This window comes from Pontibacter sp. HSC-14F20 (genome assembly GCF_019599265.1).
In the GTDB taxonomy this organism is placed as follows: domain Bacteria; phylum Bacteroidota; class Bacteroidia; order Cytophagales; family Hymenobacteraceae; genus Pontibacter.
In genome coordinates this window covers 1-115,343 of the sequence record NZ_JAHZTC010000004.1, presented here as the reverse complement: position 1 = coordinate 115,343, position 115,343 = coordinate 1, and the positions used below count along the sequence as shown (strand labels likewise).

The following is a 115,343-nucleotide window of genomic DNA, read 5'->3' as shown; positions in this document are numbered from 1 at the left end:
CCTGGCGTTCAAAAATAAAACGAGCCGATGCGCTGCTCTTGCTAGAGTCAGCACATCGGCTCGTCTTTATACCTACAACCCCTTAAGCCTCCTGATTGGTGGAGCTAAAATGCTTACTGATCAGGTTTTTTACTTTTTCTGCTGTAAGCGGTTTGGTAAGGTACTCTGCCGAATATTTCTGGGCGGCATCCGTGTCTTGTGGGTGCGTAGAAGTTGTCAGCACGGCCAGTATGATGTTTTTCCTGAACTCGGGGTCCAGCCGCTCATACAGGTCCAGCATTTCAAATCCATCCATCACCGGCATGCTGATGTCCAGGAAGATCAGTTCCGGCTGAAAATAATTTGCATCCGTCTGCTCGTAGTTGTTGTTACTTACATTATACAGATAGTCAAACGCCTGCTTACCATTCACAAATGTGCGTATGTTGTCTGTTACCTCCATCCGCTCGAGCAGACGCTGGTTCAGGAAATTTGTAGTATCGTCGTCGTCAATAAGAAGTACGCCTGATATTTTTCTCATAGCTAACCTATTCCAGCTTGTATTATTACGCAAGCCGTTTCTTTAAAGCTAACGTTTCTAAATTTAGTGATCCTGTAATTTATTTCAAATCCTTTGTAGTTATCACAGTACAAGTTACGTAAGTTGGATGCCTCCACCAAATTCTAAGGATTCAATTTAGCTATACCGGGGTATTTAATCGATGTAGCCCTGCGCGCGCATCCAGTCGTCGTTGTAGATTTTGCCCAGGTAACGGGTACCGTGGTCTGGCAGCAACACTACAATAACATCATCTTCCGTTAGATTGTTCTCGCGGGCATATTCCAGCGCACCATACACGGCCGTACCGCAAGACCAACCTACAAACAAACCTTCCTCTTTGGCCAGTCTGCGCGTCATCACGGCGCCATCTTTGTCGGTTACTTTTACAAACTGGTCGATCACATCGAAGTCCACGTTCTTAGGCAGAATGTCTTCGCCTATACCTTCTGTGGCGTAAGAATAGATTTCGTTCTCGTCAAAAATACCGGTTTCCTTGTACTTCTTGAACACAGAACCATACGTGTCTATACCTACAGTTACTACATCCGGGTTCTTTTCTTTCAGGTAACGGGAGATACCGGTTACTGTACCGCCTGTACCTACACCAGTGATAAAGTGCGTCACTTTGCCTTCTGTCTGCTCCCAGATTTCTGGACCGGTAGACTCGTAATGCGCCGCCCAGTTCGACATGTTGTCGTATTGGTTCGGGTAAAATGAGTTCGGAATCTCTTCATTCAGGCGCTTGGCCACCGAGTAGTACGAATCCGGATGGTCAGGGGCTACGTTGGTCGGGCACACACGTACCTCGGCACCAACGGCACGCAAAATATCCATTTTCTCCTTGCTCTGCTTGTCGGCTAGCGTAAAAATGCACTTATAACCTTTCGCGATAGCTGCCAGCGCCAGTCCCATACCTGTGTTGCCTGACGTGCCTTCAATGATCGTGCCGCCCGGCTTCAGGATTCCGGCTTTCTCGGCATCTTCAATCATTCTGATTGCCATGCGGTCCTTCACGGAGTTGCCTGGGTTCATGTACTCTACTTTGGCCAGTACCGTCGCTTTAATGCCTTCGGTTACCTTGTTCAGCTTTACTAAGGGTGTGTTACCGATTGCCTCGGTTATATGATTCAGGTATTTCATTTGAGTGCTTTTTTGAGATACGGGTGCAAAGGTACGTAATAAAAATTATACTTAACAGGTATAGCTCCCTGCCCTGCCTACAACAACAGGTATACCTGTTCACGTTCCGCCAAGCTGATTTAGAGGCTATATTAGCTATAACTATTTTTTGGAAGCGCCGCAAAAAAGCCTATTTTTGCACTACCTTATTTTAGACCATCATTCATCAACTTAATAAGATACACATGAGTGTTTTAGTAAATAAAGATTCGAAAGTGATCGTACAGGGCTTCACGGGCTCCGAAGGTTCTTTTCACGCCTCTCAGATGATCGAGTACGGCACCAACGTAGTGGGTGGTGTTACACCAGGTAAAGGCGGCAACAACCACCTCGACCTGCCGGTTTTCAACACAGTAGAAGACGCTGTGAAGAGAACGGGAGCCGATGTTTCCATCATTTTCGTGCCACCCGCTTTCGCTGCCGACGCGATTATGGAAGCTGCTGATGCGGGCATCAAAGTAATCGTAGCGATTACAGAGGGCATTCCTGTGAAAGACATGGTGATGGCCAAAAACTACCTGAAAGGCAAAGATGTGACCCTTATCGGTCCAAACTGCCCGGGTGTGATTACGCCAGGTGAGGCAAAAGTTGGCATCATGCCAGGTTTCGTGTTCAAGCCAGGTCGTATTGGTATCGTGTCCAAGTCAGGCACGTTGACGTACGAGGCTGCTGACCAGATTGTGAAAGCTGGCCTGGGTATCTCTACAGCTATCGGTATCGGTGGTGACCCGATCATCGGAACGCCAACCAAAGATGCAGTACAACTGCTGATGGAAGACCCTGAAACAGACGCAATTGTGATGATCGGTGAGATTGGTGGTAACTACGAAGCGATGGCTGCGCAGTACATCAGCGAGACTGGCAACAAGAAGCCAGTTGTAGGTTTCATTGCTGGCCAGACTGCTCCAGCTGGTCGTCGCATGGGTCACGCAGGTGCGATTGTAGGTGGTGCTGACGATACAGCTGCTGCTAAAATGAAGATCATGCGCGAGAATGGCATTCACGTGGTAGATTCTCCTGCTGAGATTGGTGCTACGATGGTAGAGGTGCTGCAGAAAGCTGGCATGATCAACGCTTAATTTGATTTGCTATACCTGATTAGAGGTATAATCATAGAAAAGGGCTGCTTCTGATGAAGCAGCCCTTTTTGTTTTATGCGGTGATAGTAGCGGATATACCTTGCTGGCGTAGCATCACCTATGCAGGTATAGCAAATGCTATTGTTTTATAGCTTGCCTTGGCCGGGCGGGCCTTACTTTTTGTCTTCACAAAAAAAGTAAGCAAAAAAGTCAAGACGCTTTTAAACTCGCTGACCGCTCAAACACAAAATCGTCAAGAGTGCACCGGGCTTAAGTAATCTGTTTCATAGTTCAAGGGTCAAGTTATTCTTGCTATACCTTGGTGACGGCAACGCCAGAAATTCCCCTCACGGGAAGAGCAGGGGTGTGTTAAATCTTGCAAAACAGTCCTATAAATCCTGATTCAGACAAACACTTAAGCAGAATTCAAACAGTCCTTGACCTCTCTTGCTCTTTCAACCTCCTCAACTCCCCAACTTCTTCACTCCCACTACCTGCTGCTTTTTTCGGTTACGGATGTGTGCAGGTATAGCGGCTACAATTTCATCTTGCAAGGCCTCGATCAGGCGTTTTTTCAGGAAGCTGCGGTGCACGACCAGGCTTACTTCCCGCTGCGGCTGCGGCTCCCGGAAGGTATGAACGAGCAACTGCTTCTCAGCAGGTATATCGAGTACGGAGAGTTCGGGTAGCAGCGTGAGCCCGCGCTGGGTTTCTACGATGCGTTTAAGGGTTTCGAGGGAGCCGCTCTTGTAGTCGAAGTGGCCGGAAGGGGTTGTACCACCACCCCGGTTACAGATGTTGAGCACCTGGCTCCGGAAACAGTGCCCTTCGTTGAGCACCCACAGTTCGTTCAGGTCGAGCTGCTCCGGGCTTATAGCCTTGCTGTTAGCCAATGGGTGAGCCGGGTTGATATAGGCCACAAAAGCTTCGTAAAACAGCGGCAACTCCTTTATAGACTTGCCGTCAAGGGGCGTCACCAGCAAGCCAACATCCAGCAGTTCGTAGTTCAGCTTCTGCACGATTTCCTCGGTCAGCAGCTCCTGCACCACCAGCCGCACATCCGGGTACTTCTCCATAAAGCTCGTCACGAACAGCGGAATCAGGTATGGTGCCAAGGTAGGTATAACGCCTACCCGCAACTCACCGCTCAATTCCTGCTTCTGGTTCTGCACAATCTCCCGTATCTTCTTCGACTCCGCCACCACAATACGGGCCTGGGCAATCACTTCCTTCCCAATCTCGGTGGGCCGCACGGGCACTCTGCTCCGGTCAAATAACTGTACCCCTAGCTCCTCCTCCAGCTTTTGCAGCTGCATGCTCAGAGTAGGCTGTGTCACGAAACAGTGGTCTGCCGCTGTCGCAAAATGACGGTGCGTGTCTACCGCCAATAAATATTCTAATTGTACCAGTGTCATGCTATCAAACGTATAGTATGGAGGCGTTCTATCTCAACATTCCAGTCACCCCAGGCAGGCAGACTTTTTAGCTTCCACCCGCTAAGGTATAGATTATCTCTATACCCGCATCAATATAATCGATTTGGTTTATAATCGCAATTTGGATATATTTGTATATACAAACAACCAAAATATAGAACTATGAATAAGCTGACGAACATTGGACTAGAGAAACAAGATTCAGTAGATATTGCCGACAAATTGAACGAGTTGCTGGCCAACTATCACATTTACTACCAGAACCTGCGCGGTTTCCATTGGAACATCAAGGGCATACACTTCTTCCAGCTGCATGCCAAGTACGAGGAATTGTACAACAGCGCGCTGGCCCGCATCGATGCGCTGGCAGAGCGTATCCTGACCATCGGACAGAAGCCACTGCATACCTTCTCGGATTACCTGCGTGTGTCGAGCATACAGGAGGCATCAAGCCTAACCGGCGACCGCGAAACGGTTGAAGCGACGCACCAGAATCTATCTGTGATTGTAAGCCTGGAACGTGATATTCTGGCGCTGGCTGCCGAGCGTGACGACGAAGGTACGGTAGCGCTGGTAAGCGAAGACATCAACGAAAATGAAAAAACGCTTTGGATGCTGAAGGCTTTCCTGAGCTAAGAATTAAGTGACGATTGGTTTAGTTTAATGCAAAAGCCGCCTGCTACAACAGTAACAGGCGGCTTTTTATTTTATACCTGATGCTATCCTTACTTGGCGTAGCTGATGGCTCTCATTTCGCGGATAACCGTGATTTTGATCTGGCCTGGGTACTGCATTTCTTTCTCAATCTTCTGAGAGATGTCAAATGAAAGCTGTGCGGCTTTTTCGTCGCTCACATTGTCGGCGTCTACCATGATGCGGAGCTCGCGGCCAGCCTGAATGGCGTAGCACTGGTTCACACCGTCGAATGATACAGCGGCAGCTTCCAGATCCTTCAGACGCTTGATGTAGGACTCCATGATCTCGCGGCGGGCACCTGGTCTCGAGCCAGAAATAGCGTCGCAAGCCTGAATCAGCGGAGAAATCATCGCTGTCATCTCAATCTCATCGTGGTGAGCGCCAATGGCGTTGCAGATATCCGGATGCTCCTTGTATTTTTTGGCCAGCTCCATACCGATGATCGCGTGTGGCAATTCCGGCTCATCTGGGGTTACTTTACCAATGTCATGCAACAGACCGGCGCGCTTGGCGTGTTTCACGTTCAGACCAAGTTCTGCGGCCATGGTGGCGCACAGGTTGGCTACTTCGCGTGAGTGCTGCAACAGGTTTTGTCCGTAAGACGAGCGGAAGCGCATACGGCCCACCATCTTGATCAGTTCCGGGTGCAGACCATGTATACCTAAGTCGATGGCAGTACGCTCACCGATTTCCACGATCTCTTCTTCAATGTTTTTGCGGGTTTTCGAAACCACCTCCTCAATGCGAGCCGGGTGGATACGACCGTCGGCAACCAAACGGTGCAGCGACAGACGGGCAATTTCGCGGCGAACCGGATCGAAACCAGAGATGATGATCGCCTCCGGAGTATCATCTACGATGATTTCCACACCAGTTGCAGCTTCCAGAGCGCGAATGTTACGGCCTTCACGACCGATGATCTTGCCTTTGATGTCGTCGCTTTCGATGTTGAAAACAGACACGCAGTTTTCGATGGCATGCTCCGCAGCAGTACGCTGTATGGTTTCCACCACAATTTTCTTGGCTTCTTTGGTAGCGGTGAGTTTGGCCTGGGCCACAATATCCTTCACGTAAGAAGATGCATGCGACGTGGCTTCGCTTTTCAGGGCCTCTACCATTTGCTCGCGGGCTTCAGCGGCGGTCAGACCAGCTATTTTCTCCAGTTGGGCTACTACTTCGTTGTGCTGCTGCTCTACTTCTTCTTTGCGTTTCTTGAGAACTTCCAGTTGGTGGTCGAGGGCTTCCTTCTCCTTGTCGAGTTCAGTTTCGCGGCGCTTGGTCTGCTCCATTTGCTTGGCCACGTGCTGCTCGCGCTGCTTTACTTTGTTCTCGTTCTGGATGATGATATTCTTCTTCTTGTTCGATTCTTCTTCGAACTCAGACTTCAGCTTCAGGAATTTTTCCTTAGCCTCCAGCATGCGGTCTTTTTTGATGCCCTCGGCGTTGATTTCAGCTTCGCGGATGATGGATTTTGCCTTTTGGCGGGCAGCTTCCTCCTGCTGTTTGTATACCTTTTGCAGGAGTACGCGCCCAATGTACACGCCGACTCCGAGCGCGACAATGGCGGTGATTAAAATGATTAAAATATCGGACATACTATACGCTTTTATGGTTTATAAAAACAATAGCAGTTCCTGCAGCAGGACAGTGAAGTGGCTTTACAAACCACACTGTAGTTAAAGAGACTACTTAGGGAGCAGTCTCGGTTTGGTTTACTTATTTGTTGATAAGAGCTCGTCGAGCACGCTCAGTTGCGCACCTACTTTGTCGAGATGGGCATTTTTGTCATCCTCGAGCTTCAGCTTGTCCACCATGGTTTCAAAAGCCACCATAGCCAGCAAGTCCTGCTTGTCCTGTATGCCAAACTGGTCTTTGAAAAAGCGCAGGCGCTCGTTCAAAAGTTTACCCACCACCCGAAGCCTTTCTTCTTCTTCTTCCTTCACCCGCATCGGATACTCGCGTTCTGCGATGCGAATCTTAATAGCTAATTCACCCATCCGTTGCGTTTTTTAGGTATAGGGCTACTCCGTTTCTTTGCTTCCTGACAATGGCCTGCCGTATGTCCGGCTCCAGCTCACTGCCTCCCGCTAGTCACGTAAGTAGGCGATACACTTATCAATTTCCCTTATATATTCGTTTAACTTCAGCTTTAACTCTGTCGAATTTGCAGTGTTTCCTGCTATCGCATCTACAATCTTAACAATATTCTCTTGATTTTGAAAATTTTTTATTTGCTGTTCCCGCTCTTGCAGCTGCGACTCCAGCATTTTAATTTCTTCCTGCGCGGCGGCAAGCTTCTGTTGCGCGTCGGTGTGGCGGTTTAGGAGCTGGCGCACCTTGTTCTCAATCGACTGAAGCTGTTGCAGTTGTTTTTCCTTTGGCATAACTATTTGCGGATAATGGCTCCCAGCTGTTTCTCAAATTGCTGCATCAGGCGGTTCATCACGCCGTCGATCACTTTGTCGGTCAAAGTTTGCTGGCGGTCCAGCAACGTGAAGCTCAAAGCATAGGCTTTCTTGCCTGCTTCTATCTTGTCGCCTTCGTACACATCGAATACATTCACACCTTGTAAAAGCTTACGCTCGGTGCGCAGGGCCACCTGCTTCAGTTGCTCAAAGGTCAGGTTCTTGTCTACCACAAGCGACAGGTCGCGGCGCACTTCCGGGAATTTCGGAAGCTCCTCGGCCACCAGTTTGTCTTTGTATTTCTTGATAAGGTATTCCCAGTTCAGTTCGGCGTACCATACCTGTTCTTTCACGTCCATGGCTTTGGTCACGACGGCGTCCAGCAAACCAACCTGCGCGATCACAGTGCCGTTCTTCACATAGGTGATGCCCTGGCGCATGTAGCAGCTTTGATCAATGGCCTGCACTTCGTAGTCGGCAGCATTGAGTTTCTGCAGCACGTTCTGCACCATACCTGCCAGATCATGGAAAGCCACTTTCTGAGCGGGCTGCTTCCAGCTTTCGGCGGTGGTGTTGCCTACCATGTAGAGCGCCAGCTTGCGGGTCTCCTTGTAACCGTCCTCCAGTTGCTCGTATACCTTGCCGAGTTCGTATACCTTGAGGTCGCGCTGACGGCGGTTAATGTTGTAGCGCAGCACTTCCAGACCCGAAAACACCATGCTTTTGCGCAGCACGTCGAGGTCCTCGCTGTTGTAGTTGAGCACTTTCACCAGACCGGCCATCTCTTCTTCTCCGCCGGCAGCATAGTAGTTGGAATTGGTGATAGAGTTGGTGATGATCTCGTGGAAACCATTAGCTGAGATATAATCCAGTATGGTGCCTGTGATGTGCTCTGGGTCAGGCTTCGGGAAGCTGGCCATGTAGGTGGTGGCCATATGCTCGCTCACCTCGATGTTGTTAAAGCCGTAGATGCGCAGAATTTCTTCCACCAGATCCGCCTCGCGGGTTACATCTACTTTAAACGGCGGCACCAACACATGCAGTTTCTCTTCCGTTTCACCGGTGATTTCTATACCTAAGTCGGTTAAGATGGTCTTCATTCGCTCGGCACCGATGTGCTGACCAATCAAGGTATGAGCCCGCTCGATATCCAGAGATAACTCTAAGTCCTGAACCGGCTGTGGGTATACGTCTACAATCTCGGAGCTAATCTCACCGCCAGCCACTTCCTGTATAAGTAAAGCAGCACGCTTCAGAGCGGTAATCACCATGTTCGGGTCGGTGCCGCGCTCAAAACGGAAAGAGGCGTCAGTTTTGAGGCCGTGCGCCATACCTGTGCGACGGATGTAGTCCGGCGAGAAGTAAGCACTTTCGATGAAAACACTCGTCGTTTCCTCGCCCACACCCGACTCTTTGCCACCGAATACTCCACCAATCGCCATAGGCTCAGCGGCGTTGCAGATCATCAGGTCATTCGCCTTGAGCTTGCGCTCTATACCGTCCAGCGTTACAAATTTACTGTCGGCTTCGGCCGTCTTCACCACTATCTTATCGCCTTTGATTTTGTCAGCGTCAAAGGCGTGCAGTGGCTGACCGAGCTCGTGCAGCACGTAGTTGGTCACATCCACGATGTTGTTGATCGGAGCCAGGTCGATGGCACGCAGGCGCTTCTGCAGCCACTCCGGCGATGGACCAACCTTTACACCGCTCACCGTCACACCCGCATAGCGCGGACAAGCTTCTATGTTCTCAATCTCCACCTCAATCGGGCGGGTCGTATTGCTCACGTTGAAGCTTTCTACGGAAGGCAAGGTGTACGGCACACGCAAAAGGGCTTTCAGATCGCGGGCAACACCCAAGTGCGAAGCAGCATCAGCGCGGTTTGGCGTCAGACCAATTTCGAACACCTTATCAGAACCCAAACCGAAATACTCAGCGGCAGGCGTACCGTTTGGCAGGTCAGTATCAAGTACCATGATGCCGGCATGGGAGGTACCGACGCCAATCTCATCTTCAGCGCAAATCATACCCTCTGAAGCAGCGCCGCGTATCTTCGACTTTTTGATTTTGAAAGGCTCCCCACCGCTTGGGTAAAGCGTGCTATTTACGGTCGCCACTACCACTTTCTGTCCGGCCGATACGTTGGGTGCACCGCACACAATCTGGCTTGGCTCGCCTGTACCGATATCCACAGTGGTCACGCTCAAGCGATCAGCATCCGGGTGGCGCTCACAGGTGAGCACTTCGCCGATCACGATGCCCTCCAGACCGCCTTTTACCTGGTCGAAATTGTGAATTGCTTCCACTTCCAGACCAGAGCCCGTCAGCAAGGCGCCTGTTTCTTCAGCGGTTTTATCTATAGAAATGAGTTGTTTCAGCCAGTCGAATGAAATCAGCATGGTTATTTTTGTTGTTCTGTAAGGTATAGCCCCGTTCGGTTGAAGCTATTCCCCAAAATTAAGGATTATTTTGTTCCAAAAGGTTTTGTCTTTTGACTTCTTGACAAAGGATTGCCCCAAATCTACTCCACCACCGGATGCACTTTTTCGTAGTTCTTCTCACCAGCCTCTACTGCCACGGTCAGGCGGTTTTCTTTGGGTGGCACCGGGCACACGTACTCAGGGTTGTAAGCACAAAAAGGACTGTAGGCACGGTTGAAATCGAGGGTGGCTGTTTTAGCGCCTTCCTTGAGCGGCACATCCAGGTAGCGGCCGCCGCCATAGGTATCGAAACCGTTGGTTTTATCTGTGAAAGGCACAAACAGCTTTTCTTCTTCCTCTTTCACCTTTTTGTAGAGCGTCAGACGCTGCGGCTCTCCGTTTAGCTCAAAGTTGGCGATGGCATAGCGCATATAGGCCTCGGTGCTGCCGTTGGTCATGGGCATGTGCACGGTGTCTTTCGGGGAAATATCTTCCAGCTTCACGTTCACGCGGTAATCCAGGTTGGGCTCGTAGTAGACCAGGTTGGTGAACATCCTGCGGTCGGCTTCCTCAAATGGGCTGTTCGTGCGGCCGCGAAACGACAGATCTTTTTCCTCCCGCTCTTTTTTCAGTGGAATCAGGTAATTGTCGTCGCTCAGGAAAGACTCGCGCACAAAGTAGAAAAGTACCAGCGCAATGCCGGCCATTATGATGATTTTGAAGGGTCGTTGCATGAGGTTGGGTAATTTTGCTGCAATTTCGGAAAAAATTCGTCAATGTGCCCGCATAGCCGGCTTTTCAGTGACTCTTGGCAGATAGTGTCTCCCGAGCATTTCGAAAGCTGCAATTTGCTCCCGCCGCCATACCTCATCGCGATTGAGCTCGCGTGCCATGACTTCGGCTACCAAAGGCGCCATTTCCAGCGCAGCACGGGCATCAAGGAACAACACCCGCAATCGCCGGGCCAGCACATCCTCCACGCTACGGGCCATTTCGTACCGCACCGCCCAAACCACTTCCGCTAAGGTATAGCAAAAGTCAGGGTGCAGCTTATGGGCCAGTTCGTGTTCGGACTGCATCAGCGCCTGCAAAGCCGTTGCATCACTGCCGTAAATGGCAAGTGCGCTTGGATTATCCGACACAGGTATAGCTGACGAAGGTATAGCACCGTGTATAGCCAATTTCTCCGTACGACAAGGTATAGCCGGCAGACCCGCTACCCGGATGGCAGCGTTCACTGCGTTTTCTGCCATCTGGCGGTAGGTGGTCCATTTGCCGCCCGTAATGGTAATCAGCCATGAGGGTGCTACCAGCAATTTGTGACTCCGTGAAATCTCCTTGGTACTACCGGTTAAGTTGCTTGGAGCAGCTAAGGGACGAAGGCCGGCAAACACGCTCAGCACATCCTGTCGGGTCGGGGACTTCTGCAGATAAGCTCCAGCAGTTTGCAGAATAAAATCAATCTCGATTCCCAGCGCAACAGGCTCCAGACTCAGCTGCTGCAGCGGTGTATCGGTCGTGCCGACCAGCACGTGGCCTTGCCAGGGTATAGCAAAGAGCACACGGCCATCGGGGGTCTTAGGAATCATCAAGGCAGTGTCGCCCGGCAGAAAAGATTTATGAAGTACCACATGTACGCCCTGGCTCGGCATTACCAATGGTTTCTTGGTGGGTTTGTCGAGTTGCAGGATGTCGTCTACATATACGCCTGTTGCATTCACCACCGCTTTGGCCCGCAAGGTATAGGATTGGCTGGTTTCGATATCTAGCGCTTCCACACCGTTCACTTTTCCCTGGGCATCTTTGGTGAGACCAGTCACGCGAACATAATTCAGCACCGTTGCACCTTGCTCAGCGCAGGTCTGGGCGATGTTCAAGGCCAGCCGGGCATCGTCGAACTGCCCGTCATAGTACACGATACCGCCTTTCAGGTTTTCGGATTTGATATTCGTCATGCGCTCGAGCACGGTTTTGCGGCTCCACCAGGCGGTGCGACCCAGGCTATACCTGCCAGCCAGCAAATCGTAGAGTGTGAGGCCGGTGCCATAAAAAAAGCGCTGCCACCAAGTGTAGCAAAGTAACACAAAAGGCTGCACCGACACCACATGCGGGGCGTTGCGCAGGAGAATTCCCCGCTCCCGCAGCGCTTCGAATACCAGCCGAATATTGCCCTGCACCAGGTAGCGCACCCCGCCGTGCACCAACTTGGTACTGCGACTCGAAGTGCCTTTCGCAAAATCGGACTGCTCGAACAAAAGCGTCCTATACCCGCGCGAAGCAGCATCCAGAGCTGTTCCTAAACCTGTGGCGCCTCCGCCAATCACCAGCACATCCCAGGCCGGTACATCGGAAAGCTGGCGCAACATGGCCTCGCGGGTAAAGGGAATAGCTGCCATAGGCGGTTTCAGGTATAGATTGAGCGGTTAACGATTCTCTTAGGAATGGTAGCTTAAGGTAGCGGTTATTCTCTTCAATAACTCGGAAAATAGCTGAAAAATCGCTATCATTATGACATTTACAAATCCTGCCATGAAATCCCCTTACTTCCGTTTCCGCCTACCTGTTTTTGCTTTATTATTCGTGTTGCTTGTTGGCTTTTCGTCCTGTGTGCAGGAAGGCAAAACCGCCGATACCCTGTCGCCTGTCGAAGCCGCTATACCTGTTGCATCTGCCCATTCCGACACCGCTATACCTGACAGTCTGCAATTGCAGGCAGCTATACCTGCCGGTCCGGATCAGCCTGTGGCCCTGGCAGCCAACTCCATCGCCGATGCTGAAACCATCATCGCCCGCAAACAAGTACCCATTCTGTGTTACCACCAGGTGCGCGACTGGCGAGAAAAGGATTCTAAACAGGCCAAGGATTATATTATACCGGAGGAGCGCTTCAAGGACCACCTCAAAATGCTGGCCGACAGCGGTTACCAAACCGTGCTACCCGACCAACTGATGGCCTACCTGACCACTGGTGCCCTGCTTCCCGAAAAGCCTGTGATGCTCACTTTCGATGACACCAGCCTGGGTCAGTTTAGCGTGGCAGCACCTGAGTTGGAAAAGTACGGTTTCAAAGGCGTTTTCTTCATCATGACCGTATCGCTCGGCAGGCCTAACTACATGACCAAAGCGCAGGTAAAGGAACTTTCAGACAAAGGGCACGTGATTGGCTCGCATACCTGGGACCACCAGAACGTGAAAAAATACCAAGGCAAGGACTGGGTAACACAAGTAGAAAAACCATCGCGGCAACTGGCCGAGATCACAGGAAAACCAACTGAATACTTCGCTTACCCATTCGGACTCTGGAACCCCGAGGCTATACCTGAACTGAAACAGCGTGGCCTGGTAGCGGCTTTTCAACTGGCCGATAAACGTGACCCGCACGACCCGCTGCACAGCATCCGCCGAATTATTGCAAGTGGCTACTGGAGTTCCATTTCCTTGCACCGGGCCATGGTGAACAGTTTTTAAACAACCCTATCCCCAACTCTATAGTTTGATAATATGCTATACCCCTAATTAAAATGCGAACAGACCAGAAACACCTTCACGAGATGATTTCGCAGCTGGATGTGCTGCACCAGGACGCTCTTAGTCTGGAAAAGAAGTTTACGCCCGCTATCAAAAGCGTGCATCCGTCTTTCCGTACAAGTGCCCGCAACCTGCTGCACTACCTCTCGCTGCGTCAGCACGACATACGGCAGTTGCAGGAGAACCTGGCCCGTTTAGGACTCTCGTCGCTGGGTCGCTCTGAAGGACATGTATTGGCTAGTCTGCAGGCGGTGCACAACATGCTCTGCCATTTGCTCGATTGTGCGCCTACTCAAAAACCTATACCTGTGACGCATGCCGAGAGCGTTGAGCTGCTCGAAAAGCATACTAGCGAACTATTGGGAGCCCGGCCTCCTAAACGCAGCACCCGCATTATGGTCACCTTCTCCACCGAACTGGCGCAGGACTACGAACTGGTCAAGCGCATGCTGCTGGCAGGTATGGACTGCGCCCGCATCAACTGTGCCCACGACGACGAGCAGGTATGGGAAACGATGGTGCAGTCTATCCGGAAGGCTGAAAAAGAAACAGGCCATAGCTGCAAAATTTTGATGGACCTGATGGGCCCCAAACTGCGCACCGGTCCGCTCACACCCGGCCCCGCCCTGCTGCCCATCCGCCCGATACAAAACGAACTGGGACAGCTTGTATCCCCCGCCAAGGTATGGCTCGCCCCTGCTGATGTGGAAAGCGAGGTGCCCACAGATGCCAGCCTGCCGCTCGACGAGGCCTGGGTAGCACAACTGCAACAGGGCGATAAGCTCAGATTTAAGGATACGCGTGGCCGTAAACGTTCTTTCACCGTGATGCAGCGCAAAGAAAAGGGAGTGATCGCGCATCTGTTCAAATCATCTTACATCGGCACCGGCACTGAACTTACTATCAATAAAAAGAGCGCCTTAGAGCGCAGCGCTAAAGTGGGAGAATTGCCTGCCAGCGTGGCGCCCATTTACCTGCGCAAAGACGATTTGCTGGTGCTCACTAAAGACGAAATGCCTGGCGAACCTGCCCTCTACGACGCCGAAGGCCACATTGTGAAACCTGCACGTATTGCCTGTACCCTGCCCGAGGTGTTCACTCGCGTGAAAACAGGCCAACCGATTTTGTTTGACGATGGCAAAATAGCGGGGGTGATCATGAACGTGAGCGACGATGCCCTGCTCGTGAAAATTACTGAAGCCAAAGAGTCAGGGAGTCGTCTGTTGCATGATAAGGGCATTAACCTGCCCGAAAGCGATTTGCAGTTGAACGGACTTTCAGAGCAGGACTGCAAGCACTTGGCTTTTGTGGTGAAACATGCCGACACCGTGAGCCTCTCTTTCGTGAACCACCCCGAGATGATTGAGGCGCTGCACAAGGAACTCAAACGCCTGAAAGCCCCTCCCCGCCTGGGCATCATCCTTAAAATTGAGACCAAGGAAGGATTCCGTAACCTGCCGCACCTGCTCCTGACCGTCATGAAAAACCATCCGGTGGGCGTGATGATTGCCCGAGGCGACCTGGCTGTGGAGTGCGGCTGGCAACGGCTGGCCGAGGTACAGGAGGAGATTCTGTGGATAACGGAGGCAGCACATATACCCGTAGTCTGGGCCACGCAGGTACTGGAGTCGCTTGCCAAGAAAGGGCGTCCGTCAAGGGCCGAGATTACGGATGCGGCCATGTCGCAGCGTGCCGACTGTGTGATGCTCAATAAAGGGCCCTACGTGCTGAGAGCTGTGGAATTACTCGACGATATACTCCAGCGCATGCAGGAGCACCAGCACAAGAAAACATCCATGCTTCGTCCGTTGCACGTATCGGAACTGGAAATGCCCAACAGCGGCATCAATAAATAGACTCCGACAGGTATAACTGCCTTCTGGTTATACCTATACCTGAACACCGTTTACTATGAAACTGGCCCTGGCGCTACTTTTTTACACCTGTCTGTCTCTTTGCTTAGCACCCTATACCTTGGCACATACCTACTACATCAGCCCCAGGGGCAATGACGCCAACCCAGGCACGTCTCTTGCTTCCGCCTGGCGCAGCATTGCCAAAGCGAACAAGCACAGGTATAGCCCAGGTGATTCTCTGCTGTTCGAAGGCGCCCATACCTTTTCGGGCGGACTTTATTTTCACCAGGAAAATCTCCAGGGCGAAGGTGCTCCGCTGGTCATCAGTTCTTATGGCGAAGGCCGCGCCACCATTGATGCGGGTGGCAGGTACGGCTTTTATGCGCACAATGTGGCAGGTATAGAAATCCGGGACCTGAACTTCCGGGGCAGTGGCTATACCCGCAATACCAACCACGGCATCCTTTTCTACAACGACCTGCCCGGCAATGTGAAGCTACCACACATCATCATTGATCAAGTGGAAGTGAGCGGCTTCCGCAAATCAGGGATAACGCTGGGTGCCTGGAACGGTAACAGCGGCTTTCGCGATGCCCGCATTACGCATGCCATAGTCCACGACATCGACTCGGTCGGCATCAACACCTACGGACAGTTCGACCATACCAAAACCGGCTACGCGCACCAAAATATCTACATCGGGCAGTGCCATGTGTACAAAATATACGGGCTAATCCTCCCCGAAAAGCACAGCGGAAGCGGCATCGTGCTGTCAGACGTGGACGGAGGCACAATCGAGCACAGTGTGGTGCATACTTCAGGTATGCAGAACAAGAATTGCGGAGGACCGATCGGCATCTGGGCCTGGGATGCCAACGACATCACCATCCAATATAACGAGACCTTCAACATGAGCGCGGGCAGCGGTTGCGACGGCGGTGGCTTTGACCTAGACGGCGGCGTGACCAACTCTGTGATGCAGTACAACTACTCGCACGACAATGACGGGGCAGGTTTTCTGATCGCGCAGTTTGAGTGGGCCCGGCCGATGCGCAACAACGTGGTCAGGTATAACATCTCGGAAAACGACGGACGCAAAAATGATTACAAGGGCATCACGCTTTGGGTGGAGAACTATGACAGAGGCGGCAACCTGGACTTACTCGTGTATAACAACACCATTTTTGCTGACAGCTCTGTAGCACCTTCAGGCGGAGGCGTGTTCTTCAAGAGCGGCGGTCACCATAACGTCAGGTTTTTCAACAACATCTTCTACAGCCGCAACGGAGCACCTATGGTGGTGGCTACCGACACCACCATAGGTGTCTCCTTTCACAACAACGCCTACTTCAGCGAGCATGACCGCTATACCTTTGTGTGGGGCGATGATCGCTATACCTCCCTCCACGATTTTAAGGAGGCTACCCGACAGGAGACAATGAACGGCGCTCCAACAGGTATAGTGGCTGACCCGCACTTGCTGGCGCCTGGCACGGCGGGCCCGCTGGGCTATCCGCTTGATCTGAAAACTCTGCGCGACAGGTATAGCCTTCAGAAAAAATCACCTTTGATCAGGCAAGGTATAGCCGTGTCTCTTCCTTCGCCTTTTGCGCCCGCATCACTAGATATACTCGGTAATCCCATTCATCCAACTGACACACCTGACATAGGCGCTGTTGCCTATACCCGACCTAAATTTTTTCAATGGCTAAAGGAGCTGTTTTGAGCTGGGGAGTTTGGGATTTAGAATGCTGAGGTGTTTGCGGGTTAGGGAGAAACCCGGTAGATAGGACAGAACATTTAGGATATTCTATGTAACTTACCTGAAGCAAACTCTGAACATCGCTTATACTTGGACCTGAACAAAGCATATGAAATCATTCAATCTGGTCGGATTTATTGCTGTGCTATTAGCTGTGACAGGTGCTGTCATCAGTATCGGGCATTTCTTTGAGAACAAATACATCGGCTGGGCTTTCATCGGAGCGGGATTGGCTTTGGCGATTTTCAATACGTGGTGGAATATCCGGAAGCCTAAGCGGTAGGATCGAAAATCAGCTCTGTGTATGGTGTATAAGCGTCATGGTAACGTTTATACAGTAGTTACTTGCAATCAGAATTATGAAGAACTTGTATTTGCTTCTCTTCTTACTTTTTACTAGTTGTGCTTCAAAGCAGCAAAAAGAAGTTGGGCAGGAAGCAAAAAAAGAAGTAGCAATTAGCACAAGCGCACCTAATGATGAATGTGAAAAGTGTGCAGCCTCAACCTTTGCAGGACAAGAGCCAGACACAGCTTTCATCATTTCAAATGGTAGCAAGCTTCTACTATGCAGCTATTCTGAATCACAAAATGGGAAAAAGATATACTCTGAGTTTGTGTTGTCAGAATGCGGCAATGACAGTATCATAGACTTTTGGAGTGCAGTTGAAGCGTATGAAATATTATTGGGGCAGGATATTCTTCAACTACAAAAAGTATAAATTCTGGCAGTAGGTATTAATCGAGAGCTGGTAAGAGAGAAGTGGCTAACGGAGTATTTTTACTATGCTAGTGGTAAACTCCAGCAAAGAAAAGAATTGAATCTAAAGATAAAGTATAGCCAAAGTCAAATTGACCAATCGCTACGAGAATACAAATCAACACATTGGAAGAGTCAAAATGAAGCTTCTGCAGAGTATACAGAAGAGAAAATGGAGTTGGGTAATCGCTTGTTAATAGCAGCTGTATCAGGAAGTGAACAAGCAGAACTATACTTCAAAGAGTTTGATAGCAAGTTCAAGCCAGACGGAGCATACGCTGAATGGTACCAGCAAATGGCACACATGCTGGAGTTTTCGAAAGAACAAAAAAACAAAAGCAGGTAACAAGGTGTAGCGGTAAAGCTTGCGATAGCTTTACCGCTACACGAGCCCGCTATAAACTGAAACTAACAATCTAACCCAAAGCAGAAACCTACACTCATAAAATACCCCATGAAACAACTTATATTCTTACTCCTAATCGCAGGGTGCAGTCTACAGGCCTTTGCGCAACAAGAGCTGATTCACCCAAAAGAGCAACAAAAGCAAGGTATGGTGCCGCAACCTCAGCCTTATATTGAGGTCGATGGGAGGCAGGTAGTGCAGGCTAGTCTGGCACTGATAGCTGCGAAACACATTGAAAGTGCTGAGGTACTAAAACACGAAAAAGCTACAGATAAATTTGGTGAAAAAGCCAGAGACGGAGCCGTTCTCATCAAGGCCAAGTCCACGGCAGAATGGTCCACGTTACAAGATATCTACACCCAGTACGGTATACCTGCGGCACAGCAAAATCTGAGAGTAGTCATCAACAACCAGCTTGTAAAAGACACTAGCCTGATACTGGCTAACCTGGAGCAGATCAAGAAAGTAGAAATTGTGAAGCAGGACATCACGGCTCCTGTGCGCTGGAGCCTAAACGATGAGGAAGAGTTCCTCCACATCACCTCCAAACCGCAAACCAAACGCTAAACCTTATGGACGGCACCAAACGTAGCAACATCAAAATCGGCTCCCACGTCAACATCGTGCTCAAAGAAGACCAGCGCACCGGCGACCTCACAGAAGGGTATGTGGAAGCTATTCTTACCAAATCCCTCAATCACCCGCACGGCATCAAAGTGAGGCTCGAGACAGGCGAAGTTGGGCGTGTGAAGGAAATTTTAGAGGAAGATTAGCTTTTTCTAAAATTTCGAATAGCAGTAAAAAATCTAAGACAAAGAGTTTAAAATTCAAATTTCTCGCTGCACTAGAAATGACAGGTATAACATTCTCTCAAACTCACAAAAACCCTTCATCCGCAAAGCTGTGATAGTCGTTATCTGTAAAAATGAAGTGATCCAGAATTGGCAGATCCAGGAAAGATCCGGCTTCTTTCATTTTCTTGGTAAGGGCAATATCGGCGGCGCTGGGTTTAGTGTTACCACTCGGGTGATTGTGCACCAAGATAATGGAGCTCGCCAACTGTTCAATCGCTTTCGTGAAGATCATTTTCGGGTCGGCCACCGTGCCGGCCACTCCATCACTGCTAATGCTCTCCTTTTTCATCACCACGCTAGCGCGGTTGAGCAATATTATCCAGAACTCTTCGTGCGGCAGGTCCGGTAGCTGGAGTTTTATGTAATTGTAAATGTCGGTGGAGCAGGTGATGCGGGTTTTGGCAGCAGCAGCGGTCTCTTTGCGACGGCGGCCCAGTTCAAGCGCACTTACAATCGAAATGGCTTTTGCTTCTCCTATACCTTTAATTTCAGTTAGATCCTTCACGGTTAGTTTAGCCAGTTCGTTCAAGTTGTTTCCCACAGCTGCCAGTATCAGTTTGGCAACGTCCACAGCGGTCAGTTTTGGCGTGCCAGAGCCGATCAGGATGGCAATCAGCTCGGCGTCGCTTAGGGCAGCCTTGCCTTTGAGCAGCAGCTTTTCTCGGGACGGTCTTCTTCGGCCCAGGTTTTGATGTTGAGGTTGGCGGTGTCGTATGCCAAAAGTGCAGACGTAGCTTCGTGTTTCACTGCGGTACAGATTTTGTTAGATAAAAGATTGTTAAGTGAATCTGTTTAGACTAAAAATAGTTCATGAAACGCCGGCTACCAGACCGGCTTTTTTATAGTCACATACAATTTTTAAAACCTGAAGCTGCTTCGGCTGTTCTGATGCAGCACCAACCATATACCATGCAACGATACTTTTCGATCGGAATAGTAGTTTTCATCCTGTTCCTGGTGGACTTTTACGTCTTCCAGGCTATCAAAACCGTCAGCCAAAACCTTTCAACCAGCACCCAGCGTATCATTTATTTTGTGCACTGGGCTGTTTTTGTCATCACGGCTGGCACTTTTGCGCTGGCCTCTTTCACGCGAGGCACACCACCTGATGCTTTCAAAACATACCTGGCCAGTACTCTTTTCATCATTTTTGCCTCCAAGCTGGTCGTGGTGCTCTTCCTGTTCGTGGATGACACGCTGCGCCTGGGCAAGGTGGTATTCAACAATGTGAATAGCGGAGAAACGACTTTTGACCCGTCTCGCAGTAAATTCCTCAGTCAGATGGGCCTTATGGTCGCGGCAGTGCCTTTTTCCGCTTTTATTTACGGTATGGTGAAAGGCGCCTACGACTACCGCGTGAAACGTGTCACACTACGTATACTGAATCTGCCAGCTGCTTTTGATGGCTTTAGGATGCTCCAGATCTCCGACTTGCATACAGGCAGCTTTACTTCTACAGAACCGCTCAAAGAAGCTGTGCGCCTGATCAACAAGCAGGAAGCCGACCTGGTGTTTGTTACTGGCGATATCGTAAACAATGTCGCCACAGAACTGACACCGCATGTGGATGCCCTGAAAGAAATAAGAGCGAAGCAGGGCGTTTTTTCAGTGCTCGGCAACCACGACTACGGCGACTACGTGAGCTGGGAAAGTCCCGAGAAAAAGGCCGGCAACCTTCAGACGCTGATAAATACACAGCGCAGCATGGGCTGGGATGTGTTGCTGAACGAAAACCGCCTTATCGAAAAAGATGGCGAGTACATCTCCGTACTGGGCGTGGAGAACTGGGGCAACCGGGTGGGTTTTCCGAAATATGGCGACCTGAACAAAGCTTACAGTGGCTCAGAAAACAGTCCGTTTAAGGTGCTGCTCTCTCATGACCCTTCACACTGGGACGGCGAGATCAATCAAAAGTACCCGGATATTGACCTTACTCTATCGGGCCATACCCATGGAATGCAGTTTGGAGTAAACATACCTGGCCTGAAATGGAGTCCTGTGCAGTATGTGTACAAGCAGTGGGCAGGCCTCTACAAGCGCGGTCAGCAGCACATTTACGTAAACACCGGTCTTGGCTTTATCGGTTATCCAGGTCGTGTAGGTTTCCTGCCTGAGATAACAGTGTTTGAGTTGAAAAAAGCTTAAGAGATTCTATCCTACCCGCTTTAAATACAGAGAGCTATCTACTAGGATGGCTCTCTGTATTTAAAGCTATACCTTCATATATATTTTATTATATTCAATAACTTGACCAGCTCGACTACATTAAGCTTTCAACAAAATGTAAGAAGTAGTTCCAACGTCCTAAAAAGCTACTTAAAAGCTTCCTAAAGCACATCAAACCCCTTAAACATTAACCTGACAGCATAAACCACATAAACCTATCATTTTCATCGTCGTAAAACATCAGAACAAGCCATATTTGTTTTATACTATTTTAATCAAAGAGGCAGTGTTTTAATATTTTTAATTTAGCGTATTTAAGAGATGAAAAAGGTATTTTATTCCATAGCTATAATGAGTGCCATGTTGTTTGCATCTTGTTCCGAAGACAGGGGCAAAACCTACGAAACAGCAGATGCTAACCAGGACGAAAACGTAAACCAAAGCAATATCAGAGGCAATGAAACAGCCATGGGCACCACAACCGATATGAGCGGCTCCGATGCCATGTGGCGCAGCAACTCAGAGCGTATAGCCAGCCAGATGGCAACAGATATGAGCCTCGACACCACTACCCAAAACCGGGTGCGGCAGGTATTGTATGAACGGGAGCGTCGCCTGAGCGAGCTGGAGTTCAATTACAACGAAACCAACCGTATGGGTGGACAGGTAGCAGAAGACATTGATAATATGGCCACTACTGAGAAAGACCGCTATGACAAGGATGGCGGCACGATGACCGACACGCGTGGCAACATGAACACAAACACACAGGACAATACCACAGCTGCATCAAATCTGGACACGCAACGTGAGCAGATTATGGAAGAGACCGATCGTGAACTGCAATCTATATTATCGAAGGAACAGTACCGCCAGTATCAGGAGAAACGTGCCAACTATTGGGGTATGAGTAACGACGGCACCAACCAGCTCGATAACTCTGGTACGATGCAGAATCAGAATCAAATGAATAATAACAACCAGATGAACAACTCCGGGACCAATAATAATCAGCCCGGAACAAACACGAATTCTGGGAATAACCTGAACAGAAACTAATAAATTAGCTCATCGTATACCTATTATTGAAAGCCTGTAGCGCCCGTAGCTATGGGCTTTCGCTATTTAAGCCTGTTTTACGCTAAATTTTAGTAACTTAGCACCATGCCGCACTGCTACTGTTTATTTTAGCCGCGGCATACTTTTTAGCCTTTTCCGGCGTATTGACATTAATCTTTTGCCTCTGCCAAAGTGGCCTTTGCTGTAACATGCCCTTACACCTGCTGCGACTACTGCTTCTTTCTGTCCTGTTACTGGTAAGCACATTGCCGGCCCTGGCGCAGCGCAACATTCGCGTGAGTGGCACCGTGTTCGAGCCCGACAAAACCACTCCTATACCTGGCGCGGGCGTTATCCGATACGGAACGAACTATGGTGTAATCTCCGACGAAAACGGCAGTTTCCTGATCGATATTGACCAAAGCGACACGCTACTGATACGGGCCGTTGGTTTCAAGCCCATGCTATACCTGCCCCGCAACCTGCCTGTTTCAGAACTCCGCGTTAATATTATTCTGCAGCCTGACAGCGTGATGCTAGGGGAGGTAGAGATCACCAGCCGACCTTCTGAAGAACTGATACAGCGGGCGCTGCGCAACATGAAAAAGGAAGAACCGGAGTATGTAAAGCGCAAAGGTTACCGCCCCGAACTGGAGCCTGGCCCTCCGCCACCACCGATGGCCCCTACTGCGCTTAGCCCCATTTCACTGTTATATGATATGTTTTCGAAGGAAGGAAAACAGAACCAGAAACTGCAGCAACTGCTCATGATCCAGGAACTCAAGCGACGTATAGAGGAGAAAGAGAATTACAACCGTCTCTTTAAAGACAATACCGGCTACGAAATAAAGCGTTAAAAGACGCTCTCCTGAAATCTGATCTTCGGCAAAACAATCCACTTGTGCGTAGGTTAGGGTATAGCCATACCTCTATACCTTATGAAGATCGGATATCCCTGCATAAACCAGACACTCGACTGTTCCTCCTCCCGCACTTTTCGACTCGCCTCTTATTCGGAAGAGCGACTTATACAAACTGTAGAGCAAAACCTGAGCTGTTTGCGTCGCATTCTGGAGTTTAACGTAGAACACGGTTTGCAATTTTTCCGGCTCACGTCCGATCTGGTACCTTTCGCATCGCACCCCATCAATACTTATAACTGGCAGGAACATTTTAAACTGACCCTGCGCCGGCTCGGAGATTACATCAAGCGGCATAACCTGCGTATTTCCATGCACCCTGATCAGTTTGTAGTCCTCAACTCCCCTACCCCCCAAACGGTGCAGAACAGCATCGCCGAACTGGTATACCAGTGCAGCGTTCTCGACCTGATGGGCCTTGACTCTACAGCTAAGTTGCAAATACATGGTGGCGGTGCCTATGGCGACAAGGAGTCGGCTCTCAATCGGTTTGCAGAGGTATTCCATACCATGCTACCCGAGGCGGTGAAGGCCCGCCTCTGTGTCGAAAACGACGACCGTACCTACAGCTTAACCGACTGCCTCGTGCTACACGAACTGACAGGTATGCCTATCATTTTCGACAACCTGCATCATGAGTGTGTGAACAACGGAGAACCCATGCCCGAGGCAGTGATGCTGGCGGCACAAACCTGGCAGCCCGAACGTGACGGTATCCTGATGGTAGACTACAGCGCCCAATCGCCGGGAGAGCGGAAAGGCAAGCATGTGCAAAGTATCACAGAACAGGCTTTTCACGATTTCCTGGTGGAAACCGAGGGTATTGATATGGATATTATGCTGGAGATAAAAGACAAGGAAGCCAGTGCTCACAAGGCAGTAGCTGTAGCGAAGGAACTTGGTAGGATTTAGGCTCCTTTAGAACCAACCCTGCACCAGTTGATAGCCAAAGGCCAGTAATTCCCACATCGCCCAAATAAGCAAAATGGCTATTACGAAAACCCCGATGATGACGCCGACAATGATTTTCTTGCCGCTTCCCTGGTACTTGCCTTCTTCGTAATGTGCCCTTAGCATGCGCACATTGCGATCGTTGGCTTTAAAGGCGAAGTCAAAGATATTGCCGAGAATGGGAATACTGCCGAACAGGGCATCCAGTGCCACATTAAGCAACATCAGGGTGACCATTTTGCCGCTGGCCCCGTGGCGGGCCATGGTCAGAATCAGCATGGCGGACACACTGAACGATGCCAGGTCGCCCACCACCGGAAAAAGCCCGAGAATAGGATCCAGGCCAAACCGCCAGTTGGTGCCCGGCAGACGGAACTGATTGTCCATCAGGTGAGTTATCCGGTCTACCCACTTCAGGTTTTCGGTGCGGGGTGTGCGGGTATAGTGTGTATTTGCCATTTCCATAGCTGCCTATACGCAACCTTTAGACAAAAGTAGTAACCCTACCCTTCCTCAGCTGCATGTCTTGGAACTACCAGTCAGCAGATTTTCGTTTCGCTACTTTGTTGTTTTTCGGGGTATACGATGATTTTGACTTCCACTTTTTGTGCACCCTGTCTTGCTTGCCATTGACATAGCGCATGCTACTATAATCATCTACAACAATAGCTTTGCTGCCGCGGCTCACAGGGGAGCATGAAGAAAGGGTTGCAAGGGTGCTTACCAGAACAATGAGTAGAGTAAATCTTAACAAGGCCATATGATTCTGATTATTAGGTTAGTATCGAGTATCTAGTATAAACTATATACCTATATAATTCAAAATTGTTCAGATTTAACATTGATTTATACTACTTAAAAAGGTACCAACTCCGAGATTAGCATTACTTGCTTGTGGTTCATCTTCGGTCGGCTGATCGATCGCACAGGTTCGTCCATATTTTTTAAGCTTTCTTTACTTCCAGAGCCGAATACAGCAGGATTTGTTCGTGTAAGGGCCTTTAGTTTTTCATCGTCTGGGAAAGGTATACGAAAGGCTATTCCGCAATCAATACAGGCTGTCTATACCTGTAGAATTTTCGAAATGCAACCTATGTTATTGTTATCAACAGGCCCAAATCAAAAATATGAAACATAAAAAAAGCAGGTCCGAAACCGGACCTGCCTATACCTGTTGAAGGAAAATAAAGAGTCTGACGATCGCTTATTTACCGCCTCTTCCTTTCCCGTGATTGCCCTTGCCTTTTCCATGGCCACCTTTTCCTTTTCCGGCGTTGTGGTGATTACCATGTCCCGGCTTTCCTTTTGGCGCTCCCTGCCTAACGGTGGTATTGTTGTTATTTACGATAATAACCGTGTTGCCTCCCTTTCCATTTTTGTGCTTGGTATGGCCAGGGTTGGTAGTGCGCGGGTGGTGCGGATTGTTTGTGTTCTTGGTCCAGCCTTTTTTATACCCTTTGTGGTGGCCGCCGCCGGCTTTGCTGTCTTTAATGATAATGACTTGGCCGGTATTGCTGTTTTTCTTGCGGGAGGTGGTACAAGACGCCATGGTGGCTACAGACAGTACAATAAGAAGTAGGAGTCTTAGGCGATGCATATTTAGTTTATGTTATGATTATGAGAATTAGAATCTTTTTAGCAGGCACAAATGTATGTATTCAACTGAACACCCAATCATGCTTTCGATCGTATTTAGTGCAATTATTTTAAAATCTTAAAATCCATGGTTTCCGTCCTATAAAAAATATTTTGCGGCTTTGGAAGCTGCACCCCAACTAAGCTGACACTGCCTGCGTAATTATCCAGGTGCCAACCTTCTGGCATTATAAACTGGAGAAGCCATGCTGAACAGACTATATGGGGTGCTGCTGCTGACCCTACTTATCCTTGCCTTAGTTTCATCCTGCGAAAACAACACGGTGCAGGCTGTAGACACTCCGGAAGCAACAGCGCCTGTGGCTGCAGAAACAACAACCTTGCCAAATACTATATAGTAAAGCGCTATACCTGGGCTATACCTGTAAAGTGGCTACTGAGCGGTAGCCATACACCATTCACATACCCTCTAAAACAGCAACAGGAGCCCCGCAAGAGGCTCCTGTTGCTGTTTTAGCTATTGGAATTTTTACTTGGTTCTGATCTTATGCCCGGCCATCGCATAGTACAGGATGAAGAGGTAGCACGGCACCATGATCCAGTAAGCCTGCTGTGGATTAATAGAATCGGCCAGGGCACCGTAAATAAGTGGCAGAATGGCGCCACCGGCTATACCCATGATAATCAGCGAAGAACCGATCTTGGTAAAACGACCCAGGTCTGCAATAGCCAGCGGGAAAATGGCCGGCCACATAAGCGCATTGGCAAGACCCAGCAAGGCAATAAACAGCACCGATACCATACCACTCGTCATAATAGCAGCAATCGTAAAGGCGATGCCTAATATGGCGGATATCTTCAGGGCTTTATCCTGACGGATATATTTCGGGATGGTGGCAACGCCCACAAAATAAGCCAGCACCATGGCTCCCAGTGTAAAGGAAGTAAAGAACTTGGCCGTTGTGAACGGTATACCCTGCGCGGCACCATAGCTGACAATCGTATCACCAGCCATTACTTCAACGCCCACATATACAAACATGGTAAAAGCGCCTAGCAACAGGTGCGGAAACTGCAGAATGCTTGTCTTATTCACGTTGGCCGCAGCCACAGTCTCGTCTTCCTGGTCAGTGTCCACTTCCGGCAAGGATGAAAAATAAATAACAACGGCCAGTGCTACCAATGCACCCATGATAATCAGGTATGGCATGATCACTTTAGATGCCATAGTGTCCAGTTCGATGGCTTTTTCAGCCGCGCTCATTAGTTCCAGTTTGGCCACAACCTCATCGGCATTTGATAGCACGATGGCACCCAGAATAATTGACCCCAACACACCGCCGATTTTGTTGCTGACACCCATGATGCTGATGCGTTTGGCAGCACTCTCCAGCGGACCCAGGATGGTAATGTACGGATTAGAAGCCGTCTGCAGCACAGCCAGACCCGTTCCCTGCACGAAAAGACCGATCAGAAAAAGATCGAGCGTACGGGTAAGCGCGGCAGGCACAAACAACAATGCCCCGACTGCCATCACCAGCAAACCAACCGACATACCTTTCTTAAAACCAGTCGCTTTGAGCACCCAGGCCGAAGGTATAGCCATCACGAAATAGGAAATGTAGAACGCAAAAGCCACCAGATACGACTGGAAGTTGTTGAGTTCCAGAGCAATTTTAAAATACGGAATCAGGATGGCGTTGAGCCAGGTAACGAAGCCGAAGATAAAGAACAGCGCTCCGATAATGATGATCGAGCGCATGTACCCACCAGAAGCATTCTCCTGCCCGGTTTCGCTGTTTGTAGAAGGGGCTACTTTAGTCATGTTAAGTTTAGGTATAGATAAGGTGCAAAACTTTCCGGTGATTAGGCCGGGGATTAGGGTACAATATAAAATTTATCTCGCGGATATCAGGTGTTACAACCTTAAAATTTGAGTGATGGCTTACTCCACCACAATCTCGTCCAGCATCAGCCATGTTTTCTGTCCGACCGACGGGTACTTATCAGGGCTCACTCCTACACTGCGAACCTTCACTTTCACGAAGCGGGCGCGGGTAAGCGGAATTGTGGCAGCAACTTCGTGGGTCGTAATGCCTTCTGCCCCTAGTGGGTTGGGGTCGTCGATCGTGTCCACAGTCACATACCGGATGCCATCCACGGACAGCGCATACTCTACCTGAACGGGCAGGAAAATACGGTAGCCAATGTTCTGCATAAAGCTGGTACTCATCCTTTTGATCGGCTGCTCCTTCCCAAGATCAACGATCGCCTCCACGTCTGTGTCCAGGAAGCCCACCCAGTGGCCATCATACTGATCGGTTGATCCCTTCAGACCGTCTACTAGTTTTGACTGGCTAGCAAAGTTCTGGTGAGCGGGAGTGGTAAGTGTTATATTCTTGTTCAGGGCTTTGTGCGCCTCGAAAGTGCGGGTGCTTACCTTGCCAACCAGCTTGCCGTCTACAAAAGAACCGGCTTTGATAGTGGCTGTTTTGTTGAGCGAGAACGGTCCTTTGTATACCTGCGATCTCGTATTTGGCTCAGATCCGTCTAAAGTATAGTGGATGGTAACATCTGCCGCATCGGTCTCAAAAGTCACGTTGGCTCTATTGCTGGCCGTGTCTACCTGCAGTTGCTGTATCACATTGAAAGCGCTGCGGGCATAGTTAACACCCAACGCATCATAGCGCTTGTACTGCTCCGTCATGCGGTTCTGGAAGCTTTTCCAGTCTTTCAGCTTGGCAGGTGTCCACAATACTTCACTTAGGGCAGATATGCGCGGGAACACCATATACTCTAGGTGCCCTTCAGTAGAAACGTATTCGGTCCACATGTTAGCTTGCGCACCCAGGATGTACTTTTTCTCTTCGGCTGACAGTTCGCTTGGCGTCGGATCGTAGGCGTATACCTTGGAGAGCGGGTTATACCCGTGTATGGTGGTCGGTTCGAGATCTCGCTCGCCCTGGTAATAGTCAAAGTACAGGGGCGTGCCCGGCGACATCACCACATAGTGCTTTTCTTTGGCTGCGGCTATACCTCCCTTGGTACCGCGCCAGGACATCACATAGGCATTCGGTGCCAGCCCCCCTTCCAGAATCTCGTCCCAGCCGATGATAATGCGGCCGTTCTTGTTCGCGAATTTCTCCATGCGCTGCACAAAATAGCTCTGCAGCTCGTGTTCATCTTTCAGGCCTTCGTCGGCAATGCGTTTCTGACATTTCGGACATACCTTCCAGCGGGTTTTCGGGGCTTCGTCGCCACCTACATGAATAACTTTACTCGGAAAAAGCTCCATCACCTCGGTCAGTACATTTTCCAGAAAGGTAAACGTCTGCTCGTTGCCGGCACAGAAAATATCAGGAAAAATGCCCCACTTCGATTCTACTTTATGTGGTCCTCCGGTACAAGAAAGTTCCGGATAAGCAGCCAGCGCAGCCAGTGCATGGCCCGGCATTTCAATCTCCGGCACCACGTTAATGAAGCGGTCCTGTGCATACTTCACGACTTCTTTGATTTGCTCCTGGGTATAGTAGCCACCATGACGACGCTTGCGGTAAGTCTGTGGCAGGTCCCAGTAGTGGCCGATCAGGGTGCTGTCGCGCCAGGCGCCTACTTCGGTCAGTTTCGGGTACTTTTTGATCTCGATACGCCAGCCCTGGTCATCTGTCAGGTGCCAGTGGAAGCTGTTTAGCTTGTGCATCGCCAGGTAATCGATGTACTGCTTCACGAACTCCACCGGGAAGAAGTGGCGGGTCACATCCAGGTGCATGCCACGCCAGATATAGCGGGGTTTGTCCACGATCTGAAGCGCAGGTATAAGCGCCGATTCTGATGTTTTTTGGGCAGGCAGCAACTGGCGCATGGTTTGTATACCCAGGAATATACCGTGTGTTTCTTTCGCAGCCAGTGTAATGTGACCTTGCTTTACATCCAGGGTATAGCCTTCTGCACCCAGCGTATCGTTGTCTGTCTTCAGTGTCAGATAGATCAGGTTAGTCTCTTTTTTCTTCGGCTTCTTCTGAATCACCTCCGGCTTGTGACCGGTTGCCCCTTCTATGTGCTGGGCCAAAAACTCGCCTACACGTAGCAGATCATCATTTTTAGGGTCCACATATACCTTAGTGGAGGGCTGAACCAGGAAGCCACCCTTTTGGGTGGTCAGTTTCACGGGCTGCGGTATCAGCGACAACGATTCAGGCTTTACCTGCGCCTGCGAAAGCGTAGCTATACCTGCCGTGCAGAAAATCGAGAGCAAAAGGGTAAGAATATTTTTTCTGAAAGTCATATCAGAAATGCGTGTTTTGATGGTGTTGGTAATGCTTGAAAACGGTGCTGCTTGGTTGACAAAAAAGGCTTATACCTAAGAAGTTCAGCCTATGCTGTTTTTTAACAAGATCCTTACAGGATGACAAAACAAATTGTAACAAGCCCTGCATTTGGTTAAATCAGGGTCAATTTTACAAACCCGACAAATAAAAAAACAGCTGAAACAAAGCTAAGCAATTTGCTTCGTTTCAGCTGTCATTGTTTAATCTAGAATTTCCATTTCACGAAAGCTTCCATGGCCTCGTAATTGGCCAGGCCCAGGTCATCGTAGTTCTTGGCGGTTTCGCGGTTGCGCTCTTCGGCACGCACCCAGAACTCGCGCGCATCGTCGCCCGGGAATACCGGATAGTCCTTCTGTGACTGGTGCTTAAAGATGGCATTGCGCTTGCGTTCCACTTCCTGCGGCGACAACGGCACAGCCATTTCGATCTCGTGCGTAGCAAATTCGTGCCAGGCACCACGGTACATCCACAGCCAGCAGTCTTTGGCCCACTCCTCGGTTTCGCGCAGATGGGTAAGGGCAGCCAACACAATGTTGAAGCAAACGATGTGCGTGCCGTGCGGGTCGGCAAAGTCGCCGGCGGCAAACACCTGATGCGGCTTCACTTGCTGCAGTAGTTCGATGGTCAGTTCCACGTCAATATCAGTCACCGGCTTCTTCACCGTCTTGCCTGTTTCGTAGAATGGCAGCGCCATAAAGTGAATGTGATTATCGTCGAGACCAGCATAGCGGGCACCGGCAATGGCTTCACTCTTGCGGATAAAGCCTTTCACATCGCGGATTTCCTGTGTATCGAGCTGGTTTGGCTGCTTGTTCTCCAGGAAGCCACGCATGTCGTCGTAGATATTTTCCAGGTGATTCGTCTCCTGCCCGATGCTCTTATTAAAGTCAATGGCAAACTCCATGTAGCGCAGCACGTCATCGTCCCACACAGCTGTGTTGCCGGAAGTCTGGTAGGCCACATGCACATCGTGCCCCTGATCCACTAGTCGGATGAACGTACCCCCCATCGAGATCACATCATCGTCCGGGTGTGGCGAGAAGATCACCACGCGCTTGTGGGCCGGTTCGGCACGCTCCGGACGGCGCTTGTCGTCGGCGTTGGGCTTACCACCCGGCCAGCCGGTAATGGTGCTTTGCAGTTTGTTGAAGATGTCAATGTTGATTTCGTAGGCTGTACCCTTTTCGGTGATCAATTGGGCCATACCGTTGTTGTTGTAGTCTTCCTCGGTCAGCTTCAGGATCGGCTTCTTCATCGTCTGCGACAGCCAGATAACCGCTTTCTTGATCTGCGCATCATCCCATGGGCAATCTTTTACCAACCATGGCGTGTTGAAGCGGGTCAAGTCCGAAGCGGCATCCATGTCCAGCACAAACTCCACATTGTCTGACAGTTGCAGGTACGTAGCCGGAACATCACTCGACATTTCGCCTTCCACTGCTTTCTTAATGATCGGCGCTTTCTTACCACTCCAGGCCATCAGAATAATTTCGCGGGCTTTGAATATGGTACCAATGCCCATTGTGATGGCTTTGCGCGGCACATTTTCCTTACCACCAAAGTCACGGGAAGCATCACGGCGAGTCAGGTCATCGAGCGTAACCAGGCGTGTACCGGAGTTTGGCGCAGAACCCGGCTCGTTGAAACCGATGTGACCTGTACGACCAATGCCCAGCAGCTGCAGATCCAGGCCGCCTACGGCTTCAATCTTGCGCTCGTATTCCAGGCAGTAGTCGTGTATTCTTTCCTGCGGCAGGGTGCCATCAGGTATATGCACATTGTTTTTGTTGATATCGATGAGGTCGAACAGGTTCTCGTTCATGAACGTGACATAGCTCTGCACCGCAGTCGGCTGCATCGGGTAGTACTCGTCCAGGTTGAAGGTGATCACATTGCGGAAGCTAAGTCCTTCTTCGCGATGCAGGCGCACCAGTTCGGCATATACCTTTATGGGTGTGGCACCCGTAGCCAGACCGAGCACAGCTTTTTCATTGCGTCCTTGTTTATACCTGATCAGCTCCGCTATACGCTGTGCCACTTTCACTGAGGCGACATGTTCATCGGAGTAAACGGTAACCGGAAGCTTTTCAAAACGGGTTTCTTCCAGAAGATTTAATCGTGCCATTTTCTTTGTGCTATAATGTGATGTTGTGTTTCGTTGTTCTGTTATTTCGTTGATTCGATGCGGTGCTCAAAAATGCGCTCCATTACCGTAGCCACCGGCCCCAGTATACCTGCCTGCGCTCCCAGCCTGGAAAGCACGATTTCAGTCTGCTCACGCAGCTGCGTCATACAGTACGTGTTGATCGATTGCTGTATCGGGGTGGTGAGGTATTGCCTGGCTTCTGCCATTTTACCGCCAATAATGATCAGCTCCGGATTATACAGCTGGATAAGCATGGCTATACCTTTGCCCAGATTCCGGCCTGTTTCGGCGAGCATATTGATGGCGTACTGGTCACCTTCGTGTGCAGCCTGAATGATAGTCTGCGGCTCTATTTTCTCAGTTTCCGGCCCTGCCAGCGCTTTTAGTAAAGTATCCTGACCGGCCTGCAGTCCTTCGCGGGCCATGCGGGCCAATGCACTTCCCGAAGCTACGGTTTCCAGACAGCCGCGCTTGCCGCAATGGCACAGCACGCCATTTTCTATAAAAGGAATGTGCCCGAACTCACCCGCAAATCCCGAGGTGCCGGCACGTAACTTTCCATCCATAATAACTCCCAGACCGATACCCCAGTCCAGCGTGAGTACCAGCACATCGCGTTTGCCCTGCGCCGCTCCAAAACGGTATTCGGCCAGGGTGATGCTCTTCACGTCGTTCTGAATGTAAACCGGCTTACTGAACCTGAGGGCCAGCAAGTCCTGCAGCGGTGTTTCGTCCTGGCCCGTCAGCAGATAGGTATAGCTATTGCCTTCGCGGGACGAAACAAGGCCTGGCATACTCAGGCCAATGCCCATCAGTTTGTCAGCATCTATACCTGCCGAAAGCACTAAACTGCTGGCGTGTAGGTATAGCTCCTCGATTGCGCTAAGGTCTTTGGAAAGACTTATTGGAAAGGTATGGGTGCCAGTGATGTTGTTGTTCGTGCCATCAAAAATCGCCATGCGGGTGCTGAACTTTTCCATTTCGATGCTCAGCACGAAAAGGGAGTTGTTGCGCAGTCCGTACAGCTCCGGCTTGCGGCCTCCGACTGATTCGCCACGACCCTGCTTCTCCACCAGTCCCTCGGTCATCAGTTCGTTGAGCAAGGCCATGGAAGTAGGAGAACTGATATTGAAGCGGTTGCAAATATCAGCATTAGAGCGAGCACCTTTTACATACAAGTGCCTCACAATCTTAATCTTCTGAAGGTGCTTCTTTCGCTCCACGTGGTTGAGCTTTTCCAGATACCCTTCTTCCAATGCCAGAAATGCGCTCATGCGATCAGTTTTCTTCTAATAATATAAAGTACGGCAATAAGCGGTATAAAATCAAATTACTTCTGCTAATTTTTTATAAAAGTAATTTTCAATTCATTATTTTTTACCTAATCCAGGAATTATTGTTTTAGAAAATAATAAATCTATAATCCTATGGCCTCCTGCCATATGTTCTAAAAGACACAGAACTAGCGACCTAGGAATTTACAATTGCTTGATACAAAAGTGCGTGAGAAGGAAATGGTATAATGCGGTCAGTATAAGGATTCCGGATTTCTCATTCAGATTGAAATAATAAAAAAGGCAGTAGCTTTCGCCACTGCCTTTCATTTCAATCAATGCTGTACCTTCTCTATAGCTTACTCGTAGAGTGGCTTTTCGCGCAGATCTACAAGAGTAGCTTCCGGCGATACGCGTTTGGCACGCAGGAAGCGGGCCAGTTCAGAAGCATCGTGGTTTTCGGCAGATGGGTTCATGCTGTTGATGCGTACGCGGCCAGCAGAATGTATAAACTCCTGGTTACCGCCAATCCACATACCCACGTGCACCACACGCTCCGGCTTGCCGTCTTTAGCTGGCACACCAAAAAACAACAGATCACCCGGACGCATATCACCCCACCCTTTGTCCGTGTTAACCAGCTCGCCAATATGCACCTGCTGCGAAGCATCGCGTGGCAATACCAGCCCGTTCATAAAGAAAATGGTTTTGGTAAAACCGCTGCAGTCCATTCCTTTCACAGAAGTTCCGCCCCACAGGTATGGCATCCCCAGCATTTCTTTGCTGGAGGCTACCAGATTCTCTTCGGTTGGTTTGCGGGTCGCTACCCACTCCTTGAAATCTATGGCTTCGGCAGCGGCAACAAAACCAGTGCGACCGTCCGGGAAAGCTACTTCATAAAAGTCCTTTGTCTTGTTCTTGAGTACCACCACATCACCGTATACCATATCCGATACACTTGAGGCATTTTTGTCTGCCGCAGCATGCGCAAAGCCATAGGTATTGGTATAGATCAGCTTTTTGCCCTGCTGCCAGTTGTTGAAAGCTGTCTGGTCCATCAGGGCCACACCGCCGTAGTCAACCCAGGCCAGGTAGTGGTCTGGCGTTTGCACCAGGTACCAGCCGTTTTGCTTCTTCCACACTTTGAGCGGAGTACCCATGGTAGCCTGTGTTGCTAGTTCGGCAGAGTGCTTTGGCTGCGAGCGCAGGTTAGCAACTGAAATGGTTACGATGGCCTGGTTCTTTCCTTCCAGCTCTGCTTCCGGCAGCACCTGTATGCTGTCTACGAACGTCACATCGGCTGCCTGCAAACGCTTCAGCAAAGCTGCTTTGGCCTCAGGCATGTTTGTTTCGCCCCGAAGTATAGTGCCCTTGGGCTCCACATCAAACAGCGCAACCCGCTTGTCGGGTGCAAACTGTTGCCGCACGGCATCGATATGCGTTTTAGCCGGGGAAACTGCAGCCTCTATTTTAGACGCAGTAGTGGTGTCAGAGGAAGTGCTTTGTGTGCCGGTACAGGATGCAAGCACCAGTATAAGCAACAGCACAAATGGGTTCTTTTTGATCATGATATTGGTTTTTAATCGACTGTCAGCCCGTGAGCCTGATGACAACATTATTCACTAAACATTTATCTTTCTATAATAATTCGTTACTGGGGCGCCACCAGCTGCATGAGTATGGCGGAGATATAAGCGCCATAGGTACCCACCGCATAACCCAGTATCGACAGCAGCACCCCTACCGGTGCCAGTGCCGGGTGAAAAGCAGCCGCCACAATTGGCGCTGAGGCTGCCCCGCCTACGTTGGCCTGACTGCCCACTGCCAGGAAAAAGAACGGGGCTTTAATCAGTTTACCCACAACAAAGAGCAGCAGCATGTGCATCGAGATCCAGATGATACCCACCAGGAACAGGCCCGGCTGACTCACGATGGCGGTCACGTCCATCTGCATGCCAATGGTAGCTACCAGGATGTAGAGGAAAATACTGGCGATACGGGAAGCACCCGCACCCTCCAGGTTTCGGGCCTTGGTGGTAGACAGGAGCATGCCGAAGGTGGTCGCCAGCACTACCAGCCAGAAGAAGCCGGAGGTAAGGCTGAAACGAGCCAGTTCCGGCGCATTCGCCTCGATCCAGGGCGCGATGATATCAGCAAAGAAGTGAGCTATACCGGTGATACCAAAACCAACACCTGCGATGAGCATAATGTCTGGCAGCGTCGGTATTTTCATGATGCTCTGGCGGTACTTCTCGATTTTGTTTTTCAGGTCATTCACAGCCGAGCTGTCGGCTTTAAAGAAAGCGTCTATCTTTTCGGACCTGCCTGCACCGTACAACAGCACGGCCATCCAGATGTTAGCCACGATCACGTCCACCGCAATCACGGCAGAGAACAGGTTCGGGTTGGGCTGGAAAATTTCGTACATGGCCAGTTGGTTGGCGCCACCACCAATCCAGCTGCCTGCAATGGTGGAGAGACCGCGCCACACGGCATCAGGTCCCGCTCCGCCTACAATATCAGGCGCAAATGTAGAGACGATAAGTATAGCCAGCGGACCACCAATAACAATGCCCACAGTACCCGTGATGAACATCAGCCCGGCTTTGTGGCGCAGCTTCCAGATCTCTTTCAGGTCGAGGCTAATGGTGAACAGGACCAAACTCGCCGGCAACAGGTAACGCGACGCCATTCCGTACAGCCCCGACGTTTCACCGGAGATGATGTTGAGTGAGTTCAGTAAGCTTGGAATGAGGTAACACAGCAGGAGCGATGGCACAACCGAGTAGAATTTCTTGAACACGGTACGCTCACTCGATGATGTTTTGAAGATAATGGCAAGGATGACGATGAGAATGCCTAGCACCACGGCATCGTTGGTGATGAGAGGTGCTGTAGCGGTGGTGGTTTCTTCCATGTAGTGCAGGCTTCCCTGTTAAAGGGGTGTTGGGTTAGAAATTATAAGCTATGTATTGGTGTAATAGACTTTCTCCGGTGCTGTAATAGCGGTCATAGTAGGATTCTTTTTAAGGCTGCTCAAACTGATTGATCAACCTCGTTAATCGCTGAATATCCTCCTGCTGATGCGCACTGCTCAGAATTACCCTGGTGATCGGGTCATCGGCAGGTGTTGGATAGCGGAAGCTGGAGATGATCACGCCATGTTCCTGCAGGTATGCCGCCAGCCGATGCGCACGCACTCCGAAAACCGGATACCTTTCAAAGTAACTGAATTGCTCGGGCCGCTCCAAATGCTCCAGGAAATAACTGATGTTTGTGAACAGCTTCTCTCTGGCTTCTTTAAACACTGGCTCGCATTTCAAAAAGGCATACAGGTACGCAGGTATAGCCGGGGAAGCACCACCAAAATAGTGACTATGCCGCAACCTGTCGACCAAACTTTTATTACCCAGCACGACACCGGCAGGTATACCTAATGCTTTCCCCATGGAGCTCGCCACCACCAGCCGCATGTTTTGCTGAAGTCGAGAATTCAGCTGTTCAAATATACCGGCGCCGTCCTCACCTGTCACCCCAAAACCATGCGAATCGTCGACGATCAGCGTAATCTGCTTGTCTTTCGGCAAAGCGCTCAACCAACTGAAACCGTGGTTACGGGCTTTGAGCGGGTCGAGTGAATTACAGACTAGGATGATATGACTTTCCTTCGCAGACTTTACCTGCTGCAGCATCGGAGCAACCCAGGCATCGTAGTCGCCGGTAACTTCGTCGGCGGTGCTGCGCCAGAGCGCCGGGTGCGTGTTGGGAGCATAGATAAAATGTCCGCTTCCCTGCAAAGTCTGCACCAGCGCCTGCCCCGCCAGGTAACCTGACGACATTGTAAAAGCGGCTTCAGCTCCGGTATACCTTGCCAAGTATTCTTCCGCCTCCCCAAACACCCGCAGCTGCAGGTTGGAATTGCGCGAACTGGAGTAGTTGGTGCCGTAACGGGCCATACCTTCCAGCACGCAATGCCTGAAAGCTTCGTTGACAGGTATACCCAGGTAGGAGGTCCCGCTAAAGAACAGAAACTCCTCCCCCTCTACCACCAAGGTGCGGCCCGGCAGTTGGTCGGTGTATACCTTATTGGCCATTATGCGTTGAGGGTAACGCCCGTACCGTTTACGTTTTCGCTGTAGCTCACTTTGCCATAGTCGATGGTGACGCCGGAGGCGATATCTTTGCTCAGCAACAGGGCGCCGTCCATGTCCACGTAGTCGAGCATAGGCAGCAACTGCGCGATGGCTGATATACCTACGCTGGATTCGGTCATGCAGCCTACCATCACTTTCATACCCAGACTCTTGGCTTCGGCGATCATACGACGGGCAGGTGTCAGACCACCGCATTTGGTGAGCTTGATGTTCACACCATGGAACAGGCCGTGGCACTTGGCTACATCGGCTTCGGTAATGCAGCTTTCGTCGGCAATCAGGGGCAGTACGGAGCGCTTGTATACCTCCTTCATTCCTTCCAGATCGTCGGCCTTCATGGGCTGTTCAATGAACTGCACACCCAGTTCTTTCAGTTGCTTCGAGTTTTCGATGGTTTCCTCCACACCCCAGGCGCAGTTTGCGTCTACACGGAAAACAGCATCGGTGTGCTTGCGCAGCTCTTTGATGATCGCCACGTCTTCTTTCGTGCCCAGCTTGATTTTGTAAAGCGGCCACGGCATTTCCTGCAGCTTCTTTACCATGTTTTCGATTGAGGCGATGCCGATGGTATAATTGGTGAGCGGCATGTTCTTCGCCTCCAGGCCCCAGATTTTGTAGAGCGGCTGGCCTTTCATTTTGCCGAACAGGTCGTTAGCGGCCAGGTCGAGTGCGCAAAGAGCAAAGGGGTGGTTGGTTAGATGCGGCTGCATCTGCGCCCAAAATTCCTCCGGCGAAGTCAGCTCGGTTGACTCGATTTTCTCGCGGATGCTTTCCAGCGCCTGGGTCATGCTCTCGATGGTGAAGCCATAGTACGGATTGCTGGTTGCCTCGCCATAACCTTTGTGTTCGCCGTGCTGCAGCTCCACGATCATGGTTGGCTGTACATCGCGGGAGTCGTAGGAGATGGTAAAGGTATGCCGCAGGGGCAGGTCAAAAGAGCGTATCGTTAGTTTCAACATGGTGTTGGTTTGTTTGTGTGGTCAGGTATAGATACTTAATTGTTAATTGCCTTTTTTTTTAAGATTGCTCTTCCGGGTTGATTAATCCAAAATAGCCCCTACTTAATACTTCTCGTGCACCTCCGTCATAATGCGTTCCATAGCGCTTCTAATCTCTGCCGAGGATGTGTTAAAGTTGTTGTTCATAAAGCTATACATCAGCAGCTTGCCGCTCTTGGTGATAATGTACCCGCTTTGGTTGTGTACGTGCGCCAGCGTGCCCGATTTGCCAAACACGAAAGGCACATCCGCTTTGTAGATATTCCGGAAAGTGCCTGGTCTTCCACCTACGGCCAGCATGGGGAGCAGTTTCTCCCTCGGGCGCTCGGCGTGCATTTTCTGCAGAAGCGCAATGATGCTGCGCGGCGTAAACATATTCATGGAGGAAAGGCCAGAGCCGTCGATCCAAACCGGCGCGTCCGGCAGGTCAGATAAGTAATTCTGAACGGCATACTTGATAGCCCGCTCTACTGACAACGTGTCAGAAAAGGTGCCGGAGCTCAGCATCATCAATTGCTCAGCCATCAGGTTGTCGCTCACCTGCAGCATGCGCTTGAACACGGAATCAGCAGGCAGACCGTAAAGAATCTGACCACCCGCAGGTATAGGCCGTTTCACCAGTTTCACTGGACGCTTCAGGGTGTCACCCAGCAGCTGCACGGTGAGCTCCGGCGAGGTGATAAAAGGCACTTCCTGCGAGAAGGCGATCGATGCTCGTTTCGGGTTGTAGGCAATGTCGTTCGCGCGCCATGCTCTGCGAAAGGTGTCGCGGTGCGCATTTTTGGTGGTATCAGCTTTCACGTGCTTCTTAAATAAAACCGGTGTGGTAGTATAGTCCGTGGTGCTGTCTTTCTTGAACTTTATAATGTTGCCATGGATCGGGAAAGTGCTACGCTCAGGCTGGTAGTAATAGTTGTAATCATCCCAGCCCCAATTGGTGGCGAAGGGCGTGCTGGTCATGGGTGCCTCAATGTAGTAAAGTTTCTCTTTGCGGTTTTTCAGGAAATCGTAGGCAATATTGTTCTGCAGATCCATATGCGTGAAGGTCGGGTCGCCGGTGCCCCAGAAGATCAGCGAATCGCCTTTGGCCACGTACTTGAGCGCAGGTATAGAATCGCCCAGCATTTTGGAAGCTGCATAAAACGTGAACAGCTTTGTGTTGGAAGCCGGCACGAAATACTTGTCGGAATTATGCTCCACCACTGTCTGGCCCAGTTCCGGGTCATAGAGGACAAAGCCCACAAAGCTTTTCTGCAAAGCAGCCACCTCCATCACCTGCCGCTGAATCTCCGCCGGTCCGTAAGGTGGTGTCACAGGTACTTCCGCTACGGGTTTGGCAGCGCTACAGCCGAGCAGGAAGAGCAAGCTGAGGCAAGGTATAAGCCGGAAGGTATAGCGGGTGAGTAGGGGTTTGGTCATAGTCAAGGAGCTTCCGTTTAATATCCCAATTTACAAATACTTCTGATACAGGTTATAAAGAATTAACTTCTCGTCCTCAGTTAAGGGGGCCTCCACATCTGTCTGAATAAAATGAATCTTGAAAGCCCGTACCGCTGCTTCCGGATTACGCACGTCATACCCGATGATGCGCAGGGCATCGAGTGGGTTAAAATGCTCGGGCAGCACATGCTTCGGCACCGTCTCCATCACCAGCAAAGGGGGCTGGTCGCCTTCGCCACCTACAGGCACTTCGCGCAGTACTTGTTCTTTATCCAGCACACCTTCATCAAACCACAGCCCAAAGCCGTTATCAGCCAGCGTCTTCCACGGGAACAGCGGACTTGGATCTACTTTACGGACCGGTGCGATATCGGCGTGGCCTATGAAGTTTTCAGCAGGTATACCGTGCTCTTTTTTGAGCTTACCCAATACGGCAATCAGGCTATTGATCATCTCCTCCGGAAAAGGCTCGGAGCCGTTGTTGTCGAGCTCTATACCTATGGAAGAAGAGTTAAGATCGGTGTTGCTGCCCCATCTGCTGTTGCCGCCGTGCCAGGCGCGCATGTGATCGTGTAACATCTGGTATACTTTGCCATCACGACCAATTACGTAATGAGAACTCACTTTAGTAGAGGGCATAGTAAAGGTCTTCAGGGTATGCTCGGTGGAGTTTTGCGCCGTATGGTGAATGATCACGAAGTTGGGTTTGCGCAAGTTGAAGTTGGTGGTGCCCACCCAGTAATCTCCTTGCCGATAAGTATGCTCGCCGTTCGGGGCCACAGGTATAGCCCGCAGCGATTTAGCGTAGGCTTTGGCCTGTTTTTTATACGACTTGTTGGTTGCGGCATAAGGGTTTGTGGCACAGCTTGCAAGGGCGGCACAACACAGCAACAGGCTAATCACCTGTAAGGAAAGACGCTTCATGTATTTTTTACTTATAAAGTAAATATATAAATTCAAATCTAATTCTGACGACGCCTCTAATATTGCTTTTATTTGCAGGAATTGAAAAAAATACCGCAAATAAAATCACATTAAGTTGATTTCTGTTAAATTGCAGTGTATCTGATATCAAATTAACTCATATCATTTTGAAACCACTCCATTATCTCTCGCTGGCCGTCGCGCTGTTGCTGACTTTTGGCGCCAACAACCTGCAAGGCCAGTCCAAAAAAGCAAAAACAAGTAAGGCTACTACCAAAAAAGCCACAGCCGCTACATTCACCCCGGGCCGCGACGCCGAGTTCCTGCAGTACATCAACAGCCCCTGGGTCGATTCTATCATGAATACCCTCACACCGGAAGAGCGCATTGCCCAGCTGACCATGATTCCGGTGTACTCCAACAAGAACCAGGCGCACATCGACTCCATCAGTAACATCGTCAAGACCTATAAAGTAGGTGGCATGATCTTCTTCCAGGGTGGTCCGGTGCGCCAGGCCAAAATGACCAACCGCTACCAGCAGGAAAGCAAGGTGCCCCTCATGATCTCCATCGACGGTGAGTGGGGTCTGGCCATGCGCCTCGACAGCACGATCCGCTTCCCTTACCAGATGGCTTTGGGCGGCATCGACAACGAGAGACTCATCTACGAAATGGGTGCCGAGATTGCCCGCCAGTGCCAGCGCCTGGGCGTGCATGTGAATTTCGCACCTACCGTAGACATCAACAACAACGCCAATAACCCGGTAATCGGCTTCCGCTCATTCGGCGAAGAGAAGCACAATGTGGCCAGCAAATCACTGGCTTACATGAAAGGTATGCAGGACAACCGCGTGCTGGCCAGCGCCAAGCACTTCCCGGGCCACGGCGACACCAACGTAGACTCGCATTACGGTCTGCCACTGATCAACTTCTCACGCATCCGCCTCGACTCCACGGAGCTGCACCCTTTCCGTGCCCTGATGGACAAAGGACTGGGCAGCGTGATGGTAGCGCACATGAACATCCCGGTGCTCGACAACACACCAAACCTTGCCTCTACCCTTTCCAAGCCGATCGTAACAGACTTACTTAAGAATGAACTCAACTACAAAGGACTTGTGTTTACCGATGCCCTTAACATGCAGGGTGTGGCCAAGTTTTATCCTCCGGGCGTTGTAGACGTGAAAGCACTTTTGGCCGGTAACGACGTAATGCTGAACACGATGGACGTGAAAACAACTATTGAAGAAGTGAAGAAAGCCATTGCCAACAAGGAAATCACACAAGCTGAGATTGACTTCCGCGTACGCAAAGTGCTTGCCGCCAAACAATGGGCAGGCCTGGATAAGTGGGAGCCGATCGAAACGAAAAACCTGATTGCCGACCTTAACAACCCTCACGCACAATACCTGAACCGTCAGCTGACCGAAGCGTCGCTCACGCTGTTGCGCAACAAAAACCACATACTGCCTATCCAGACACTCGACACGCTTAAGGTAGCGGCACTGGCCATCGGCACGAAAAAGGAGACCGCTTTCCAGCGCGACCTCGCCCGCTATACCCAAGTGGATACTTTCTTCTTAGAGCCGACAAACTCTATTGAAGACCTGATGCGCATGAAGGAGAAACTGAAGGACTACAACCTGATCATCGCCGGTGTGCATTCGCTGCAACTCAAGGCGGGCAGTAGCAATTTCGGTATCACTGCCGAGATGAACCTGTTCCTGAAAGAGCTTATCCGCAACAAGAAGACCATCGTGAGTGTGTTTGGCAACGTGTATAGCCTCGCCGAAATGGAGAGTCTCGACAAAGCCGATGCTGTAATTGCTGCTTACCAGGAAAATACCATCACGCAGGACCTGGCCTCTCAACTGATTTTCGGAGGTATAGGTGCCACAGGCAAACTGCCTGTAACGGTGAGCAACGCTTTCAAGATTGGTGACGGTTTGCTGACGAAAGGCGGCTGGCGCATGGCTTATTCTATGCCGGAAGCAGTGGGTTTGAAATCGCAGGATCTGGCAGGTATAGACTCGCTCGTGCACCAAGCCATTCGTGAAGAAGCTGCTCCGGGTGCACAAGTGCTTGTAGCTAAAGATGGCAAGGTAATTTACCATAAAGCCTTCGGTTTCCATACCTATGACAAGGAGCAAGCCGTACGCGTAGATGACCTCTACGACCTGGCTTCAGTAACAAAAATCAGTACTTCCATGGCCGCGCTGATGCGCTTGAAAGGCGAAGGTCGTTTTGACGAGAACCAGACGCTGGGTACTTATCTGCCAATGGCTGCCGGAACCAACAAGGCCGACCTCAACTACCGCGACATTCTCACACACCAGGCCCGCCTGAAATCCTGGATTCCGTTCTGGAAAGAAACAGTGAAGAAAAACGGCAACTTCAAGTGGCGCACCTTCAAAGCTGATTCATCTGCTCGTTTCCCGATTAAAGTGGCTGATAACCTATACATCCACCGCAAGTATGCCGACAAGATCTACAAGGAAATTATGGAGTCGCCGCTGAACGAAAAGCCGGGCTATGTATACAGTGACCTGTCTTTCATCCTTGCACCAAAAGTAGTGGAAAACATTACCGGTGTGGGCTTTGAATCATACCTGCAAAACTCAATCTACCAGCCTATCGGCGCTACTACACTGACGTTCAACCCCTACAAAAACTACCCATCGACGCGCATTGTACCAACTGAGTTGGAGCCGCACTTCCGCAAGCAACTGCTGCATGGCACCGTGCACGACGAAGGCGCGGCTATGCTGGGCGGTGTGAGCGGCCATGCTGGTCTGTTCGGCAACTCCAATGATGTGGCCAAACTGATGCACCTATACCTGAATGACGGTATGTATGCCAACAAGCGCTACATTGCTGAGAACGTAGTGAAGAACTATAGCAAATGCCAGTTCTGCGACCAGGGCAACTACCGCGCCCTCGGCTTCGATCGTCCTGCTAAACCGGGTGCACCAAACAGTAATGCTGCACCAAGCGCTCCGGTAGAGAGCTTCGGTCACTCCGGCTTCACGGGTACTTATACCTGGGTTGATCCGGTGAATAATCTGGTGTATGTGTTTCTGAGCAACCGCGTTAACCCTACGCGCGAGAACAGCAAGCTGAGCAAACTCAATACCCGCACCGGTGCGCTGCAAGTGGTGTACGACGCCATGGGCAAGAGCAAAGAGAAACAGCCTGCAGAGGCTTCCGTGAAATAACTGAACAAGGTATAGCCGTTCCGGGAAAATGGGACGGCTATCTTTTTATACCTCCTGAACACTTGCTATCTATACCTTAACCGCCTTATACCATGACTAAACTTTCTACAGCCCCTCCCCTCACAGGCGCAGGTTTACTCAGACCGCAAACGTATGAGCGCTACCTTTCACTCGACGTGCTCCGGGGCCTCACCATTGCGCTAATGATCGTTGTAAACAACCCCGGTAGTTGGGGCAGCATTTACGCGCCGTTCAAACATGCTGCCTGGCACGGCTTTACGCTGACCGATCTGGTTTTCCCGTCTTTCCTGTTTGTGGTAGGCAATGCCATGAGCTTTAGTATGCGCAAGTTCGAAAGGCAACCCGATAGTGTATTTCTGCGCAAGGTGATTAAACGCACAGTGCTTATCTTCCTGATTGGCCTGTTCCTCAACCTCTTCCCTTTTATCACCCGCAATCCGGATGGAGTTATCGTGCTGAAGGATTTCACGGCGGTTCGTATCATGGGCGTGCTGCAGCGTATAGCGCTTTGCTACTTTATTGCTTCGCTGGCCGTGCATTACCTCAAGTTCAGGGGAGCCGCTATTTTCAGTGTGGTCGTGCTGTTGGGTTACTGGGCTGTGATGTTCTTCTTCGGCGACTCCGCTGATCCGTATAGCATCGCCGGCAATGCCGCCCGCAAATTCGACGACCTGTTTATACCTGCAACCAACCTCTACAAAGGCTTCGGTATACCTTTCGACCCGGAAGGATTACTGAGCACACTGCCCGCCACGGTGAACGTGCTGGCCGGTTACTTTGCCGGACTCTTCATCCAGAAAAGCGGCAACAACCTGAGCACCGTCTTTAAACTTTTGCTGGCAGGCGCCGCAATGGTGGCTATGGCTTTGGTTTGGGATATCTATTTTCCGATCAACAAGCCGATCTGGACAAGTTCTTACGTGCTGCACTCCGTTGGCCTGAGCGTAATGCTGATTGCCGGGCTGATGCTGGTGATCGAAGTGTTGGGCTTTGTGAAATGGTCTTACTTCTTCGAGGCATTCGGCAAGAATCCGCTCTTCATCTTCGCCTTCGCCACACTGGTCATCAAGCTGCTTAACTTCATCCGGATTGGCGACATGAGCTTACAAAAGTGGCTCTACACCAAACTCTTCCTGAGCTGGTCAGCAGGGGAAGCCGCTTCCCTTATGTTTGCACTCAGTTACATGCTCGTGATGTGGGTAATTGGTTTCTGGATGGACAAGAAAAAGATTTATGTGAAGGTATAGCCCAAAGCTTATACATATACGAAAGCCTGTTCCTTAGCTGGGGCAGTTTTTTTTGTCTGAATCAGAATTTTCAGGACTTTAAGGGATTCTCTATATAAAGATTCTGACAGTATATTTTCAGAAAAAAATCTATATTTGGCTTTTAGCTATCAAAAACAAACATAATGCTTAAGGAGGAACGGCAGGCTTTTATCATAAAGCAGATCAATCTGCACAACAAGGTGCTTTCATCGGATTTGAGTTTAAAGCTCAACGTGTCGGAAGATACGGTTAGAAGAGATTTGAACGAACTGGCAGAAAGCGGTCAGATTCTGAAGGTACACGGTGGTGCTTTATCGAAGTCTTTCCATTATCCTTTCAGTCAGTCAGAGGTATACGCGAAGGAGTCGAAGAAGGAGATTGCCCGCAAAGTGATTGACCTCCTGAAAGATGGCATGAGCATACTGGTTGGCGGCGGTACCACGATGATCGAAGTAGCCCGTATGATTCCAGACACGCTGCGTTGCAATTTCTTTACGGTGAGTCCGCTGATGGCGCTGGAACTGGCCGAACGCCCGAACATCAACGTAATTTTGCTGGGCGGTCAGCTATCCAAGAACTCCCACATCATGATCGGCGCACAGGTGGTCAACCAGCTCTCCGAAATCAAAGTGGACCTTTGTATACTGGGCACCAACTCTCTCTCCATAGAAGACGGCCTCACCGACTCTGACTGGGAAGTAGTGCAGGTGAAGAAAGCCATGATTCGCTCGGCCAAGAAGACCGCTATTATGTCCATCGCCGAAAAACTCGGCTCCGACCAGAATATGAAGGTATGCGACCTGAATTCAATTCATTACCTGGTAACAGATCTGAAGCCGGAGGATGCGAGCTTGAGAGAGTACGCCGCGATGATTGAGGTGGTGTAAGTAGAACTGGCCAATAAGGATATTACCACAGCTCTTTATGAGTGCTACAATCTTAGGTATACTCACTTTAGCTAAAAGCTTAATAGTTATAGTGGGTATAAGCCTTACGTTCTGGAATTTAATAATAGGCTTCCTAAGGCGGAATGATAAAGGCAAAACTAAAGGCTACAAAGCTTTCCTTCTCACCTTTATACTACTCGTAGTAGTGTCAATTTTAGAGCTTATCATTATTAAATGATCGAGAGGGGTGTTATCTGCTATTAACAATTCTTCAGGTAGAAGTACTGTGATAAAATACCACTCTCAGGTATAGCAAGACTAACTTGTACGAGGGCTACGAAGGTATAGCACCAGACCGGTGCACCAAATGACTACCCACTGTTTGAGCGTTCAGCGAGTGGGGGTAGGGCCCCTCGATTTTTTCTTTATCGAGGGCCCCTACCCCCATCAAGCAAAAAAGTAAGGCCCGCCCGGCCAGGGCAAGCTATGAAACAATAACGTTAGCTATACCTGCATTTTCAGTTGCTAGAAAGCAATGTAAGCTATACCTATACCTAGTCCAGAAGCCCCTCTATCGTAGTCACGAGCGTAGACGCACGCGCCATACCTTCTACAAACACTCATCCAGCAGATAAACAATCGACTCATAGTTGCGTCCAACCGCCTCCGTCATCGCCATTTCGCAGGTCTTAGCTGAAGAATAATAGCCATCGTATTCACGCTGTTTCACTTCCGCAGCTTCTGGTGCTGTGGCAGAAGCGGTGAGCTCCGGAACTAAGAAACCTCTGTCACCGGCCATACCGCAGCAACCCGCGTGCATGGGCACCGTCACTTCTTCGGCCAGTTGTCTGGCTATACCTACAAAGCGCCCTTCCAGTCCCATTTTCTGCAAAGAGCAAACCGGATGCAGCACCACATTCGCTTTTTTGCGGAGCACCGTAGCCTTTGGCAAAATAAAGTCGGCAATGTAGTCGATGCTGTCGATGATCTGGATGGCGTCAAATTTGTGTTTGTTCTCAGCTGTGAGTACCGGTCGGCAGTTCTTTAGCGTCTGGGTGCAGGAGGTAATATCGAGCACCAGCGGCAGGCGGCCTTTTTCGGTCCATTGCCATACCTTCTCAATGGTTTCGTTGGCGGTGTAGGCATAAGCCTGGCTATACCCTTTGGACGAGAAAATCTGCCCGCAGCACGCCCCTTGCACATTCTCCGGAATCGTGAACTTCAAGCCCACTTTATCGGATACACTCTTGAAAGTGTCGATGATGTTTTTCTTGCCAGACTCTGCTGCGCCCATAGTGCGCGAAATGCAGGTCGGGAAATAAACCACAGCAGCCTCTGCCACAGGAGCAGTCGCATTAGCCATCGATTTGGCTATACCTGGTGCCGGGGCCAGTTGCTTCGTCCAGAGCGGGAAGGCCGGGATCATGTCTTTTACTTCTTCCGTGAACCGGCTCAGGGTGTTGGCTCCAAAAAGCTTGTTCACCCCAGCCCCTGCCTGCAGACCAAACTTCACGGTTGACGAAACAGGTCTGAAATTCTTGGCTACCAGCAGCGCCACCTTGTTTGCCAGTTCGCTGTGGTTCTCACGGCGCAGGCGCTTCACCAGGTCACCGGTGTTGATGTCAACCGGGCAGGCAGTGGCGCAAAGGCCGTCTACCGCGCAGGTGTCCAGGCCATCATACTGGTACTGGTTTAGCAGTTCTTTATGCTCTTTCTTTTTTCCTTTGCGTTGCAGATTGAGTAACTCGCGGCGCACTACAATGCGCTGGCGTGGCGTGAGTGTAAGGTTGCGGCTCGGGCATTTGTGCTCACAGAAACCACACTCCATGCAGCGGTCCACCTCTTCTTCCACCTTCGGCAGCTCCTTCAGGTTCTGAATGTGCGCGTTTTTATCGTGGTTGATGATCACGCCGGGGTTGAGCAGGTTCTCCGGATCAACGATCTGCTTAAGCGTCTTCATGATGCGGTATACCTCCGGCCCCCATTCGGTTTCCACGAACGGCGCCATGTTGCGACCCGTTCCGTGCTCAGCCTTCAGGGCGCCTTCGTATTTTTTCACCACCAGCTTCACCACTTCTTTCAGGAAGCGGTCGTAACGGGTAACTTCCTGCGGTGTGTCGAAAGCCTGTGTCACCACAAAGTGGATGTTGCCGTCCTTGGCATGACCAAAGATGATGGCGTTATAATAACCGTACTGGTGGAAAAGGTTCTGGAGGTCAAGTATGGCATCGCCAAGCTGGGCAACAGGTACGGCAATGTCTTCGAGCAAAACCGTGCTGCCGCTGGCACGTACGGCACCCACGGCCGGGAACATACCTTTGCGTACTTTCCACAGCAAACCTTGCTCAATTGGATCAGTTGTAAACACCGGTTGCTCCAGTAAAGCCAACTCTGGTGCCAGCGCCATGAATTTGAGGATCTTCTCCTGTACTTCGTCGTGCGTATTCGCCTGAAACTCTACCAGCAGAGCTGCTGCAGTTTCGGGTAATGTTTTGATAACAGCCGGAACTCCCGCCATGTGCTCAATAGAGCGCAGCGAAGCACGGTCCATCAGTTCCACAGCCTCAGCACCAGCCTCTGTCAGCGGCACGATGGCCTGGCAGGCGGCATAAATGTCAGGAAAATAAAGTAGCGCCGTTGATTTGGCCGGATAATCAGGAACGGTTTGCAGCACGGCCTCAGCGATGAAACCCAACGTACCCTCCGCCCCGATGAGCAAGTGCGCCATGATATCCAGCGGGTGCTCATAATCAATGAAGGCGTTGACGGAATAGCCAACCGTGTTTTTGGTTTTGTATTTGTGCCGGATCAGGTAATGCAGTTCCGGATTGCTTCGAATCTGTTGTTTGATTTGCTGCAGCGTCAGGTATAGCTCGGGGCATTCCTCGCTGAAGCGCAGATAATCAATTTGCTTTTCGGTGGTATAGCACTTGCCATTTGGCAGCACAAAGCTGATGTATCGGGTGGTATGGTAGGAGTTCTTGCTCACGCCGCAGCACATGCCACTGGCGTTGTTGGAAAGGATGCCGCCCATCATAGCCGAGTTGATACTGGCCGGATCGGGTCCAATCTTGCGTTTGTACGGACGCAGGTGCGCATTTACAATGGCGCCAATCACGCCGGGCTGCACGCGTACCTGGCCCCCCTTCTGCTCTACCAGCACCTTGTTCCAGTACTGGCTCAGGTCTATTAAAACACCATCGGTAATGGATTGCCCTGACAAACTGGTGCCAGCTGTACGGAATGTCAGCGGCACTTTGTGCTGGTGCGAAAAAGCGAAAAGTTGTTTGATCTCTTCCTCTGACACCGGCTGCACCACGGCCTTTGGCCTGAGGTAGTAAAAGCCCGCGTCAGAAGCGTAGGACACCACATCGATCAGGCGTGCCCTTATGCGCGCTTTTGGTAAAACACTCTCCAAAAGCAAGGCTATATTCATAGGGGGTAGATTCTTAATAAGTTGTTTGTTTTACTTTGGTGCCTCTTTCGGCCTCTTCCAGGGCATCCATCATCATACCACCGCCTGGCTTGCTTGTTACCAGCAACAGGATAAAGGTGATAGCGGCATTCACCACAATCAGCTCAAAACCCATGGCATAACCAGTCCAGTCAAGAGAGTTGGTATCCAGCACATAAGTCAGGATGGGCGAAAGGATACAGATGTAAGGTACCAGTTTGTCGGCCACGGCACGCTTGTTAGCCATACCGAAAGCAAATAAACCCAACAGCGGACCATAGGTATAGCCAGCCGCTTTGAAGATGGCGTTCACTACCGAATCGTCGTTGATGAGCTTGAACACGAGGATCACCAGCAACATCACCACCGAGAACCCGATGTGCACCAGGTGACGGGTGCGAATCAGCTTCACATCGTCGTGGTTGGCCTTTTTGGTAAAGTTCAGGAAGTCCACGCAGAAAGACGTTGTGAGTGCCGTCAGGGCAGAGTCAGTGGTGGCAAAGGTAGCCGCCGTCAGGCCCAGCATAAAAATAACGGCCGGAATCATGGCCATGTGGTTCAGGGCAATTTCCGGAAACAAATGGTCAGGAGTAGCCAGCGCGCTTACATCGATGCCATTTGCTTCGGCGTACATGTACAGCAGGGCACCCATACTCAGGAAGAAAATATTGATCGACACGAAAACACCAGTAAACGTGAGCATGTTCTTCTGCGCCTCCCCAATGTTCTTGCAGCTCAGGTTCTTCTGCATCAGGTCCTGGTCCAGACCCGTCATCGCGATCGTCACGAAAATACCACCGATAAAGTGCTTCAGGAAGTGGCTCTTGGTTCCGAGGAAATCCTCCCAGAAGAATATTTTGGAGTAAGAGCTATCCTTCACCGCTTCAAACGTCTGCACTATGTTCAGGTCGAGGCTATTGGCAATGAAGATGATGGAAAAGATAACAGAACCAATGATAAACACGGTCTGTAGGGTGTCGGTGATTACGATAGTTTTGAGGCCCCCTTTATGGGTATAGAGCCAGATCAGGACAAGGCAAATTGCTACTGTTGCCACAAAAGGCACATCCCAGGCGTCGAAGATGAAGCGCTGCAGCACGATGGCCACCAGGTATAGCCGGAAAGCCGAACCAATAGTACGCGACACCAGAAAGATCATGGCCCCTGTTTTATAGCTCCAGTAGCCGAAACGTTTCTCCAGGTAGGTATAGATGGAGATCAGGTTCATGCGGTAATAGAGCGGCAGCAGCACAAAAGCGATCAGCACAAAACCGACCGTATTGCCGAGCACAAACTGAAAATAGCCGAAACTACTATTGACCACCGCACCCGGCACCGAGATGAAAGTAACGCCAGACAAGGCAGTACCGATCATACCGAAGGCCACAAAGTACCACTTCGAGTTACGGTTGGCAATAAAGAAACTGGAGTTATCCGAAGCGCCTTTCGAAGTAAAATAGGATATACCTATCAGCACCGCGAAATAGCCGATCAGGAAAGAGAGAAGGATAATTGGCGACATAATAATGTTAATTGTTCATTCGCAAAAGCAGGTCATCGGCACTCCTGCCTATACCTTACGCTTCCGCACATGATTGTAAGTTACTAAGTTTTGCCGGAAAGACAGTAATGTTCGGCCCTACTTCGAAACCTGCACGCTTGCCACTGCTTTCCGCACACTGCCGTGCTTCTCCAGCAAAACAGATGCAGTTGCTTCATCTGCACCCGTCTCCGCCATGACCATGCGCACGCCGCGGTGGTATAGTTTGTGGTTCGTCAGCTGCATGTCGACCATTTTGTTGCCACGCACGCGGCCCAGCTGGATCATCACTGTAGTGCTGAGCATGTTGAGTACCAGCTTTTGAGCGGTGCCGGCTTTCATGCGGGTGCTGCCCGTCACGAACTCAGGACCTGCTACCACTTCTACCGGGTATTGTGCTTCTGCAGCCACCGGACTGCCCGTGTTACACACGATACAGCCAGTCGCCAGGCCATACTCATTGGCCATGCGCAGACCACCGATCACGTAAGGCGTTGTGCCTGAAGCGGCTATACCTACAATCACGTCATGCTCGTCGAGGGCGTATTCTTTGAGGTCTTCCCAGGCCTGCTCCATGTCATCTTCGGCAAACTCCACCGCTTTGCGGATGGCTGTGTCACCACCGGCAATCAGACCTACCACCATGTCAAATGGCACACCGAAGGTCGGCGGGCACTCAGATGCATCCACCACGCCCAGTCGGCCGCTTGTACCGGCACCGATGTAGAACAGTCTGCCACCTTTTTTCATGCGGTCGGCTACTACTTCGGCCAGTTTCTCTATTTGCGGAATCGCCTTTTCTACAGCAAGGGGTACGCTTTTATCTTCCCGGTTAATGTTCTCCAGCACTTCCCTCACCGACATCTTTTCCAGGTTGTTATAGTTCGAGTCTTTCTCGGTTGTAATCTCCATGTTTTGTTTTAAATAAATCCTTCTTAATCAATCGCTATACCTGTTGCTATACCTTATTTGGCAGGCTTATACTCCAGGCAAACGATTTTCCCATCCATTGTGCTCACTACTACCCTGTTTTTGCCGAGGGGCATCACCGGGTTCATGAGACTGTTTGAACTTTTGTATTTCCAAAGTACCTCCCCCTTCCGGCGATCAAGTGCGCTGACCAGGCCTGAGTGAGATGGCACCAATACGACATTGTTGTGTTCGATAATAGCCGAAGGGGCCAGTTCGTAAGGCAGCTGCAGCGTCGATTTCCAGTCTACCTGCAGGTTGTTGGCAGACGTGGAAACGCCGTATACCTGCCCTTCCATCGTTTTTACATAAACAAGACTGCCATCATTCGAAATGCCCATCGACTCGCGCACGCGGCCTTTTTTCATTTGCTCACGCCATATCACTTCGCCCGTGTTGGCATCCAGTGACGTCATGAAACGATCGGGGGCGACGATAAAAATACGGCCATTGGCGGCCACCGGGTAGCACGAAGCCGGGGAGAACATGCGGTTGCTGGAGCCATTGCTCCATTTCCAAGCAAGCTGCCCTGTTTTCGCATCGAGGGCATAAAACTCATTGCCCCAGCTGCCGAAGTATACCCTGCCCTGGTAAAGCAATGGCTGCGTCACCACAAAGTTGTTCACTTGGTCAAAATCCCACAGCAATTTACCGGTTTTCAGGTCAAGTGCCCGAAAATGGCCATCCGATGCACCGATGTAAGCTATACCTTTCTCAATCAGCGGCGAGCCGAGCACAGGCCGGTCAGCCGCGAATTTCCATACCAGTTTTCCTGTTTTGGCCGAAAGACAGTAGATGTTGTTATCCGACGAGCCCACTACCACATAGCCATTGGCCACAGCCGGTGTCGAGTAGATCTTGCCATTGGTGCGGTAAGTCCACTTGCGCTCGCCGGTTTTCTGGTCGAGGGCGTAGATCCGGCCGGTTGTGTTGGTGGCGATCACCAGGTTTTTGTACGCAGCCGTACCTGCCCCCACATCGCTGTCATCCTGATATTCCCAAACCAGTTTCACGTTCGGGTATAGCTTGTTTATAGCAAAAGACGGTCGGTGGTGCCTGGTCGGGTCCTTAGCAAAATCATGCTTCACCAGCGGCACTTCTATCCATTTCGGCAGGGTTTCTATACCTGGTTTCCTGATCTCAAACCCGGCTTTTCCGTTGGAAAATGTCACGATATTATACCCGCCTACTTCTTCTTTGGCCCGTAGATTAGAGCGGCCCATCACAGCAGGTATACCATCGTAGCGATACTCCCTGTTGTTGTGGCCGTGGCCATGCAGAATGAGTTGGGTGTTGCGGGTGCGCAGCCTGTCGGTCACGTCGTACCAGTTGTTGAGCGAAGAATCCTGCGGATAGTGATTCAGGAAAACCACCGGCATGTCGGGGTTAGGCATGTGGGTGAACACAGAGTCGAGCCACACAATGTGCTCGCGCGGGATCTGCCCGGGCCCCATGCGCATGTTTGGTCCCGAACCGGTGCCGGCAAAAAGATAACCCTTGTGTGTAAATGCAAATGTTTCGGCCCCGAAAACTACCCGAAAGCTGTTGCTACCACTTTCCGACCAGTTGGTGTCGTGGTTGCCGGGTACAATGTACCAGGGCTTTTTGAGTGTGTCGAAGATCTGTTTGGCCAGTTTCAGCTCTTCATCAGAACCAAACTCGGTGATATCACCGGTGATGACCACAAACTCAAGACTGGGGTTGGCGTTGATGTCGGCGATGGTGCGCTCGAGGTCTTCCTGTGCGGTGGGGTTGCCGATATGCGTATCGGATACAAAGGCGAACTGAAATGATTGTGCCTGGCAAAGTGTAGAAACCAGGACTAGAGCGATGAACGCTACATACCTTTGTATTTTCATTGATTCAAGGCATTGGTAAAACAAAAGGACCCAGCAAGATTAACCCAAAAATGTACCCATCCTGCCCATGCAGCTTATGATTGGAGAACTAGCGCAGAAAACCGCACAAAAGCGCATGGGCAAAACGAATACTGTCCCTTTATTTATGTTAAAAATAATGACCATATTTCATTAGTCCAAATTATTTAGCATGTTTTTTTCATAAATCGGCAAAAACACGCAAATAAGTGCTTTTTATCTTTTGCTATACCTGCAAAAACCCGCAACAGAACTATTGCGCATCATGCCTAGTTGCCTTTAATCAGTTGTCTGAAGCGCGGCAGTTCCGAATACAGGCCGGCGCCGGGGCAGGTGGTTTGGGCAAAATCCTTGTGCGCACCCAGGCTGTCGGCAGGTATAGCATAGCGCCTGGCCAGGGCTGGCACCAGTTTCTCAAGCGTCTTCATCTGCGCCTCGGTAATGGCCTCCTTTTCAAAGTTTCCCTCTACCACTACCAGCAGATGGCCAGCCGGGTCGTAACTGGTATTGGAGTCGCCGGCGTAGTTCAGGTCCCGCGCCTCGCCTACCGCTCCATGTACATCTACATATAAGTGATAAGGCACATCAGCCCAGGCCGGTTTCATGCGACCATCTGCCAAAGGGCTATCCTCCTGTGAGAATTTCTGCAGATTGCGCAGCTTATCCGCCAGGCTGCGGTCGAACAGTTGCGGCACGCCGGTATGATGGATCGTCAGCCTTGTCAGCTGATGCGGCCGCATCGGCAGCACGTGTGCCTTGGCGCCCCACTCCTCCCGCGACAGAAACGTTATACCTTCCGGTATAAGCGGCGCATCAGAAGTAACTGCCGGCTTTTGGCAACTCATCAACCCGGCAAGGGCACACACCAGTATCAGTATTTTTTTCATCCGGTTCTGTTTTTTTAAAACGCAGGTATAGCGCACTACGCTGTCATTACTTGCTTTGCTCCAGCAACTCGTCCAGCCGCACAAATTGATAGTTTTTCTGTTTCAGTATGGTCAGCATTTCGTCCAGCCGGTGGTAGAACTTATCCTCCCTTTCTGGGTCTGTGCCGATGTGCAAAAGCAACATAAAGCCGTTCATTCCGTTCCTGTCTTTCGCCTCATACCTCAGGATAGACTGCAGTACTGTTTCCGAGTCCACATACCTGTTTCCCATCTCGGGGTAGGTATAGTCGGCGGCGGAGCGGGTGCCCGGAGTAAAGTTCACCAGTTGCAAATCTTCCGCTTCTGTCCAGTTAGTAATGCTGCGGTTGTACCATTCGTAAGGCGGCAGAAAGTAAGGCGCGTCCGACTTCTTCACGCCAAAGGTTTCCATACGCTCGTAATTTTTCTGCAGGTCTTCGCTGAACTGTCGCTGTGTCACTAGCAGACTGTCCCGTTTTGTCCAGTCACAGTAAAGCAGGTGCTCGTCAGAATGCGCTCCCAGGTAATGCCCGTCGTTTTTCAGATCCCCAATCAAAGTTTTGAAAGCCGGATTCCGGTAAAAGCGACCCGTGAGAAAGAAGGAGGCTTTGGCCTGGTGTTTCTTCAGCGCTCTGCTGATGACCTCGCCTCCGTCTGCAAACTCATCTCCGGTAAAGATCAGCGCAATTTGTCGGGCAGTCGTGTCGCCCCGGATAATCGCTCCGTGGCTGTCGACTATTACTTTTTTGCCTGTCTCCCCTCCTGTGAGCTATACTCTTTGGCTGCCAGCAGGTATATCAGCGAAGCGGTCCCGTCCATCGTCGGCTCATTGGTACTGTAGTCACCGTAATCGTCGTGGTATACCACCAGGTCAGACTGGAATTCGGCGTACTCGTCTGGCTCGTACAGATGTATGCCGATGAGGTTATTGTAGATGTTGCCATAAACAGGACCATCGACCAAGCCGCCGTCAATCGGGAATTTGTGCAGGTAGGTGAAGGCCGAGTGCGGATCTACGGGTGTGTCGCCGTTGGCGGGCAGGCCGTAAACCATGCTTGTTCCCCACGGGTTCAGCCCGAAGAGCCAGTCGAAGTTGGCCTGCTCGAGTTCAGCATAGGTTTGGTCGCCACTCATTTGGCGGTACAGAAAACTCTGGATCGTAAAAGAAGTGGTCAGGTTGTTGGAGCACCAGATAAAAGGCACGCCCCTGTAAAATGCGTTGTTCTTTGCCTTGGCGTATACCCGCTCTATACCTTCCTTGTAGAAACCAATCAGCTCCGCCTTTGTCTTTTCATCCGATTTCTTGGCCAGCTCAAAGTGCCCGAAGTTGTGGAATGGATACCACTGGTAGTGACGGGCCGTATCGGCGCCCAACCAGGGGGTTACCTTCTCCTGAAGACCAAAATCATAAGCCTGCTTAAAGAATTCCTGCTTTCCGGTTAACTGATAAAGCGCTGCAGCACCCAGCTGCATGTCGTCTACCCAGCTGTCTTCTTCATAAAAGTAAGGGGCACGGTTCGGAGCGGTCTGGCTGACACCCGGCTTGTTGAGTCCGAGTTGGTAAGCTGATCTGGCTTTTTGCCCGAACAACGTGGCCAATTGCTTGTCCTTTGTATCATAGAGTTGCGAAGCCAGGGCGAAGGCGCTTGCAAATTTACCGGCTGTAGAAGCCACACCTGTCGCGCGGTTCTGGAACTTGCCCAATCCCTGTGGTTCGCCGGTAGCAAAGTATACCGGACGTGCACGCCCCATCCCGTAATCTACACTATCGTGGTTTGGCAGGCGCATTTTCTCGTGGTCGCGGTCATCGGCCAGTTGATTGAACAGCCAGTCTTCGCGCGGATGTAATTTCAGGAGCCAATCCAGTCCCCATTTCGCCTCGTCCAGCACATCAGCCACGCCATTCGTTCCTTCCAGTCCATTGGCTTGGTGCTTGTCGGTAAATACACCCGGGAAATCGCGGTAGGCTGCCAGCAGGTGGTAAGTAGCGTTAGCTGATGTGGTCGCATACTGCAGGTAATCCGAAGCATCGTGCCAGCCGCCGGACACATCAATGATGGTGCTGTCGGGCATCGGACCATACATGGTATAGCCGTCGGCGGTGTGGCAGGAGTCTTTCAGGTATGGGTTGAAGCCGCTGCGCTGCTGTCGCATGTAGCGCAGCGCAAAGTCAGCTGTACCTTTGTACACGTCCTCACCAATCCGAAACTCCGGCGATTTGGCAGCACCGGCCTGTAGGAAGTAAGTACCCGGCTTGTTGAATTCCGTGAACTGCAGTCGGTAAGATTCCTCAAACGGACCGTATGCCCCGAAAGCCTGACCAGCCTTGCCTTTGTATACCACTTGGCCAGAGGCTGCATCGACCAGCTGGAAACGCTTTAGTTTTCCTTTCGACTTGCTTCCCCATACGGCTACCTTTATACCTGCCGGGGTATAGCCCAATTGATTAATGCGAATCCAGGCCGGCCCTTTGGCGGCTATACCTGCTTCTTCAAAATCAGGAGTGGCCTTGTTGGAAAAAGCGATGGCATTGGCCGTCACGATCAGGGCAGCTAGGGCCAGGGTTAGTATTGTCTTTTTGCTGTTCATGTTTTCGCGCTTTTACAGGACATTTTGGTTATACTATGGAAGCCTCCACCTTAGTGCAGCTTTTTCAGGTATACATTAGAAGGAGCGCTCTCATTTTTGAGGCGGTCGATCGAAGTAACCACGTATTTGTAAGTCTTTCCGCGTTCGGCCGTCTCGTCATAGAAGCCCATCTCGTAATCGTTAAACTGAATGTGGCGTATGTTGCGGGCATGCTCGAGGTTGATCGGCTCATTCTCATCGAAACGGTATACCACAAAACCATACACATCCTCTTCCTGATCCGGGTAATCCCATCTGATAATTGCTTTGCGCAGACGAGGGAGAACGAGCAGGAATTTGTCTTCGCGCAGACTCACGGGCTTGGCCGGCTTGGCCATACCTAACCAGGGCATGACAGGCTGCAGGGCAGGATAACGGTACAGGTCATGCTGCAGCGAATCGCGGAAACCTGCCAGGTTGTTGGTGAGCGAGCGCGAACTGAAGTACACACTGCCCTGTACCCGTGGGTTTTCACGCAGGTAACGCACCTGGTTGGGCAGTTGCTGCCGGTCACGCCAGCCCTCGCGGTCTTCCATGGCACGGTAGGCACCCTGACCTATGTATACATGTTTTCCGTTGGAGTTGGCAGCCCACCAGTCAAGCAGTTTGTCGTAAGGCGCCGGGGTATGGCCAAAGGGGAAGTAGAGCTGCGGGTTAATATAATCGACCCAGCCTTCCTGCACCCATTTGCGGGCATCGGCATACAAAGCGCTATACCCTGACAGGCCGTTGCTCTCCGAACCCATCGGGTCTTGGGTTTTGTTGCGCCAGATGCCAAAGGGGCTGACACCGAACTTCACATGCTTCTTTTCTTTCTTTATTTCTACTGACAGGTCTTTGATCAGTTGGTCCACGTTGTTGCGGCGCCAGTCTTCTAGGTTTGCTATACCTTGTTTGTGTAGCATGTAAGTAATCGAGTCGGGCAGGGCGGTTTTACCTGGGTAGGGGTAAAAGTAGTCGTCGAAGTGAATGCCATCGATGTCGTAGTTGCGCACCACATCCATGATCACATCCACGAGGTAGTGGCGCACCTCGGGCAGGCCGGGGTTAAAGTATTTTTTGTCGCCGTAGGTAAAGAACCAGTCAGGCTGAATGCGGGAGATGTGCTCGCTGCTTACCAATGAGTCAGCCAGGCTGGTGGATGCTCTGTAAGGGTTGATCCAGGCGTGCAGTTCCATGCCGCGCTTGTGTGCCTCTTCGATGGCAAACTCCAAAGGGTCGTAAAACGGCTCGGGCAGCGTACCTTGCTTGCCGGTCAGGAACATACTCCACTGCTCACGTCCTTTGGCATAAAAGGCGTCGGCTGATGGGCGCACCTGCAGCATCACCGCATTTATACCTGTTTTCTGGTGGGAGTCGAAAATATCGACCAGTTCCTGCATCTGCTGTTGTGAGTCTATGCCCTGCTTTGGTTTAGAGGGCCAGTCGATATTCTGCACGGTGGCGATCCAGACGCCTCTGAACTCACGTTTTGGGGGTTGCTTTGTAACTTGGGCAAAAAGGCTGACTGAGCTAAGCAGCAGCATGGTTAAAAGTGTAAAGTTTCTAATCATTGTTCCGGTTGGGTATAGGGGTGGCTAAAAAAAAGCCCTCCGATAGGTTTAGTAAAGGAGGGGCTCTTTCATGGTAAGAAAACTATTCGTAAGCTAATCTATCACTATTTACATTTCAGTGCCGGCAAATTGCAAGCATATTAACAATGCCCGGAGTACAACTACTCCGGGCATTGCAGAAGTTACCTGTCTCTTATCAACACTCGGTTGGAAGTGGCTGGTGTTAAGGTATAATCACCTCTGGTATAGAGCGTGTATACCCGGCCTCCTGTTGGCGCAACGCCAGTCATGGTGGTGTAAGGTGTTTCAGAACCGGCAGCGTATATCGGAAAATCATAAGTGCCTGGTTCTATCTCTACATAAGCGGTATTACCTTTGTAAGCAATGTTGGTTCCAACCGTGATAACTGTCTCCGGTGTTTCGACAGTGGCTTTGCGAACAGCCTTCACGTCAAAGTTAGTAGGAGCGTCCACCATCACATTCACAAAGCGGATATAGGCTTTTGCGTTGTTAGGAACTGGCAGCTCGTCCTGCACCAGCAGGGTTTCAAAGGCTCCTGCTTTACCAATCAAAAAGGCAGAATAAGTTGCCCCGTTGTTCAGGTTGACAGGTGCATTAGAAACCACGTCGGCAGATCCTCTTGCTGATGTAGTATCAATTATCTGCAGGTTGTAACTGCCCCCTGACACGTTGGCATAGCCATACGAAGCCGGGAAAACAGCCGTACCGCCATAGCTCAGGCCTGTTACAATTCCTCCGCTGGTAGGAGCCAGTGCCGTGATCTTGCTGTTATCGAGGTACATGTTCACCATTGGGGCTTGCTGCGCCGCGTGGACCAGCTTAATGTGTGCACCCGCAGTTACCGGTTCATAATGCTCTTCAATCGCATTTTCTTCGCAGGCGCTCAGGAAGAATCCTGTTGCCAGTATCGCTAATGATTTTATTGCTAAATTCTTCATCTTAATTTCTGCTTATTCTTTAGTGAACCACATCTCATAAGTATGGTAATCCTGGTTAAGACCGCCTACTTTTTCCAATGCACTAACATTCCACATATACTCAGAGTTATATCTCGGTCTGAAGCGCTGTGCTGGCTGGCCCTGGTTCAGGCCATACAGTGGATTCGGCAATTCAAAGCCGGTAAACACTTCACCGCTATAGTCATATCTTCTAAGGTCAGACCAGGTCTCCACAAAGCCCCAACCCCACTGCGCGATATACTTTTGCAGCATGATCTTCTGCAATGTCAACGTTGCCGGGCTGGTAGGAATCAGTTCTTCGCTGGCCTCATACGCCTGTCTTCTCTGGGTATAAACAGCTGCTTCGTCTTCTGGTGTGTTGGAGTCATTTACCACGTAGCGCTGCACAAAGTCAAGGTGAGATTTCACACCCTGGGTATAAGCATCCAGTGCGGTTTGCTTATCTCCTTTGATAAACGCAGCCTCTGCCTTGATGAACTGAAGCTGTGAGAAAGTCATGATCGGGAAGCGCTCGTTGTTACCAAACAGGTATTTGTTCGGAGTAGTGGCTGGTACCACATCGGTAGGCGTGTTCCAAAGGTTTCTTGGACGCTTCGCTACCTCATACTCTGTTACACCTACAGTTGGAGTTACGCCTCTGTACTCGCCATCCGGAGCCTGTGACAGCATCACCGGTAAGCGTGGGTCGTTCATGTGCTGGTCAGCAAATAATTCCATAGGGTCCTGACCGATAAGTGCCTCGTCGCGAAGCGATGGGTTGGTACCATCCAGCAGGCTTACAATGAACTTAGACTGACGGAAGGTGTTCAGGTTACCTCTTCTCGGGCCAAAGAAATTCGTATCGTTCGACACGGCTCCTTCGAAGCGAACAGATGCATCATCCGCGTTACTTGCCAGTGACTTGTTAACGTACTCAATCACTTTGTCAGGATTGTAGGAAGCCTTGTTGCTCAGGTGATGCTCGTTGATAGCCAGCAAACCATAGGCAAACTTAAGCCATTTGGTACGGTCGCCACCATAGATCAGGTCTCCTCTGTTCAGCTGAGAATTCGCTACGTTACCATCTGTTCTTTCCAGGTTCTGGATAGCCAGCATGGTCAGGCGTCTTACCTCTGCGTAAATCTCTTCCTGCGTATCGTAATCGAAGCTGGTTCTGCCTGGCTCAAACGCCTGCGACACGATCACCTCTCCGTGGTAATCCGTCAGGATCTGCCAGCCGAAAGCTCTTAACACGTAGCCTACGCCTGCAAAATCCCACTTCTCTTCCTGCTCCGCTCTCGCGATCATATCCGTCAGGTTGGCGCCCATGCTGTAGTAGATAGCTCTCCAAAGCTGACCAGAAGCATCACTACTGGCAACAAAACCATGCTGATCCCACACATCGTTTGCCGAGATGTGGTTCCAGTTCTGTACATACTTGCCTAAGTAGCGCGCATCAAACTGTACGCCCAAAGCAAGCTCGGACTGTATGGCCGGCAAATAGAATTGCGGGGCCACTACCTGATCCGGTCCGTTCGGGTTGGTGTTTACGTCCAGGTAACTTTCGCAGCTGGTTGTAGCAAACAGGCCCGCGGTTAATAAAGACGCAAAAAATATCTTCTTCATTGATTTTTCTCTCTTTTTCATTGCTCCTTAATTAAAATCCAATGTTTACACCGAAGTTAATACCCATTGGCATTGGGAAGTTACCGTAGTCGAAACCGGCACCACCACTACCGCCAACGGCTGCAGAGTTACCATTTACCACAGGGTCCAGGCCAGAGTAGTTGGTCAGAATAAACAGGTCCGTTGCTGTCACGAACACACTACCTGACTTGATGAACTTCGCGTTTCTAAGCAGCGCTGTTGAACCAAGGTTATAGTTAAGTGTGATATCGCGCATACGTACCCAGTTGATGTCTTTTTCGATGAAATCAACTTCAGGAAGCCCAAACGTAGTAGACCAGAAGTTCGCGTCACGGGAAGGATCGATTGTGATCGTGTTACGGGTTGGATTGTCTGTGTTCTCCAGACCATCTTTCATTACACCCTGGAATACAACCGGCTCATTACGATCGAGCGTTCTCTTGCTCAGACCACGAGCAGTCAGGAAGTGCTCGGTACCATTGTAGATGTCTCCACCTTTTCTGAAATCCAACAGGAAGTTAAGGGAGAAATTCTTGTAACGGAAGCTGTTTGACAGACCAACTGTGAAGTCTGGCTGACGGTCGCCTACTACGACCCAATCAGTTGTGTTTCTTACAGGGTAGCCGTTTGATGGGTTGATCAGCAATTCGCCTTTGTCGTTACGCTCGTAGTCAAAACCAGTGAATGTGGTAAGCGGACCACCTGGTCTTGCACCGTTACGCACGTTTCCGTACAGCCAGGTATCTGACAAATAGAACTCGTTCACACCTGATGGCAGGGTAAGCAATTCGCTCCACAGGTGCGTGAAGTTAGCCAACACATCCCACTGGAAGTCCTGCGAAACGACAGGCGTTGCGTTAAACTGCAACTCTATACCTTCGGTTTTCATCTCACCGGCGTTGAAAGCCTGCAGTACGAAACCTGTACCATAGCTCAGTCGCATGTCACGCACGATCTGGTCTACTGACTTCTTGTTGAAGTAAGTCGCGTCGATACCGATACGGTCGTTAAAGAACTTCATCTCCGTACCGAACTCGTAAGAAGTCGTCATCTCCGGTCTCAGGTTCGGGCTAGGGCCGGTGAAGGCGTAACCAAAACCACCGCCTGTTGTAACCTTAGGCTCCAGGAAGGCACGGATGCTGTATGGGCTGGCGTCTTTACCAACCTGGGCAATAGAACCTCTCAGTTTACCATAAGACAGTACATCTCTTATACCTGCAAATGGTGCAAGTTCAGTAAAGATAAAGCTCACGGAAGCAGATGGATAGAAGAATGAGCGGCTCTCAACTGGCAACGTAGAGCTCCAGTCATTACGGCCGGTCAGGTTCAGGTATAACAAGTCGTTGTAGTTCAACGTCAGGTTACCGAAAGCACCCACCAGGCGTCTCTGGTACAGTCTGTTTCTGCCTCTGTGTGTTGTTCCGTCTGTGTTCTCAATTGAGTACAGGTTTGGAGCCAGGAAACGTTCGCCGGTGATAGCCTGCGTATAAGTGTTCTGGTCTCTTACCTCGCTACCCACTTTAAGGTCTGCGTGGAATTTATCACCCAGGAAAGAGCGGTTTAACTGCGCATAATACTGCACGTTGAAGTTACGGGAGTTGTCCAGCGACTGATCGAAGATACCGCCTCTCGACACACCGTAGTTAGACTGCGGGTGACGCACCATCGTAATTTTACCGGTGGAGAAGTCGAAACCAACGTTACCAACAAACTTCAGCCATGAGGTTGGATCAATGGTCACTCTGGCACTTGTGATATAACGGTTGTTAACGTCGTTAATCGTGTTGTTGTTGATGTTGAAGAACGGGTTTTCCACTTCGCTTGAGCTGGTCGAGAAAACTCTTCTTTCTCCGGATGGCGTCAGGTAAATGCTGGCATCATCGTTAGATGGCCAGTTAAGCAAGCCCAGCAACGGACCACCCGCACCTTTAAAGGCAGAGTTGTTGTCGGAGTAGGTATAGCTAAAAGACACATCAGTAGAGATATACTTATTCAGCTTGGATGTAATGGCAGAAGACAGGTTCAACCTGGTCAGGTCTGTACCTGGCACAAAACCTTCCTGATCTGTAATAGAGCTGGAAACACGGTATTGTGTTTTCTCTGAACCTCCTGAGTATGACAGGTTATGACGTTGTGTGAAGGCTGTCTGGAAGAAATTGTCTACGTTATCATAGAACTGTGTTCCTTCAGGGAAAGGAGCGCCAAAATAAGAAACGATGCTCTCTGTTCCGTCTGATACACCACCAGAACCTCTGTCGTATACCTGCTGAATTTCAGGGAATTTCGTGATACGGTCTATTCTAAAGCTGTTGCTGTAGTCTATCTGGCTGGTACCGGCCACACCTCTTTTGGTTGTGATCACGATAGCGCCTGAAGCAGCATCAATACCATATAGAGCAGATGCTTCCGGGCCTTTCAGGATCGTGATGCTCTCGATGTCCTGTGGGTTGATGTCGGCACCTCTGTTTGTAAAGTCAGTTGAACGGTTATCAAGTGACGTGGCAGAGTTTGCAGAAGAAGCGAAGCCTGCTGTGTTAAAGGTATTGTTGTTGATCGGTAATCCGTCTACTACATACAGTGGCTGGTTGCTACCGCTTAGCGAGCTTACCCCACGAATCATGATAGAAGACGAAGAACCTGGCAAGCCGGAAGTAGTGGTTACTTCCACACCCGCCACACGACCGGCAAGGCCGTTCACAAAGTTCTCGCGCTGTGTCTGGGCAACGGTAGATCCTTTAACTTCTGTTACGGCATAACCAAGGGCTTTCTTTTCCTGCTTGATACCAAGGGCCGTTACTACTACTTCGCTCAGGCTTTCAGAATTCGCCTGCATGGCCACATTGATTACTGTGTTGGTACCTACAGGTCTCTCGGCGGGCTTCATACCTATAAAGCTGAACACCAGTACATCAGTTGGAGCTACCGAAATAGAGAACTTGCCATCCGTGTTGGTATTCGTACCACGCGGCTGGCCTTTAACGGCTACCGTTACACCTGGTAGCGGGGAATTGTCGGAGGCGGCAGTTACCGTGCCGGTTACAGTCGTGCTCTGGGCATTGGCTGTAAAGTGAAACAGGAGGAAACATATCCCCCATAGGTAACAGTGTAATTTTTTCATCATAACTGCGTGGCTATTGGTTAAGATTATTGTGGGTTGATTGATTATAGGTTAATAGGTAAAACATAAAACTCATTCTTTCCAGACCGCCGGCTCTGTACTAAGGCAAAACAACTTTGCATAATACAATTTAGCTAGTATCAAGCACACCTTATTATCCGGGTATACATTAAACTCAAATTAAAACTAATAAAAAAGGGTAACAGCGCACAGGTTATTGCAATGATTTTAACTAAAAAAGAAAAAAGCAGCAACACATACTTATACGTAAAGACGCAAATTCACGCATATAAAATTAAATATTTTTTATATATTTTTAAATAATTATTTCAATTTAAAGCATCATCCGACTAATATCCGCTCCTACTGTCTTTAAAGCTGCACGCATGCTTATATCTGATGTTATACCATTAATCCAAAAACGCACAATTCGGCAAGAATCATTTCACTGATCAAATAGCTGCAGGAAGATGCAAACCTTGTTATCGGGGCATTTCCGGGGCGCAGATCCTGTCATAAGACAGAACACATGATCCTGAGCCGGCTATTGATTCAAAAAATCAGGTCCCGAAATGTTTCAATCTGGCAGCGCTTTGGCATCAAGGGTATAGCAGGTAGTTTTTGCGCATTTGCTTATACTGACTCAGCCCTGGCTCCCAGCTCTGGCGAATCTCTTCTTCTGAGGCCCCTGCGATGATCTGCTCTTTAAACTTTTTGGTGCCCGCAAGTCTGTCAATGTTACCGATCTGATTGCTTTGCGACTGGTCGAAGAAGCGCTCTTTATCCGGGTAAGCCTGGTAAAGCTCGATCATCCAGCTCAGGTTAATTCTGCCAGTCTCCCGGAACGTGCTGACATCGTAATTTCGCAGATCAAGTCCGTAGCAGACCTGGTCCTGGTGCAACGGTGTTTCGGCCATTCCTTTTATACTTATAGGGGTATAACTGAAGGTGTATTTATCCTTCATGGCCGGATGCCCCATTACCGTGAAAGGAAACTGCGTGCCACGTCCGTGATTGAAAATTGTACCTTCAAAAAGACAGGTAGAAGGGTATAGCAGAATGGATTGTTGTGTGTTTAGATTAGGCGAAGGCCATACGGGTAAGGTATAAGGCATGTCGTGGTCATAATTTTTCACCTTTACGATGTTGAGCTTGCACTGCACGCCATTTGCCAGCCACTTTTCGCCATTTATCATTTGGGCAAACTCTCCCACCGTGAGGCCATGCGCGATAGGTATAGGGTGTATGCCGATTCCCGATTTGTTTTCCGGCTCCAGAATAGGACCGTCCACCATAAAACCGTTCGGATTAGGTCTGTCCAATACCATCAGCTCTACTCCATTTTCGGCGCAGGCTTCCATCACACGGTGCAATGTAATAGTATAGGTATAGAAACGGGTACCCACATCCTGAATATCAAAGATCATAAGGTCTACATCGGCCAGGTCTTCTTTAGTGGGCTTGTTGCGTTTGCCGTAAAGCGATACCACAGGTATACCTGTGGCAGGGTCCACGCTATCCTCTACTTTTATGCCGGCGCTGGCATCGCCTCTGAAACCGTGCTCCGGACCAAATACTTTTACTATATTCACCCCGAGCGCATGCAAACTGTCTACACTCAGCTTGTCACCGATAATTGAAGTCGGATTCACCACCATCCCGACGCGCTTGCCTTTCAGGTATGGAAGGTAGGCCTCGGTCTGGTCGGCGCCGGTCACGATGGGAGCCTGGGCAACATCAGGTTTTGCGGTTGTGCCGCTCTGCGCAGCCGTTGCCGTTTCCTGCTGCTGCGGCGCCTTGCATGCGCCTGCTGTCAGGAGCAGGGCTAGCGCACTGTTTACCAGCACTTTTACTTTAATGGAGTTATACATAGTAACTTGATTACGTTGGTAGCCTTCTCCTTCTGCAAGGGTTGGCGAGAAACTAAATACGCAACTTTATGCAGCCTGCAATCGCATTTCGGCTATTTCCTTCACTAATTAACTCATAATTATTTCTATATACCAAATTTTATGCATATTATTTTATCAAATCCGCAAAAACATGCATTAAAAACGTTTCTCAATTAACATTTTGATAACCCGTAAAACCAACGTGCAGGTATAGCACGGCTCTGCCCGCTTTCATAAATTTCGCGTGTTGTGATCATCTTCAGGCAGGTAAATACAGATGGCAGTCCATAAGCGGGTAAAAGTAAAACGAGCCATACCAGAAGAATAGGTATAGTTCAATTTTCTAAAGCATTTCTCCTGATCCTAATTCAAAAAAAGCTACTTAAAATTTTAGCGGAGGGGCGGCTTTGATAAAGGCAGAAGTCTTTGCTAACTTAGAGGCTTCTAAAAGAGCATGTTCAAACTCCATTATCCATACAGCACACACTTTGCAACGGCAGCCACCATTCGCTACCTCAGGTCACGCTGTAATACCAGGCGGCTTTAGTACTATTCCGGAGCCCCAGCCCTGTCCCATATTTAGGACAACAGAACGTTTAAGCATTCTCTACGCACCCTATTGCACAATTCACCTTATATGAAAAAGAGTCTACTTCTTTTTTCTCTTCTGGTACTCCTTATCAGCCAAGCAATTGCCCAGGACGCAGCCTCCGGCAAATCTTCCAGGTCTTCTGCCATCAAACTGCAATTTCCGACTGACCCCGGCTGGAATGTGCTCAAAGAAGGGCAGCAACTCGAGTTTGAAGTGCAGGCCACTGGCGGCACGGGCACGGAGTTCAGGTATAGCATCAAGCAAGGCAAGGTCGAGGGCATGGTCTTCGACTCGCTCGGTTATTTTTCCTGGACGCCAAGCTACGACTTTGTGGATCGCCTGAGTGGCGGACGCATCTTGCAGGTGATCTTTGAGGCCCGCAACGAAAAAGACGAGAGCACCAGCCAGGTCGTGGACTTTAAGGTAGAGCACGTAAACCGCCCCCCGGTGGTTGGCGAACTGAAACCACTCTATGTGCGCTACAACACCCAAAATACGTATACTATTGAGTCGGCAGCCGTGCAGGACGAAGACGAGGACCCTATTGTTATTGTGGCCATTGCCGACGGTATGCCCGAGGGAGCTAAGTTATCGGCACAGGGAGAGTTTACCTGGAAGCCTTCGCTCACACAGTTCAACCGCCTGCGCAACAAGCCTATTTCGGTGGAATTTTATGTAGAAGACCAGCCTGCCAAGGCACGGACAAAGGGTTCTTTTAAAGTAGAGGTAACGCAGCAGGACCTGCCCCCTACCCTGCAGATGATTCCATCGCAGAAGCGCTTTGAGTATAAAGAGGACGCTACTGTGAACATCAAGTTCCAGATCTACGATCCGAACGGTGAGGCAGATATCGCTTCTTTTAACTTTATCTCGACGAATACCACTGTGCCGGCTACGGCCCTGGTTAAAAATACGCCTTCGCAGTACGAATTTATCTGGAAGCCAGGCTACGACTTTGTGCGCGACCCGCTCGACTCAGTGGCTTTCGAGATGACTTTTTTTGTGCTGGACAAATCGAACAAACGCGACGAGCGCACCGTGTCTTTCACAATTCTCAACGCCGTGAACGAAGGCGAAAAAGACCAGAAACTCTACAACGAATACCGTGCTGCACTGGTGCGTGCCTGGGATTTGATGGAGCAGCTCAAGGAAACCGAAAAGGACCTGAAGAAAAAGTATAACCGTGCCCGCAAAGGCAAAAAAGGCCGCTCGCTCGCCAACGCCTCTATGGGTGCTGTAACCGGCGTGGCCCCTGTAATTATAGACGAGCCGTCCACCAGCAAAAAGATCACAACCATCGGCGGCACCACCGTCATGACCATCGGCACGCTGGAAGCTACAGAGGTAATCGGCCGCTCTACCAAAGACCTGGTGGAACGTCTGAATTACATCATCGAGAAGCGCAACGAACTGCAGACCAAAGGCGATGTTTTCGCCCGTAAATATGCGCTCAAATCGTCGCGCCGCAAGCCGGAGTTTCTGAAAGATGTCGATGACTTTGTGGCTCTGATGAACCTGAAAGGCTTGGTTGCATTGGAGCTTGATGCCAGTTGGAGCAATAAGAATAAAGCAAGCGACGAGAATATCTCCAAGACGTTTAAGGATTTCGGTTACGAGAGTCAGAATTAAAGGAGCTTAGGCTTGTGCAGGAAATGCTGTGGCAGGTATAGCGAGTTGTGCTACCAGGTATAGTTGGTCATATCGCTAGTTTAGTGCTAGCACAAATGTTGTTGTACAACGGGCCAATTTGTAACTAGCGTAGCAGAGCTACAGGTATAGCACACTAACTTGTTTTATAGCTTCGCCTGTGCGGTGGGCACTCACTTTTTTCCTTGATGGGGGTAGGGGCCCTCGATAATGAAAAAATAGAGAGCCCCTACCCCCAGTAAGCAAAAAGATCAAGACGCTTTTAAACTCGCTGACCGCTCAAACACAAAATCGTCAAGGGTGCACCTGGCAAAGCGATCTGTTTCATAGTTTCAGTGCAAGTTAATCTTGCTATACCTGCCAGTGGTATTTTCTACGAAGCTATACCGGAAATTGAGCAGCCTTAGGGATTTTCTTCTTGAGGGGCAGGGGTATATTAAAACAACTGCTTAACCTTCCTTGAATCAAGATCCTTTCACGATGACATAAAGAAAAGTAGTCGCCGGTAAATTTCCTGGCGTCAGGAGGAAGCCAATCGCTCTCAATTTCTCCTCAACAAAGGCAATTGAACTGATTGCTGTAGTCAAACCCACAGAGCTTAGTCCTTCTTCACAAAAAAAGCTGAAAGCGAACCATTGCGGTGCTTTCAGCTTTTTTCAATTTTAGCCAAACTCTAATCTTAGGAAGCCAGTATCTTTCTGGCTAGTTCCAGTTCTTCGTCCAGGATGGTATGCGGACGCCCCGGGTATACCTTACGGGTCACTATTGCGCCCATACTTTCCAGCTGCTTCACGGTTTCGTCTACCCTGCTTACCGGCACATGCGGGTCCGGGTCGCCAGTCGAGATGAGCACAGGTGTACCTTCGAAATTGCCTTTGTAGTTGCCTGTGTTCAGTTCCTGCCCGATCAGGCCGCCTGTGAAGATCAGCAAACCACCAAAGCGTTGTGCATGTCGACTCGCGTATTCTGCTGTGAGACAGGCGCCTTGAGAGAAACCTGACAGGTAGATGTCTTTACTTCCTATACCTTGCGCCAGTATATCTTGCACTGTTTCGTCGATCAACTCCAGAGCTGAGTCAAGAGCAGGCTGGTTCTGCTCTGCCGGTGCCATGAAGCTGTAGGGATACCAGATGTTGTTTGTGGCCTGCGGTGCGAAGCACGTGAAATCATCGGCACCCAGTTCCTGCGCCAGCGGCAGTATGCTCGCTGCCGTAGCCCCTCTCCCATGTATCAGGATCAGTGCCTTGCCTGTTTCAGACAGCGGTTTGCCCTGCGTGCGAATTTGCTTTTCGTGTGTGTACATGCTATACCTTTCGTTCAGTTTCTGTTTATTAGCCTAAACCAGACTCGGCAATACCGACTCAATTTTAGACCTGTGCGGCTCGTACTGCGGTGGCAGCAAAAGCTTCTGACCCAGCTCTTCTACCGGTTCGTCAATCGCAAAACCCGGGTTGTCTGTCGCAATCTCGAACAGCACGCCGCCCGGCTCACGGAAGTAAAGCGAGTAGAAGTAATTGCGGTCTATCTTTTCGGTGATGCTGAAACCCTTGCCCGCCACTTTCTCCCGGAATCGCATTAGTACTTCCTCGTCTTTTACCCGGAAAGCAATGTGGTGGTTGGTGCCTGCGCCGCCTTCGCCACGACTTACATTCGGATTTTCTACGATATCGATGATGTTGGCGCCTTCCACCGCATCGGTGCTATACCTGTAGCTGCTGCCTGTCTGGTCCTGCAAGGTATAGCCAAATATATCGGTCAGAATAGCGGCTGTCTTTTCGGCTTTTTGCAAAGTCAGGGTTACGTTGTGGAAGCCTTTCGTAGCCACGTCAGCCTTCACTTCCTCCGTTTGCCAGGGCTTGCGGTTGTCAGCATTCTTAGGAATCACTAACTCCAACAACAAGCCGTCCGGATCTTGGAATGGTAGGAACTGCTCTCCAAACTTCTCAGCAGGGCGACCATAGCTCACACCATATTCCTCGAAGCGCTTCATCCAGAAATCAAAACTACCTTCGGGCACGGCGTAGCCGATGTGCGTAGCCATACCTGTGCCGGCCTTGCCACGGCGTGCGCCCTGGTATGGAAAAAAAGTCAGGATGGTACCCGGACTGCCTGCCTCATCACCATAATAAAGGTGATATGTGCCGGGATCATCAAAATTGACCGTCTTTTTGAGCAGCCGCAGCCCTAGTACTTGGGTATAAAAGTCCAGGTTGCTTTTCGCCGAATCGGCAATAGCCGTGATATGGTGAAGCCCTAGGATTCTGTCTTTCATGGTATTATAAATTAACCGCTTACAAGGTATACGCGAGGTGAAAAATTTCATGTCATTTCAAACACACCCGAAACGTTGGTCGAAGCGAGCAAACCCTGAGAAATCTGGATTTCAAAACGCTACTACTCCAAATCTCTCATTCTATCCGAAAGGACAACTGGATTAGCCTTAGGCCTGCTTTACCAACTGTATTTCAGCCTGCAGCTTGATCTCGTCGCTTACCACCACGCTGCCCGCTTCGGTTACGGCATTCCAAGTCAGGCCGAACTCTTTGCGGCTGATCTTGCCTGTTAGTGTGAAACCAGCTTTGTGCTGTCCGTAAGGATCTACTACCGTACCGCCAAACTCTACATTCACTGTTACCGGCTTGGTTATGTTGCGGATGGTCAGATCGCCATGCAGTTTATAGTCGTTACCGCCCACGTTTTCGTAGCGTGTACCCACAAAACGTACTTCCCCATGATTCTCGGCATCAAAAAAATCGGCTGACTTCAGGTGCGTGTCGCGCTGCTCGTTGTTGGTGCTGATCGAGTTCACATCGGCTGTGAATACAATGTTGCCGGCTCCGTTAAAATTCTCATCTTCGCTCTCCGCTTCAACCGTGAACTTCTCGAAATAACCTGTCACCGTTGTGATCATCAGGTGCTTTACTTTAAACTGTACTTCGCTGTGCGTTGGGTCAACTGACCATCTTACGTTTGCCATAATCTTAATTTTATAATTGTTTTAAATGTTTCTCTGCTGCAAATCTACAACAAATGTATAGACTTTAAATGTATATACATCAATTATTTTAAAAAGGTTTCCTATACCTTCTATTTTAGTGATTGTGCCTACCATATAGCGGCATTTTACATAAGCTGCCACAACTACCGACGAGTGCAACAAGCGCAGTTGCCAGGCCAAAGAGCATAAATCGCTTTGGTATTCCCTCATTACCTGGTTGCCTTATTTCTTTCTGAAATTTATACCTTATCAGCAGGTATAAATTTTCATTTTACCAATTTAGTTTGTATACTTGTCCTAATGCGCAATCGATTGCACAGAACTAATTGAACCAGCATGGCACACAACACATTAAAAATTCATCCGGAAGACAATGTACTCGTGGCCCTCACCGACTTGCGGGAAGGCGATGTGGTAGAATTTAATGGAAAGCAGATCGGAATAGTAGCGAATATACCTGCCAAACATAAGTTTGCGGAGCAGCCGCTGGCAGCAGGGCAGGAAATCATTATGTATGGCTCACTCGTGGGGAAAGCCACAGAGGCTATACCTGCGGGCGGCATCCTGACCACAAGCAATGTAAAGCACCAGGTTTCGGGCTTCACTGGCAAGACCAAAACTATTGACTGGCAAGCTCCTGACGTGTCGAAGTGGGTAGACAAGTCGTTTATGGGGTTCCATCGGGCAGACGGACAGGTGGGTACTGGTAACTATTGGTTGGTGATTCCGCTGGTGTTCTGCGAAAACCGCAATGTAGAAACTATCAAGCAGGCCTTTATGGAGAATCTGGGCTTTGGGCAGCAGGATCTTTACAAGGAATATGTGCAGCAAATGGTGGAACTCTACCAGGCTGGCAAAACCGATGAAATTGCGACGCTGCCTTTGCAGCCAAACTCTCCCAACGGACGCCACCGCGTCTTTGAAAACATCGACGGCATTAAGTTTTTGACGCACGAGGGCGGCTGCGGCGGTATACGTCAGGATTCGGATATGCTTTGCGCCTTGCTGGCCGGCTACATCCACAACCCCAACGTGGCAGGCGCCACCGTTCTGAGCCTCGGATGCCAGAACGCCCAGGTACCGATTCTGGAAGAACGCATCAAGGCGCTTAACCCGAACTTCTCCAAACCACTCATCATTCTGGAGCAGCAAAAAGAAGGTACCGAGCAGCAATTACTCACGCAGGCCATCCGCCAGACGTTCCTGGCGCTGGTAGAAGCCAACAAACAAACCCGCGAGCCTGCACCACTTAGTAAACTGGTCATCGGCATGGAGTGCGGCGGTTCTGACGGTTTCTCGGGCATCTCGGCCAACCCGGCCATTGGCCACGTGTCGGACCTTATAGTGGCGCTGGGCGGCAAGTCAATACTATCTGAGTTTCCGGAGCTGTGCGGCGTAGAGCAGGAAATAATTAACCGCTGCGTTGACGACAAAACCGCCGACCGCTTCGTGCACCTGATGCGCGCATACGCCCATGCTGCTGAAGCTGTTGGTTCAGGTTTTGACATGAACCCGAGCCCAGGCAACATCAAAGACGGCCTGATTACAGATGCCATTAAATCGGCGGGCGCGGCTAAAAAAGGGGGTACTTCGCCAGTGGCAGATGTGCTTGACTATGGCGAGTATGTTGTGCAACCAGGCCTGAACCTGCTCTGCACACCCGGCAACGACGTAGAGAGCACCACAGCCATGGCAGGTTCCGGCGCCAATATGATGCTGTTTACAACAGGACTGGGCACGCCCACAGGCAACCCGATCACACCTGTCATCAAGGTATCATCAAACACAAAACTGGCTGAGCGCATGCCCGATATTATTGACGTAGATACAGGCCCTGTAATAGCAGGCGAGAAAACCATTGAAGAAATGGGCGAGGCCATGCTGGATTACATCATAGAAGTAGCGAGCGGCAAAAGCATCACAAAAGCGCAACTACTGGGTCAGGATGACTTTATTCCCTGGAAACGCGGCGTGTCGCTATAAGACTTCTGCCCGAAATAGATAATACTTGAGTTTGTTTAATTGGTGAAAAGGCCAGTTCTTCCTTGCGAAGGGCTGGCCTGACCTATTTATTCTGTTCTGAACCAAACTTCCCGTATAGCACCCTTAAACCAGGACCTTTTGTCCATGCGGGTACCAATGGAGGTATAGGCGCTATCGGCGATGGGCAGGTACTCGATGGCCCCGGATACTTCTTCCTTTCCGTTCACAAAACCCGAGAGTACGCCGTCTTTGTAACGCAGTTTAATAGTAGCCCATTCATTAACAGGATGTGTTTTAGTTGAGTCGAGCAGGGTGAGGCTGGCCTTTTCGGTGCGCATAAAGAAGTCGGCATACCATTGCTGTTTGTTGTTCAATCGCAACTCGATGAGGATGCGCCGGTCGGGGTTGTCGGGCTCCTGAATGTGCAGAAAACGTTGCTCCACATTTGCAGGGTAGGCCGCAGCAGGCTTAAACACCACTTCTATCTCGAAAGCCCTGGCTCCTGCTATGGGGTTGGCAGGCACGCGCAATCCATCCTGTTCGCCGTCAAAAGCGACTGACTTGCGCCCTTTATCAGCAGCCACTACGCGGGGGGCGCCCCATACCTCGGGCACATGCCCTCCTATTTCTTCCAGCGTATGCAGCTGCCAGACATGCATCAATGCCTCTCTGGGCAGGGGCTTTTGGGGTACGCACGCCACACAAGCGAGCGCAAGCAATCCTAACAAAGCCGCGGCTATACCTGGGTTATACCTTGTGTTTCTTTTGTTGTGGGCAGCTTTCATTTTTTCACAACCTTATCTGCCAGTGGGAGTTTGTTTTCTTTGATGCCTGCAAGTACTAACTGCGCCATCAGCCGTGCGCCATACTCGTTAAAGTGCGTGTTATCGTCCTTGCCGTCAGGATAATTGGGGTGCTCGCCCGGTGCCAGTTGCAGGTATAGGTGCTTCGAGCCTTCCATACCCAGGCGCTGCAACAGTTGCTGGCTTTGGCGGTCAAGGTCAATAAGCGGCACATTTTGTGATTTGGCTACCTCCCGCACAATGGCGGCATAAGTATCGTGTGTACCCACTATCTTACCCGCTTCGTCGAACTGCCGACGGGCAACGGGAGTGAGTAGTACAGGTATCGCCTGCTGTTTTCTGGATTCCTGTACAAAGCGGATCAGATTTGCCCGGTACTGGTCTTTAGGGGTATAGCTTTTTTTCGTCTCTACTTCGTCATTGTGCCCGAACTGGATGAACACATAATCGCCGGCCTGCAGGTTATCGGCTACAGGTTGCCACAGGCCCTCCTCTATAAAAGTACGGGTGCTGCGACCGTTTTTCGCCCGATTATCCACGGTTACACTGCTATCGAAGAAATGCACAAAAGGCATCCCCCACCCTGTCTCCGGGTAGGCTTTCGTATCTTTAATGGAAATGGTAGAGTCGCCGATCAGGTATACCTTAATGGGCTGCTTTGGCTGCTGCTGCGGAACGAGCGTGATCAGAAGTATGGAAGTTATGAGGAGTATCAGTTTCATAGAGGTAAGTAAGGTGTCAGGGAAAAGATACAAAAATCTCAGAAAGAAGCATTAAGCATTGCTCGCGACCAGGTATAGTGGCTATTTTTTTCAGTTTCCGCTAACATGGGTTTTCCCCTTTTGCAAAGCTGCACCGCAAGTCCCCAGGGATCACGCAGCATGACCAAATGCGAGCCGTCCTCCAGGTGCTGCTCCGAGGCAAGTGTGGCTCCGGCTGCCATCAGCCGGTTTTTATCAACAGCCGGATCTTCTGACACAAAAGCCAGGTGTATCAACAGCGGATTCATGTCACGGTAAGGCGGTACTTCGTCAGCAGGGTTCAGGTATATTTCGATCATGACCCGGCCGCTGTCATCAGCCAGGAAAGTCATAAAAGGTGCCTGCTCCATCTGCCGCACAATTGTCATACCTAAATGCTTCACATACCAGGCCGCCATGGCTACCGGGTCTTCTACATTTAGGGCAAAGTGTTCTAATTTCATAAAGGTATTCTTTGTTTGTATTTATTTCAGCCACTTCTCCAGCCATTCAAAAGCATCTTCCTGCATGGCGATGGTCATGGAATGGGGCACGTCATAGTAATTGCATTTGAATTTATCAGTTGCTTTCATCTTATCATAGATGGCTGTCAGTTTATGCTCAGCGGCTTCCATACCTGCCGGATTAAACAACTTATCTTGCTTGCAGTTCATGACCAAAAGCGGGCGCGGCGCATTGAGCGAAGCCACGTCCGGCAGATCAAGGTACAGGTTTTGGCGGGGCACGTACATCATCCAGGTATGGCGGGTATGATTGCGCAGCATGTGCTCAAAAGTAGTGGAAAAAGCGGCCACTATACCTGTCTTCACCCGGGCATCAAGTCCGAAAAGATACGTGCTGCGCAAGCCGCCGAGCGACAGTCCGATGCAGCCAATCCGTTCAGGGTCCACCTCCGGCCGCGACAGCAAGTAGTCGATCGCTACCCTGTCGCTTTGCACGATCATGCCCAGCCAGGTAGTGCCCGCCGCTAGCACTGTTTTGTTGATAGCTGCCTCATGCCCGTTGGCAAATTTGTTATACACTTTGATATCTTCGCTTCGGTCACCGGTCAGCTGCTTGCGGTAGTTCTTTGTCAGGTCGTCACTCACCTGCTCCGGGTCCAGTTTTTGGGAACCGAAGTAAGGCGCATCCGGTGAAAGCACGATAAAACCCCTCTTAGCCAGCTCATCGGCATAGGTTCGGCCTTCGTACAGGTTCTCGATGTAAGTCTGCAGCACTTCTGGTTGATCATCAGTCAGGCTGTGCTTTTCTTTGCCAAAGAAGTAAAATCCGCCATGGTCGTGCAGGGCGATTACTGCGGGTGCTGGCTTGCTCAGGTTGTCAGGTATAAGCAGGAAGGCTTCGGTTTTCTGATGAGCACTTACGTTATACCGAACCAGATATTGGGTATAGCCGTCTCGCTTGGTCGTGCTGATGATCTCACTCTGCAGCGGTACAGGCTCCGGGTTATAGGCCAGCAGTTCCTGCAGCTTGCTTTTTGCCTCTTTGCGCCACTTTTCTGTATTGCGGTGTTTGCTGTTCAGGAACGAAAGGCTGCTGTTATTTTCACTGGCGTGCGACTGGAGCAACGGGTAGAAGTTGCCCACATCCGACTTCTGCGCCACGGCCGTAGTAGCCATTAGCATCAGCCATAGGTATACCTTTGCTGCTCGCCTACATACGTTGCTTATTTTCTGTACTTCTCCCTTCACTTGCTACGCTTAAGTCGGTATACCTGTACCCAAAGTTGAGGCTATACCTTAGTTTAACTTCAACAAATAGGTTTTACCTTTTTCAGTTGCCAGATCGAACTCCAGCACATCGGCTATACCTGACGCCTGCACTTGCGCTTTGTCTGACACCAATGGTTCTTTAATGGTCGCTTGCCGGTAAAAGAAATTGGTATTTTCACCGGCAGCTTCTTTCAGGCTACCCTTACCGGCAAGTTGCAACAGGTCACTTGTTCTGATGCGGCAGTTGCCGCCTAGCTTCGAGTGAATTTTCAGCGTTTTTACTTTTCCTGCCTCCCAAGCCATGTCAATCACAAAGCCACCTCTCGCTACCAGTCCTTTTACCTCGCCGTTTTGCCACACATCGGGCAGCGCCGGAAGCACATGCAGCGCCCCATCATGGCTCTGAAGCAACATCTCGGCTATACCTGCCGTGCAGCCAAAATTACCGTCGATCTGGAAAGGCGGGTGCGCGTCGAACAGGTTCGGATAAGTGCCGCCACTCTCGCCTTTGCCTTCCGTTCCGGCAGGCGTCAGCTGGTCCTGTATCAGTTTGTAGGCGCGATTGCCATCGAGCAGCCTTGCCCACAGGTTCACTTTCCAACCCATAGACCAGCCCGTGGATTTATCGCCGCGGTAAATTAGTGCGTTTTTAGCAGCCTCGAACAACTGGGGATGACGATAAGGCGAAACCTGGTTGCTTGGGAACAGGCCGTAAAGATGGGAAACGTGACGGTGCTTGTCATCTTTTCTGTCCAGGTCCTGCAGCCACTCCTGCAACTGGTTGTGCTGCCCGATCTGCATCGGTGGCAGCCTGTTGCGCATGGTGCGTAGCGAGTCGGCAAACGCCTGATCTATCTTCAGCACTTCAGACGTCCTGATCACATTGCTGAAAAGATCGAAGATAAGCTGGTTGTCCATGGTGGTGCCTGCGGAGATAGACACACCGCTCTGGTGTTTGTTCTCCGGCGACATAGATGGGCTCACCACGAGCCATTTGTTTGTGGGCTCCTCCTGCAGCACATCCGCATAAAACATGGCTGATCCTTTCAGCACCGGGTATACCTCTTTCAAGAATGCCTGATTGCCGGTATAGAGGTAGTGCTGCCACAAATGCTGCGTCAGCCAGGCGCCTCCCATCGGCCACATGCCATAAAAGGCACCATCTATCGGGCCGGTTATCCGCCAAATGTCCGTGTTGTGGTGCATCATCCAGCCTCGGGCACCATACATTTTAGATGCGCTCTCCCTGCCCGATTCCGACAAGTCTTTCAGCATGCTGAATAAGGGGCCGTGCATTTCCGAAAGGTTGGTTACCTCTGCGGGCCAGTAGTTCATTTCGGTGTTGATGTTGACGGTATACTTGCTGTCCCAGGGCGGGGCGATTTTATCGTTCCAGATACCCTGCAGGTTAGCGGGTTGTGTACCCGGCTGTGAGCTGGAGATAAGCAGGTAGCGACCGAACTGAAAATACAGTGCCGCCAGATGGGGATCGTTCGAACGGGCGAAGGCAGCCAAGCGTTCATCGGTCGGTTTCTGCACATCCGCTGTCGTACCCAGGTCAAGAGATGCACGGTCGTAGTAATTTCTGAAGAAAGCCGTGTGCTCCGTCTTTGCTTTCTTATACTTCTTTTTAACGGCACCGGCCAGCAGAGTTGCTGCTTTTGCCTCGCCGTCGCCACTCAGGTCTCTGTAGTTTTTGAAGTTCGTCCCGATAGAGATATAGATTGTGGCCGCATTGGCTCCGCTTACCTGTATCCCCTCCTGTGTGCTGGTGATCTTGCCTCCCTCTGTTTCAGGCTGCACAAGTGTCTGGAATTTCACCTTGCCCTCTTTGTTGTCCACATCACCCGCAACTCCACTCATTACCAGCCGGTTACCTTGTGTTCTGATCTTGTAATTATTGTGGGGACTATCGGCCGAAAGGGTAAAGTTTATGCTTTTAGACTTGTCGGCTGTCAGGCGCACCACCACAACATCGTCGGTAAAGGACGAAAACATTTCGCGCCTGAAGGTAATGCCGTTTACTTTATAGGAAACCGTTGCGATGGCTTGTTGAATGTCCAGATCGCGGTAATAGTCTGTGGCTTGCTCGTGCCCCGGAAAAGAAATAAACAGGTTGCCGACAGGCTGATAGGGCATGCCATAATTGTTATCAGCAGCAGGTTGACGCGGTAATTTTTCCATGGCCAGGTCCTGCGCTTCTTTATGCTTTCCTGCGGCAATTAGGGCTCTGATTTCGGGTAACGCGCTGTTCAGGGCGGGCAACACATTATTACCCGGCTCTCCGGCCCAAACTGTTTCCTCGTTCAGCTGCAACTGTTCCCGGGCCGGCTGGCCGAACACCATGGCACCCAGACGACCGTTCCCAAGCGGCAGTGCCTCGTTCCAGTTGATGGCAGGTTGTTTATACCATAGCTTGTGGTATATGCTGGCCTCTTTTTGGGCTGAAGCGCTGCCTACACCAATCCAAAGAGAAAGAAAGAGCCAGAGAAAATATCGTCTGATGTTCATATTGTCCGGGTTTTATAGGTGAATGTGCCCATGCAGTATGCCGCAGGTGTTATTTCTGAGAGCTGGGGTGCAGTTGCGCTATTTCTTAGCTGCTGCTTTCGTCTCCTTCAGCTCCTGCATACCTTGAAACACTAGCTGCGCCACCGCTGTTGCTCCCTCCGGCTGAAAATGTGTGTTGTCTTTCTGACCATCCGGGTAGGCTGTATACTTGCCGGCAGGCAGGTTCATGAAATAATTGTCTGTCACATAGTCCTGTCCTTTGGCTGTGAAGGCATCAATGGATAGCTGCGTTAGGTCGATCAGTTGCACGTTCAGCTCTTTGGCTACATCCTTTACTGCTTGCGGATAGTCCCCATGTACATTGCTCAGTTTGCCGTCTTTCCAGGGGTAATTGCGGTTCACGGGCGTCAGCAGGATAGGTATGGCGCCTTTCTCGCGGGTCTGGTGCACGAACAGGCGCAGGTACTCTTTGTAGGCGGTAACATTGGTATAGCGCTCGGGTTTGTTTTCTGCTGCATCGTTGTGGCCAAACTGCATCAGCACCAGGTCGTTTTTCTGCAGCGACCGGTATACCTCTGCCCAGCGTCCTTCTTCAAAAAAAGTGCGTGTACTACGCCCTCCCCGGGCTTTATCGGCTACAATCACACTGTCGGCTTTGATCAGGTGCCTGAGCTTGCGCAGGCTATCAGGCCGCATGAAAGGCTGAAACACCTGTCCCCAGCCGGCCACCGGATAGCGGGTGGTCATGTAATCTTTATCGTCATAGTCGCCGGTGTAGTCTGCCACGGTAGAGTCGCCGATCAGGTATACCGTTACAGTTTTTTTCTTGAAGGGTACAAAAGCCACCAGCACGATACTTAGTACTATGGCCGCAAGTCCGAAAGCTATTTTTTGCATAATGGGTTTGCTTCAGGTATAACAGTTTTGTTGTAAAAAGATAAAAAAGCATGGCCCTAGAGTGACCATGCTTAGTGTTTCAAATGAAAGTTCTTATTACTCAATATTGAGTGCCGTACCAGTCAGGTCTTTGCCTTTCGAAACCTGCTTGGTGGCGTTGTTAAAGTCTTTTTTCTCCAGGCGCACCTTCTCTGTTTTAGGTCCCAGCACCTTTACCACGGGCTCTTTACCCTCGTTGTAGCTAAAGCCAGTGATATCGATGTTTTTGCTGTTGTAAATGGTCAGGGCCGGACCTTGCTCGGTTTCCACTTTCACATTTTTAAGCACAATGCCATCGGAGTCAACAGCGGTTATACCTTTTTTCGCTTTCAGTATGGAGTTCTCAATATTCACGTTCTGCAGGTTCATCTCTGGCAAACCCTGCAGAGCCAGTGCCTGGTCAGCACCCGCCACGTTGATATTTTTCATATAAATGTTTCGGAAAGCAGGCGTTTCTTCAGTTACAGGTTCCAGTTTTTCTTCCTTCTTGGCATCGCCTTGTTCAGCATCCATTACCGGTGAATTACCGCCGTAAAACAGGTTAAAGCTGATGGCCTGTGTCGGGATATTGATCATGTCGATGTTGGAGATCCAGATATTTTCCACCACGCCGCCACGTCCGCGTGTGCTTTTGAAGCGCAGTCCGATATCAGTACCAATGAAAGTACAGTTCGACACGTGCACGTTCCTTACGCCGCCAGACATCTCGCTACCCACCACGAAGCCCCCATGGCCATGGTAAACCACGTTGTTTTTCACGATCACGTTTTCGGTTGGTAGGCCGCGATCGCGTCCGTCTTTGTCTTTACCGGATTTGAAGCAAATGGCGTCATCACCTACATCGAACGTGTTATTATACACCACAGCATTCTTGCAGGACTCCAGGTCCAGGCCATCGCCGTTCTGCGAGTACCAGGGGTTGCGCACGGTCAGGTTGCGGATGGTCACGTCCTCGCACATCAGCGGGTGCAGGTTCCAGGCCGGAGAATTCTGAAAAGTCGGACCGTCGAGCATTACTTTTTTACTGTTCACGATACTCAGGAGCACCGGACGCATAAAATCTTTCACGGGCTCAAATTGCTCCTTCTTGGTGAAGTGGATCGGCACATTGAAGTTGTCTTTCGTATCACCGCGTTTCGAGCTTTCGGATGGGTACCATACCTTGCCGTCATCGCTCAGCACACCACCCGATTTCACCAGGTTCTTCCACTGCGATTCTGTCATTTTACCTTTCTTCACAGGGCGCCAGGCATCACCGTTTCCGTCAAACACACCCTTGCCGGTGATGGCTATGTTCTCTAGGTTAATACCTGAAATCGGTGACTGACAACGGTAAGTATTGAGTCCTTCGAAGCTGGTTTTCACAAGCGGATAATCGTCGAAATCTTTGCTGAACAGTACAAGCGCACCTTCTTCTGCGTGCAAGTTGATATTGCTTTTCATGATAATAGGGCCTGTATACCACATCCCACGCGGTATAACCACAGTGCCACCGCCTTTAGCAGATACATCGGCAATAGCTCTTTCAAAGGCAGCTGTGTTTTTGGTGAGGCCATCGCTTACGGCCCCAAAATCGGTGATACTAACGCGGTAGTTGCCAAAAGTCGGCTCCTGCACACGTGGCATATCAAACTCGATGCCTTCGTATACCCAATCGTAGTTGGCAGTACTGGCTGTTGCTGCCACAGGGGCAGTTGCAGGGTTATTTGCAGTGGCCGTAGCGGCTGGTTGTTGCTGGCAGCCGAACTGCAGGGTGCCAGCTATACCTGCCAGCAGGAACAAGCGGTGTTTCAAGAACTTCTTCGTAATCATATCTTCAGCTTTAGTCTCTTACAGAAATTTTAGTCGTGTTAGGGGTGATTCGAAACCAGTCCACATCGGCAAAGCCGGAGTCGTTGGTTTTGCCTGGGCGGGTGGCAAACAAGCCTACCTTAGCGCCTATCCAGCGGCCTGGTACAGCTGTAAAGGTCGCGCCCACCGTTTTGAAAGCTGTGCCGTCCTCGCTGTAGCTAAACTGGCACTTGGCATCTTTGCTCACACTCACCCGGAAGTATACCTCTTTGCCATTCAGCTTGCCGAGTACTTCTTCTTTCTCAGGGGTTCCTTGATGGGCTTTAGTAGCGGTGTTGTAAGTCAGGTATAGCCCATCGGGCTTGCTCACCAGCGATACATAGGCATAATCTTCGCCCATCACGATCAGGCCAGTGCGCTCGTCCTGTAGTTTCGGATTTGGTGTGAATTTGAGCTTGGTAGTGGTCGTAAACGTTTCTGCCGGAAACTTCTGCAGCAGGAGGTTCGGTACGTCCCAGTAGTTTTTGAAGTCTTCTGGCAGCTGCTCCGTGAACAGTCGCAACTGACCTTTGGTACCCGTCGGGAAAGCCCAGGTTGATTTTGGGTTGGCATGCCACTGCCACTGCAGGCCCAAGGTATGGCCGTCAAATTCGTCTGATTCCAGCGGAGTGGCTACCGGGTATACCTTGCCTACGTTTGGCTTCTGGTAAGTCAGTACCGGCTCACCTTTTCCATCACCGTTTTTGTCACTACCTATCACCGGCCAGTCATTCACCCACTTCACCGGGTTCAGATGCACCACGCGGCCGTACGCCTCTATATCCTGAAAATGTATGAACCAGTCCTCTCCTGTCGTAGTCCCAACCCAGGCACCCTGGTGCGGACCGTTTACCGGTGTACTGCCCTGGTCCATCACAATCTTCTCTTCGTAAGGGCCATACACGTTTTTAGAGCGCAGCACCAGTTGCCAACCCGTCGACACACCTCCTGCCGGCGCAAAAATGTAGTAGTAACCGTTGCGCTTGTAAAACTTAGGCCCCTCGACGGTTGGGTGCGCATCATGCCCATCAAATACCATCATGCCTTCGTCCAGCACCTTCGTACCATCTGGGCTCATTTCGTTCAATGTGAGGATGCTTTTTATACCTGCGCGGCTTCCGGCCCAGCCGTGCACTAGGTAGGCCTTACCATCTTCATCCCAAAACGGACAAGCATCGATCAGGCCTCTACCTTCCTTCACCAGTACCGGCTTCTCCCATTGTCCGGCCGGGTCTTTGGTCTTCACCATGTAAACACCAAAATCCGGATCGCCCCAGTAGATGTAGAATTCCCCGTTGTGGTGGCGGATGGAAGGTGCCCATACCCCATTGCCGTGCTGTGGCCTGGAGAAATGATCATATGGCGTGTTGCGGTCCAGTGCGTAACCGATGATGCTCCAGTTCACGAGGTCTTTGGAGTGCAGAATCTGCAACCCAGGTATAGCATTAAAGCTGGAAGAGGTCATGTAGTAATCTTTGCCCACCTGCACCACATCCGGGTCAGAGTAGTCGGCATGCAGGATCGGGTTCTTATACCTGCCATCTCCCAAATCAGCCACCCATACCTCCGAAACCGGAGTTAGTGTTGACTGTATTGTCTCTGCTGTCGCGGTTGTATTGTCCTGCTGCGCGAATCCTGAACAGGAACTGAGCAGAAATGAAAAGCAAACGGCAGCGTAAAGTACAGGTTTCTGAGTCATGGCAATCGTGTTTCAAAAAGGTGAAAAATCTATTTACTGGCTGTTTCTGGTCTTTCTCCCGGTATCCAGCCGTCGAATATTTTCTCTAAGGTATAATCGTCGAGTTGATTGTTGCTGAGTTGGTGCGCCCACTTGACCCGCTTGCCTGCCTTGGCACCCGGCCCTTTGGACTTATACTCGGCATAAAAAGTCGTCTGCTCCGCCTCTGGCTTGTTCCAGTTGTGCCAGCCTTCGGGCTTGATATGCGGACCAAGGTAGCTGTTGATGAACACCGTTTTGGCATGTGGCCTCCAGGGACGACCGAGGTAGTAAGAGTCTTTCGGAGCGTCGCCGGTAAGGCGGCAGTTGAGGAACACAAAGCCGTAAGGTGCACCTTCCAGTGTAGAGGCGGCCGTCACGTAACTGCCGCCTTTTTTGCTGTAAATCTCGCAGTTCTCAAACACAGCCGTGGACCAACCAAAGATAAAATCGGTCGTGCCTTCGATGTAACAGTTCTTGTAATACTGCCGGCTTTTCTCGCCGTGCGGGTATAGCGTGTCCTGGTTACCCAGAAAACGGCAGTTGGTGAACATCACCCGGTCACCGTCAATGCGCACCGCGACTGCCTGCCCTACCGGACCAGCAGAGTTTTCGAAGGTGATATTCTCGGCAGAGAAATCATCTCCAAAAATAAAGAAGCTGGTGGAGCCGGTAGTGCCCATCTCTTCGCCGAAGCGGTTCTTTTTGGAGGCGTAATCATCGTAGGTAAGTACCGTGTGCTGCACATTCTCCCCCACTAGTTTCACCATGGTCTTGGAAGTCGGCAGCACCAATTTCTCTTTGTACACGCCTTTTTTGATGTAGATGGTCGTGGTGTTTTTTCGAAAATCCGGTACTGCATCGATAGCTTCCTGCACTGATTTAAAGTCACCGCTACCGTCCTGCGCCACCACAAAGTCATGCTGCTTCTGCGCCTGCGCCTGCACCAGGAAAAGGCAGAACAGCAGCGTAAGAAGGGCGGTATACCTGGTAATTGTAAGCATGGTTTCGGATTACTTTGCAGATACTTTTGACTGGTTCAGCTCTTCAAACTCAAGCGAAGCCATGATAAAAGGCGCTACCGCTTTGGGGTCATCGTTCCGGCGCTCCTCGTTGATGTAGTACTCATAAGTGCCATCACGGTAAGGCGTACCGCCGAGCCCAGCCACAGCACACACATTCGTGATGCTGATCGTGCCATCCTCGTTCTTCTGGATCAGGTTATTGAGTATACCATCATACCCTTTCTGTGCCACCTGCATGTACTTCTGATCAATGTGTCCGTTTTTCGCGGCCTTTACCAAAAAGTAAGTATACATGCTGGATGCCGAGCCTTCCAGGTAATTTCCTTCTTTGTCGCCCTGGTCTACTACCTGGTACCAAAGTCCGGTGTTCTTGTCCTGGTACTGTTCCAGAGCACCTGCCATCTTCTGGGTTATCTGCAGTATTTCGTGCCTCCTGGGGTGGTCTTTCGGGAAGAAGTCCAGCACATCTACCAACGCCATCGCATACCAGCCCATGGCACGTCCCCATACATGTGGCGATTTACCAGTCTCCGAATCAGCCCACTTTTGCTCACGGCTCTCGTCCCAGCCATGGTGCCAGAGGCCTTTCTCACTATTCCAGGTATACTTGTCTATTAAAACGATTTGATTGGCCACGTCGTCAAAAATGGCAGGCTCGTTGAACTCCACTGCATACTGCGCCAGAAACGGTGAAGCCATGTACAGGCCATCCAACCACATCTGGTGTGGATAAATTTTCTTATGCCAGAAGCCTCCCTCTTTGGTGCGGGGGTGGGTACGCATCTGGTCGCGCAGTTCCTCCACAGCCAGTTTATACTTGTTGTCGCCTGTCTCTTTATAGAGCTCCATCAGGAACTTACCCGGATTCACACGGTCGATGTTATAGTCCATCTTCTTGTAGGTCATGATCGTGCCGTCTTCGCTGATCATGGTGTCCGCAAAAGCCTTGATGTAGGTCAGGTACTTCTCATCACCTGTTTTCTCCCATACCTGCTCGATGGCACTGGCAAATAAGCCTTGCGTATAGTCCCATTTCGGCTTTTCTTTGAAATCAATCATCCACCCCTCCGGATTTCGTTTGATATCAGAATCTGCCATCCACACAGACCATGGCTTTTCAGCGGCAACGGTCTGGGTCTGCGCGGTGTCTTCAGTTGCCGATCCGCCTGAGCTACAGGCAGTGGCTAAGGCCAGCAGTACAGGCAAGGTATATTTTGCAATATTCATAAGTTTGGTAAAAAGGTATTTCCTTAGATTATCTTCACTTAAATAGCTGATCTGAGGGGAAGATTACTACCTCCCCCTCCGGACCGGCTAGTTGTATCCTTCGTTCTGTTTGAACTCGCCCGGGTTAGAAACCGCATCCAGCTGGGCCTGCGGAATTGGCCGGAGCATATGGAAAGGCTGTATGTTCGGCGCAGCATCCGGATTAAACTTCTTCACCCGCTCTATCAGTTTATCCGTGCGTTTCAGGTCGAACCAGCGCTGTTGCTCTCCGGCAAACTCGCGTGCCCGCTCATCCAGTATAAATTCGATGTTGAGTTGGTCTGCCGTAATCTCCATCTCTGCCTGCTTGCCCGGCAATGCGGCCCTTCTGCGAACAGTGTTGATGTAATTTACAGCTTCTCCGGTATTTCCCTGCATCATTTCTGCTTCGGCGGCAATCAGGTATAACTCGGCAAGACGAATAACAAAGGCATCGCGCTGGCCCTGCTGCTGAGAAATGGTCAGGCGGTTTGGTTCCAGAAACTTCTTCAGCGACATATACCTGTCACGCACAACAGGCGCATCACCGGCATTTACATTGTAGGTTCTGCTTCTATCGATGATCGTATACTTCCTGCCATCCTTCCGGGCGTTTGATATTATATGCTTGCTTGCAAAGATAGCCGTATCACCTGCTGCAAAAGTCACATTCACCTCACTCCCGTTTGACAGCGTTTTCTTATAGGTGCCAGGCTTGTTGGCATACCATACAGTTTCGAAAGTAGCATCAAAACGGGCATCCCTGGTCTCATCAAACAAGTCGAGTAAATGGGCTGTCGGCATGAAGCGTGCAAACGGACGTCCATAGCGCATATCACGCTGCATACCTGCTACCTGATCATAGGTCATCAGGAAGAACAGGTGCGCATTGTTACCGCCGTCACGCAGCAGGATATCATCGCTGGTGCTGGCCGTCGGGCCATCAAACTCCCGGTTCAGGATCAGGTCAGCAGTAAAGTTGACATGCCACACGATCTCTGAGTTTTTGACATTGCTGATGCTCCAGAGATTGGCATAGTTTGGTACCAGGCTGAAGCTGTAGTCGCTGATCACCTTCTTGGCCAGGCGCGCCGCTTCCGGATAGTTTTTGCGGTAGAGGTGCATGCGTGCCATAAAGGCCTCTGCCGCGGGTTTTGTCACGCGACCGTATTGCGAGTTGGTTGGCGCCAGGTTATCGGCGGCAAACTGCAGATCCTCAAATATCTGGTTGTAGAAAGCTTCGACCGGAGTCCGGTTAGCCGTTGTTACCAACCCAATAGATTCTTCCGTTGTCAGGTGCACGCCGCCCCATGTCTCTACAATATGCCAGAGGTAAAACGCTCTCAGAAAACGGGCTTCTGCCAGCCTGGTTGTCTTCAGGTTCTCGGCCAAGGCAGACTCCGGGATTCTTTTTACAGCGGCATTGCAGGCATTAACTGCAGAGTAAAAGCGGGTCCAGTAAAAGTTGATCGGCGCGTTAGCACCAGACAGGTCTGAATTATAGAGTGCCACCGGCGGATTTTCCATACCATTTCCACGGGTGAAAATGTCGGTGCCAGTTTCTGTCAGCGCTATACCATTCTCCTTACCATACCAGAAGCGCATGGGCGTATACAGGGAGTTCACCAGGCTTTCTGCACCCTCTGCTGTTTTGTAGTAAGCTTCAGAGGTAAGACCCGATTTGTTTTCTTCGTCCAGGAAAGATTCGCAGGAAACCGACCCTAACAGAAGAACAGGAACAAGTATGCTATAGAATATCTTTTTCATGATTGCAGATTTAAAATGTTCTTCACTTCTTAGAATGAAACATTGAGGCCAAATACCATTTGTCTCGTCATCGGGAAGCTTAGGGCTCCCAAACGCTCCGGGTCATAAGGCGCTATATCACTCATCAGGATAAAGTAGTTCTTAGCCGTTGCGTATACCCGCAGATTAGAAAGCTTTAGTTTATCTGCTATACCTTGAGGGAAATTATAAGCCAGGGTGACGTCTCTTAGTTTTACAAATGAACCATCCACATATTGGAGGGTGGTATAGTAGCGCGTGCTGGCGCGGCTCGTGCCTGCGTTTGGTCTTGGGTAGGCATTGGTCGGGTTCTCCGGTGTCCAGTAATCCACCACTGGTCCGTTTTCCAGCGCGTCTATTTTATAGGAACCGGCCGCCTCGCTGAGGATGGTGTGGCCAATGCGGGCGTATACCATAAAGGAAAGCTCCAGGCCTTTGTATCCCAGTCTGTTCGTCACACCCAAGGTCCAGTCAGGTGTCTCATTTCCAATCACCACCCTGTCTTCTGGGGTGATAATTCCGTCTTTGTTCTGGTCCTTCACCTTGATATCTCCCGGCTTCTGCTGGTTTTGGGCCGCTGCATCTTCCTCTCCCAGTTGCCAGATGCCTATTTTCTCATAATCGTAGAAAACGTTTATCGGATGCCCTACAAACAGGCCATAATCCCCAAGTGTCAGGTCTCTTTCCGCGCCTTCGGCCAGTTCCCTCACCTCTTGCTTGTTTCTGGCGAAGCTGAAGTCAGATGACCACCTGAAGCCGTTGGGCTGGTCCACGTTCACGGTGCCCACTTGTAATTCCACGCCCCGGTTACGGGTCTTGCCCACGTTGTATATCACCCTTTCGAAGCCTGTAGAGGTAGGAAGCGCTCTCGGAAGAAGCAAATCGCGGGTATCCTGCTGGTATACATCCAGTGTACCAACAATCCGGTTGTTGAACAAGCCGAAATCCAGTCCTGCGTTGGCTGTCGCGGTTGTCTCCCAACCCAGGGCAGGAGTGGCCAGTGTGGCAGGATAAAACCCGAAAGCAGGTGCCTCGGTACTGCCCTGATCAAACGCATAGGTGGACTTGCCCAGGCTGCCTTTCGTCTGATAGGCTTCGACTGAACTGTTGCCGGAGAGTCCATAGCTCAAACGCAGCTTCAAATCAGACACCGCGTTCACGTTCTGCAAAAAGCTTTCTTCTTTCAGTAACCAACCCACCGATGCCGAAGGAAAATAATCCCATTTATTACCATCGGCCAGCACAGAGGCTCCGTCAGCCCGCATCACAAAAGTGAAGAGATATTTATTGAGGAGCTTGTAATTCAGGCGACCAAAGTAAGACATCAGGCTCTCCTCCTGCAATTGACTGCCTAATCGGTAAGATGATTGGGTGGCACCTAGGTTGTAAAAGAGAAAAGTGGAAGACAGCAGGTTACGTCCCTCAGTAGAAAAAGCCTCGTAGTTCTCGCTCCAGATGCTAGTACCGAGCATCGCCGATAGTTCGTGGTTCTCAGAAAGCGTCTTGGTGTAGTTGGCAAAGTTCTCCCATGTCAGTCTCGAGAAATTGGCCAGCTGCGCTGTTGCCAGCGATTGGCCATTAGCGCCGGTCTCGATGGTATTGGTGCCCGAGTAGAGCCCGTTACGGTTGCTGTACTGGTCCACACCGAAGCGGGAGGTGAGAATCAAGTCCTTGATAGGGGTATAGTCTACAGAGAGATTACCGAAAAAGCGCTTGTTGAGCTCATTGTTCTCGAAGGCGCCAGGCTGCTCGTCCACCAGTGGGTTCATCGTGGAAGCATCTCCTACAGGAAAGGGAAGGAAGTTGCCCGCCTCATCATACGGTCTGCCGAGCGGGCTCATCTTGTTCGCCTGGTTCAAAGGGTCGCGTCTCAAATCACGGTCGCGGTAGGTATACATCAGGTTGGTGCTCACCTTCAGTTTATCTGATACATCGTAGCCTACATTCAGGCGGCCGCTATACCTTTTCATCCTGTCGTTCTTCAGCAGTCCTTTCTCGTCAAAGTATTCTGTGGATAAGTAGTAGCTCAGTTTATCGGCACCGCCGGTTATACCTATCTGGTAGTTTTGCTGGCTTCCGGTTCCGAGTATCTGATCTGCCCAATCCGTCCAGATACCGTTCCGGAAGTTTTCCAACTGCGTCGGGTTGAAAATCTTATCGTCGTCGGCCGGGCTGTTCCACTCGCCCACTGTTCTACGTGACTCCCTTCGGAGTTGCACCCATTCCGGGCCAGTCATGATATCGGCATAGCCGTTTACAGTCTGCACGCCATAGTAAGAGTTGAAAGAAACCTTCGCCTTGCCTGAAGACCCGCTTTTCGTGGTGATGAGTATGACACCGTTAGCGCCTAGGGACCCATAGATGGCCGTGGCTGTCGCGTCTTTCAAAATCTCCATAGAGGCGATGTCGTTCGGGTTCACATCAAGTGGACCGTCATAGCGGATGCCATCCACTAGCACAAGAGGGCCATTTTCGGCACCGATGGACCTGGTGCCCCGGATGCTCAGGCTCACCCCTGATCCTGCCTGTCCGCTGCTCCTGGTCAGGTCGAGGCCCGGCACCTTGCCCTGCAATACTTCCAAACCGCTTGTCACAGGTATAGCCGTCAGGTCCTCGCCCCGCACAGAAGCAACAGAACCCGTTAGATCCGACTTCTTCACTGTGCCATACCCGATCACGACCACTTCTTCCAAAGCTTTGGCATCGGTTGCAAGTGTTACATTGACAGCTGTCCTGTTGTTGATAGGGACTTCCTGCGATTTGAATCCAATAAAGGAAAAAACCAATGTACCTGTACCATTCGGAGCGTTCAGGGTGTATTCCCCCATAGCATTGGTAGCGGTACCGTTTGATGTACCTTTCACGAGCACTGTTACCCCCGGTAAACCTTCTCCTTTGTCATCTGTAACTTTTCCTTGCACTGTTAACCCTTGCGCGACGGCAACCGCCACCGAAGCGAAGAAAAGAGGAATTACCAGTAAATACCTCATCTTCATTAGTATCAAAATTTTCATAAGCGTGTAGAATTTTTGGCTCTGTAAGTGAATTGTGTGCATAGCTTTAAGTAAATGCTAATTCAGTCAATACTCAGAAGATGCTGGGCTATCCCACCTTAATCTTCGGTGACGCAGGGTATCAGATTGCTAGTCCTGGAAACACCTTATCAGCCCCGGGAAACAGCATGCGGTTTTATCTTTTTTATTCTGTCATAGGCGTTTTATTCGCTTTGGTTAGTGGCTTCCAATTATCTTTTCCGGCCAGTATCGTTTCGGGCGTATAGCGCCTGGCTTCTTTTGCCGTCAGTTGTCTCGACCATTTTACACGTTTTTCAGGTATAGCACCCGGGCCGGAGGAATTGTACTCGGCATAGAAGGCTGTTTGCTCTGCCGCTGGTTTGTTCCAGTTGTGCCAGCCTTCCGGTCGGATGTGCTTGCCGAGTTTTGTGTTCAGAAATACTGTTTGGGCGTATGGTCGCCAGGGTCTACCCAGGTATACCTGCAGTTTTTCGTCAGCCGCTGTTACGGTGCAGTTCAGGAACACAAAACCAAATGGCTGTTCCTGTGGCGTGGAGGCCGCTGTGATATATGAGTTCTTTTTGCACTGGATAGTGCAGCGCTCAAACACCGCCGTGGCGGGCCCGAAAATAAAGTCCGTCGTACCCTCGATGTAGCAATCCACGAAGTACTGCCGGCTGCCACCCACGCCTACATAGAGCGTATCCTGATCTCCGATGATGCGGCAGTTCTGAACCACCGCCCGGTCGGCCTCCACGTGCAGCGCCACGGCTTGGCCTACCGGTCCGGCAGTGTTCTCAAATGTAATGTTCTCGGCCTTGAAGCCGTTTCCCTGCACCAGCACGGTGAAGGATGTAAAAGTATTGATGTCGCCTTTGCCCGAGTAATCGTCCCAGGAAATGATCGTCTTGTGCTTGTCCTCGCCGATCAGGCTTATATCGGTTTTCCAGGAAGGAATGACCACCTTCTCACGGTAAGTACCATTTTTCACAAACACTTCCACGCCCCCAACCGGGAAGGCAGGTATAGCATCGATTGCCTCCTGCACACGGGTATAGTCACCACTGCCGTCCTGCGCCACCACCAGTTTTTTGTGCTGCCCTTGAGCGGTCCACAGGCTAAGTGTAAACAGTATGGTCAGGAGATATTTCATTGATTACAATTCTGATGCTGGTTTCACAAGGCTGTTCAGGTATACCTCCACATTGGTGTACTGCTTGTCTAAGGTATAGACGGCTGCATCCGCAGGGTTCGTCGGGTCCAAATTCTGTTGCAGTTCCCAGGCATCCGGCATGCCGTCCCGGTCCTTGTCTTCCGGTGCAGGGGTCGATTTCAGTTCAGGCCACCCACCCACATCTTGCTGCGAATCGATGATGCCGTTCTTCTTTTTGCCGCTGGTTGGTTTGCCCGAGCGTACGTCGGCTACCACGCGGGTATCAACGGCATCACGTTTATGACTAACACCTGCATGAGCCAATACCAACTCGTAAGCCTGGGCAGCTGCCTGTTCTTTGATAGATGCCACCTCGAAAGGATTAACCGCCTTCGCAGAATCTACATGGTCAGCCTGTACGCCGCCAGCCCAATTGTTTTGGGTGATGGACGGGAAGCCTTCCACATGATTACCGGTCACGTAAAATTTACCGTATGGCTGCCAGGGATTCACGATGCGATCCTTCTTAGAGGATATGGTGGCAGGGCCTGCCTTATAGTAGTTGTTCACCATGTTATAGCGGCCTTTCTCCCCTCCATAAGAGCTGTTGTGCACCCAGTTGAAGATGACATTGTTTCGGAAATCCACTAGTTCATCCGGGCTGTTTGGAGTGGATTTGGAACCGGAGAATCGGGGTGTGCGGCTGCTGTGGTTAGCGATCAGGTTATGGTGAAAGCTGGCGCCCTCCCCCCCCCAGATACCGCCGTAACCGTGGTCTCCCTTCTCGTGCACTGACTCGTTCAGGCTTTCGGAGATGATGCTCCATTGTAATGTAAAGTTCTTGTTTCGGTAGAAAGAAGCACACTCGTCGGTAGCCCAGCTCATAGAGCAATGATCGATGATGATATTGCTGCGGCCTCTGTTACCGCTCAATGCATCTTCCTGCTGACCCGCCACGTCGCCCAACCGGAAACGCATGTAACGCAGGATTACATTGTCTGCTTTAATACTGACCGGATAGTTGCTGATGCAAATACCATCTCCGGGCGCTGACTGTCCTGCGATGGTCACATCTCCGTTGTTGATATCCAGTGGTTCTTTCAGCACGATAGTACCTGACACGGCAAATACGATGATGCGTGGCCCCTTTTTCTGAATGGCCTTGCGTAAACTGCCCTCCCCACTATCCTCCAGATTCGTGACATAGACCACCTCTCCCCCTCGACCGCCGGTGGTATACTTACCGAAGCCCTCTGCTCCCGGAAAGGCAAGCGCCTTCGCTTCAGCAGGTATAGCTGTGGTTGTGGTTTCCGTCTCCCCTGACGACCCGACAGGTATACCTGTCGGGTGCGTTGCGCACCCAGCCAGGCATACTACCAATAGCGCCACGCTATTTGATATCAATTTCTTCAGTTCGTTTCGGGTTATCATGCTATTCAATTTTATCTACAGGTATAAGCGTTCTTGTCAGGGCTATACCTTGTGATCGTTCTTTAAAATTTCACCTGCACCGGGTTTGCCAGCTCACGGGCAGTATTGTCCAGGTACCGCAGGAAAGCAGCTTCATCTTTTATACCTTCCGGCTCCAGTTCCCAGGCAGCCAGGTAGTAGTACTCGAGCTTGTTGCCGTTTGGCTTCAGCTTCACCACATGGCTGTGCTCATCTGTTGTGAACTCCATGAAATCCTGCGGACGAAAAAGCACGGCTATACCTAAGTTGTCGCCTTCCCCGTTCAGACTCTGCTTGCCGTAGGTGGCGATGTACCCCCACTCCCCGTTACCACCTTTCTTTGTATGAAGCTTCGCTCTTTTGTCTTTGATCAGACCAGTAGCCAGATTCTGCGGTTTGTCGCCTGCTATACCTACCTGGTGGTGCGTGAGCCGGGTACCGGCATGTATGTTGATGTTGGAGTTAATGTTCAGGTTCATGTCGGCTATCTTCCAGCCGTAGTAGTTGGTTCGGATCGAAGAGTACACTGGTCCATTTTCGGTGATCACGCTGATCATGCTGTCGGTTTCGGCCATGCGGTTGGCAGCTCCGTTGTGAAAGTGCGCCAGCGTACCCACACCCAATGACTTGGCTACCTTCAACACATCCATTCCCCAGTCCTGCAGTTCGTGATAAGAGTCGTAACCATCCTGCCCTGCCTGCTGCAGCACCATATCGTGGGTTGTTTTCCCAAACACATCGGTACCGTTGCGCCAGTCGAGGTAAAAGCGGTAGCCTACCTTATCAGACTCCCAACCCGGACCTTCGTAGCGGATGTAGAAAGAGTGGTCGGTCACCTCATCGGGCACCCGTAGCGAATCCACATTCTGGAAGGTGCCGCCTATATACTTGCGATCCTTGAACTCACCGCCTACTTTGTGCGACAGCTCTGCCTGCGTGCGTTTGGTATAGTTGCGGTTCGTTTCCCCGTTTTCTTTGTAGCGCACTGTCAGGGTACGGGTCGCTTTGGGAGCCATTTTGTCAAGCACCAGGTACACGCCCGGCTTGTCACCGTCTTTCTGGTTGTACTGACTGGCTATTTCTGTTTTGCCATCCAGCACCACAAATGCTTTTGAGTTAAACGCTGGGTACTTCTTCTTTAACTCCTGCGCGTTCAGGTATACCGGAGCACTTTCACGCTCCTGGCCAAGGGGATTCGTTACTTTCACGGTGAAGGACTTCGGATACTCCTTGCGCAGATCCTGCGCCGAAAGGTTGATACTCAGCAATACAGCTGCCAGCACACATGCTCCTTTTTTCCACACCTTCATTTTGTAATTCATCTTTTCTGTTATCGTCTTTATTTCACCTGCTCTTTTATGATATCATGCACAAGACTATTGATGTACACTTCGATATCGTCGTAGGCGGTACTTAGATTTCTTTTATCCTGCGGCTTGCTAGGGTCCAGGTTATGGGCAATTTCCCATTCGTCAGGTATACCGTCCCCGTCTGTGTCTTTTGGCGCAGGTTTCGATTTCAGTTCGGGCCAACCGCCCACATCCTCCTGCGAATCGATGATGCCTTTTGTGCTACCGCTGGAGCCTGGTGCTGTGAAAGAGTTATTGCGAACATTGTCCATTACCCGCACATCCACGGCATCACGCACCAGGGAAGCGCCGGCAAAGGCCAGCACCCTTTGGTATGCGACTTCAGCTGTATGCGTGGTCACGTTATTATGGATAGGGTGTGGAGATTCAAGACGCATGGCGGCTTTGTCTGCGGCAGAAACGGTGCCGTAGCTGCCATGAAACTGGTTGTATACCCCGTAGGTCCAGTTGTCATTCGTGGCACGGGCACTGCCTTCCACCACGTTTCCATCAATGTAGAATTTGCCCCAGATGTCGTATACCTCTGTGCCCACATTCTTATTCTTATCAATCGAAAAAATGCGCTCCTTTTTAGTCGTGACAGGCCCTGGCTTGTAATAGTTGTTCACGATGTTGATGTTCATGGCCTCCCCGCCATAGGCACTGTTGTTTCCCCAGTTAAAGGTCACGTTGTTACGCACATCCACCAGGTCGGTGAGGGCAAAGGCTTTACCGGCTTCCTCGCCAAAACGCGGATTGCGGCTGTCGTGGTGTGCCAGCAGGTTGTGATGAAACGAAGCATTTTTGCCGCCCCAAATTCCGCCGTAGCCGTGCGCACCTTTTGCATGAGCAGAGTTGCGGAGACTCTCCGAAATAATGCACCACTGCAAGGTGAAATTCTCGTTGGCGTAGAAGGAAACGCACTCATCGGTAGACCAGCTCATGGAGCAATGGTCGACGATGATGTTCTTGCGGAAGCGCCCTTCCAACGCATCTGCTTCCTGCCCGGCAGCGTCTCCCATCCGGAAACGCATAAAGCGAATGATCACATTATCTGCATTCACCACCACCGGATAATGGCGGATCGTGATGCCATCGCCTGGAGCTGTTTGCCCTGCTATGGTTAGATCGCCGTTGTTAATGGTTAGTCTGGAGTTTAATGTAATAGTACCGGATACTTCAAACACAATGATCCTGGCGCCTGCCGCCGCAATAGCAGCCCGCAAACTGCCTGTACCGGAGTCGTTCAGATTGGTCACTTTAATGACCTTACCGCCACGTCCGCCCGTCGCATCCTTGCCAAAACCTTCGGCTCCCGGAAAAGCCAGGGCTGTCTCATTGATCGGAACAGGTCCTCCGGCAGTCGGTTCCTCTACCTTTGGCGCAGGCTCAGGTTTGCTCTTGCAGGCCGCAAATGACAAGGATAGTCCTAAGACAGTCAGGCAAACCCATAACCCTGTTTTGGAAACACGATGATACATGGCAGGCTAATGTTAAGGTAGGTGTGGCCTATTGTAGACCACACCCGTTAAATTATTTATCTCCAGCGTGGGTCACCAGCATTGTTGCGGCCCTGGAAGTTGTTGTCGATGAGCGTAAAATCACCATTTCTAGGATCTTTGAACAGATCGAAAGTGGTACCGCTATAAGTTGAAACACCCGGTATTTCATTCGAAGTCACTTCCAGATCAGACGTCACGTGGGTACTACCGGATTCTATCAAGGTACTATTGCCAGCCCTTATACCTGACACGGCCCTGTTGCCTCCTGCACTTTTTCCAATTCCAAAGATGGAGTTGTTCACTTTGATACCTCCGGTTACATCATTGGAAGTGGTATAGTCAATCAAATAGCGACCACCTTCCGGTACTTCGCTGAACGTGCTGTTCTCAATCAGAATCGATCTTGAAGGAGCCTTACTGGTCATGAAGCGCTCGATCTTATAAAAGGTGCTATTCTTAAACACGATGTCTTTCACATCGGCACCCGCATTATCAATTGTCAGCACACCATAGTTCGACAAGCTGTCCACCACGCTGTTCAGAATCTGGAACTTGTCCACTACTGTGCCAGCACTTTGGAGGCGTACCAAGCCTCTGAAGATTTCAGTATGGCAAGCTTCAAACTTAATCTTACCAACTGCGAATGCTTTGTTCGCATTCAACACATAGCGGCTTGAGTAATTGTCGCTGCGCATGGCCACGCTTTTGAAAACCACAGAGTCAATCTGGCTACCTTCCGTGAAGTTGAAGTTGCTGGTGAAGTAAATTTCAGCCAGTTCTGGATTAAAGCTGTTGGCACTCATGATCGTAACTGATCGATCCAGGTTAACGGTAGAGCTTATTGTATAGCGTGTCCCTCGCTTCAGCAGTACCGTGCTCCCCGATGGAATCTGTGGAAGTGTATCCTGCAGTACAGATGGTCTATTTGTAATGCCTGTCAGGTCAATGACCTCACCTGCAAACGAAGCTGCTTTCGTAGTAAAGTTGCGCGTACCTTTAGAGGAGTTGTTTCGGAAAATTTCAGCCGTGTAGGCTGTACTCGGACGGAGCCCTTCTATCAGTATCTGTCTTGCCTGCACATGGGCCTCCGTAAGTGGCACCTCGATCGGGTTGCCGGCAGGCGCAGTTGGCGTTAGCACGATTCGGGTTAATCCCGGCGACTCTCGCCATTTGAGAATCACGGCGTTCTCGATCACATCAGAATCGAACATCGTTTCGAAAATCTGCTCGCCTCTTATTCTGAATCGGTTACTAACCACTGGCTTAGACTCAGGTCTTTCGCCCAGCGTATTGGCCCAGATGCGGGCATAGTAATCGACTCTTGCGTCTAGCTGATCATCTGTAAAAACGACACCTGATGTATCGGTTTGAACAGTGAGCAAAACCGGCGTTGCAAATAGTGTATCAGCTGCCACTTCCACGGTATAAGTTACGCCGCTGCTGGCTGTTGTGTAGAGCGATGGATTCCAGGTAAGCTTTACCTGCGTTTCTCCGCTTACGGATTGTATTGCACCGGCCGGTGTGAACATGCGCATCGGATCCAGAGAATCCACTTCTTTTTTACAAGCCACAGTCACCAGCCCCAACATCAGCACAGGAAGCAGCGTACCGGATATTTTCTTTAAATATTTTGTCATCTCTTGATAGCTTAATTTCATGATCTGATTAAAAATTAATATCCGTAATCCTGTGTTAGCCTGAAGTTCTGGTTAAGCACACCGGAGTAGATCGGGAACAGCTCTGACTGTCCTGGCTGGAAAGCAACGGCAAACTGCTCGGCATAGGTATCGTTCAATGCGGCACGCCAGTTCTTGCGGGTATAGCCTTCCGGGGTAGAGGTTGGCCCTGGGGTATACATCGCTTCTGATACAGAGCCTCCGATCAGGTCCAATCCTGCCATTTCCTGTGCTACAGTAGGGCTGTTGCGGAATGGCGTCAGTTTCACGTACACATAGTTTGGCACGTTGGCATACCTGCCTGTTCCATTTCGGAAATCCACCAGATTAGCGCGAGTCTGGTTGATCACGCTCTCCAGCTGATTCCACCGGATCAAGTCATACTTGCGGATGCCCTCACCTCCGAACTCCAGTAGACGCTCCTGGGCCACTGCCTGGAAAAAGCCCTGCTGATCGGTTGGCGCCACACCCATTCTGTCTTCATTTCCGGCAAAAGCTCTTCTTCTTACTGCTTCGTAAGCGGCTACTGCCTCTCCACTCGGACCACCTTTCAGTTCGTTATCAGCCTCGGCAAACATCAGCAGCACATCAGCATAGCGCAGGATCGGCCAGTTGATACCCAGGGTCTGGTTTGTGCCGGTTATACCTGTCCAGTATTTTCTGAACTTACCGTCGCGCATCAGTATAGAGGTTGACAGGTCAATTTGGTCATCTTTGTTGATGGAGAAGTAAGCCAATGTCACATCTCTTCTGGAGTCTCCTATCTGGTCGAATTCATAGAAGTAAGTCGGAATGGCTTCCAGCTGTCCGTTTGCCTGACCGTAACTGGAGCTAGCATCTATTCTGAGTCCGTTCGAGTAGCCCAGTTTACTGTCCGTGCGGGCGTTACCGCCATAGGCACCTGCTTCAAAAATACGCTCCCCTGTTGGATCCATGGATGTGGTGTGCAGTCCGCGGAATATATTCTCATAGCTTGGGTTCAGGCCATGCTGACCACTTTGGATGATATCCCAGGTTTCGTCACGCGCAATCTGATAATAGTCTTTGTAATCAGCGCGGCGCTCCATGGCGCGGCTATCTCTTCTGAGTGAGTAACCGCCACGGGCCAGGGCCAGTCGAGCACGCAGACCTTTCACGGCACCTTTCGTCACGCGGGTACTCGGGTCGCCAGATTCTGAGCGCCACGGCACCAATTCTGCAGCCAGTTTCAGGTCATCCAGAAGTCGGTCATAGATCTCGTCGCGGTCAGTCTTGGGCAGGTTGAGGTCTGGAATATCAGCAGAAGGCTCAAACTGTGCCGGGACATCACCCCAGTTGCGGATTAACTCGTGATAAAACACGGCACGCAGTGTCAGCGCCTCACCATGCAGCTTCCGCATGGCTGCCTGCTCAGCAGCAGTGCCGTTGGTATAGAGATTGGAGGCAGGTATGTATTTGATGGCGATATTGGCTCTTTCTATACCTGAGTACAGCTCCAGAAAGGGTCTGAATAGTTCTGTGTTATCCGGGTGCACGCCATAGCCACTGATACCTCTTCGGTCGAGCGGATTGTAGGCACCCCCCACTCTGAAGTCATCAGCTGCATTTGGGTACAGGGTCGAGATGCGGCTACCATACGTATTATCACCCATCAACCTGTTGTAGATGCTGATAACTGCCGAGTTGGTATAGGATACACTGGTAAAAACTGCATCCTGCGAAATAGTAGAAGGGTTCTCCACATCCAGGTAATGCTCACAGGATGTAAATGTCAGGCTTCCCCCCATGGCAAGGAACAGAACAAGTGACTTTATATAGGACTTTTTCATCTTTGCTAATGCTTTAATATTCTAGAAAGTAACATTTACACCACCCAGTATGAAGCGGCTGCGTGGGTAAGCAGCGTAGTCAACACTTGGTGTCAGCGGGTTACTGCGACGGGTGTTGGCCTCCGGGTCGTAACCAGAGTAACCCGTAATGGTGAGCAGGTTGTTCACGGTGCCATACACACGGAACTTAGAGATGAAACCTGTTCGCTTCAACAGGCTCTCAGGTAGCGAGTAACCCAGTGTCAGGTTGCTGATGCGTAGGAAAGAACCGTCTTCGATCGCAAATGAGTGCAGGAAGTACTGACCGCCAGCCGGTGTCCAGTATTTTGCGTCCTGGTTCATGGCGGCAAGCTGCTCTGGGTTTGTCACCAGTTGACCGGCATCGTCATACCACTGCCATCTGTCGTTCATCAGGCTCAGCATGTTGTTATCGCGGTACAGGTACTGAGTCGTGAACTCAACTTTGTTGGCATTGTACACCTTGTTGCCATAAGAGAAGTTCATGAAAAGACTTAAGTCGAACCCCTTGTAAGCAAACTGCTGGTTAAAGCCACCAATGAACTTAGGCTGTGCGTTGCCGAGCACGGTTCTGTCTTCTGTCGTAATCAGATTGCTTCCTGTATCAGCCAGTTTTTTCAGTTTAAGATCGCCAGGTTGAGGAGCTCTGTTACCTAATGCAACGGCACGGCTATCCGGCACATTCTCTTTCAAGGTATAGGTCCAGGCTCCGGTTTCTTCGTTAAAGGTATGGTTGAAGTCATCCAAGGTATAGTAACCATCGGTCATGTAACCATAGAACTGGCCAACTGGCTGCCCCACCTCTACAATAAAGTCCTGTAGGCTGTTTACCCAGCCAGACTCAACCAGGTATGAGTTACGCGGTACGCCACTTGGGTCAAGGCCCAGACTTACGATCTTATTTCTGTTGAAAGCAATGTTGAAGTTAGAAGACCAGGTAAAGTCTTTGGTATCTACCACGATACCGTTCAACTGTACTTCCAGACCTCTGTTCTCTGTCTCACCGATGTTCTGGAACTGCCACTCGTAACCGCTGGTCTGTGGAATGTTGGCGCGAAGCAACAGGTCTCTGGTACTGTTTTTATACAAGTCGATAGAGGCGTTGATGCGGTTATTGAAAATGGAAAAATCGAAGCCAAGGTTTCTGGATAAAGTAGTCTCCCATTTCAGGTTCGAGTTGGCCAGGTCGTTAGCGGCAAAGCCCGGTGTGATCGCTTCGTTGAAAGCATACCCGTCGTTGCCGGCTGCCACAAACATTGTCTTCCAAAGGTCAACCCCAACCCGGTTGTTACCTACTTCACCTATACTAGCTCGTACTTTCAGGTCAGATAGCCATTTCTGCGAAAAGGCCATAAAGTTTTCTTCTCCAATGTGCCATGCAACCGAGGCTGATGGGAAGTAGCCCACTCTGTTCTCAGGTGAGAACAGCGAAGAAGCATCACGACGAAGGTTGAATACGGCGCGGTACTTGTCGTTGAAGCTGTAGCTCAAGCGACCAAAATACGAAAGAAGTCTTTGTTCTGATTCCGCTGTGGTTGGTGCATCCTGGATAAGACCAGCCGGAGGAGTTGCTTTCTGTATACCTGCAAAGGCTTGCTCTGGTGTGATATCTTCTGGTAGCCACTTGGTGGTGATGTTACGGTTAGTCGTTTTGCGTTGCCAGATCTCCTGTCCGATCAGAGCGTCAAACTTATGCGCATCAGCTACCGTGAAACGGTAGTTCAGCGTGTTGGAGTTTGTAATTGAAAGCGCCTCCCCTGCCTGCAACTGCACGACAGGCATACCTGCATTCTGACGCGCAATACCTGTCACCGGGCCATTGAAGATGTTCACATCCCGGTTATTTGACGTGATACCGAACACAGTTCTTGCCGTCAGATTTTTGATGATATCAAAGCTCGCCCAGCCATTTAGTAAAAGGTCGTTGCGGTAATCATTTCTTAGCTCTTGATTGGCCAGTAAAACAGGGCTGGTCAGGTTGGTTAGGTTTGCAAATTCCGGATCAAATTCATCGATCACGTTTTCCTGGCCCGGGGCAACAAATGGTCTGAAACGAACTGAGTTTCTGAGTCTGTTGGTGCTCTGTGAACCTGTGCTGGAAGTACCCACACCGTCAATTCGCTGGCGGCTGTAGCGGCTGTTCACCCCTACTTTCAGGCGGTCACTTATTTTATGATCAAACTTAATAGAAGCCAGTGTTCTTACAAAACCAGAGTTCAGCATGATACCATCTTCATCGGTATGGTTCAGCGTTACATTAAAGGTTGTTATTTTAGAGCCACCTGATACTCCTACAATATGCGTCTGGCTATAAGCATCACGACCGAATACTTCGTCCTGCCAATCGGTGAATGGCATGTTCTGATAAATATCAATGTCTTCGTAACGACCGTAGCGCGTCACAAAGTTATCGCGTGTTTCCTGGTTTGTGTTGAAGTTGTAGATCTGGTACTGGTATTTCACGAAATCGTAAGGATTCATCACGTCCAGCTTATTTACAATGCTGCGCACACCGGCAAAACCATTGTAAGTCACCTGCGTCGGCATTTCCACACCACCTTTCGTTGTGATCAATACTACACCGTTGGCACCTCTGGCACCATAAATTGCGGTAGAGGCAGCATCTTTCAGCACGTCAATCGTCTCGATTTCCTGAGGAGAAAGCACAGAAAGCGCATTCTCCATCTGGATACCGTCTACTATATATAAAGGAGAGTTATCCTGCGTAATCGAACCGCCACCACGTACCCGGATCTGGATTTCGGCACCCGGCTGTCCTTCAGAGGTGGTCACCTGCACACCTGCCAGTCGACCGGCAAGCGCCTCCGCTGCCGTGCTCACAGGTATATCGCGCAGCTGCTTGGCACCGACCGACGAAACAGAACCCGTCAACTCTTTACGTGACACCTCCTGGTAACCGATCACCACTACTTCATCCAGCGCCTTTGCGTCGGGCTCCATTCTTACATCTACCGTGCTGCGGTTGCTTATTTGCAGCTCCTGCGGCTGGTAACCAATAAAGCGGAACACCAACACAGCATCACCACTTGGAGCAACCAGCTTGTAACCACCCTCCACATCCGTTGGGGTAGCCACCGTAGTACCCTTCACCAGGACGGTTACCCCGGGCAGACCCTCCCCTTTCTCATCCACTACTTTGCCCGTTACAGTAAAGCCCTGGGCAAACGCGCCGGCAAAGGCGGCGAAGACAAACAATACCGTGAGCTGGTATTTCATCTTCTTTAGTAAAACATGTTGCATAGGTATAGATTAGTTTGTTATTATAAGGACTGTATTTATTCTTCAGGTTTAAAACCTTGCATAAGTATTTTCGGCGCGTGGTTGGCTGAACCTAAATTCTCTGAATGGCGACTTAGTTGCACCACTTGAACCTAAACTTCTGCCCTGCTTGCACAAATAATTTGCGCAACCGATTGCATTTTAATAACTCTCCTCAAAAAAAACAATAAAAAGTTCTTTTATTTTTCAATAAATCATTTTTCAATAACCTTGTTTAAACATTTTTGAAAATTAACTAAGAAATAAGCCCTTTTATTGACATTTTAAAATCTTAGTTTAAAAATTCATTTTCTTGTACCCTGCCCTATACCTGAGATAATTTTACTAAAATTATTATTGTTGTGTAAAAATATTTATTACTTTGCGCAAACGATTACGCACATTGACAGTATAAAAAAGACATGAGCATAACCTATACAGTAAGACACGCTACCCACCCGGCAGACAGCCGGAACTATGATACAGCAAAACTTCGTGAGCACTTCCTGATCGAGCAGTTGTTTAAAGCGGACACCGTGCACGCAACCTATACCTTGCACGACAGACTGGTGGTAGGCGGTGCCCACCCAGTAGAGAAGCCTTTAAAACTGGAAACCTTCCCGACGCTGCGTTCCGAGCACTTTCTGGATCGCCGGGAGCTTGGCATTATCAATGTTGGAGCGGCAGGCAGTGTGACCGTAGACGGCGAGACCTATGAGTTGGCCCCAAAAGAGGCTTTATATATAGGAAAAGGTGCTAAGGAGATCTATTTCAACACAAGCAAATCAGGAAAAGCGCTTTATTACTTTAACTCTGCTCCTGCACACCACACCTACCCAACCCGCAAGGTGTCGCTGAGCGAAGCCGAGACCGTAGAACTGGGCGCTTTGGAGAACTCGAATCACCGCATTATCCGCAAAGTGCTTATTAATAGTGTGGTGCAAACTTGCCAGCTGCAGATGGGCATTACAGAATTGCAGCCGGGCAGCGTCTGGAACACCATGCCGGCCCATACCCATGACCGCCGTATGGAGGCGTACTTTTACTTTGAGTTGCCGGAAGACCAGGCCGTGTGCCACTTTATGGGAGAACCCGAGGAGACACGCCACCTTTGGGTGAAAAACAACCAAGCCATCATTTCGCCACCGTGGTCCATCCACAGCGGTGCCGGCACCAGCAACTATACCTTCATCTGGGGTATGGCCGGAGAAAACCTGGATTACAACGACATGGATAAAGTAGCACCTACTGACCTGAAATAAGATGAACATGAACGCATTGTTTGACCTGACCGGACAAGTTGCCTTGATAACCGGTGCCACGCACGGTTTAGGCATGGCTATGGCCACTGCAATAGGCAAGGCAGGCGCTACGCTGGTCATCAACGGCCACACACCATCCAAAATGGAAGAGGCACTGGCAAGTTACAGAGCAGCCGGTCTGACCGCTTATGGTTACCTGTTCGACGTTACGGACGCCCAACAGGTACAGCAAAACATTGCGCAAATAGAACAGGAAGTCGGCCCGATCAGCATCTTGGTAAACAATGCCGGTATCATCAAGCGCATCCCTGCGCTGGAAATGGACGAGGCAGATTTCCGGCAGGTGCTGGATGTAGACCTGACCGCCCCCTTCATCGTTTCCAAGCACGTGGCCAGATATATGGTGGAGCGACGGCAGGGCAAGATTATCAACATCTGCTCCATGATGAGCGAATTGGGGCGCGACACGGTTTCTGCTTATGCGGCTGCCAAGGGCGGTCTTAAAATGCTGACTCGCAACCTCGCTACGGAATGGGCCAGGTATAACATACAGGTAAACGGCATTGGGCCAGGCTATTTTGCGACAGAGCAGACAGCCCCTATCCGCGTGGACGGACATCCGTTTAACGATTTTATTGTGCGCCGTACCCCGGCCGGTCGTTGGGGTGATCCCGAGGACCTGGGCGGGACAGCAGTTTTTCTCTCCAGCAGCGCGAGTGATTTTATAAATGGCCAGATTATTTATGTAGATGGTGGTATATTAGCAACCATCGGTAAACCGGCCAACGAACAATAGGGCTCCGGGATTCCGGTAAAAGCTCTAAAAGACAGATATGTCAACAAAGACAAAAGTAACCATACATGATATTGCAGAGAAGCTAAATATTACGGCTTCTACGGTATCGCGTGCGCTTAATGACAACCCGCGCATCAGCGACGCCACCAAAAAAGCGGTGCTCAAGACAGCCAAACAGCTGAATTATCAGCCCAACAACATTGCAGCGGCACTGCGCCATGGCAAGAGCTACATCATAGGAGTGATCGTGCCGACAGCTGACCGCTATTTTTTCGCCTCCGTGGTACGAGGTATAGAAGAGATCGCCAACAACCTGAATTATAAGGTGATCATCTGCCAGTCGTATGACAACTACGAGAAGGAAGTGCAGACCATTGAGGCGCTGCTGAATGCACGGGTAGACGGCATCATCGCCTCTATTGGTAAGAACACTGAGAACTTCGACCACTTCAAAAAGGTGCAGTCGAAAGGTATACCGCTGGTGCTGTTTGACCGCACCACCGACGAACTGGAAGTGAGCCAGGTAATGATCGATGACTACCTGGGCGCCTATAAAACAGTAGAGCACCTGATCCAGCAGGGTTGCAAACGCATTGCGCACTTTACCAGCCCGAAGAAAGTGAGCGTATTTAAAGAGCGTCTGCGTGGCTATACCGATGCCCTGCGCGACTACGATATACCGTATGACGAGCAGTTGGTGATTAAAGGTGATTTGCAGTTGGAAGACGGCAGAGAGGGTATGAAAAAACTATTGAAGCTCAAGCAAATGCCGGATGCGGTGTTCTCGGCCAGTGATTACGCCGCCATGGGTGCCATGCAGGTGCTGAAGGAGCGCGATATCCAGATTCCACAGCAGGTGGCATTGGCAGGATTCTCGAACGAACCGTTTACCTCGTTCACAGATCCGCCGCTCACTACCGTAGATCAGCGTAGTATCAAGATGGGCAATATCACGGCGGAACTCTTTTTTGAGCATTTCAAGTCCGGTGAGAAAGGCATCGTGTCGCAGAAGACTGTCCTGAAACCAGAGTTGATCGCCCGTAAGTCCTCGCTGCGCAAGTAGTCGGGGTATCGGGAGCTATACCTTAGCCGCTGTAAAAGGCGGCTGTTTTTTAGACCTGCCATACAATCGATTGCACAGTTTTGACAAAAAACGGTTGCTCTCTGGCCAGGTGAAAATATTAAAAAGTAATACAAAATAACAAGAGCCTATACCTATTCAAAATCAGAACATTATGAAGCAGCTCAACCGTCGTACAGCCAGTTTGCCACAGCAGCATCCGGTTAAGGTTTTACAATTCGGAGAGGGAAATTTCCTTCGTGGTTTCGTAGACTGGATCATTGACCTGCTAAACGAACGCACCAAATTCAACGGGCAGGTACAGATCGTGCAGCCGCTGGATAAAGGCATTGTGCATCTGCTCCAACAGCAGGAGGGACTGTACCACGTTTTGCTGGAAGGTTTACAAGGCGGCGAAACCACCCGCGAGTTGCGTCTGATCAGCTGTATCGCGGATGCGACCAACCCATATGAAAACTACAGAGCTTACCTGGCGCTGGGCGAAAATCCGGAGCTGCAGTTTGTCATTTCCAACACCACAGAGGCAGGCATCGCTTTCGATGAAGCTGATACAGGTATGGAAAGTTTGCCGAACAGCTTCCCGGGTAAGCTGACTGTACTGCTTTATCATCGATTTAAGCATTTCGATGGCGCTGCAGACAAAGGGCTATACCTGATTCCCTGCGAACTCATCGAGAAAAACGGGGAGGCTCTGCGCGAGGCGATTCAGGCATACGCCAAACACTGGAACCTCCCGGCCGAATTCACTGCTTGGATCGAGCAACACAACTACTTCTGCAACACGCTGGTGGACCGCATTGTGCCGGGCTTTCCGAAAGACAACATACAAGAGATTCAGCAGGAAATTGGCTACCACGATAACCTGGTCGTAAAAGCCGAGCCTTTCCACCTTTGGGTGATCGAGGCTCCAAAGGTTGTTAGGGCCGCTTTCCCCGTTAATGAAGCCGAATTACAGGTAAAATTTGTAGAGGACCTCACCCCCTACCGTACCCGCAAAGTACGCATCCTGAACGGAGCACATACGGCGCTGGTACCAGTCGCTTATCTGCAGGGTCTGCGCACCGTGCGTGACGCTATAGAGGACGAAAAGGCTGGCAGTTTCATTAGAAAAGCTATTTTTGAAGAGATCATCCCGACGCTTGACCTGCCTGAGGAAGAGCTGGAGCAGTTTGCAAATGATGTGATCGAGCGTTTCCAGAACCCGTTCATCCGCCACGAACTGATCAGCATTGCCCTTAACTCCGTGTCGAAGTACAAGGTGCGCGTGCTGCCGTCGGTACTGGAATACCACAAACGCAAAAGTCAGCTGCCGAAACGATTGCTACAGTCATTGGCCGCCATGATTCTCTTTTATAAAGGTGAGTGGAATGGCGAAAGTATTCCGCTGAATGATACGCCAGAAGTGCTGGCTTTCTTTGAGAAGGCATGGCAGCAGGAATCAGCTGAAGAGGTGGTAACTGCCGTGCTGACGAACAAAGACTTCTGGGAGAGGGACCTCACGGAGATCCCGGGATTAGCAGACTTAGTGACAACTGAGTTGAAGACCTTGCAGCTGGCCGAAAAGCAGGAGAACATGGCCTAGCGACGCGACAGGTATGGCCTGGCTATACCTGAATTGGCAAGCTATACCCTCATTAAATTGGAAGACTCATCACCTGAGTCTTCATCTATACATCAGAATTTAATAGGCGCATTGCCTATACCATACCATGAAAACGATTAAAGACACTTACACCGTTACTCCATTCCTGGACGAGAACTTCCTGTTACAGACAGAGACGGCACGCAGGCTATACCACGAGCATGCCAAAGACATGCCCATCATTGATTATCACTGCCACCTCTCGCCGCAGGACATTGCCAACGATCGCAAGTTTGAGAATCTGACCCAGATCTGGTTGGAAGGCGACCATTACAAGTGGCGTGCCATGCGCACTAACGGGGTACCGGAACGTTTCTGCACCGGCGATGCCGACGATTATGCCAAGTTTGAGAAATGGGCTGAAACAGTGCCTTATACCATGCGCAATCCGCTTTACCACTGGACGCACATGGAGCTCAAGCGCCCCTTTGGCATCGATACCATCCTGAAGCCGGAGACGTCACGTGAGATCTACGATGCCTGCACCGAAATGCTGCACACAGATGAGTACAGCGTACGCGGTATTCTCAAAAAAATGAACGTAGAGATCATCTGTACCACTGACGACCCGATCGACACGTTGGAGTATCATCAGAAGATCAAAGCCGGCAACTTTGGTATACAAGTACTCCCGGCTTTCCGCGCCGACAAAGTGCTGGCGATAGACGATGAAGCCGTGTTCCTGCCATACCTGCAGAAACTGGCCGAAGCTTCAGGTATAGCCATTGACAACTACCAGGGCTTATTAGACGCTCTGCAGCAGCGCCACGACTTCTTCCACGAGAAAGGCTGCCGCCTTTCGGACCACGGTCTGGAGACGATCTATGCAGAAGCCTATACCGAACAGGAGGTAAAAGCGATCTTCGAGAAGGCGCTGCAAAAGCAGTCGCTCACGAAAGAGGAGGTGCTCAAGTTCAAATCGGCGATGCTGATGCAACTGGCCCTGATGGACCATTCTAAAAACTGGACGCAGCAGTTCCACCTCGGAGCGCTCCGCAACAACAACACCCGCATGATGCGTGAACTGGGTCCGGATACTGGCTTCGACTCGATCGGAGACTTTGACGTGGCGCGTCCGCTGGCAAAGTTCATGGACAAGCTGGACAACTCCAACCAACTGGCCAAGACAATCCTGTACAACCTGAACCCGAGCCAGAACGAGCTATACGCTACCATGATCGGCAACTTCAACGACGGCAGCACGCCGGGCAAGATCCAGTATGGTTCGGCCTGGTGGTTCCTCGATCAGAAAGACGGCATGGAGCGCCAACTGAATGCCCTGAGTAACATGGGTCTGCTGAGTCGCTTTGTGGGTATGCTCACTGACTCGCGCAGCTTCCTCTCTTACCCGCGCCACGAGTATTTCAGAAGAATCCTGTGCAACATGATCGGCAATGACGTGGAAAACGGCGAGCTACCAGCTAACGAAATGGCCTGGTTAGGCCAAATGGTAGAAGACATCTGCTACAACAACGCCAAGTCATATTTTAACTTCTAAGCAGGTATGGGCAAGATACTTTCTTTTGGCGAGTTGCTCCTCCGGATATGCCCTGACGAGGACGGACAGTGGCTCCGCGATAACAATCTACCGTTCTATGTAGGCGGTGCAGAAGCCAATGTGGCGACGGCGCTGGCCCTGTGGGGTCTCCCTTCTGCATACCTGACCGCCCTGCCCGACAACTTTGTGGCAGCGCAACTGGTCGGCTACCTCAACAGCCGCCAGGTGCAAACAGACAGTATTGTCTACCAGGGCAATCGCGTTGGCCTGTACTACCTACCTAAGGGAAAAGACCTGAAAAATACTGGCGTGATCTACGACCGGGCCGGGTCGGCTTATGCTGACCTCAAGCCAGGTGTGATCGACTGGGAAAAAGTATTCGAGGGTGTGAGTTGGTTTCATTTCAGCGCCATCTGCCCTGCTATTAACCAGTCTGTTGCCGATGTGTGTGAAGAGGCCCTGAAAGTCGCGGTGCAGAAGAATATCACCATCTCACTGGACCTGAACTACCGCGCCAAGCTCTGGCAGTATGGCAAAGATCCGGTGGAAGTGATGCCTACTTTAGCTCAGTACTGCGACCTGATCATGGGCAACATCTGGGCAGCCAACAAAATGCTGGATATACCGCTGGACGAAGGCCTGATCACAAACCTCGACAAAGAGAGCCTGCAGGAGCACGCTACCCTGACTTCCAAGGCTATTCTGGAGAAGTTCCCCAAGTGCCGCACAGTAGCCAACACCTTCCGATTTGATTATCAGCAGGGCATTCGGTATTTTACTACCTTATTCGAAGCGGGTACGCTGTATACCTCGCACGAATACCAGGTAGAGCAGATTCTGGACAAAGTGGGAAGTGGCGATTGTTTTATGGCAGGTCTGATCTATGGTTTCTACCACCAGCTCCCCCTTACCGAAACGGTTGAGTTTGCCACTGCCGCTGCCTTCAAGAAATTATTTATTCCGAGTGATGCCACGACCAGCACCGTGGTGGAGATCAATGATACCATTTTAGCTTATGCAAACTAAAGAAAGCGCCCTAAACGCCATTTTAGTACAGGGTCTACTGCCCCTGTTCTTCTACGAAAACCCTGAGGTAAGCCTGGAGGTTGTGAAGACGCTGTATCAGGCTGGCATCCGCACACTGGAATATACTAACAGAGGACCGGCGGCTCTCGAAAACTTCAGATTTCTTAAAAAAGAACTAACCGAGCTATACCCTGACCTGCACCTGGGCATCGGCACGATCAAAACCACCGACCAGGCTGAAGCTTTTATAGAGGCTGGCGCAGATTACATTGTGTGCCCGATCGTGAACCCTGCCGTGGGCGACCTGACACACGAAGCTGGCCTGCTGTGGATACCAGGCTGCTTTACGCCAACTGAAATACACACCGCCCAGCAGCACCAGGCGGCGCTGATCAAGATCTTCCCGGCCAATGTGCTGGGGCCAGGCTATGTATCATCTATTAAAGAGCTTTTTGCTGGTCAGCTTTTCATGCCAACAGGAGGTGTCGAGATCAATCAGGATAACATCAGCACCTGGTTTAAGTCTGGCGTATGCGCAGTAGGCATGGGCTCGAAGATGATCAGCAAAGACATCCTCGAAAACAGAGACTATACCAAGCTGGAGGAGCTGACAAAACAAGCTATTGAGATCGTTAAAACTGTCAGGAAGAAGTGATGAAAAACTTGCACCTATACCTCCTCTCCCGCTACGCTTACAGGTATAAGCGTTATGCATTTTTCGCTCCCCTACTGGCCATCCTGCTTGTTGCCAACTCCTGCCAGAAAATAAGCAAAACCACCGAAGTCAAACTAGCCCATACCCTCGAAGTAACACACCCGGTACATAAAGCCATGGTTTATATGGCGGAGCGGGTAAAAGAGAAATCGGGCGGCAAGATGACGATTGACATCTACCCGAGCTCCCAGCTCGGCAGCGAACGCGAAAGCATTGAACTCCTCCAGATCGGCAGCATCGGCATGACTAAAGTATCAGCCGCGGTAATGGAAAGCTTCTCCCCTAACTTCAAAGTACTCAGCCTGCCTTATGTCTTCCGGGACAAAGCGCATTACTACGACGTTTTGGACGGCGGCATTGGTGATGATCTGCTCAAGGAAGGTGAAAAATACTGGCTGCGTGGCCTCTGCTTTTACGATGCCGGCAGCCGCAGTTTCTACAGCACAAAGAAACCAATTGACACTCCGGCCGACCTGCGCGGCATGACCATACGAGTACAGGCCAGCAACACCGCTTTTGGTATGATCAAGAGCTTTGGCGGAGCTGCATCGCCGGTGTCGTGGGGAGAACTTTACACAGCCCTGCAACAGGGGGTGGTAGATGGAGCGGAGAACAATCCGCCGAGCTTCTACCTGTCGCGCCACTACGAAGTGAGCAAATTCTACTCACTCAACGAGCACACCATGATCCCGGACATTCTACTGATCAGCACCGTGGTTTGGGAAAGCCTGACGCCACAGGAGCAACAGTGGCTGCAGGAAGCGGCTGAAGCATCGGCGCAGGTGCAGCGTGAGCTCTGGGAAGAAGCTGAAATAGAAGCCCTTCAGGCAATAAGAGACGCAGGCGTAACGGTAAGCACACCAGATAAGGCGCCTTTTGCAAAACTGGTGGAGCCGATGTACGAGAGCTTCAAAAACGAGCCGGAGGTATACAGCCTGATCCAGCGCATCCGCCAGACGGGCAACCCAAAAGAAGCCATCGTAACTGTATCAAAACCCTAAAAATCAGCACCTATGAAAATCAGAGAAAAAATAGATAAGGCATTATTCTGGTTACTTGTCGGTCTGATGAGTCTGATGGTTCTGAACGTGCTCTGGCAGGTAGCTTCCAGGTACCTATTTAAATCACCCAGTTCTTTTACCGACGAACTGGCCCGCTTCATCCTGATCTGGGTTGGTTTGCTGGGTGCCAGTTACGTGGCTGGTAAAAAGATGCACCTGGCCATCGACATACTTCCTTCTAAAATGCACGGCAAAAAAGCCCGTAACCTGAGCATTTTCACCAATCTGGTAGTAGCAGCATTTGCTTTTTTAGTGTTGGTGTGGGGCGGCATCAAACTGGTTTACATCACCCTGAAACTGGAACAAACATCCGCAGCCCTCAATATCCCGCTAGGCTATGTGTACATCGTGCTACCCCTCAGCGGACTACTAATCGTGTACTACAGTCTGGTGAACCTGCGCCTGCAGGGTGAAGAACCGGAAGAAATTGGAAAAGAATTGGCCTAGCATCAAACACATTAATAAAAGGACCTTATGGAATTTATTGAGATCATCGTACTGGTTGTCAGCTTTCTCTTCCTACTGATCATTGGTGTCCCCATTGCCTTTTCCATTGGTATCTCCGCGCTGCTCACCATGTTGGTGAGCATTGCGCCGGTACCCGCTTTCACTACATTGGCCCAGCGCCTGGCCACCGGCCTCGACAGCTTCGCCTTGTTGGCTATACCTTTCTTTATATTGGCCGGTCAACTGATGAACCGGGGCGGTATTGCTACGAGGCTAATCGATTTTGCCAAAAGCCTGGTCGGCACGCTACCCGGCGGGCTGGCCTACGTGAACATTGTGGCCAATATGCTGTTCGGGGCCATCTCAGGATCAGCGGTGGCAGCGGCTTCAGCCATCGGTGGTATTATGAACCCGCGCATGGTGAAGGAAGGTTATTCCAAATCCTTTAGCGCCGCTGTGAACATCACTTCTGCCACAACGGGTATGATCATTCCTCCAAGCAATATCCTGATCGTGTACTCCCTGGCAAGTGGTGGCGTATCGATTGCCGCCCTCTTTGTGGCAGGCTATGTACCCGGTATCCTACTTGGCCTCTCGCTGATAGGCGTCGCCGGCTTTATGGCTCACAAAAATAAATACCCCGTAGGTGATCGCATTCCGCTAAGCGTGGTCTTCAAAAAACTGATAGACGCTTTACCAAGCCTTTTCCTGCTCTTTATCGTGATCGGGGGCATTATAGCTGGTGTTTTCACAGCGACAGAGGCCTCTGCTATAGCAGTGCTCTATACCGTAGTGCTGTCGATGGTGGTATACCGCGAGGTGAAAGTAGCCGATCTGCCAGAAATCCTGATCACGACCGTGATTACCACAGCCATTGTGATGCTGCTCATCGGCACCTCCATGGGTATGTCCTGGGTGATGTCGTTTGAAAATATTCCGCAGGCAGTAAGCGAGGCACTGCTTTCCATCAGCGACAACAAGATCGTCATCCTGATCATCATTAACCTGATCCTGCTGTTTGTGGGTATCTTCATGGACATGACACCTGCTGTGCTCATATTTACGCCGATCTTCCTGCCTGTCGTAACGGCTTTGGGCGTACATCCGGTGCATTTCGGCATCCTGATGGTATTTAACCTCTGCATTGGCCTTTGCACCCCTCCTGTTGGTTCGGTACTGTTTGTTGGCTGTGGAGTGGCAAATATCAGTATAAGCAAAGTAATCAAGCCGCTCATTCCGCTCTTCCTGGCTATGTTGGTGGCTCTTCTGCTGGTAACCTATATACCTGCCCTTAGCCTTTGGCTGCCGGAAGTATTCGGCCTATAGTAGCTGGCTGCATGACGACGGGCTATACTGAATAAGTCAGTATAGCCCGTCATCCTATTGACCACCATTAAGCAGTTAAATTTCATTTTATGCTTTTACTAGGTATAGACATCGGCACCTCGTCCATCAAAGTATCTGTGGTGGACGCCCAGACGCAGGCGTGTGTGGCCTGGGCGCAATACCCGGAAGAGGAATCCGACATCATCTCCCCGCGCGCGGGCTGGGCCGAGCAGTCGCCCGAAATGTGGTGGGAGCATGCCAGGGCCGCCCTGCAGAAAGCCAACGCCACGGGCAGCTATCACCCCAGGGACATTGGCGCCATCGGCATTGCCTACCAGATGCATGGCCTGGTGGTGGTGGACCAGCAGCAGCAGGTGCTGCGCAACGCCATCATCTGGTGCGACAGCCGCGCTGTGGAGATTGGCCACAAAGCCTTCAAAGCCATCGGCAAGGAACGCAGCCTTTCCCGCCTGCTCAACTCCCCGGGCAACTTCACAGCCTCCAAACTGGCCTGGGTGAAGGCCAACGAACCCGAACTCTACTACAACATCGACAAGATCATGCTGCCCGGCGACTACGTGGCCATGAAGCTCACCGGCAGCATCACCACCAGCATCTCGGCCCTCTCAGAAGGCGTGTTCTGGGATTTCCAGCAGGATCAGCTCTCAGAGGATGTGCTCAGCTACTACCGCTTTGACAAAAACCTGATCCCTGCCATCCACCCTGTTTTCTCCGAGCACGGCACTGTGAGCAAAGCCGTAGCCGACGAACTGGGGCTGAAAGCAGGAATACCCGTGACCTATAAATCAGGGGACCAGCCCAACAATGCCCTCTCGCTGAACGTGCTCAAGCCCGGGGAGGTAGCGGCCACCGCCGGCACCTCGGGCG

Annotated in this window: 85 protein-coding genes and 2 pseudogenes; 31 read left to right on the top strand and 56 right to left on the bottom strand. The window is 50.5% G+C overall.

Going from position 1 to position 115,343, the window contains the following annotated elements; all coding sequences use genetic code 11:
- Positions 1-82: 82 nt before the first annotated feature.
- Together K3G39_RS05590 and K3G39_RS05585 are read right to left on the bottom strand one after the other, a co-directional pair.
- Positions 83-520, bottom strand: a complete 438-nt coding sequence (locus K3G39_RS05590) for a response regulator (RefSeq protein ID WP_220625196.1) — start codon at positions 518-520, stop codon at positions 83-85.
- Between the two features lie 177 nt (positions 521-697).
- Positions 698-1,681 (bottom strand): annotated as a pseudogene (locus K3G39_RS05585) (PLP-dependent cysteine synthase family protein); the annotation flags it as partial.
- 224 nt (positions 1,682-1,905) lie between these two features.
- Here K3G39_RS05585 and sucD point away from each other — a divergent pair.
- Positions 1,906-2,799, top strand: a complete 894-nt coding sequence (sucD, locus tag K3G39_RS05580) for a succinate--CoA ligase subunit alpha (RefSeq protein WP_220625194.1) — start codon at positions 1,906-1,908, stop codon at positions 2,797-2,799.
- A 464-nt stretch (positions 2,800-3,263) separates the two neighbouring features.
- Here sucD and K3G39_RS05575 read toward each other — a convergent pair whose 3' ends face one another.
- Positions 3,264-4,214, bottom strand: a complete 951-nt coding sequence (locus tag K3G39_RS05575; protein ID WP_220625193.1) for a hydrogen peroxide-inducible genes activator — start codon at positions 4,212-4,214, stop codon at positions 3,264-3,266.
- Positions 4,215-4,397: 183 nt separating this feature from the next.
- Between K3G39_RS05575 and K3G39_RS05570 the strand changes: the two genes are divergently transcribed.
- On the top strand, positions 4,398-4,871 hold the full coding sequence (locus K3G39_RS05570; RefSeq protein WP_220625192.1) for a Dps family protein: 474 nt from the start codon (positions 4,398-4,400) through the stop codon (positions 4,869-4,871).
- 89 nt (positions 4,872-4,960) lie between these two features.
- On the opposite strand, the gene rny is transcribed toward K3G39_RS05570, so the two are convergent.
- From rny to K3G39_RS05540, 6 genes are all read right to left on the bottom strand, one after another.
- Positions 4,961-6,526 (bottom strand): ribonuclease Y, encoded by a 1,566-nt coding sequence (gene rny, locus K3G39_RS05565; RefSeq protein ID WP_220625191.1) that lies wholly within the window; start codon positions 6,524-6,526, stop codon positions 4,961-4,963.
- A 117-nt stretch (positions 6,527-6,643) separates the two neighbouring features.
- Complete coding sequence (locus K3G39_RS05560) at positions 6,644-6,928, bottom strand: cell division protein ZapA (protein ID WP_116544875.1); 285 nt, start codon at positions 6,926-6,928, stop codon at positions 6,644-6,646.
- Positions 6,929-7,018: 90 nt separating this feature from the next.
- Complete coding sequence (locus K3G39_RS05555; protein WP_220625190.1) at positions 7,019-7,315, bottom strand: hypothetical protein; 297 nt, start codon at positions 7,313-7,315, stop codon at positions 7,019-7,021.
- 2 nt (positions 7,316-7,317) lie between these two features.
- On the bottom strand, positions 7,318-9,735 hold the full coding sequence (pheT, locus tag K3G39_RS05550; protein WP_220625189.1) for a phenylalanine--tRNA ligase subunit beta: 2,418 nt from the start codon (positions 9,733-9,735) through the stop codon (positions 7,318-7,320).
- Between the two features lie 122 nt (positions 9,736-9,857).
- Positions 9,858-10,490 (bottom strand): DUF1684 domain-containing protein, encoded by a 633-nt coding sequence (locus K3G39_RS05545; RefSeq protein WP_220625188.1) that lies wholly within the window; start codon positions 10,488-10,490, stop codon positions 9,858-9,860.
- A 39-nt stretch (positions 10,491-10,529) separates the two neighbouring features.
- The gene (locus K3G39_RS05540) at positions 10,530-12,152 is read right to left on the bottom strand and encodes a glycerol-3-phosphate dehydrogenase/oxidase (RefSeq protein WP_220625187.1); all 1,623 of its coding nucleotides are present in this window, start codon (positions 12,150-12,152) and stop codon (positions 10,530-10,532) included.
- 112 nt (positions 12,153-12,264) lie between these two features.
- Here K3G39_RS05540 and K3G39_RS05535 point away from each other — a divergent pair, with 112 nt between their 5' ends.
- The 8 genes from K3G39_RS05535 to K3G39_RS05500 all read left to right on the top strand — a co-directional run bounded on the left by K3G39_RS05535 (position 12,265) and on the right by K3G39_RS05500 (position 18,838).
- Positions 12,265-13,224: a polysaccharide deacetylase family protein gene (locus K3G39_RS05535; protein ID WP_255594024.1), complete on the top strand. Its 960-nt coding sequence runs from the start codon at positions 12,265-12,267 to the stop codon at positions 13,222-13,224.
- Between the two features lie 53 nt (positions 13,225-13,277).
- On the top strand, positions 13,278-15,140 hold the full coding sequence (locus K3G39_RS05530) for a pyruvate kinase (RefSeq protein ID WP_220625186.1): 1,863 nt from the start codon (positions 13,278-13,280) through the stop codon (positions 15,138-15,140).
- 55 nt (positions 15,141-15,195) lie between these two features.
- Positions 15,196-16,866, top strand: coding sequence for a right-handed parallel beta-helix repeat-containing protein (locus tag K3G39_RS05525; RefSeq protein WP_220625185.1), 1,671 nt, complete (start codon positions 15,196-15,198; stop codon positions 16,864-16,866).
- Between the two features lie 145 nt (positions 16,867-17,011).
- On the top strand, positions 17,012-17,185 hold the full coding sequence (locus K3G39_RS05520; RefSeq protein WP_220625184.1) for a hypothetical protein: 174 nt from the start codon (positions 17,012-17,014) through the stop codon (positions 17,183-17,185).
- A 76-nt stretch (positions 17,186-17,261) separates the two neighbouring features.
- Entirely contained in the window at positions 17,262-17,621 is a 360-nt protein-coding gene (locus K3G39_RS05515; RefSeq protein WP_220625183.1) for a hypothetical protein, read from the top strand.
- 96 nt (positions 17,622-17,717) lie between these two features.
- On the top strand, positions 17,718-18,005 hold the full coding sequence (locus K3G39_RS05510; RefSeq protein WP_220625182.1) for a hypothetical protein: 288 nt from the start codon (positions 17,718-17,720) through the stop codon (positions 18,003-18,005).
- A gap of 108 nt (positions 18,006-18,113) precedes the next feature.
- Positions 18,114-18,632 (top strand): hypothetical protein, encoded by a 519-nt coding sequence (locus K3G39_RS05505; protein ID WP_220625181.1) that lies wholly within the window; start codon positions 18,114-18,116, stop codon positions 18,630-18,632.
- Positions 18,633-18,637: 5 nt separating this feature from the next.
- Positions 18,638-18,838: a YwbE family protein gene (locus tag K3G39_RS05500; protein ID WP_220625180.1), complete on the top strand. Its 201-nt coding sequence runs from the start codon at positions 18,638-18,640 to the stop codon at positions 18,836-18,838.
- 103 nt (positions 18,839-18,941) lie between these two features.
- Here K3G39_RS05500 and radC read toward each other — a convergent pair.
- Positions 18,942-19,666: pseudogene (gene radC, locus K3G39_RS05495) on the bottom strand (DNA repair protein RadC).
- A gap of 162 nt (positions 19,667-19,828) precedes the next feature.
- Between radC and K3G39_RS05490 the strand changes: the two are divergent.
- The 4 genes from K3G39_RS05490 (at position 19,829) to uvsE (ending at position 23,976) form a co-directional block, all read left to right on the top strand.
- Positions 19,829-21,064, top strand: a complete 1,236-nt coding sequence (locus K3G39_RS05490; RefSeq protein ID WP_220625179.1) for a metallophosphoesterase — start codon at positions 19,829-19,831, stop codon at positions 21,062-21,064.
- 342 nt (positions 21,065-21,406) lie between these two features.
- Positions 21,407-22,144 (top strand): hypothetical protein, encoded by a 738-nt coding sequence (locus K3G39_RS05485; protein WP_220625178.1) that lies wholly within the window; start codon positions 21,407-21,409, stop codon positions 22,142-22,144.
- 209 nt (positions 22,145-22,353) lie between these two features.
- Positions 22,354-23,001 carry a carboxypeptidase-like regulatory domain-containing protein gene (locus K3G39_RS05480; RefSeq protein WP_220625177.1) on the top strand — a complete coding sequence of 216 codons (648 nt, stop codon included), beginning with the start codon at positions 22,354-22,356 and terminating at the stop codon, positions 22,999-23,001.
- Positions 23,002-23,082: 81 nt separating this feature from the next.
- Positions 23,083-23,976 carry a UV DNA damage repair endonuclease UvsE gene (uvsE, locus tag K3G39_RS05475; protein ID WP_220625176.1) on the top strand — a complete coding sequence of 298 codons (894 nt, stop codon included), beginning with the start codon at positions 23,083-23,085 and terminating at the stop codon, positions 23,974-23,976.
- A gap of 6 nt (positions 23,977-23,982) precedes the next feature.
- On the opposite strand, the gene K3G39_RS05470 is transcribed toward uvsE, so the two are convergent.
- Both K3G39_RS05470 and K3G39_RS05465 read right to left on the bottom strand, forming a co-directional pair.
- Positions 23,983-24,474: a DUF4112 domain-containing protein gene (locus K3G39_RS05470; protein ID WP_255594023.1), complete on the bottom strand. Its 492-nt coding sequence runs from the start codon at positions 24,472-24,474 to the stop codon at positions 23,983-23,985.
- Between the two features lie 745 nt (positions 24,475-25,219).
- Entirely contained in the window at positions 25,220-25,612 is a 393-nt protein-coding gene (locus K3G39_RS05465; protein ID WP_220625174.1) for a hypothetical protein, read from the bottom strand.
- Positions 25,613-25,856: 244 nt separating this feature from the next.
- On the opposite strand from K3G39_RS05465, the gene K3G39_RS05460 reads away from it, so the two are divergent.
- Entirely contained in the window at positions 25,857-26,009 is a 153-nt protein-coding gene (locus tag K3G39_RS05460; protein WP_220625173.1) for a hypothetical protein, read from the top strand.
- A 131-nt stretch (positions 26,010-26,140) separates the two neighbouring features.
- On the opposite strand, the gene K3G39_RS05455 is transcribed toward K3G39_RS05460, so the two are convergent.
- The 10 genes from K3G39_RS05455 to K3G39_RS05410 all read right to left on the bottom strand — a co-directional run bounded on the left by K3G39_RS05455 (position 26,141) and on the right by K3G39_RS05410 (position 40,875).
- Positions 26,141-27,436 carry a sugar MFS transporter gene (locus K3G39_RS05455; protein ID WP_220625172.1) on the bottom strand — a complete coding sequence of 432 codons (1,296 nt, stop codon included), beginning with the start codon at positions 27,434-27,436 and terminating at the stop codon, positions 26,141-26,143.
- Positions 27,437-27,556: 120 nt separating this feature from the next.
- Positions 27,557-29,896 (bottom strand): beta-N-acetylhexosaminidase, encoded by a 2,340-nt coding sequence (locus K3G39_RS05450; RefSeq protein ID WP_220625171.1) that lies wholly within the window; start codon positions 29,894-29,896, stop codon positions 27,557-27,559.
- Between the two features lie 248 nt (positions 29,897-30,144).
- Positions 30,145-32,118: a glucosamine-6-phosphate deaminase gene (locus K3G39_RS05445; protein WP_220625316.1), complete on the bottom strand. Its 1,974-nt coding sequence runs from the start codon at positions 32,116-32,118 to the stop codon at positions 30,145-30,147.
- Complete coding sequence (locus K3G39_RS05440) at positions 32,106-33,359, bottom strand: ROK family protein (protein ID WP_220625170.1); 1,254 nt, start codon at positions 33,357-33,359, stop codon at positions 32,106-32,108. The genes K3G39_RS05445 and K3G39_RS05440 overlap by 13 nt, the downstream gene beginning before the upstream one ends.
- Positions 33,360-33,718: 359 nt before the next feature.
- Positions 33,719-34,927: an NlpC/P60 family protein gene (locus tag K3G39_RS05435; RefSeq protein ID WP_220625169.1), complete on the bottom strand. Its 1,209-nt coding sequence runs from the start codon at positions 34,925-34,927 to the stop codon at positions 33,719-33,721.
- Positions 34,928-35,010: 83 nt separating this feature from the next.
- The gene (locus tag K3G39_RS05430) at positions 35,011-36,276 is read right to left on the bottom strand and encodes a DUF819 domain-containing protein (RefSeq protein WP_220625168.1); all 1,266 of its coding nucleotides are present in this window, start codon (positions 36,274-36,276) and stop codon (positions 35,011-35,013) included.
- A 109-nt stretch (positions 36,277-36,385) separates the two neighbouring features.
- Positions 36,386-37,453: an aminotransferase class I/II-fold pyridoxal phosphate-dependent enzyme gene (locus K3G39_RS05425; protein ID WP_220625167.1), complete on the bottom strand. Its 1,068-nt coding sequence runs from the start codon at positions 37,451-37,453 to the stop codon at positions 36,386-36,388.
- Positions 37,453-38,469, bottom strand: a complete 1,017-nt coding sequence (locus K3G39_RS05420; protein ID WP_370627202.1) for a dipeptide epimerase — start codon at positions 38,467-38,469, stop codon at positions 37,453-37,455. The genes K3G39_RS05425 and K3G39_RS05420 overlap by 1 nt, the downstream gene beginning before the upstream one ends.
- Positions 38,470-38,574: 105 nt before the next feature.
- Positions 38,575-39,930: a D-alanyl-D-alanine carboxypeptidase/D-alanyl-D-alanine-endopeptidase gene (locus tag K3G39_RS05415; protein WP_220625165.1), complete on the bottom strand. Its 1,356-nt coding sequence runs from the start codon at positions 39,928-39,930 to the stop codon at positions 38,575-38,577.
- Between the two features lie 30 nt (positions 39,931-39,960).
- Positions 39,961-40,875: an N-acetylmuramoyl-L-alanine amidase gene (locus K3G39_RS05410; protein ID WP_220625164.1), complete on the bottom strand. Its 915-nt coding sequence runs from the start codon at positions 40,873-40,875 to the stop codon at positions 39,961-39,963.
- A gap of 167 nt (positions 40,876-41,042) precedes the next feature.
- Between K3G39_RS05410 and K3G39_RS05405 the strand changes: the two genes are divergently transcribed.
- The 3 genes from K3G39_RS05405 to K3G39_RS05395 all read left to right on the top strand — a co-directional run bounded on the left by K3G39_RS05405 (position 41,043) and on the right by K3G39_RS05395 (position 46,266).
- Complete coding sequence (locus K3G39_RS05405) at positions 41,043-44,090, top strand: glycoside hydrolase family 3 N-terminal domain-containing protein (RefSeq protein WP_220625163.1); 3,048 nt, start codon at positions 41,043-41,045, stop codon at positions 44,088-44,090.
- Between the two features lie 92 nt (positions 44,091-44,182).
- Positions 44,183-45,358: an acyltransferase family protein gene (locus K3G39_RS05400; RefSeq protein ID WP_220625162.1), complete on the top strand. Its 1,176-nt coding sequence runs from the start codon at positions 44,183-44,185 to the stop codon at positions 45,356-45,358.
- A gap of 164 nt (positions 45,359-45,522) precedes the next feature.
- Positions 45,523-46,266 carry a DeoR/GlpR family DNA-binding transcription regulator gene (locus K3G39_RS05395; RefSeq protein WP_220625161.1) on the top strand — a complete coding sequence of 248 codons (744 nt, stop codon included), beginning with the start codon at positions 45,523-45,525 and terminating at the stop codon, positions 46,264-46,266.
- Positions 46,267-46,876: 610 nt separating this feature from the next.
- Here the strand turns inward: K3G39_RS05395 and K3G39_RS05390 are convergent.
- The 12 genes from K3G39_RS05390 to K3G39_RS05340 form a co-directional block, all read right to left on the bottom strand.
- On the bottom strand, positions 46,877-49,702 hold the full coding sequence (locus K3G39_RS05390) for an FAD-binding and (Fe-S)-binding domain-containing protein (protein ID WP_220625160.1): 2,826 nt from the start codon (positions 49,700-49,702) through the stop codon (positions 46,877-46,879).
- A 13-nt stretch (positions 49,703-49,715) separates the two neighbouring features.
- Positions 49,716-51,242 carry a sodium:solute symporter gene (locus K3G39_RS05385; RefSeq protein ID WP_220625159.1) on the bottom strand — a complete coding sequence of 509 codons (1,527 nt, stop codon included), beginning with the start codon at positions 51,240-51,242 and terminating at the stop codon, positions 49,716-49,718.
- A gap of 117 nt (positions 51,243-51,359) precedes the next feature.
- Positions 51,360-52,172, bottom strand: a complete 813-nt coding sequence (gene murQ / locus K3G39_RS05380; protein WP_220625158.1) for an N-acetylmuramic acid 6-phosphate etherase — start codon at positions 52,170-52,172, stop codon at positions 51,360-51,362.
- Between the two features lie 53 nt (positions 52,173-52,225).
- Positions 52,226-54,088 carry a PQQ-binding-like beta-propeller repeat protein gene (locus K3G39_RS05375; RefSeq protein ID WP_220625157.1) on the bottom strand — a complete coding sequence of 621 codons (1,863 nt, stop codon included), beginning with the start codon at positions 54,086-54,088 and terminating at the stop codon, positions 52,226-52,228.
- A gap of 287 nt (positions 54,089-54,375) precedes the next feature.
- Positions 54,376-54,993, bottom strand: coding sequence for a peptidoglycan recognition family protein (locus K3G39_RS05370; RefSeq protein WP_220625156.1), 618 nt, complete (start codon positions 54,991-54,993; stop codon positions 54,376-54,378).
- A 46-nt stretch (positions 54,994-55,039) separates the two neighbouring features.
- Complete coding sequence (locus K3G39_RS20750; protein ID WP_255594046.1) at positions 55,040-55,639, bottom strand: polysaccharide deacetylase family protein; 600 nt, start codon at positions 55,637-55,639, stop codon at positions 55,040-55,042.
- Between the two features lie 110 nt (positions 55,640-55,749).
- Complete coding sequence (locus tag K3G39_RS05365) at positions 55,750-57,600, bottom strand: glycoside hydrolase family 9 protein (protein ID WP_255594017.1); 1,851 nt, start codon at positions 57,598-57,600, stop codon at positions 55,750-55,752.
- A 50-nt stretch (positions 57,601-57,650) separates the two neighbouring features.
- A complete protein-coding gene (locus K3G39_RS05360; RefSeq protein WP_220625155.1) occupies positions 57,651-59,192 on the bottom strand; it encodes a glycoside hydrolase family 10 protein in 1,542 nt (513 codons plus the stop codon).
- A 182-nt stretch (positions 59,193-59,374) separates the two neighbouring features.
- Complete coding sequence (locus tag K3G39_RS05355; protein WP_220625154.1) at positions 59,375-60,151, bottom strand: DUF4397 domain-containing protein; 777 nt, start codon at positions 60,149-60,151, stop codon at positions 59,375-59,377.
- A gap of 12 nt (positions 60,152-60,163) precedes the next feature.
- Positions 60,164-61,777, bottom strand: a complete 1,614-nt coding sequence (locus K3G39_RS05350; protein ID WP_220625153.1) for a SusD/RagB family nutrient-binding outer membrane lipoprotein — start codon at positions 61,775-61,777, stop codon at positions 60,164-60,166.
- Positions 61,778-61,808: 31 nt separating this feature from the next.
- Positions 61,809-64,919, bottom strand: coding sequence for a SusC/RagA family TonB-linked outer membrane protein (locus tag K3G39_RS05345; protein WP_255594016.1), 3,111 nt, complete (start codon positions 64,917-64,919; stop codon positions 61,809-61,811).
- Positions 64,920-65,515: 596 nt separating this feature from the next.
- The gene (locus K3G39_RS05340) at positions 65,516-66,787 is read right to left on the bottom strand and encodes an exo-beta-N-acetylmuramidase NamZ domain-containing protein (RefSeq protein ID WP_220625152.1); all 1,272 of its coding nucleotides are present in this window, start codon (positions 66,785-66,787) and stop codon (positions 65,516-65,518) included.
- A 658-nt stretch (positions 66,788-67,445) separates the two neighbouring features.
- Here K3G39_RS05340 and K3G39_RS05335 point away from each other — a divergent pair.
- Positions 67,446-69,029, top strand: coding sequence for a hypothetical protein (locus K3G39_RS05335; protein ID WP_220625151.1), 1,584 nt, complete (start codon positions 67,446-67,448; stop codon positions 69,027-69,029).
- Between the two features lie 697 nt (positions 69,030-69,726).
- Here K3G39_RS05335 and K3G39_RS05330 read toward each other — a convergent pair.
- The 3 genes from K3G39_RS05330 to K3G39_RS05320 form a co-directional block, all read right to left on the bottom strand.
- Positions 69,727-70,350 carry an alpha/beta hydrolase gene (locus K3G39_RS05330; RefSeq protein ID WP_220625150.1) on the bottom strand — a complete coding sequence of 208 codons (624 nt, stop codon included), beginning with the start codon at positions 70,348-70,350 and terminating at the stop codon, positions 69,727-69,729.
- Between the two features lie 33 nt (positions 70,351-70,383).
- A complete protein-coding gene (locus K3G39_RS05325) occupies positions 70,384-71,319 on the bottom strand; it encodes a ring-cleaving dioxygenase (protein WP_220625149.1) in 936 nt (311 codons plus the stop codon).
- A 168-nt stretch (positions 71,320-71,487) separates the two neighbouring features.
- The gene (locus K3G39_RS05320; RefSeq protein WP_220625148.1) at positions 71,488-72,024 is read right to left on the bottom strand and encodes a YceI family protein; all 537 of its coding nucleotides are present in this window, start codon (positions 72,022-72,024) and stop codon (positions 71,488-71,490) included.
- A 357-nt stretch (positions 72,025-72,381) separates the two neighbouring features.
- On the opposite strand from K3G39_RS05320, the gene K3G39_RS05315 reads away from it, so the two are divergent.
- Complete coding sequence (locus tag K3G39_RS05315) at positions 72,382-74,028, top strand: UxaA family hydrolase (protein WP_220625147.1); 1,647 nt, start codon at positions 72,382-72,384, stop codon at positions 74,026-74,028.
- 86 nt (positions 74,029-74,114) lie between these two features.
- Here the strand turns inward: K3G39_RS05315 and K3G39_RS05310 are convergent, their stop codons facing one another.
- The 19 genes from K3G39_RS05310 to K3G39_RS05220 form a co-directional block, all read right to left on the bottom strand.
- Entirely contained in the window at positions 74,115-74,813 is a 699-nt protein-coding gene (locus tag K3G39_RS05310; protein WP_255594015.1) for a LamG domain-containing protein, read from the bottom strand.
- A complete protein-coding gene (locus K3G39_RS05305; RefSeq protein WP_220625146.1) occupies positions 74,810-75,553 on the bottom strand; it encodes a rhamnogalacturonan acetylesterase in 744 nt (247 codons plus the stop codon). Before K3G39_RS05305 ends, K3G39_RS05310 begins: the two co-directional genes overlap by 4 nt.
- Positions 75,554-75,591: 38 nt before the next feature.
- Positions 75,592-76,035, bottom strand: a complete 444-nt coding sequence (locus K3G39_RS05300; RefSeq protein WP_220625145.1) for a VOC family protein — start codon at positions 76,033-76,035, stop codon at positions 75,592-75,594.
- A 21-nt stretch (positions 76,036-76,056) separates the two neighbouring features.
- Positions 76,057-77,217, bottom strand: coding sequence for a dienelactone hydrolase family protein (locus tag K3G39_RS05295; RefSeq protein ID WP_220625144.1), 1,161 nt, complete (start codon positions 77,215-77,217; stop codon positions 76,057-76,059).
- 114 nt (positions 77,218-77,331) lie between these two features.
- Entirely contained in the window at positions 77,332-79,815 is a 2,484-nt protein-coding gene (locus K3G39_RS05290; protein ID WP_220625143.1) for a glycoside hydrolase N-terminal domain-containing protein, read from the bottom strand.
- Positions 79,816-79,893: 78 nt separating this feature from the next.
- The gene (locus K3G39_RS05285; RefSeq protein WP_220625142.1) at positions 79,894-80,712 is read right to left on the bottom strand and encodes a rhamnogalacturonan acetylesterase; all 819 of its coding nucleotides are present in this window, start codon (positions 80,710-80,712) and stop codon (positions 79,894-79,896) included.
- Between the two features lie 96 nt (positions 80,713-80,808).
- Positions 80,809-82,563 (bottom strand): glycoside hydrolase family 28 protein, encoded by a 1,755-nt coding sequence (locus tag K3G39_RS05280; protein WP_220625141.1) that lies wholly within the window; start codon positions 82,561-82,563, stop codon positions 80,809-80,811.
- A 10-nt stretch (positions 82,564-82,573) separates the two neighbouring features.
- Positions 82,574-84,280 (bottom strand): glycoside hydrolase 43 family protein, encoded by a 1,707-nt coding sequence (locus tag K3G39_RS05275; RefSeq protein WP_255594013.1) that lies wholly within the window; start codon positions 84,278-84,280, stop codon positions 82,574-82,576.
- A 29-nt stretch (positions 84,281-84,309) separates the two neighbouring features.
- The gene (locus tag K3G39_RS05270; RefSeq protein WP_220625140.1) at positions 84,310-85,302 is read right to left on the bottom strand and encodes a pectinesterase family protein; all 993 of its coding nucleotides are present in this window, start codon (positions 85,300-85,302) and stop codon (positions 84,310-84,312) included.
- A 9-nt stretch (positions 85,303-85,311) separates the two neighbouring features.
- Complete coding sequence (locus K3G39_RS05265; RefSeq protein WP_220625139.1) at positions 85,312-86,550, bottom strand: glycoside hydrolase family 105 protein; 1,239 nt, start codon at positions 86,548-86,550, stop codon at positions 85,312-85,314.
- Positions 86,551-86,637: 87 nt separating this feature from the next.
- Positions 86,638-88,335 carry a RagB/SusD family nutrient uptake outer membrane protein gene (locus tag K3G39_RS05260; protein ID WP_220625138.1) on the bottom strand — a complete coding sequence of 566 codons (1,698 nt, stop codon included), beginning with the start codon at positions 88,333-88,335 and terminating at the stop codon, positions 86,638-86,640.
- Between the two features lie 29 nt (positions 88,336-88,364).
- Positions 88,365-91,343 carry a TonB-dependent receptor gene (locus K3G39_RS05255; RefSeq protein ID WP_220625137.1) on the bottom strand — a complete coding sequence of 993 codons (2,979 nt, stop codon included), beginning with the start codon at positions 91,341-91,343 and terminating at the stop codon, positions 88,365-88,367.
- A 208-nt stretch (positions 91,344-91,551) separates the two neighbouring features.
- Positions 91,552-92,520 carry a pectinesterase family protein gene (locus K3G39_RS05250; protein ID WP_220625136.1) on the bottom strand — a complete coding sequence of 323 codons (969 nt, stop codon included), beginning with the start codon at positions 92,518-92,520 and terminating at the stop codon, positions 91,552-91,554.
- 3 nt (positions 92,521-92,523) lie between these two features.
- On the bottom strand, positions 92,524-93,951 hold the full coding sequence (locus tag K3G39_RS05245) for a polysaccharide lyase family 1 protein (RefSeq protein WP_220625135.1): 1,428 nt from the start codon (positions 93,949-93,951) through the stop codon (positions 92,524-92,526).
- Between the two features lie 62 nt (positions 93,952-94,013).
- Positions 94,014-95,291: a DUF4861 domain-containing protein gene (locus K3G39_RS05240; protein ID WP_220625134.1), complete on the bottom strand. Its 1,278-nt coding sequence runs from the start codon at positions 95,289-95,291 to the stop codon at positions 94,014-94,016.
- Between the two features lie 17 nt (positions 95,292-95,308).
- The gene (locus tag K3G39_RS05235) at positions 95,309-96,799 is read right to left on the bottom strand and encodes a pectate lyase (protein ID WP_220625133.1); all 1,491 of its coding nucleotides are present in this window, start codon (positions 96,797-96,799) and stop codon (positions 95,309-95,311) included.
- A gap of 56 nt (positions 96,800-96,855) precedes the next feature.
- On the bottom strand, positions 96,856-98,457 hold the full coding sequence (locus tag K3G39_RS05230) for a DUF5123 domain-containing protein (RefSeq protein WP_220625132.1): 1,602 nt from the start codon (positions 98,455-98,457) through the stop codon (positions 96,856-96,858).
- Between the two features lie 35 nt (positions 98,458-98,492).
- The gene (locus K3G39_RS05225) at positions 98,493-100,304 is read right to left on the bottom strand and encodes a RagB/SusD family nutrient uptake outer membrane protein (protein ID WP_220625131.1); all 1,812 of its coding nucleotides are present in this window, start codon (positions 100,302-100,304) and stop codon (positions 98,493-98,495) included.
- Positions 100,305-100,325: 21 nt separating this feature from the next.
- On the bottom strand, positions 100,326-103,583 hold the full coding sequence (locus K3G39_RS05220) for a TonB-dependent receptor (protein ID WP_255594012.1): 3,258 nt from the start codon (positions 103,581-103,583) through the stop codon (positions 100,326-100,328).
- Between the two features lie 440 nt (positions 103,584-104,023).
- On the opposite strand from K3G39_RS05220, the gene kduI reads away from it, so the two are divergent.
- The 11 genes from kduI to K3G39_RS05165 form a co-directional block, all read left to right on the top strand.
- Entirely contained in the window at positions 104,024-104,863 is an 840-nt protein-coding gene (gene kduI / locus K3G39_RS05215; protein ID WP_220625130.1) for a 5-dehydro-4-deoxy-D-glucuronate isomerase, read from the top strand.
- 7 nt (positions 104,864-104,870) lie between these two features.
- Positions 104,871-105,659 carry a gluconate 5-dehydrogenase gene (locus K3G39_RS05210; protein WP_255594010.1) on the top strand — a complete coding sequence of 263 codons (789 nt, stop codon included), beginning with the start codon at positions 104,871-104,873 and terminating at the stop codon, positions 105,657-105,659.
- A 37-nt stretch (positions 105,660-105,696) separates the two neighbouring features.
- On the top strand, positions 105,697-106,722 hold the full coding sequence (locus K3G39_RS05205; protein WP_220625128.1) for a LacI family DNA-binding transcriptional regulator: 1,026 nt from the start codon (positions 105,697-105,699) through the stop codon (positions 106,720-106,722).
- Positions 106,723-106,894: 172 nt separating this feature from the next.
- Entirely contained in the window at positions 106,895-108,322 is a 1,428-nt protein-coding gene (locus K3G39_RS05200) for a tagaturonate reductase (protein ID WP_220625127.1), read from the top strand.
- A gap of 127 nt (positions 108,323-108,449) precedes the next feature.
- Positions 108,450-109,880 (top strand): glucuronate isomerase, encoded by a 1,431-nt coding sequence (gene uxaC, locus K3G39_RS05195; RefSeq protein WP_220625126.1) that lies wholly within the window; start codon positions 108,450-108,452, stop codon positions 109,878-109,880.
- A gap of 6 nt (positions 109,881-109,886) precedes the next feature.
- On the top strand, positions 109,887-110,906 hold the full coding sequence (locus K3G39_RS05190) for a sugar kinase (protein WP_220625125.1): 1,020 nt from the start codon (positions 109,887-109,889) through the stop codon (positions 110,904-110,906).
- A complete protein-coding gene (locus tag K3G39_RS05185; protein ID WP_220625124.1) occupies positions 110,896-111,561 on the top strand; it encodes a bifunctional 4-hydroxy-2-oxoglutarate aldolase/2-dehydro-3-deoxy-phosphogluconate aldolase in 666 nt (221 codons plus the stop codon). Before K3G39_RS05190 ends, K3G39_RS05185 begins: the two co-directional genes overlap by 11 nt.
- Entirely contained in the window at positions 111,561-112,622 is a 1,062-nt protein-coding gene (locus K3G39_RS05180) for a TRAP transporter substrate-binding protein (RefSeq protein ID WP_220625123.1), read from the top strand. Before K3G39_RS05185 ends, K3G39_RS05180 begins: the two co-directional genes overlap by 1 nt.
- Positions 112,623-112,634: 12 nt before the next feature.
- Positions 112,635-113,129, top strand: a complete 495-nt coding sequence (locus K3G39_RS05175) for a TRAP transporter small permease (RefSeq protein ID WP_220625122.1) — start codon at positions 112,635-112,637, stop codon at positions 113,127-113,129.
- Between the two features lie 27 nt (positions 113,130-113,156).
- Positions 113,157-114,455 carry a TRAP transporter large permease gene (locus K3G39_RS05170; RefSeq protein ID WP_220625121.1) on the top strand — a complete coding sequence of 433 codons (1,299 nt, stop codon included), beginning with the start codon at positions 113,157-113,159 and terminating at the stop codon, positions 114,453-114,455.
- A gap of 89 nt (positions 114,456-114,544) precedes the next feature.
- On the top strand, positions 114,545-115,343 hold a 799-nt coding region (locus K3G39_RS05165), incomplete at its 3' end, for an FGGY family carbohydrate kinase (RefSeq protein WP_255594008.1).

Coding starts and splice junctions, on each gene's coding strand:
- K3G39_RS05590 (WP_220625196.1), bottom strand. CDS start 520: ATGAGAAAAATATCAGGCGTACTTCTTATTGACGACGACGATACTACA.
- sucD (WP_220625194.1), top strand. CDS start 1,906: ATGAGTGTTTTAGTAAATAAAGATTCGAAAGTGATCGTACAGGGCTTC.
- K3G39_RS05575 (WP_220625193.1), bottom strand. CDS start 4,214: ATGACACTGGTACAATTAGAATATTTATTGGCGGTAGACACGCACCGT.
- K3G39_RS05570 (WP_220625192.1), top strand. CDS start 4,398: ATGAATAAGCTGACGAACATTGGACTAGAGAAACAAGATTCAGTAGAT.
- rny (WP_220625191.1), bottom strand. CDS start 6,526: ATGTCCGATATTTTAATCATTTTAATCACCGCCATTGTCGCGCTCGGA.
- K3G39_RS05560 (WP_116544875.1), bottom strand. CDS start 6,928: ATGGGTGAATTAGCTATTAAGATTCGCATCGCAGAACGCGAGTATCCG.
- K3G39_RS05555 (WP_220625190.1), bottom strand. CDS start 7,315: ATGCCAAAGGAAAAACAACTGCAACAGCTTCAGTCGATTGAGAACAAG.
- pheT (WP_220625189.1), bottom strand. CDS start 9,735: ATGCTGATTTCATTCGACTGGCTGAAACAACTCATTTCTATAGATAAA.
- K3G39_RS05545 (WP_220625188.1), bottom strand. CDS start 10,490: ATGCAACGACCCTTCAAAATCATCATAATGGCCGGCATTGCGCTGGTA.
- K3G39_RS05540 (WP_220625187.1), bottom strand. CDS start 12,152: ATGGCAGCTATTCCCTTTACCCGCGAGGCCATGTTGCGCCAGCTTTCC.
- K3G39_RS05535 (WP_255594024.1), top strand. CDS start 12,265: ATGACATTTACAAATCCTGCCATGAAATCCCCTTACTTCCGTTTCCGC.
- K3G39_RS05530 (WP_220625186.1), top strand. CDS start 13,278: ATGCGAACAGACCAGAAACACCTTCACGAGATGATTTCGCAGCTGGAT.
- K3G39_RS05525 (WP_220625185.1), top strand. CDS start 15,196: ATGAAACTGGCCCTGGCGCTACTTTTTTACACCTGTCTGTCTCTTTGC.
- K3G39_RS05520 (WP_220625184.1), top strand. CDS start 17,012: ATGAAATCATTCAATCTGGTCGGATTTATTGCTGTGCTATTAGCTGTG.
- K3G39_RS05515 (WP_220625183.1), top strand. CDS start 17,262: ATGAAGAACTTGTATTTGCTTCTCTTCTTACTTTTTACTAGTTGTGCT.
- K3G39_RS05505 (WP_220625181.1), top strand. CDS start 18,114: ATGAAACAACTTATATTCTTACTCCTAATCGCAGGGTGCAGTCTACAG.
- K3G39_RS05500 (WP_220625180.1), top strand. CDS start 18,638: ATGGACGGCACCAAACGTAGCAACATCAAAATCGGCTCCCACGTCAAC.
- K3G39_RS05490 (WP_220625179.1), top strand. CDS start 19,829: ATGCAACGATACTTTTCGATCGGAATAGTAGTTTTCATCCTGTTCCTG.
- K3G39_RS05485 (WP_220625178.1), top strand. CDS start 21,407: ATGAAAAAGGTATTTTATTCCATAGCTATAATGAGTGCCATGTTGTTT.
- K3G39_RS05480 (WP_220625177.1), top strand. CDS start 22,354: ATGCCCTTACACCTGCTGCGACTACTGCTTCTTTCTGTCCTGTTACTG.
- uvsE (WP_220625176.1), top strand. CDS start 23,083: ATGAAGATCGGATATCCCTGCATAAACCAGACACTCGACTGTTCCTCC.
- K3G39_RS05470 (WP_255594023.1), bottom strand. CDS start 24,474: ATGGCAAATACACACTATACCCGCACACCCCGCACCGAAAACCTGAAG.
- K3G39_RS05465 (WP_220625174.1), bottom strand. CDS start 25,612: ATGCATCGCCTAAGACTCCTACTTCTTATTGTACTGTCTGTAGCCACC.
- K3G39_RS05460 (WP_220625173.1), top strand. CDS start 25,857: ATGCTGAACAGACTATATGGGGTGCTGCTGCTGACCCTACTTATCCTT.
- K3G39_RS05455 (WP_220625172.1), bottom strand. CDS start 27,436: ATGACTAAAGTAGCCCCTTCTACAAACAGCGAAACCGGGCAGGAGAAT.
- K3G39_RS05450 (WP_220625171.1), bottom strand. CDS start 29,896: ATGACTTTCAGAAAAAATATTCTTACCCTTTTGCTCTCGATTTTCTGC.
- K3G39_RS05440 (WP_220625170.1), bottom strand. CDS start 33,359: ATGAGCGCATTTCTGGCATTGGAAGAAGGGTATCTGGAAAAGCTCAAC.
- K3G39_RS05435 (WP_220625169.1), bottom strand. CDS start 34,927: ATGATCAAAAAGAACCCATTTGTGCTGTTGCTTATACTGGTGCTTGCA.
- K3G39_RS05430 (WP_220625168.1), bottom strand. CDS start 36,276: ATGGAAGAAACCACCACCGCTACAGCACCTCTCATCACCAACGATGCC.
- K3G39_RS05425 (WP_220625167.1), bottom strand. CDS start 37,453: ATGGCCAATAAGGTATACACCGACCAACTGCCGGGCCGCACCTTGGTG.
- K3G39_RS05415 (WP_220625165.1), bottom strand. CDS start 39,930: ATGACCAAACCCCTACTCACCCGCTATACCTTCCGGCTTATACCTTGC.
- K3G39_RS05410 (WP_220625164.1), bottom strand. CDS start 40,875: ATGAAGCGTCTTTCCTTACAGGTGATTAGCCTGTTGCTGTGTTGTGCC.
- K3G39_RS05400 (WP_220625162.1), top strand. CDS start 44,183: ATGACTAAACTTTCTACAGCCCCTCCCCTCACAGGCGCAGGTTTACTC.
- K3G39_RS05395 (WP_220625161.1), top strand. CDS start 45,523: ATGCTTAAGGAGGAACGGCAGGCTTTTATCATAAAGCAGATCAATCTG.
- K3G39_RS05390 (WP_220625160.1), bottom strand. CDS start 49,702: ATGAATATAGCCTTGCTTTTGGAGAGTGTTTTACCAAAAGCGCGCATA.
- K3G39_RS05385 (WP_220625159.1), bottom strand. CDS start 51,242: ATGTCGCCAATTATCCTTCTCTCTTTCCTGATCGGCTATTTCGCGGTG.
- murQ (WP_220625158.1), bottom strand. CDS start 52,172: ATGGAGATTACAACCGAGAAAGACTCGAACTATAACAACCTGGAAAAG.
- K3G39_RS05375 (WP_220625157.1), bottom strand. CDS start 54,088: ATGAAAATACAAAGGTATGTAGCGTTCATCGCTCTAGTCCTGGTTTCT.
- K3G39_RS05370 (WP_220625156.1), bottom strand. CDS start 54,993: ATGAAAAAAATACTGATACTGGTGTGTGCCCTTGCCGGGTTGATGAGT.
- K3G39_RS05365 (WP_255594017.1), bottom strand. CDS start 57,600: ATGAACAGCAAAAAGACAATACTAACCCTGGCCCTAGCTGCCCTGATC.
- K3G39_RS05360 (WP_220625155.1), bottom strand. CDS start 59,192: ATGATTAGAAACTTTACACTTTTAACCATGCTGCTGCTTAGCTCAGTC.
- K3G39_RS05355 (WP_220625154.1), bottom strand. CDS start 60,151: ATGAAGAATTTAGCAATAAAATCATTAGCGATACTGGCAACAGGATTC.
- K3G39_RS05350 (WP_220625153.1), bottom strand. CDS start 61,777: ATGAAGAAGATATTTTTTGCGTCTTTATTAACCGCGGGCCTGTTTGCT.
- K3G39_RS05345 (WP_255594016.1), bottom strand. CDS start 64,919: ATGATGAAAAAATTACACTGTTACCTATGGGGGATATGTTTCCTCCTG.
- K3G39_RS05340 (WP_220625152.1), bottom strand. CDS start 66,787: ATGTATAACTCCATTAAAGTAAAAGTGCTGGTAAACAGTGCGCTAGCC.
- K3G39_RS05335 (WP_220625151.1), top strand. CDS start 67,446: ATGAAAAAGAGTCTACTTCTTTTTTCTCTTCTGGTACTCCTTATCAGC.
- K3G39_RS05330 (WP_220625150.1), bottom strand. CDS start 70,350: ATGTACACACACGAAAAGCAAATTCGCACGCAGGGCAAACCGCTGTCT.
- K3G39_RS05325 (WP_220625149.1), bottom strand. CDS start 71,319: ATGAAAGACAGAATCCTAGGGCTTCACCATATCACGGCTATTGCCGAT.
- K3G39_RS05320 (WP_220625148.1), bottom strand. CDS start 72,024: ATGGCAAACGTAAGATGGTCAGTTGACCCAACGCACAGCGAAGTACAG.
- K3G39_RS05315 (WP_220625147.1), top strand. CDS start 72,382: ATGGCACACAACACATTAAAAATTCATCCGGAAGACAATGTACTCGTG.
- K3G39_RS05310 (WP_255594015.1), bottom strand. CDS start 74,813: ATGAAAGCTGCCCACAACAAAAGAAACACAAGGTATAACCCAGGTATA.
- K3G39_RS05305 (WP_220625146.1), bottom strand. CDS start 75,553: ATGAAACTGATACTCCTCATAACTTCCATACTTCTGATCACGCTCGTT.
- K3G39_RS05300 (WP_220625145.1), bottom strand. CDS start 76,035: ATGAAATTAGAACACTTTGCCCTAAATGTAGAAGACCCGGTAGCCATG.
- K3G39_RS05295 (WP_220625144.1), bottom strand. CDS start 77,217: ATGCTAATGGCTACTACGGCCGTGGCGCAGAAGTCGGATGTGGGCAAC.
- K3G39_RS05290 (WP_220625143.1), bottom strand. CDS start 79,815: ATGAACATCAGACGATATTTTCTCTGGCTCTTTCTTTCTCTTTGGATT.
- K3G39_RS05285 (WP_220625142.1), bottom strand. CDS start 80,712: ATGCAAAAAATAGCTTTCGGACTTGCGGCCATAGTACTAAGTATCGTG.
- K3G39_RS05280 (WP_220625141.1), bottom strand. CDS start 82,563: ATGATTACGAAGAAGTTCTTGAAACACCGCTTGTTCCTGCTGGCAGGT.
- K3G39_RS05275 (WP_255594013.1), bottom strand. CDS start 84,280: ATGACTCAGAAACCTGTACTTTACGCTGCCGTTTGCTTTTCATTTCTG.
- K3G39_RS05270 (WP_220625140.1), bottom strand. CDS start 85,302: ATGCTTACAATTACCAGGTATACCGCCCTTCTTACGCTGCTGTTCTGC.
- K3G39_RS05265 (WP_220625139.1), bottom strand. CDS start 86,550: ATGAATATTGCAAAATATACCTTGCCTGTACTGCTGGCCTTAGCCACT.
- K3G39_RS05260 (WP_220625138.1), bottom strand. CDS start 88,335: ATGAAAAAGATATTCTATAGCATACTTGTTCCTGTTCTTCTGTTAGGG.
- K3G39_RS05255 (WP_220625137.1), bottom strand. CDS start 91,343: ATGAGGTATTTACTGGTAATTCCTCTTTTCTTCGCTTCGGTGGCGGTT.
- K3G39_RS05250 (WP_220625136.1), bottom strand. CDS start 92,520: ATGAAATATCTCCTGACCATACTGTTTACACTTAGCCTGTGGACCGCT.
- K3G39_RS05245 (WP_220625135.1), bottom strand. CDS start 93,951: ATGATAACCCGAAACGAACTGAAGAAATTGATATCAAATAGCGTGGCG.
- K3G39_RS05240 (WP_220625134.1), bottom strand. CDS start 95,291: ATGAATTACAAAATGAAGGTGTGGAAAAAAGGAGCATGTGTGCTGGCA.
- K3G39_RS05235 (WP_220625133.1), bottom strand. CDS start 96,799: ATGTATCATCGTGTTTCCAAAACAGGGTTATGGGTTTGCCTGACTGTC.
- K3G39_RS05230 (WP_220625132.1), bottom strand. CDS start 98,457: ATGACAAAATATTTAAAGAAAATATCCGGTACGCTGCTTCCTGTGCTG.
- K3G39_RS05225 (WP_220625131.1), bottom strand. CDS start 100,304: ATGAAAAAGTCCTATATAAAGTCACTTGTTCTGTTCCTTGCCATGGGG.
- K3G39_RS05220 (WP_255594012.1), bottom strand. CDS start 103,583: ATGCAACATGTTTTACTAAAGAAGATGAAATACCAGCTCACGGTATTG.
- kduI (WP_220625130.1), top strand. CDS start 104,024: ATGAGCATAACCTATACAGTAAGACACGCTACCCACCCGGCAGACAGC.
- K3G39_RS05210 (WP_255594010.1), top strand. CDS start 104,871: ATGAACGCATTGTTTGACCTGACCGGACAAGTTGCCTTGATAACCGGT.
- K3G39_RS05205 (WP_220625128.1), top strand. CDS start 105,697: ATGTCAACAAAGACAAAAGTAACCATACATGATATTGCAGAGAAGCTA.
- K3G39_RS05200 (WP_220625127.1), top strand. CDS start 106,895: ATGAAGCAGCTCAACCGTCGTACAGCCAGTTTGCCACAGCAGCATCCG.
- uxaC (WP_220625126.1), top strand. CDS start 108,450: ATGAAAACGATTAAAGACACTTACACCGTTACTCCATTCCTGGACGAG.
- K3G39_RS05190 (WP_220625125.1), top strand. CDS start 109,887: ATGGGCAAGATACTTTCTTTTGGCGAGTTGCTCCTCCGGATATGCCCT.
- K3G39_RS05185 (WP_220625124.1), top strand. CDS start 110,896: ATGCAAACTAAAGAAAGCGCCCTAAACGCCATTTTAGTACAGGGTCTA.
- K3G39_RS05180 (WP_220625123.1), top strand. CDS start 111,561: ATGAAAAACTTGCACCTATACCTCCTCTCCCGCTACGCTTACAGGTAT.
- K3G39_RS05175 (WP_220625122.1), top strand. CDS start 112,635: ATGAAAATCAGAGAAAAAATAGATAAGGCATTATTCTGGTTACTTGTC.
- K3G39_RS05170 (WP_220625121.1), top strand. CDS start 113,157: ATGGAATTTATTGAGATCATCGTACTGGTTGTCAGCTTTCTCTTCCTA.